The sequence below is a fragment of the Enterococcus sp. AZ191 genome, from assembly GCF_051713845.1.
Lineage (GTDB): Bacteria > Bacillota > Bacilli > Lactobacillales > Enterococcaceae > Enterococcus_B > Enterococcus_B durans.
Genome location: NZ_JBIOQS010000001.1, coordinates 717672 through 833014 on the forward strand (window position 1 = coordinate 717672; position 115343 = coordinate 833014).

The following is a 115343-nucleotide window of genomic DNA, read 5'->3' on the forward strand; positions in this document are numbered from 1 at the left end:
TTAACCGGTTACAATCAATAATAAAGATCTCTTATTGATTTCAATATTAATAAGAAAACGCTTCCTTGTTAATGTATTTCTGTGACTACTATTTAACTTTTTGTTGCATATTTAGAAGACTAGAGTAAAGTTGAAGTGTGGAGGTGTATCGATGGAACAGGCTATTTTTCTAAAAAAGGAACAACAACAGATAAAAAAAGAATTGAATTTTGACTTTTGTGGTTTTTCAAAAACGTTGCCATTTCACTCTTTCGGTCCTGCGATCAGACAAGATTTTATTTTGCATGTCATAATGGAGGGGAAAGGAACATACCATGTGCGGGAACAACGATATGAATTGAAAAAAGGGGATCTTTTTTTGATACGTCCAGGCGAGTCCACCTTTTATTTAGCAGATGGAGAAGATCCTTGGGTCTACTGTTGGTTATCATTTGGAGGAGCAGCTGCTGAAGAGATCATTCGGAGCTCACCATTTAAGGATGACCAATATACGATGGTATCAGCAGATATCTTCGCATATGTCGATCTTATTTTGGAATGTATCCATTACTCGCAAGAAGATGTAGCAGATGAGTTAGAATTGACTGCTTTAACTTATCGGTTTTTGGCAACTCTATTGAAAGATGGGGGGAAAGTGAGATTAGGAGAGCAAAAAGTGTATTCTCCTTTAGTGATCGATGCAGTGAAATACATCGAAGAACATTATGCACAACAACTGACAGTAGAAGAAATTGCTCGCGGATTATCCGTCAATCGTAGCCATTTGTCGCGAGTATTCAAAAATCATTTGGGAACGAGTATCAAAGAGTATTTGATTGGTGTACGTATCAATCGGGCGGCTTTTTTACTTTCATTAACAGAAAGATCAGTAGAGAATATCGCTTATCAAGTTGGCTTCAATAGTTTAGTCGTTTTTAGTCGAATGTTCAAAAAAACAACTGGCGAAACAGCAACAAGTTATCGGAAACGAATGAAAAATGAGGAATCAAGATACCATTCTTTGGAAGCCTTAAAAAAACAATTAGAAACGCAAGAAATTGTGTCATGGACGACTTAGAGACAAGCGTGACAGAAATGTCCTTTTTTCTTTTTATGTTAAACTATATAGAACACAATGAAGGATAGGAGTTTTTGACATGAAAAGTTTGGTTATCGTGAGCCACCCCGCAATCGATACATCATTGAACCAACAATTTTTTAAAGAAGCAATGAACGGAACGAATGTTACTTGGCATCATCTGGAAGAGATGTATCCTGATGGTCAGATAGACTTAGCTTTAGAATTACAATTACTAAAAGAACATGATCGAATCATTTTTCAATTTCCATTTTACTGGTACAGTGCCCCTGCACATTTAAAATTATGGCAAGATACTGTTTTGGAGCATGCATCGCTAGAACTAAGAGGAAAAGAGCTAGGAATCGTTTTGACGACAGGTGTTGCCGAAAAAGAGTATCAATCCGGAGGAAAAGAAGAATATACGATTTCAGAATTTTTGCGGCCGTATCAACGAATCGCTAACAAACTGATGATGTCTTTTTTACCACCATATGTCATGTCTCAATTCATGTATCAATCAAAGGAAAAAAAATGGGAACGGCTGATTGCGTATCAACAGTATTTAACTTTAAAGGAGAAACCTACTTTGACGAATCGTATTGACTGGTTTATTGCACAAATGAGAGCCAACGATACCTTAAAATCCATTGGGGAACCAATGCAAGCATACGTGATCGATTATTTAGAGAAAGCAAAAGAAGATATTGAAGATCTGACATTTACATTACGCGAATTAAAGGAGTAGATTATGACAGAAGAATGGGTGTTGAGCCAATTGGATGAATTAAGCAGAACGGCTGATTATCCAACAAAAGCATTATTACATGAAACCAAACAATTGGTGATTGAAATAACTGAACGGATGGAACAGTTGCAAGGAGAGATCGATGGGGAATCTTGGAACCATCAAAAATGGTGAATTTTCCATTTAAATAACACAGTTTAAAATGTTCATTACTCGGATAATTTGCTACAATGGACATATGGGAGAATTGATAACGCTATTTTATGAAGAATGGGTGGTGGTACAAGATGAACGAAAAAAACGAACAAAGAGAAAATGTCCGTACGGCCCGTCGGCAACAACAAAAAAAAGAGTCCCGTATACGTATGCTGAAAGTAGGTTCTGCAGTTGCAGTCGTTCTATTACTTGTGGGGGCTGTTACTGGGCTTTATCTCCACAATAAGAATGATACTAGTGCCAAAAGTACAACTATAAGTACAAGTAAAACACCAAAGAAAAAAGAGTCAGCATCAACGGAAACATCGAAAACAAAAGAAACAATGAAGTCGACACAATCATCCGCTGAGGGGACACTTGAGGAACAGTTACAAACGATCCTTACAACTTATTCAAAAAAAATCGAAGATCAGACACCTGTTCTGATTGAGGAATACCAGACGGAGATCCAAAAGAATCAGGATGGGCTCACAGGGCTATCCACTGTTGCAAACCAAAAAGCGAGTGAGTTACAGGCGATCTCTGACGAAGGAATCCGCAAACTACGTGAAAAGTATCAAACAGCGCATGCAAAAGATGGTGTGGATCTTGATACGATGATCAATCAACTTTCTGCAACGTACACTGCACAAGTTGCTAGAATATCAGATATTTATCTGCGTACGAGTGCTTCTTTGAAGGTTGAATCATCTACAAGTCAGGAAAAAAGTGGAACTGAAACCAATACAACAGCACAAACAACGGAGTCAACAACAGAAAGCCAAATGTCCGCTGATCAATATGCACAAGGAACTTCTTCTTCACAAAGTGCAGATCAAAACGCTTCAGCGGCAACAACAGTTGTTCGAGAAGGCGAAGGACCAAACCAAATTGCGGAACGAACAGGGGTTCCAGTAGAAACGATTTTATCATTGAATGGCATGACAATGGACGACTATTTTTTGAATCCGGGAGAAGTTTTGAAACTGAATTGATTAAACATACTAAAAATGAGGTCGAGACAAAAGTCGTTTAGGTTTGAGCGATTGGAGAAAAAAACGAACAGTACGTTTTTTGTATTGCTCGTTTTTTTTTTTTTTTTTTTTTTGAAATTTCCGAAAAACTGACTGTTGTACGCTGTTTATTCGAGAGTCTGCAGCAAAACTGATTTTTAGATTTGTCCCACTTTCAGTCAAAAGTGGCAAAGACAATATGGCTTGAATATGAAATGAGAAAGCCAGCGTCTTTAGGCGCTGGCCGGTGTTAAGGGGTAATAGCCCTAGTGAAAACCACTCTTTTAAAGGGGAGGTGATTTATAGAGAGTATATCGAGGAAATGGAAGCTGTGCTCTAAACGCGTGTAAACACATCTGTTCAGTCCTCTTTCTAAGTTCTATTTGCTAGTCTGCGTTCTCGAATAAAATAATGGATCGCCATGTAAGCTAAGAAAACCAAGCCAATAAGTAAAGAGATTCTTGTTTCAGGATTGATAAACATAAAGACTAAAACAATGGCGAGAAATAACAAAGAAAGATAGTTCGTGTAAGGAGAAAATGGCATTTTGAACGGATGATCAGCCATTTCTTCAGGATGTGACTTTCTAAATTTGATCTCACTGATCAAAATAACGATCCAAGGAACCATACCTGGAAGGATACTCGAACTATAAACAAAGACAAATAGATTTTCTGAATGATGTACGACCATCGGTAATAAATAATTTAGGATCAATCCAATGAAGATACCGCCAGAGATTGCGACAACTGGATAAAATGGAACACCGTGACTTGTAAGTTTCAAAAATTTCTTTGACATCTTGCCGTTGACAGCCAAAGCATAGATCATTCGGCTTGCACTGAAAATACCTGAATTACATCCAGATAATGCAGCAGTCAAAACAACGAAATTGATCAAACCAGCAGCAAAAGTAATGCCGATTTTAGAAAATGTTTGAACAAATGGTGACCCGATTTCACTTAATTGATTCCATGGATAAATACTTACAATGATAAAAATCGCACCAATGTAAAAGATCAAGATCCGACCAAGTGTTGATTGCACTGCTTCTATGATCGTCTTTTTCGGTTCAGCTGCTTCTCCTGCTGTCATACCGATCAATTCGATTCCTTGATAAGAGGCAACAACGATCGACAAAGCAAAAAAGAATCCTTTTACACCACCAGTAAAGAAGCCACCATTTTTCCACAGATTTGAAACACCTACAGCCACACCATGGTTTCCAAATCCAAATAGAATAACTCCCAGACCTGCGATGATCATCAAGATGATCGTTATTACTTTAATAATTGAAAACCAAAACTCTAATTCACCAAATGCCTTAACAGAGATTAGATTTGCAAGCATCAAAAAAAGGACAACAAGGATTCCTGGAATAACGGTTGGCAAGTTAGGCCACCAATAATTCATATATTCACCTACAGCGATGACTTCACTGATTCCAACTACGACAAACTGAAAAATGTTACTCCAAGCAGTTAGATAACCAGCAACAGGATGGATGTAGTCACTAGCGTAATTTGCAAAGGACCCGGTTGAAGGATCGATATAAAGCATCTCGCCAAGCGCACGCATGATCAAATACAAAAAGAATCCTGCAATTGCATAAGCAATCATAACTGAAGGACCAGTCCAGCGAATGGTTGAGGAAGCACCCATAAACAATCCAACGCCAATAGTCCCGCCTAGCGCAATCATCTGTATATGACGTGCACTAAGACTTCGAGTTAATTTTTCTTCTTCCATACTAAAACTCCTTTCGATTTTTGAGTAAAACAAGCAAATACTAATAATTGCAACGCATACTTCAGATGAGAACAAGTATTAAATAAAATAAATTCGCTTATCGACTCTTGATGTGATTTTACAGAAACTTTACGTAAAATGCGAGTGAATTTTAATTTTTTTTTGGCTGAAAACTTGAAAATTCTTCCGTTTTAAGTTAAACTACATTTAAATCAAAAGTTAGGTTAACCTAAAAAGGAGATTGTGCATGTCGAAATATATGATTGGAATTCAAAATCTATCAGCTGCTTATCAAGGGAAATCAGCGTTAGAAGCAATTGATTTAAATATCCAGCCAAAACAGATCACTGGGATCATTGGCCCAAATGGGGCAGGAAAATCAACTTTGATGAAAGCTATCCTTGAATTGATCCCCAAGCGATCGGGTGAAATCTTTTTTGGTGGGCAACCCATCCACAAAGTACGTAAACAAATTGCGTATGTCGAACAACGCAATGAGTTGGATCTCTCTTTTCCTATTGATGTATCAGGGGTCGTATTACTAGGAACCTATCCTTCATTAAAGATAGGACAGCGCCCAGGGAAGAAAGAAAAAATGCGAGCAAAACAAGCGTTAGAAAAAGTCGGAATGAGCGATTATGAAAAACGACAGATCAGTGAGCTTTCTGGCGGTCAACTGCAACGTGTTTTTTTAGCACGTGCACTTGCTCAAGGTGCAGAATGGATTTTTTTAGACGAACCTTTTGTCGGGATAGATGCGGTAAGTGAAAAGAAGATTTTTTCTCTTTTAAAAGAGTTGAAAAAAAGTGGGAAAACAATCGTTATTGTTCATCATGATCTACATAAAGTGGAAGAGTATTTTGATGAATTGATCCTACTGAACAAAACCTTGATTGCCAGCGGTCCTGTGGCTGAAACGTTCACATCAGAAAATCTACAAGCGGCCTATGGCGAAGTAATCGGTCAATTAGTGAAGGGAGAAGAAAAGAAATGATTCAATCTTTTTATGAAGGTCTGTTGAATTATCAGTTTTTACAATACGCATTGCTTACATCCATTTTAGTTGGATTGGCTTCAGGAGTGATTGGCGCATTTATTATATTACGTGGGATGTCATTGATGGGAGATGCCATTTCTCACGCGGTTTTACCAGGGGTTGCTATTTCGTATATGTTTGGGTTCAGTTACATTGTCGGTGCGACTGCTTTTGGAATGTTGACAGCGGGGATCATTGGGTTTGTAACGCAACGTAGTCGGTTAAAAAATGATACGGCGATCGGGATCGTATTCAGCTCTTTCTTTGCACTTGGAATCATTTTGATTTCATTTGCCCAAAGTGCAACCGATCTTTACCATATTTTATTTGGAAATGTGTTAGCGGTTAGAGAAAGTGATTTACAGATGACTGCTATCGTGAGTGGGATCGTGCTATTGTTCATTTTTATTTTTTATAAAGAACTGAAGATCACATCATTCGATCCAATGATGGCCAAAGCTTATGGGGTGAATACTACGTTGATCCATTATGTACTGATGTTTTTCTTGACTTTAGTTGCAGTTGTTAGTTTGCAGACAGTAGGAACTATCTTAGTGATCGCTATGCTGATCACTCCGGCTGCGACAGCCTATTTGTTAACGAACAATTTAGCAAAAATGATCATTCTGTCGGCAACTATCGGCGTTTTAAGTGCTATTGTCGGTGTCTTTTTCAGTTATAGTTACAACTGGCCTTCTGGTGCTACGATCGTGTTGGCATGTGCGCTGTTCTTTACACTTGCTTTCTTGTTCTCGCCGACAAAAGGAATTTTATTTCGGTCAAAGCAAGCGTAAGTACGATCAAAGAAAATTAAAAAAATAAAGTAAAAGAGGTGGCACAATGAAAAATAAAAAAAGATTTATTGGTTGTTATTTGTAGGGTTCTTACTTTTAGCAGGTTGTGGGAGTCAAGCAATAGACAAAGAGCAGGAGAATCAATTAACGGTAGTGGCAACAAATTCGATCTTAGCAGATATGGTTAAAGAAGTAGGAAAAGAGCATGTAGTTGTTCATAGTATTGTTCCGGTGGGCACGGATCCCCATGAATACGAGGTGTTGCCGGAAGATATCAAAAAAGCAAGTGATGCAGATGTCATTTTATACAATGGGTTAAATTTAGAAACCGGGAACAGCTGGTTTATGAATTTGATGGAAACAGCGAAAAAAGAGGAAGGAAAAGACTATTTTGCAGTAAGTAAAAAAGTTACGCCACTCTATTTGGCAAAAGGAGCTACTAAAACTCAGGCAGATCCTCACGCATGGTTAGATTTGTCGAATGGGATGAAGTACGTAGAAGAAATAACAAGGATTCTCTCTGAAAAAGATAAAGATAATCAGAAAGAGTATGAAAAGAACAGCAAAGTGTACATCGAACAATTGAAAAAATTAGATCAGCAAGCAAAAGACAATCTTGGTTCGATCGAAGAAGATAAACGATTGCTTGTAACTAGTGAAGGAGCGTTCAAATATTTTTCAAAAGCATATGATGTGCCGGCTGCCTATATTTGGGAAATCAATACAGAAAGCCAAGGGACACCTGAACAGATGAAAACGATCGTTAACCAAGTGAGGGATTCAAATGTGTCTGTTCTATTTGTCGAAACGAGTGTAGATCCGAGAAGTATGGAACGTGTCGATAAAGAAACGGGACTAACGATCTACGACAAATTGTACACGGATTCGATTGATAAAAAAGGTGGAAAAGGCGATTCATATTACAAGATGATGCAGTGGAATATCCAGACGATCCATGATGGGTTAAGTCAAGAAAAAACGGAAGAATCATATTAGGTAAGCGATTTGTTCAACAAAGAAATGTGGCGACAAGATGTTCAAAGAGGAGTAAAAGTTTGTATACCTTGTTTTTTGATGTATGGTGCGAGCTTACATTTGACTTGTTTTAAGAAGCTGAGACATACAAAAAATGTTTCAGCTTCTTTTTCACGAAAAAATGACTAAAAACTCTTTATTTTTACAGCTTACAGATACCCTTTTTAACGGATTTCCGTTATAGTTAGAGGTATGAAAGGAAGGTGGAGCTATGAATTTTACGCGTAAAGACAAGCATCAAATCAAAGAAGAAGTGATTAAGCTGATCGAACAGCATGAAAACTCTGAGAAGGATCAAGATCTACAATTTTTAGAATCCAAAATGGCTAAATTATTCATAGCAAATCCAAATGAAGCGGATAATGAAGAGCATTATCCTGCGAAGTGGCTTTTCGATGAATTTCAGTCATTAGATGAAACAACAGGAATCGGCTATTTCGTTTCGATCTCTTCTGGAGGTTTCGTACCAGGCGTCTTAGTCAAACAAAATAATGAAGTGACTATCAAGGCGTGGCCTGCATTGTTTTCAGTGATGGGAACAGAAGGTGTGATTGAGAAAATACAATCGGCTTATTACAAAAGTGCATTTATCGCAAATAGTAAATTGATGAATAGCTATTATAATCGACTAGTCCAAATTGCACGTCCAGGGAAAATCCCCCAAACGTTTACGTATACACAACAAAAATGTCTGTATGAAGAAACACTTTATTCGAGAGATCTATCCACTTTTTCTCAGGAAGAACAAGTTCGCTTCCATGAATTATTGCATACTAAGCCTGTTTCTCTCAATTTTTTTCAGGCATTAGATAACCAAAGAAAATGGATTTCTGTCAATTATTGGGAAATATTTGCCACGAGAAAACGCTGGATGGCTGAACGAAAAATTGCAGATCAGCAAATCCAATTTGTCCAACTAAAAAAAGACCGTTTATACTACGGATTATATAGTCGTTGACGGTCATGATAGATAGGTGGGGAAAATGACAAAAACATTAAAAGATGAAATCATAGAAGAGAGCAAGCGTCTTGGGATCGATAAAATCGGATTTACTACAGCTGAACCATTTGACCATTTAAAGGAATCACTAGAGTCACAGAAAGCAGCGGGACATACTTCTGGTTTTGAGCATCCAGTGATTGATGAACGTTTGTATATAGAAAAAACATTTGAATCTCCGCAGTCGATCATTTCGATTGCTTTAGCTTATCCTACAAAAATTCATGAAGAAGTACCCAAAGATGAAAAACGTGGGCAATTTGCACGTGCCTCATGGGGAGTCGATTATCATGATATCTTGCGTGATCGCTTAAATAAACTGATCGATTTCATCAAAACAAGAGCAGCTGTATGGCAACAAGAGGATGCTTGGCGATTTGCACCGCAAGTCGATACAGGAGAATTGATTGATGTAGCAGTGGCACAACGTGCCGGATTAGGATTTATTGGCAGAAATGGCTTGTTGATCACAGAAGAATACGGCTCATTTGTATATCTTGGTGAAGTTGTTACAAATATCCAATTTGAACCTGATGAGCCCGGTGTATTTGGCTGTGGCGACTGTACACGTTGTATCACGGCATGTCCTACGAAAGCATTATTAGGTGATGGACGGATGAATGCTCAAAGGTGCTTGTCGTATCAGACACAGACGAAAGGATTAATGCCTGAAGAATATCGGAAGAAAATGCGTAATGTCATTTATGGTTGTGATATTTGCCAACTCGTCTGTCCCTATAATAGAGGCAAAGATTTCCATTTCCATGACGAGATGGAACCAAAAGTTGATGAAGTTTATCCCAAATTGAAATCAATGCTCCAATTATCAAATAAGGAGTTCAACGCACAATTTGGTCATTTAGCCGGTTCGTGGCGTGGAAAAAAACCACTGCAAAGAAATGCCCTCATTGCTTTAGCCAATTTAGGCGATACTTCTGCTTTACCTGAGATCGAGAAATGCTTAACGGATGTTAGACCTGTGATCCGTGCAACGGCAGCTTGGGCAATTGGTCGCTTAGGGAGAAAAGAACCTAAAAAATGGATAGAAACTTTAGAAGTTGTCGATCAAAAAGAAGATAACGAGGAAGTTTCAATAGAAATAGCACAAGCAATCACAATGTTACAAAAGAAAAACAAAGAAAAACGACCAAATAGTTAAGAGGTTTCTTCCACAAATCATGATTTTTGTCCAGTAATTGTTGTAATAATTGCTGGATTTTTTGCATTTTTAGTAAAATTTTTAAAAAAATGAGAGTTATTTAAAGGAAAATGGAAAAAAATAAGCTTTAAAAATGAGCTTATATTACAAAATATAAGTTTTTCTAAACAAGTTAAGAAATAGTTAAAAAGCGTTTCCTTGCTTGATGTATAAGGCATTTGGGAGAGTTCTGTGTTTTTTTTACTTTGAGTTATGTTACAAATATTAAAAAATCGCCGATTTTGTCATTAAATGTCACACTTCTTTTACCTATGAAATATTTTTAGATGATAAAGTTAATGACGTTGATAAATACATGGGAAAAATAAAGGAGATAAATATGAACTCAATTAAAAAGATCGTTTTAGGTACAACTTTTGCTGCTGGTGCAACTGCTATGTTTGTAGGAACAACAAATGCGCATGCCGATGAAATCTATACAATCCAATCTGGTGATTCACTATCAAAGATTTCACAAAAATTTGCTGGTGACAATTCATTGATCAAAGCAATTGCTGAAAAAAATAATGTTGCAGACATTAACCGCATTTACGTTGGTGAAGAATTAACGATCCCAACTTCTAGCGATTCTTCAGCAAAAACTGAAGCAACACCAAAAGTAGAAGCTCCAGCGACAACTGAAACAGCAACGCAAGAACATACATACGTTGCACCAGTTGAAACAGTTGAAGTAGCACCTGCTGCTCCCGCTGCTGCAACAGCAACAACTCCAAGCAATACCAGTTCTGCAAAAGAATGGATTGCCAATAAAGAATCAGGCGGTTCTTATACAGCAACTAACGGCCGTTATATCGGACGTTACCAATTAGATGCATCATACTTGAATGGTGACTACTCTGCTGAAAACCAAGAACGTGTAGCTGACCAATACGTTACTTCACGTTATGGTTCATGGGATGCTGCACAAGCATTCTGGTTAGCAAACGGTTGGTACTAAGTCGAGTCTAGCAAATAATAATAAATAATCAGATGAACCAAGAAATCGTTACAGCGATTTCTTGTTTTTTTTTTGTAATAGAACACTGTTAGAACAACTAAAACAGGAAATGATTGGTAAGAAAGGAAGAAGTTAAGTTATAATCAAGAAAACGCTTTAATCTAAAAAATATAAACGAGGTGATAGGATGAGTACAAAATCATTTTTACAGGCAAAAGATATAGAGCCTGAGAATCCACTGCTATCAGGTATTCGCACCATAATCGAGACGGCGTTTTATGGAAACAATGTCGAGCAGATCCCCAACTTGCAGACCGCTTATCAGTTAGCAAAAGAAAGCCCAGGAACGATTATCACAGATTTACCAATCATGCATACTGAAGAATTTAAGTTACCACAAGATGCAAAAATACTGGTGTTCAATGATGGTAAGGTCGTAGGGCGAACAGCATCAGCAAGACGGGTTATTGGAGAACCGACAATTGATCAAAAGAAATATGAAGGTATTTTACGTGAAGCTGTTTATCAAAGTAGAAAGAGAGTATTTTATCATGGTGAAGTAATCGTTGGATTGGACAATGAGTTTTCAGTCAAGTCACACTTGCTGATTCCTGAAGGGTTCGAGAACAATCTCTATTCTTATCTGTTGAATTTTCAATTTGCTACGGATGAGATTGAAAAAGTCTATCAAAACTCCACTGTTTATGATGAAGGGGACCTTTATATTTTTTGTGATCCCTATTGGACAGACAGTGAGTATCCTGATGGCTTAGTATTGTTTGATCCTCATCATAACGTGGCAGCTGTCCTAGGGTTGCGCTATTTTGGGGAACTGAAGAAAGCTACCTTGACGCTAGCATGGGCGATGGCAAACAGAAATGGATTTGTTGCTTGCCATGGGGGAATGAAGCAATATGTTTTAGATGATAGAACTTATACGATGGCTGTTTTTGGCTTATCTGGCTCTGGAAAATCCACGATTACATTAGCGAAACATGCAGAAGATCTACCCGTAACGATCCTTCATGATGATGCGTTTATTATTTCTCGCGAAAAAGGTTCGACAACTGCGTTGGAACCCTCCTATTTTGATAAAACACAAGATTATTCTTCCGATGATCCTACCATCGCCTATTTTCTTACTTGTCAAAATGTTGGAGTGACAACGAATGAAATGCAAGAAAAAATAATCATCACACAAGATATTCGTAATGGAAATGGTCGGACAGTGAAATCTCGTTTTGTCACTCCCAATCGCGTAGACCATTTGGATGAACCGATAGACGCTGTTTTTTGGATCATGAAAGATGACTCTTTACCACCCGTTTTAAGAATCGATGATCCCACATTAGCTACCGCCTTTGGAGCGACATTAGCTACGAAACGTTCGAGTGCAGAAAATGTGACAAACGGTGACGCCAACCAACTGATTATAGAACCTTTTGCCAATCCCTTCCGTGCCTATCCTTTAGGCGAAGACTATCAGGCATTTCGAACGCTTTTTGAATCAGGGCGTACCAAATGCTATGTATTGAATACAGGAAATTATAATGGAAAAAAAGTAACACCTGCAATCACCTTAGGGAGTATCGAGAAAATTGTTCGCGAAACTGGGAAGTTTATTCCACTTGGCATGCTACCTAGAATTTCTTACTTGCCGATTGAAGGAATGGAAGTGCCTTTTGATGATAGAGCATATAGACAACTATTGCAGGAACGTTTACGGATACGCACACAATATATTCGCTCATTAAATGCCTATCATTCGTTGCCAAAAGAAGCAGCAGAAAGCATTGAAAATTTGATTGGCCAATTAGCAAAATAGCACTTGGATTTGATTTATTCAGTAGGATAGATAAGCTATAATAAAAAAGCGAGATACCCAGAAATAGTGTCATTATTTCTGGGTATCTCGCTTTTTTATTGATTGATCTTTATATAAGTATGGATTTCCTTTTGATAATCAGCCCCTTGCCAAGAGCCAGTATTCAGATACATAGCTAAAAGATAACCAATAAAGGGTCCTGTCGTTAATCCAGATGAGCCGAGACCGCTAGCAACAAGGAGTCCTGGATCATCTGGCAATGGACCAAAGAATGGAGCAAAGTCAGATGTATAAGCACGGGTGCCCACTTGGAGATGATGTGATTGAGCAAAAAGTTTTTGTGGTTCTTCCAAAAAAATAGCGGCATTTTCACTCAATTGTCGATAAGCCTCTTCAGTAGGGGACAAGTCCCAACCACCAGTATTTTCGTGGGTAGCGCCTAATAAAATTTTTCCATCAGTAAAGGGGATCAAATCCGCTTCTCCATCCAACATCGCGACAGGCCAATCCTGGCTCTGGGAAGAAGCTGTATCAAATACCACAAGTTGTCCTTTTTGAGGCCGAATATCTGTCTGATAACCTAAAGGAGCCAATAAGGCTTTTAATGCAGGTCCTGGTGATAAGATCACTCGGTCGAAGTTCTGTTTTCCTGACGCACTTTCAATCATCCAATTATCCTGAGCTCTCTTTAAGTGCGCTTTTTCATGGAGTTGTTTGATCCCTTTATGAGTAAGTCTTTTAGACAGTTCATTTAAAAACGTTTTTCCGTCAAGTTTTCCACCACCGCTGATATACAAAGCGGGCATTTGTTTCAATAGAGGAAGAAGTGCAGATGTTTCCTCAGGTTTCAGTAAACGAATCTTGCCGATTTCTGGTGCCTCTTTTTTTCTTTCTTTGGCCAAATCAGCTAGTTCAGCTAATTGTTCCGTTTTACGTAATAAGATGGTACCAGACTGCGCATAGATCGATTGACCAAGTGAAAAATCTTGAACTAATTTCGGGAAAAAAGCGGCACCGTCTTTTGCTAAATGGTACCATTTCTTGTTTCTTCTTTTGGAGAGCCAAGGAGAAATGATCCCGGCGCTAGCTTTTGTTGCTTGACCTACTCCATGATCGTAAAGTACGATTTCAAACTTTGTTGTATCAAGATAATTGGCTAAAGTCATTCCAATGATCCCACCACCGATAATGGCAATTTTTTCCATAAAGAAAGCCTCCTTTTTTCAGTCTCTATTTTCCCATAAACTCGTCGATCAAGAAAGTGTTGAGACAGTTCCTTCTTATTAGAAATAGTGTGTGTGCTTTATATTAAGACGACTGAAGTGTTGATTAGAGAAAAAGTACTCGTCTAGGTAAGAAACTGCTGGGAAATAGTTCACAGAGAAATCATGCTTTCTTTTTTGCTAAACTATACCGGATGAACTGGATAAAGCTGATTATCAGTAAGAAAAGCAATACGCCTAAAGCAACTTTTGATCCTAATGTAGTAGCATCTAGGTAGTTTAATGTTGTATGGTCTTGGATAAGATTGATAATAATCGCTACTAAAGAAGTTGCAACAGCTCCAGAAAATTGTTGTAAGGTGTTGAATACAGCATTCCCATCACTTTGCGCATCTGCCTGCAACGCATTCATCCCGGTAGTCATTATATTACTGTAAGATAAGCCGATACCCACCATATAGATCACATGGCAAAGAACCAAGAATAGCAGAGAAACATGTCCGATGAGAAGAACAAGTGCAGACCAACCGATAAGCGCAAGGAGCAACCCAGCTAGAATCGGTTTTTTTGGTCCGTACTGATCTAGTAATTTTCCAGAAAAAGGCGATAACAAAGCTCCTACAGCTGCTCCTGGAAGCATAGCGATGCCAGCGATGAATGGACTACTTCCCTGAACGATCTGTACAAAATTAGGTAGGACAAAGGAAATACCCAACAATAAGAACTGATAAATCAAAAAACTAAACAAAAATAAACGAAAGGTTTTATTGTGAAAAATAGTCAATTGGATCAAAGGGTATGCTGCTTTTTGAGTGCGTCGATAAAAAATGAAACAGCCAATGATAGCGATAACTAACGCAAGCCAACCCACCGTTGTGCCTAACATACTCAAGAAAGTCAAACTTCCACTAAAAAGGAGACATAAACCTAAGACGCTTGATAGGTCTAAACGGCCACTCTTTTTAACTGGAATAGTAGGGATAGCAACTAACCCAATGACTAATGAAAGCAGTAATACGGGAATAAGAAAAAGAAAAATGTGATTCCAAGTAAAATTCGAAGTTAAAATACCGCCGTAAGTCGGTCCGATTGCAGGAGCAATAGCGGTAGTCAAAGTCCCGACTCCCATCATTGCGCCACGTCGATTCATCGGAGCAAAAGTTAAAATAATATGGAACATCAAAGGTAATGCGATTCCTGTCGCCGCGCCTTGCAAAAGTCGACCAAGGAGTAAAATCAAAAAAGTTGGAGAAAAAAAGTCAACGATAATTCCAGCTAAAAACAGTAGATTGGACAGTAGAAAAAGACTGCGTATACTGAAATTTTTAGTAAGATAAGTCGACAGGGGGACGATGATCGAAATCATCAATAAATAGATAGTCGTAACCCATTGGACCTGTGCTGTAGTTAATTGAAATTGGTTGATCAAAGTTGGAAAGGTTACGTTCATTGCCGTTTCAATCAACACCCCGGCAAAGGACATCATACCTGTAGCAATCACCGCAGGTACTAATAGAATATGTTTTTGTTTTGTCATCGTGTTCACCTCAAAAAAATTTCGTAAAAAAAGAGAGTGATTTCTATTTAAAAAAAATAGAAATCGCCTCTCTCTCGACACGCCAGTGACGTGTTATCTGTACGATTTGTTTACATCGCATATTCTAGCATAGAATGAAAATTAGTGTCAACAACGTTAGCCAAGTCTGAGTAAAAGAGTTATGATAGTAGTGAATGGATAGATAACAGGAGGACGGAATGGAAAAAATCGACTGGAAAAAAGTGAGCTTGGTTATAGTATAAAGAAAAGACCACAGATCTTAGTATTACCTGAGCAGCATTTTTTTAGTATCAATGGGGTCGGTGACCCAAATGATGAAGATTTCCAGCGACGTGTTGCTTCTCTTTACGCATGGAGTTATGCTGTTCGAATGTCACCGAAGAAAGATTGGCTTATCCCAAACTATCAGCCTTATACGGTGTATCCGCTAGAAGGTCTATGGGGACTACAAGAGAAGTACCTCAACGAAAAAGTAATGCAAAAAAAACATTTTTCTTATCAATTAATGATCAAACAACCTGGTTTTGTAACCAAAGAAGTGGCACAGGAGGCTCTTGTCCGAAGTGCGCATAAACTACCGTTCGAGCTGATAGACCAATTGCAGTTTGTAACGATCGAAGAGAGATTGACTGCGCAAATAGTACACATCGGCCCATATGATGATGAACCCGCAACATTTAAAAAGTTAGCTGATTTTATTCAAAAAGAAGGCTATGAACAGACGTCTAAAGAGCATAAAGAAATCTATATGAGTGATCCACATAGAGAAAATCCAGAAAAAATGAAGACGATTTTGCGTGTGTTGATTGCTCCAAAATCGATTCGTTGATTCATAGAAAATAAAAGTAAAAAATACTAAAAAGAACAAAAAAATCAGTTTTTTTTGTTATAATAAAGACAAGAGGTGTCCAGTATGAAAAAAATCCAACGACAATCATTGATTCGCAGAATCATTACGGAACAACCAGTCAGTACCCAAGAAGAACTTCTAGCTAAATTACAAGAAGTTGGTGTTAAAGCAACTCAAGCGACGATTTCCCGCGATATTCGAGAAATGAAGCTGGTGAAATCCCATGATGAGAATAAGCAAGTGCGTTATGCATTATTTAGTCAACCATCTGAAACATTGAATGAAGAACGACTAAAATCAGCTGTCAAAAGAGAAGTGTTAAAAATTCAAATCGTACAATTTATGATTGTCGTGTTAACAGAAAAAGATGGCGCAGATGTCGTAACGAATTGGTTAGATGAAGCAGCCTACCCAGAAGTTGCTGCAACGATCGCTGGTGTAGACACATTTATTGTGATTTGCCGCTCTGAAGAAGATGCACAAGCATTTGCAGAAAAGTTAGAAAAAATGAGAGAATAAAGGAGGAAGATACGAAATGCCTTTTATGAAAGCGCTACAGAACGGTTCGGATATTCGAGGGATTGCTATTACAACAGAGGGATTTGATGCAAATCTAACAGCGAAAGAGATGGAAAAAATCAGTTGTGGATTTGTTACATGGCTAAAAAAAGCAAATGGACGAAAGTATCAAGATGGAAAGTTGACTGTCGGCATTGGGCGTGATAGCAGAATCAGTGGACCACTGTTAAAGGAAGCGTTGATTAAAGGACTAGTCGATCAGGGAGTCAATGTCATCGACTTTGATTTAGCCACTACTCCTGCCATGTTCATGGCAACTCAGTTCTCACAATTCCAGTGTGATGCGAGTGTCATGTTGACGGCAAGTCATTTACCTTTTTACTTCAATGGCATGAAATTTTTTACAATGCAAGGTGGAGCCGAAAAAGAAGATATCGCCTTCATATTGACAAAAACCACTGAAAAGAATAAAAATGGATATAAAGGATCGGTTCGTAAAGCAGATTTAGTAACTATCTATGCCAAAGATCTAGTCCAGAAAATCAGGAACGGTATCGGAACGACAAATGAAAAACCATTAGTCGGTTGGAAAATCATTGTGGATGCTGGGAATGGGTCAGGTGGTTTTTTCGCTGAACTTGTTCTTGAAGAATTGGGTGCGGATACGACTGGTTCGCAGTTCTTAGAGCCAGATGGTCATTTTCCAAATCATATCCCTAATCCTGATAATCAAGAAGCAATGGCCAGTATCAAAAAAGCAGTGCTGGCAAATAAAGCGGATCTAGGTGTGATCTTTGATACAGATGTGGATCGTTCAGCAGTAGTGAGCGGGAATGGTCAAGTGATCAATCGAAATAAATTAATTGCCTTATTAAGTATGATTGTCTTGAATGAGCATCCAGGAACGACGATAGTGACAAATTCTCCAACATCGACACATTTACAAGCATTTATCGAATCAAAAGGGGGAAAACAAGATCGCTATATCTCAGGCTATCGAAATGTTATCAACAGAGCGTTGGCATTAAATGAATCAGGTGTCGATGCACAGTTAGCCATTGAAACGAGTGGACATGCGGCGTTTAAAGAAAATTATTTTTTAGATGATGGTGCCTACGTGATCGCCAAAATATTGATGCTTTTCCCAAGATTAAAAGAGGAGCAGTTGACATTAGAAGCAATCATTCAAGGACTAAGGCAACCGGTTGAAGTGCAAGAAATTCGCTTAGGGTTGACTAGCGATCATCCACAACAAAGAGGAAAAGAAATCATTCAGCGCTTGTCCGATGCATTAGAAAAATATCCGGGAATGAAATTACAGCCAGAAAATCAAGAAGGCATTCGTTATGATTTAAAAGGAGTTTATGGCAACGGTTGGTTCTTACTTCGTCCAAGTCTCCATGAACCTCTATTAGTTTTACAAATTGAAAATGATATAAAGGGAAAAAATAGCACAGCGTTACAAGTGCTCTCGCGAGAATTAGCAACATTTCCAGATGTTGAGCCACTGATATTAGCGGAGGATGAAGGGTAAAAAGTGAGGGGAAGGGATAAAAATGGTTATGAATATGATCATCTTTTTAACAGTGTTGGTCTACGGGGTGAATTTTTTGGTTTTTATGTATCTTAAAATCAATCATATCAAGGATTATGTAGAAAAAATTGCCATTTATTTTGGAACAAATATGACATTGCTGCTTACAAGTGGCATCTTTCTATTCTTTGGAAAATTGGTGGAAGATGGTATTTTATTTTTCGAATAACAAGCAGAATCTTTGTATAAACTCCTGAATATACTTACACTAGTAATATGAAGTGAACTAGCGAAAGGAGTAGTACAATGAAAAAATTATACGAAACAGCGATGATCAATCACGGTGGGCGAGAAGGGGAAGTTGAAGCACCGAATGGTTCCATGCACATGAAAGTCACTCCCCCAGGCATCCACGCGGATGGAACCAACCCAGAACAATTATTTGCAGCAGGATATGCTTCTTGCTTTAACGGTGCGTTACAGCATATGATCAAAGAAGCGAACCTAACTGTTGATTCTACTGTCAAGGCACGTGTATCTCTTTATACCCTTGACGAAGGCGGATATAAAATCGGTGTGGTACTAGAAGTCCATGTAGAGGATGTCAGTGAAGAAGAAGCAAGGAAATTAGCAGAGCAAGCGCACGACTATTGTCCTTACTCCAAGGCAACCAAAGGCAATATCGATGTAGAAGTTACGGTCGTTTGATCATAAATAAACAAAAGAAAAGCGCCTCTAGCAATCGGTTTCTGATTGCTAGAGGCGTTCTTTTTACTTTTTAGCTGGAGGGGTGCCATACATTTTCGGTGTGACACGTTTTAGCTTAGGCTTAGCTCCTTCGATCTTTGGTTCGTCCAACCATTGATATTCGCCTTCACCATCTAATGCTTTACCACTAGCCCAAGGACCTTTACTGCTTTCATTACCTTCGGAAAAATTATAAAAGTCATAGGCGATATCTTTACGTTCATTTTCACGATTGAAGGTACTTGGAACAAGAATCGAACCTTCATTTTCTTCTAATTCTTTTACTGCGCTAGCCCATAGATTTTGGTGATAGCTGTCTCGTGCAAGTAACACAGAGAGTAAATCTTTTACGCCGCGGTCATCAATCATTTCATAGAGGCGTGCGACTTGCAAGCGTCCTTGTGATTCCGCATTGAGATTGGCACGGAAATCAGCAAGTAAATTGCCACTTGCGATAATATAACTACCGCTCCAAGGGTTACCAACACTGTCTGCTGGACGTGGACCTAAGCCAGCAACGATTGCCTGTTGCGGATTCATTCCTGAAATAATCGCACCAATCGTTGGATCTTTTTTCATTGCTTCTTCTTGATCTTCCACAGGTGCATCTTCTAATAGACGTGCGACCATCGTAGCCAACATTTCCACATGGCCAAGTTCTTCGGTAGCAATATCCATCAGCATATCTTTGTATTTTTCTTCTCCTCGGCAGCTCCATCCTTGGAAAAGGTATTGCATTGCCACGCTCATTTCTCCATACTGTCCACCGATAAGTTCTTGTAAATATTTCGCGATCAACGGATTGGGACGATCTATTTTTGCTTCAAACTGCAATTCTTTTTGGTGTCTGAACATCAAAATTCCTCCTAATCTTTTTTTGATACTTCTCTATTGTGATACGAATGGAGAAAAATTTCAAAGAAAACGATTGCTAAATCATTTTTGTAGTATAAAACACGTTATCTGAAAATAAAAAAGTTATTTTTCTTTTTTATAAATAATTTTGAGGGTGAAATGATCGGTAAAAGCAAGAATAAATTGAGGATTATGAAGCGTGTAAAGAAAGTAGATAGAACAAATATAAAAATATAGATAAAATTTTAGAAAATTGACAGTTATTAAACTTTTTGAATCAGTGTTATTTTATTTTTCTAATCGTTTATTCTTTATTCTCATTTTAGTTGTTTTGCTGATTGTCTTTTTTTATTACTATTGATGAGGATCATTTTATAAAACGCCTATTATTCTTTTGTTGTTGTTAGGTTATTATTGCTTGTATTAAATTTTTTTAATATAGTTATAGTTATTTTCATTTTTGCTCGTTTGTATACACGAAGGTATCGGTGATTAGGATATCACTTGAAAAAAGATTAGAAATGTATTAAAATTAAAATAGAAAATTTTAGTAATTGCTCATTTTGATTTATATGAAAAAACACGAGTGTTTTTTAATTGTGAAGGAGGGAGTAAAAAAAGTGAAAAAAAATCGGCTTGAAGGTGCTACAGTTTGTTGCTATGTGTATGTTGGTAAGCCCATCCTTTCAATCAATCATTCATCTAGCTGATCGAGATGTAATTGCAGATACCGTTGCAAATACAGAAAAGAAAGTTTATCTAGATGAAGATTATGCGAAGATTGAAGGAAAATATGTTGAGAAAGAAGACACCCTAGAATGGACATTGGAATTTGAAAAGAAAAAAAGTGACAATGAAGGGAGGATCCGTATTGCCATCGATACCGCTGCAGCTGGTATTGGCACAGTAACCAATATCCGCGGGAGCGGATTAGCCTCTTATGACGAAGAGGGAGCAGAATTAAAAACCGAAACGATCAATGAACAAGAATGGTATGTTGGAAAAGTGTATTCAAAGGATCAAGAAACTGGAACGTTGATTTTTGAAACAGAAAAATTACCAGACACCAAAGAAGGAGAGTTGCCTCTTCAAGTCGTTGTAGATGAGAAAGTTAAGGTAACTGATAATGAAGCAGCTGACAATAACGAAGGAACTGACAATCAAGAAGCTATTGAAAATAAAGAAGAAACCGCTGAAACGCAACGAGATGACACATCTGTAGAATCAGACGAACCGATCATTCCGAGTGGACAACCCTTAGCAAGAGTCCAGAGTCCATTGTTCAGTGGTATTTTAGCGCGTCTTGGTCCGACTGCGACTGACGATCCATATACCTATGTTTATCCACAAGGTTCCGCAACCAGCGAACAAAATCGGTATCCATTGTTTGCCACGAACGACTTCACTAGTGTGTTAGATAACTGGAGTCAAAGCAGCGAGGCCTACAGTGGGTATAAAGGTTCGCTTTATGATAATAATCAATTGATTGATGATTCTGATTATGCGATTGGGGGCGCAAATTGGCGGAATTATAATTACGCCACGGATAATGGTTCTACTGCCACCGAAGGAGATACAAATACCCCTGCTCAAACAGTTCAGCTTTGGGGAACGGAGCGGAATTTTGCCAATAGTTATTTAGATTATAATGGTGCGTATGTGAAAAAATGGGTGGAGCCAGTTTTATCAAGTACTACAGAAGAGGGTGTTTCTCCACAAGACGCAACCACACTTTACAATGTTTATTTAGATGTGATTGGTGGAGAAGATAAAAGCATCACGCCAGTCGATGTGGTATTCGTCCTTGATAAATCAGCAAGTATGAATGAAGGAACAACAGGTTCGGGAAGTCAAAGTAAAGATGCCGCCTTACGCGAATCAGTTCTTGAAATCAGTAGAAATTTGTTGTCTGCTCCGGAAATGGATGTCCGCATCGGGTTAGTCAATTTTTACCATTCGAGTACATCAACGGGTAATCAGGATCAGATCGATTCAGATACCTTAGCGATGACAGATAACCTCAATTCAATAACTACTAGTACTGCATTGACAAGGACACCTATTGGAGGAACGCCTTTGACATTAGGGTTGAGAAAAGGCTATGAAGTTCTCTACAAGGATAATGGAGGAGCAGAGAGAAATCCTGAGAAGATTTTGATTGTTGTTGGAGACGGCACCCCTACCTTTAGCTATGCACCTATTGAGTCAAGAACTTCAAGGGGAGGCAATAATTGGAACAGTTGGAATGTGATGCCAGATAAAGTGGCAACAGATAACGGTACCCTCTTTAAAAATTTTGAAACCTTTTCCGGAAATACTTCTAATGCTGGTTTTACGTATCCTGTAACCTATGCGACAGATTTCAACCGGCCAGCTAACACGAATCAAATTCAATATCGCTATGGGGAAGTAAAAGATGGCGACAGTAAAGCAACGCATTGGGCAGGAACTGGAGGCGTAGATAATAATACGACTGGAGCAGCTACTACTCAAGAAAAATCTTCAGCAATCAATACTGTGGCGTATCATCATTGGTTAAAAAATACCTATCAATCGCCACCGAATATTTTTACGATCGGTTTAGGGATTGAAGGGAATATTTCTGGGAGGCAGCGATTAGATGCGATTGGTCGAAATGTGTTGAAAAATATTGCTGACACGAAGCCGAATGGGACAGATCCTTATTATTATAATGCCAATAACAAAGCAGAAATTGTAGATGCTTTAGAAAATATCTCTGCAACGTTCAAAAAAACGATCGAACAAGCGACACTTTATGATGAAACGGGATTCAATGTTTCTCTGTTTGGGGGAGGAAATTCGGCAGAAATCCAGTATTACCATTTAGAGAACAGCGAATCAGGAACAAAATATGAAGCACCAGAAGTTTGGGATGTATCAAAACATGGAACGAAGCCACCAGAGGTTGTAGCAACACCAACACAATATGCAGGACATGAGAATCATGCATATGCGTTTTCTCCGATTTCATTAGGAGAAGGCGAAATGGTTCGGATCAAGTATCAAGTTAAATTAGATGGTGGGGCACAAGATGGTAAATTCTATACAGTGAATAATATGGCTTATCTACAAAATCTAGAGGATTATCAAAACGATCGTGCGACAGGACGGATGTATCTGCCTGCTCCGTCGATTCGATATGAACACAAGGATCGAAATCTGCAAATCAAAAAGACTGGGCAAGATGGTGAAGCACTAGCGGGTGTTGAATTTGCTTTGTACGATCAAAATCCCGATCTAACTGGAGTTGAACCAATTGAAACGAGTCGGACAACAGATGATGGGATGGCTATTTTTGAAACCAAGATTCCTATACTTGGAGATGAAGGCGGCGCAGTTAGTGCTGTTTATTGGATAAGAGAAATCTCAGGTCCGCCACGTTATCAATTGATCGATGAGACGTATTCGTTCCAAGTAAGAAAATATATTGCCGGCGATGGGGACACTCTAGGACATTATGAATTGGTGGATGCGAGTACTTCAGGAGAACGGAAAGGTGGTCCTGAAGGCGAAGACAAAGATGCCACTAATGAAGGAGAATACCATACATTCTCTGTTGTCCAAAACTTAAACGATGTTGGCACAGAATACAAAGATCTTTACGTCAAACTAGAAATACGGAATGAGTTCAAACCTGTTCATTTGAATATTGAAAAGCTGGTCAAAGATAGTGACGTACCAATCAATGGCGCAGAATTTGAAGTCTATAAGACAGATGGCGAAGGGAATGCACAAGGAAATGCGATTGCTAAAGGTATTTCTGGGAGCAATGTAAAAGAAGACAAAAAAGGGCTCTTGACGTTCTATAGTGTCAATGGAGACGGAGACTATATCCTAGATGGAGAGGATAAAATTATTCATCCATTTGGTGATCCCGATTCATTTGAACATGGCGATGAAGGCGATAAGTATGCAGAATACAAGATTATAGAAACAAAAAGTCCAGAAGGCTTCGAAGATCCTACAGAAAATGATGGTTGGCTCTTGCAAATGTCTGGAAATAGTGAGGGGACGATCAAATATCAGTGGTTAAATGAAGAAGGTTGGTACTACTTAACATATACCGAAGACGACGACGGGTTGCTGTGGATCGATTATGAGGTGTATAACACCTTTAGATACCGTGAAGTTAAAGTGAAAAAAGTCGATCAAAATGGTGAGCCATTAGATGGGGCGGGCTTCGATATCAAAAAGACAGACGATCTAGGATTCCCACTTTATCGAGCTTATACAGGTAATCCACGCGATCTAACTTCTCAAGAACCAGGCATTGGCTCTTTCTATCTTTATAGAGTTGGTCTCGACAAATATGAGGATCTTGCATATACCGATCCTTTGAAATTAGCTGTGGGTAAGTATGAAATCTCTGAAGCAGTTGCACCAAATGGCTACCAACTGTCTGATCAGACTTCTTCATTTGGATTGAATGAAGAAGGTCAATTTGTGATCAATGGAGAGCCAATCATTGATGAAACAGCCGATTTAGGAGAGGGCTATACGATTATTGATGGCGTATTACAAGTTACGCTGAAAAATGAACTCGCACCGCTTGATTTAACGCTATTCAAGCTAGATAGTACGAATAATCAAAAATTATTGGGAGCTGCATTCTCACTTGAACATGAAGTGAATCCTGGGGAGTATGAGATGATCGATGATGGCTTGACACCAGATCAAGCCGACCTTTCGAAGTTTCTTTCACAAGATTTAGCTGCAGGAAATTACCGGATCAAAGAAGAGGTAGCTCCAGACGGATACATGCGTTTGCCGGGACATTTCATTTTGACTATCAGTTATCGAGAAACGGCAGAAACATCAGGAGGAGAAGTTATCCCTGGGAAAGAAAAAGGCAGTTTGAAAGCTGAGATAGCCTATTATCCAGATGATGGAACGGACCCATCAGTTACGCAAGAAGTAACCTATGAGTTGACAGCAGACAACCGCATCCAATTATTAGTGAATATTGGAAATGACCCAGAGAAGCCATTGCCAGCTACTGGTGGAACAGGCCCTTACCTCTATTTCATCATTGCGGCACTCCTTATAGGGATCTCCACACTGATTGGCGGCGTACTGTATGTTAAGAGCCATAGGAAAGGGAGGGACTGATCATGAAAAAAGTAGGTATGCTACTTCTCCCAATACTTGTTTTCTTGCCAATCGTAACAGCACTATTTTCTGTTAAGGGTCATGCGCAAGAAAATACGGGAAATACGGTTGAATTTATTCTGCATAAGAGAATGGTCCGCGATGTGGATTACACAGAAGGAGTCTTTCATCAAAATGATGGATTAGAGATAGCTACTGACCAAAAGAACACGTTACTCTCGCAAACTGAGCCATTGAATGGTGCAATTTTCCAGATGTACGAACTGACTGACTATTATGAGAAGCAAAAAAGCAAAATGACGAGCGAAGAATTTGTACAAAATTTTGCTGCAATGGATCGCTCAACGATCAACGAACTGATTGCGAGCGAAAATTTAGAAAAAGTAGGTCCGCCAGTTACCACGGCATTCGATCAGGTAGGAATTTTAGGAGATGGAATTGCGCGAATCACTGCACCTAAGAAAAACCAAGACCGAGATGCTGTGTATCTGATTTTTGAAGAAGCGATCGACCGAGAAACTGGCTTAGATGTTGACTTGGATCAACATGCGATCCCAATTGTTGCCATTTTGCCAATCGTGGATCCAATGGACCACACAAATGAACTATCACAGATTCATATCTATCCGAAAAACGTCGGGTATCTACGTGATCCGTATTTCTTTAAATACGGGCGTCAACAAGGATCACAAGAAACGGGAGTTCTGTTGCAAGGTGTGGTCTTTGCATTGTATCAACTGATTGAGGGGAAGAAATATTATTTAGATATGTCACCTTCGATTGATTTGAGGAATAAATGGATTGAGCCACAAGCTAACGATCCATTGGGGGATGTGAACGTTAGTAAATTCATTTCTGATAAAGATGGTCTGGTCACCACAGGTGGGCGATTATTACCTGCAGGCACATACTATTTTGAAGAACTGAAAAGTGTGGACGATTATACCATTAGTAAAGAAAATCAAAAAATCGAAGTAGTGATTCCAAGGTCTTGGCAGAATGCCGATGGACAACCAAACTATGTCACAGTCAATGGACAAGAGATGGCAGAACTAGAATCCGGAAATGTGCCTAAAGTAGCTTATAACGAAGTCAAGCCACGGATATACAATGAAAAAACGGACAAAAAAACTACCGAAGATAGCAATAAGCAAGCGAATATTACACCAGATAAACAAGAGCCAAAGGAATCCACTTGGTTGAGTTATCCAAAAGCAAATGAGACAAAATCATTGATTTCATTAATCGGAATAGGCCTGATCATAGGAGCAGGTTTAAAACTAAAAAAGGAACGGGGAGAAAAAAATGAATAAGTTGAATTTGATAAAAGGGTTCAGTATATTGTTACTTGCAACTGTGGGATTTGGGAATAGCCAGGATACGAATGCCGCAGAAGTGTCAGAAAAACCAAGTGAAATCACGATCACATTACACAAAAAGGGTTTTGAGTCCTTGCCAGATGCCCAAGCAAATAGTGGTCTGGTTTCGGAGGAATTTTGGGAAGAGAATATAGCTGGCGTCGATTTTGAGCAATTCGATGTGACTGCGGTGTATTACGGTTTATTAAATGATAATCCAGATACGCAAAATGTTGATGATGATGGAATGACTGCTGTTGCAGCAATTGCATGGATGCAGGGGAAAGATTACGAAGATTGGAACACGATCCTTAATGGTGCAGACCCAGTTGATAGTCATACCACAGACGATGAGGGAAAAGCAGTCTTTGCCAATGTACAAGTCAGTGAAGGCGACGGGAGAGACAAAGTCTATCTATTTTTAGAAACTTATTCGCCAGCCCATATTTCTAAAGTTGCTGCGCCAATGGTCGTGATGATGCCAAATGTGGTTGATGGCACGTGGGATGGTAGCTCTTGGAAAGACACATTCAACACAGATGTTCATCTATATCCCAAAAATGAAGTACGAGAAGCAGATAAAAAAATGAATGTACCTGATGATGAACTAAGAGAAGTTATCCTAGATAAAGGTGCCGAAGGAACAGAAACGATTTCATATCTTGATCTAGAAAAAGGAAAACAAGTTTCATATACGATCACTGCACCGATTCCTTATTTTATTGATTCAGTCAATGGTGATTTGTCTGCTGTCATTAAAAACTTTGTAATAACAGATACACCAACAGCAGGATTAAGCTACTATGATCAAGAGATAGAGGTAAAAGTCGGAAATGAAATATTAATCAAGGGAACAGATTATTCTGTCGCACAAAGCGGTAATGGTTTTGCAGTAACGATCTTAACAGAAAAAGAAGATGGAACTGCGAATGAAGGAACATTAGCTAAATTAGCCAAAGGGCGTGGAGGCGATTTAACGATCACCTACAATATGCTAGTGACAGCAACGATCAAAGCAGATGAATTTCATAATAACACTGCAACGATCTTGATCGGACGTAATGATGCCTACGATTACAATGAAGAAGTGATTCCAGACGAAAAAGTAGCTACTGGCGGTAGAAAATTTGAAAAGTATGATGCTTCAAGTAAACAGACGTTGAGTGGTGCCCAATTTGAGATCTGGAATGGTAATAAGGATAAATTTGCGGTCTTTTACAAAGATGGCGCAGCGCTAACAACCTATGAAGCGGGTGCAGATAGAATCGTTTGGTCAGACTCAGAAAATGCAACGAAATTCACTTCTAACGATCAAGGAAAATTTGAAGTACATGGATTAGATTACGGTACGTATCATGCAAAAGAAGTCGTAGCGCCAAGTGGCTATGCTTTACCAGCTGGGGATAAAGCATTTACAACATTCACGGTTTTTTTTGGAAGCTACGATGAAAGTGTATCTGTTTTAGGTCAAGAAAATCCTGGGGAAGAAAGTATTCCAAACATTAAAAAAGGGTATCTACCATCAACTGGGGGCAATGGTATTTTCGCCTTCTTACTGGTTGGACTGAGTCTAATGATCGGCGCCTATACATGGTATAGAAAATCAAAAGCAACAGAATAATCGGCTACTATTGAAAAAATGATAAATTCGAAGTCGCAGCAGTTAAAGTGATTAGCTGCTGCGATTTTTTAAGGAAGTGCTTGAAATGAAAAAAAAACAGCGAGAAAAAAAAGCAACAATATGTTTAAAATTGATGCTGGCAGTGACCTTTTTTATCGGTGCAGCGGTCTTTACATATCCTTTTTTGGCAAATGCAATCAGTAATTATTGGGATCAGCAACGAATTGCAAACTACCAACAACGAATCGCAAAAGAAAAAGATGCGACACAAAAGAAAATACTAGAAGAGTATCAAACTAAAAACCAAGAACTTGCGGAAAAATGGCGTTTTTTAGGCATGGGCAAAGTCAAAGATCCGTTTGAACAAGCGGTGAAAAATGAAAAAGAATATCAAAAAAATCTCTATAAGGAGCATTTGATCGGAGCGATTTATATTCCTAAAATCAAGGTGAGTTTGCCTTTATTTGATGAAACGAACGACCAATTATTGGAAAAAGGTGCTACTGTATTACAGGGGAGTTCATTTCCAATTGGCGGAAATGAAACGCATTCGGTTATTACCGCCCATAGTGGAATGGGTAAAAAGAAGCTGTTTACTGATTTAAATAGATTAGCGAAAGAGGACGTTTTCTATTTAGACGTGATGGGGGAAAAATTAGCGTATAAAGTCGTTGAAAAAAACGTTGTGTTACCTACAAACGTGGAAAAATTATCGATCAAAAAAAATCAAGATTTGATCACACTAGTTACCTGTACCCCTTATGCGGTCAACACCCATCGCTTACTTGTCACTGCGAAAAGAACGCAGATGGAGGGATCTGACAATGAACGAATCAAAAAAACAAAAAACTATCAATTTTGGCTAGCCGTCTTGTTTTCGGCTGGAACATTATTATTTTTGCTACTTTTCAGCTATTTTATTTTTAGGAAAATCAAGAAATTAAAAAAATCTAAAAATGAATAGGAGAAAGTAAAATCGGTCTGAAGTCTCTTGTTTTATTATTGAACAATCAGGAAAATAGAAAAAGAAACTTGCTTGTCGTATCACGTCTTCTTTGATATGGTAAAAATAAGTAAAAAGTAGGGGGGCTACATCATGGCGAAAATTATGGTGGTAGAGGATGAAGAAATCATTCGGCAGTTGATCATGGAAGAGTTGGAAAAATGGCAATTCGAAACATATGGTACAATAGATTTCAATCAAGTATTTACAGATTTTGAACAGGAAGAACCACAACTAGTGTTATTAGATATCAATTTACCTGTATTTGATGGCTACTATTGGTGTCAGAAAATCCGGGAAGTTTCAAAAGTACCGATCATTTTTATCTCAAGCAGAAATACAAATATGGATATGATCATGGCAATGAATATGGGGGCAGATGATTTTGTGACCAAGCCATTTCAAATCGATGTATTGATTGCTAAAATTAATGCACTACTTCGCCGTTCTTATAATTATGCTGAACTGTCTAGTGAAATGATGAGCCACAATGGGATCACACTGAATGTCGATAACGGAAGCATGGAAATCAATGGAGAAATCATCGATTTGAGTAAAAATGAATATCGCTTGCTATTTATTCTCATGAAACAACATGGAAAGATCCTAAGCCGAGAAAAACTGTTACGAGCATTGTGGGATGACGAACGATTCGTTGATGACAACACATTGACGGTGAACATCAATCGGTTGCGTAGAAAAATCGAACAAGCGGGTATCAATGGATATATCGAAACAAAAGTCGGCCAGGGGTATATCGTTCCCTGAAAGGATGAGCAGTAGAAGATGAAATTTTTAAGTTATTTAAAAGATCAATGGTCTATGATCTTAGGCTGGCTTTTTTTTGTTGGACTGACGATCTTCGTCATGTGGTTGGCACCGAACATTATGATCGACTGGGGAACTGTGGGATATCTTGCCTTGATCCAAGGAGTCTTTTTGATTTTTTATTTATTTGTCAATTATTTGAGTAAACGCCGTTGGTGGGGGAAATTAGCTAATTTACAGCAGACATCCCCATTACAAAATTACTTGAGTGGTAGCCATACGGAAGAAGAAAAATTGTTGGAAGAATACATCAATCAACTAATCCGTGAACACCAAACAGTCATGCAAGAAGCGATCACCAATCAACAAGATCAAAAGGATTATATTGATTCATGGGTCCATGAAATCAAAGTCCCCTTGGCAGCCTCTGAATTATTAGTACGCTCGATCGAATTTGATATCGACGATCAAAAATATACACTTTTAGAAAATGAATTGGCAAAAATCAATGAATATGTAGAGCAGGTGCTGTACTACGCTCGATTAGATAGTTTTTCAAAGGACTATTTGATCCAAGAGTACGAATTGAAGAGCATTATCCAACCAGTAATGCGCAGCCAAGCCAATTATTTTATCCAAAAAAACTTGCACTATGAAATCGTGGGTGAAGATCAGCGAGTATTGACTGATGCGAAATGGGTGACCTTTATTTTCAAACAAATCCTTAGTAATGCAATCAAATATACTCCTGACAACAAAGAAATCATTATTTCAATTGAAAAAGGCAAAAGTGGCGTGTCTTTAGCCATCAAAGACACGGGAATAGGGATTCCCAAAGAAGATTTAGCTCGTATCTTTGATAAAGGATTCACTGGCGCAAACGGACGTCTGAGCAAAACTCATTCCACTGGGCTGGGTCTTTATTTAGCTAAATCCCTCGCTGAAAAAATCGGTATTGAACTAATTGCTGAATCGACAGAAGGAAAAGGGACGACAATGACTCTGTTTTTCCCGATTTTAAATTTCTATAATGAGAAACGTTAGAAAACAGTTAGAATCGAAAAAAACTTCTTGTGTTGTGAACGTTTTCGCTGATAAGTTTCTTATCATGTGAAATAAAAGGAGATTAGTTATGGAAATTTTAATAGCATTAATCCCTATGGTAGCATGGGGTAGTATCGGTTTAGTAAGTGGAAAAATTGGTGGTGATGCCAATCAGCAAACATTAGGAATGACGATTGGCGCATTCATTTTTTCATTAGTTGTCTTTTTCATTGTTAGTCCTACGATCACACCTTGGATTTTTTTGATCGGCTTTTTATCTGGTCTTGCTTGGAGTGTTGGACAAAACGGTCAATTCCATGGGATGAAATTTATGGGAGTCTCTGTTGGATTACCACTTTCTACTGGTTTTCAATTGATTTTGAATACGATTGCGGGCGCTGTCTTCTTCCATGAATGGACACAAACGAAAGATTATATATACGGTATTATTGCTTTAGCTCTTCTTGTAAGCGGTGCTTATTTAACCGCGCGCCAAGATGATGAAGGAAAAGTAGACACAGACAATAAAATGCTTGATTTTGGTAAGGGCTTTAGAGCATTGATCTATTCCACGATTGGTTACGGTGTGTATACGATCATTGTCAACTGGGCTAATTTGGATGCGATGTCAATCATCCTTCCTCAAAGTATCGGTATGATTTTAGGTGCAAGTTTCTTTGCTTTCCGTAAAGTAAAAGTGAATCAATTTGTTTGGAAAAACATGATCTGCGGATTGCTGTGGGGAATTGGGAACGTGTGCATGCTTATAACAGTGAAATCTCTTGGTTTAGCTGTAGGTTTCTCACTTTCTCAAATGGGGATCATCATCTCTACTCTAGGCGGTATTTTCATTTTAGGAGAAAAGAAAACGAAAAAAGAACTTGTTTATGTTATTGTTGGTTGCCTTTTAGTCATTTTAGGTGGTATCCTTTTAGGGTATATGAAAACGGCTTAATTGCTGTTTTCGAACCTAAAATGGGGAGGAACTTCAATGGATTTGTTTCGTAAGAAGGAAATCAATCTCAATCAGACGAGTGGGATGAAAAAAGATCTTAAAACAACGGATTTGATCATGTTAGGTATCGGTGCAATCATCGGTACGGGAATATTTGTAGTGACAGGGGTTGCGGCCAATCAAAATGCGGGTCCAGCACTGTCACTTTCATTTGTCTTGGCTGCAATCGTTGTCATTTTATCAGGACTGAGTTTTGCTGAATTTGCCTCAAGAGTCCCAGTGATCGGTGGACCATATGCCTATTTATATGTGGTATTTGGTGAATTTGCTGCCTGGCTAACAGGCTGGCTATTGATTGGTGAATTTTTATTAGCTGTCTCATCCGTTGCTTCAGGATGGTCAGGCTATGTCCAAGGCTTTTTACAGAGTTTAGGGGTTGGCTTGCCACATGCATTGACTGGGGGCTACAATTCTGAGAATGGAACTTATATTGATTTGATTGCAGTGCTTGTCGTGATTTTTGTCACGTATATCGTTTCTTTAGAAGCGAAAAAAGCATTACGATTGAACAACCTGATGGTATTCGTGAAGTTCGGCATCATCGCGTTATTCATCGTTGTTGGTATTTTCTTCGTTAAACCTGAAAATTGGCAGCCTTTTACACCTTTTGGCTTTTCTGGTGTCTTAGATGGAGCTGCTTTAGTCTTTTTTGCCTTTTTAGGATTTGATTCTGTGGCGATGGCAGCGGAGGAAGTGAAGAATCCACAAAAGGATGTACCTAAAGGCATTATTGGGTCGATCTTGATTGCTACGGCACTCTATATTATCGTGACGTTGATCTTGACTGGGATCGTACCTTACACAGAATTAGGTGTAACAGACCCAGTGGCATTTGCGATGCGCTATGTTGGTCATGGAACAATCGGTGCAATCATCGCAGTGGGCGCTATCTTGACCTTACTCACCGTAACGATTTCGATGATGTATTCTTTAGCTCGCTTATTATTTGCTGTAAGTAAAGATGGACTATTACCTAAATTTATGACAGAAATCGATGAGAAGCATCGGACGCCTAGAAAAGCGACGTATGTAGCAGGGGGTGCTGCATTATTCTTTGCGGGCTTCTTCCCTTTGAACATCTTAGCTGAATTAACGAACATCATGGCGCTGACATATTTGATGCTAGTCAGCTTAGGACTTTTGAAATTAAGAAAAATGTTTGGAAAACCCAAAGCAGGTGAGTTCAAAGTACCTTTTGTCCCTATCCTGCCACTCATTTCAATTCTCACATGTTTCATTTTGATGCTGCGGTTACAACCTATAACTTGGCTTGTTTTTGGCATTGTCATGGTGCTTGGCTTGATCATTTATTTTGGTTACGGGTATAAACACAGTAAGATGAATGAATAAAAGAGATGCCTTGCTAGATGCTGATTTGAAAAAAAAGACGAACTTTACAAAAATCCTAGTGTAACTTTATCTTGACTTGCTATTCGAAAAAGCTATTTCTCGCAAACTATACGAAAAAAGAAGGGGAACGACAAGTTTTTTGTCATTCTCCTTCTTTTTTCGTATAGATTGAATTTTCTTCTTCAAAGGAAGAGGAGCAAATTTATTGTGTCAAATCCAATAATTTTTGTTTCAAGTCATCTTCCATGTTGCCTAATTCAACTTCTGCATGACGACGTTTTTCTTTTCCTTCTTGTTGAATACGTAGGGTTTCTCGGATTGTTTCAATCAAATCATTTTGAGTGGTTTGCAATGTTTCGATATCAACGATCCCACGTTCGTTTTCTTTTGCAGTTTCAATAGCAGAAATTTTAAGCATTTCTGAGTTTTTCTTCAATAAGTCGTTTGTTGTTTCTGACACTTGTCTTTGTGCAGTCACCGCATCTTTTTGTCGAAGAAGCGTTAAGGCAATGACCACTTGGTTTTTCCATAGAGGAATCGCTGTAGCAATCGATGCTTGGATTTTTTCTGCCAATGCTTGGTTCGTGTTCTGAATCAAACGGATTTGTGGTGCTTGTTGGATCGTGATCTGTCTTGCTAAACGTAGGTCGTGTGTACGTTTGTCTAAACGATCTAGAAACTGCGTATAGTCATTTGCAATCTGTACATCCATTTGATCTCCTGTTTCTTCCGCTTTTTTCATTGCTTCAGGAATGATCTTTGTTTGAAGTTCTTCCATCTTTAATTCACCGGCAGCAATATAAATATTGAGTGCATCGAAATAATCTTTATTTTTTTGGTAAAGTTGCTCTAACATCAAGTTGTCTTTTAATAAGCCATCTTTTTCTTTATCTAATTTAATAGAGATCTTGTCGATTTGCGCACCGATTTTTTGATATTTTGCAGTGACTTCATAAATGGATTGTTTGACTTTTCCGAAGACACGCTGAAAAATATTTCCTTCGCCTGCACGCAGTTCATCTGGATTTGCTTCTTGAAGGCGGTACATCAATTCCGTTAAAGAATCACCAACCGGACCAATATCTTGTGCTTGGACATGGTTCAGCATCGATTGCGAGAATTCACTCAATTTTGTTTGGGCGGCAGAACCATAACTAATGACTGACTGCGCATCATTTGCATCGATTTTTGCTGCTAATTCTTTGGCTTGTTCTTGTCTTTCAGCAGGTAATTTATCAATTAGTCGTGTCGCTGTTTGCTGTTCTTGAAGCGCATTGATTTCGTTCTGTTGCGTTTGGGTCAATTTATCTGTCGGAGTAGAAAACGGATTGTTCAATAAGTCTTCTAACGTATCATTGACAGGGGTAATATCTTTCGGTTCGTTTGGATGATTGTTTACCATTAAAACTCCTCCTTGTGGTTCATTGAAACTACTTTCTTTCATCATATAAATAAAGTGATAGGAATGCAATCGCGTGATAGTGGATCAAACATCCTATTTTGGATTTAAGTGACCTATTTTTGCGCATAACGGGCGAATCGGATATAGAATAAATAAGAGAAGAGGCTGGGACAGAAGTGTTTAACTCCGAGAAATAAGAAGAAATTAACGAAAATTGCTTTTCAAATTTTTGTAAATTTCGGCTTATTTAAGAAGGAGTTGCTTCTGCTCCCACCGTTTATCCGTTTTTAAAGAATGAGACAAAAGTGTTTCTTACTTTTGTCCCACGCTCTTTCTGATTAAGGGGCTAAAGAGTAACGTACTGCCTCTATTGATTCGATTCTCGTTCTAGTTCATTATCTCGTTTTAAGCTTTGTTTGGCAATTGATAGCTCTACATCTAGATCATCTAGATCATCCGATACGAATTTTTGATAATCTTGCGCGATCAGGCTAGCTAATTGATCGATGATCACTGCACTTTCTTCTAGTTTTGCATAAGTCTGTTTATTTTTGATCTCATGATCATTGATCTCGATATATTTATTGGTCAAATCAATTAGATTTGGCAAGTGTGTATAAAGAAACTGACTTGCTTCATGCAAACGATGGGGCTCTTTCACTAATTCTTTAAAGAGTGCCTTAGCTGCTTTGACCGTATCATGTCGAAGATCGATTGATTTAAGTTTTGCTGTTTGCTGCATATTTTGTTGTAGTTGGCTGATCTCTGTCTTTGTCTGATTCATTGTTTGTCTGAAAAAAGTGATTTCGCTTGGGGTCATCCCACTTTCTTCGTAATGTGCTTCTAATTCTTTTGAAAGATCAGGTATTTCTGCCGGTCTTTTTTTCTTTTTGCTAGAACCGAATAGTCCCCAAATGATAAAAACTGTTCCTACTACCAGCAGTAGCGTGATCAAAGAATAACCACTCACACGGATATAAAAAAAAGCTATTAGTAAAGCTACTATCCATCGCCAATTTCGTTTTAACATATTAAGCCCTCCATCTTTTCTTACATTCATGAGTAACTGAATTCCTCTTATCATCTACATCCTTATTTTAGCACAATAGCTATCATAAATAGTATCGGACTAAAGAAGGATTTTAAAGATTTAGAGAATTTCTAAGCTTTGCTATGGTAAACTAAATAGGATGATTCAAGAAAAATTGAAAAAATAAACGAAAGCAGTTATCATTACAAAACAAAGCAGGGAAAGCGATGCTTAAATTTGAACAGTTTGAAGAAAAGACGATCAATCGTAAAGAAATCTATCATGGTGCTATCATCGACGTGGCATTGGATGATGTCAGATTACCAGACGGAAAAACGGCAAAGCGTGAATTGGTTTTTCACCCTGGAGGAGTGGGGATCATCGCTTTTGATACAGCTGACCGATTGCTCTTAGTAAAGCAATTCCGTAAACCATTAGAAAAAGTGATATTAGAAATTCCAGCAGGCAAAATAGATCCAGGTGAAGGACAGGAACTGGAGCGAACAGCTGCCAGAGAGCTCGAAGAAGAGACGGGCTATCGCCCTGGAAAACTGACGCATTTAACGTCTATGTATCTGTCACCGGGGTTTGCAAATGAACTGCTGTATATTTATCATGCAACTGATTTAGAGAAAATAGCACAGCCACTTGCGCAAGATGAAGATGAAGTTTTGGAATTATATGCTCTTACATTAGAAGAAGCAAAGCAAGCAATGGCGGATCAAGTGATCTGTGATGCAAAAAACGATTTATGCTGTTCAATATTGGGAATTATTGATGAAGGGAAGAGGGATCGGTTGATGGCCAAAGGACCGCTGATTACGAGAAGTGAACTACGTAGACGACAGCAGACGCAAGCCCAAGAATCACTAAAGAGGCAGAGGAAAGAAGAGGCCGCGTACCAACAAGAAGAAAAGAAGATCGCTAGTTTTTATCGTAAAGAAAATAAAAAAAATAAACCCATAACAAAAACGCGTGTCAGTGAACGTGAAAAAACAAAAAAATGGAATTCATTTTTGATGAAATCTTTGATTATTGTTATTGTACTATTATGTGCTGTATTTTTAGCAGTGGCATTTATTTAGAAAGAAGGAAATGAAATGAAAATCGGTATTATTGGCGCTATGGAAGAAGAAGTAAAAATCTTAAGAAAAAATTTAAGTGAACCATTATCTTGGGAACGAGCAGGAGCATTATTTATTTCTGGCTCACTTGGAAGACATGAGGTAATCGTTGTTCGTTCAGGAATTGGTAAAGTATTGGCATCAGTGACAACAAGTTTATTGATCCAACAATATGGTGTAAATATGGTGATCAATACTGGTTCTGCTGGCGGAATCGGTGAAGGCTTAAGTGTTGGTGATATTGTTATATCTGATAAAGTAGCTTATTTTGATGCGGATGCAACTGGATTTGGCTACGAACCGGGTCAATTACCAGGCATGCCGCTATATTATGAAGCAAGTACTTATTTGCGAACAGAGATGGCTAAAGCAGCCAAATCGGCGAATCTAAATGTTAAAGAAGGGTTGATCGTTACAGGGGATACTTTTGTCGACTCGCCAGATAAAGTAAAAGAAATTTTGACTAATTTCCCAGAGGCACTTGCTTGTGAAATGGAAGGGGCAGCAGTTGGACAAACAGCACGCCAGTTCAATATCCCATTTTTAATCGTTCGAGCAATGAGTGATACAGCAGATCATTCAGCGACACAAAGCTTTGACGAATTTATCGAAGATGCCGGGAAACGTTCAGCTGAGATGGTTATTGAATTTGTCAAACATCTTGTATAAGGAGAGGCTAATATGAAAGCTTTGATTTCGATAGATTACACGTATGATTTTGTTGCAGATGACGGAAAGCTGACGACAGCTAAAGAGGGCCAAGCCATTGAAAACCAGCTGGTTGCACACACGAAAGACTTTATTGATAAGGAAGAGTTTGTCATATTCGCAATCGATGGACATGATAGTGCAGATCATTTTCATCCGGAAAATCAGTTGTTTCCATCACATAACCTTATAGGCACTAGTGGCCGGGATCTATTCGGTAAACTGAAGGATCTGTATGATGAAAATAAGCAACGAGAAAATGTCTATTGGATAGATAAGCGATATTATTCTGCTTTTAGCGGAACAGATTTGGATATCCGTTTACGGGAAAGAAAAATCACTGACCTTTATTTGACTGGTGTTTGTACAGATATTTGTGTCTTGCATACAGCGGTGGATGCTTATAATTTAGGCTATCAATTATTCATTTATGAAGATGCTGTTGCAAGCTTTGATCCAATCGGACATGCGTGGGCATTGAAACATTTTGAGACTACTTTAGGGGCGAAAATCATCCGAAAATAGGTTCTTCCACGCTGCATTCAATTGTCAGAGGAATGAAAATAGTTAACGGATTTCATGAAATGGAAGAAATTAGTATCGAAGTGTGAAACTTGAATTATTTTTTTGAACTTCTGATTTTCGTTGGTGTTCAAATCTAGAGGAAGAGGTCGAGACAAAAGTCGTTTAGGTTTGAGAAATTGAAGAGGAAAGAACGTGGGACAAAAGTAAGAAACACTTTTGTCTCATTCTTTAAAAACGAATAAACGGTGGGAGCAGGAGAAACTCCTGTCCCAGCCTCCTCGTTCTCTTTTTGGTCAAGGCATGTTGTTCACCATTTTACCAAATATGCACGCGTTTTTCTGGTTTTTGGTACATTTCATCTTGTTCAGTGATTGCAAAAGTTTCATAGAACTCATCAATGTTTTGTAGTTGAACATTGGCTCTTAGTTTAGCTGGCGCATGAACATCGATTTGCAAAAGCAACTGTTGGTATTCTTTTTTTGCTTTTGTACGCCAGATCGTTGCCCAGCTGACAAAAAATTCTTCAAATGAAAAATCTTTTTCAGATTGGGCTGCTTCCAAAGCACAGCTTAAACCACCAGCATCAGCGATATTTTCTGAAACGGTCAACTTACCATTCACAGTACCATCTGCAAGGGATAAGCCGTCAAATTCGTCAATCATCGCTTGGGCTTTATTTTGGAATTGTTCCAGATCTTCTTCTGTCCACCAGTTATTCAAATTACCAAACTCATCGAACTTGGCGCCGTTGTTATCAAAAGCGTGTGAAATTTCATGAGCGATCACTGCGCCGATTCCACCAAAGTTTGCGGAACTTGATTGTTTTAAGCTATAAAAAGGTGCTTGTAAGATAGCCGCAGGGAAAACAATGACATTTCTAAATGGGTGATAGTAAGCATTCACAGTATCTGCGCTCATTTCCCATTCTGAACGATCAACAGGTTTATTCCATTTGCTAAAACGATCTTTAGCTTCGATTTTACTAAAAGCTAAGGCATTGGAGAGTAGTGTGCCGCCGTCTTCTGCAGTGACTGTTTTATATGCATCGAAACGAGCTGGAATGCTCTCAGGATAACCAACTTGGACACCTAATTTGTCTAGTTTGATTATAGCTTTTTCTTTGGTTGCTTGACTAAGCCAGCTATTTTCTTCCAGACGTTTTTTATACACACGAATCATTTTTTTGATCATATTCTCTACGTCTTTTTTAGCAATCTCACCAAAATATTTTTTCCCATAATAGTCACCAACGACTTGGTCGAATTGTCCAGAAGCCAAATAATACGCAGCTTTTTTTGGTGCCATTGCTTCTTCGGTACCTGAAAGTGTACGAGAAAAAATGTCGCTGACTTGTCTGAATTCTTCTGATAAATAGCTGCTTAAAGAGCGAACCGTTCGCACGATCATCCAACTTTTGATCAGTGGAAAATGTTCAGTCGTTAATAGTTCAGCTAAATGGTCAAAATATCCTGGATCAGTTACGATGACTTTATCTGGTGTTGTTCCAAGTAAACCAACAGATAGTTTTTCTAAATCGATCGTAGCCGTATGACCGATAAATTCTTCAAATGATTGAGGATTGTACATTTTACTGTAGTCTGCATTTTCTTCCGCACTTTTTACATGAGGAGCAATCAGTTTATCGAATTGAATGGCTTGTTCTACGATTGCTTCAGCTTTACCTTTATCTTTTCCAGAAAGCTCCAATAATTGGACCATCATATCAAAGAACACGTTTAATAGTTCTGCACCATTCGGATGTTCTGGTGCGTAATATGTTTTATCAGGTAAGAATAAAGAAGGTGGATAAGCAAAAAAGGCATTTGTTTGTGCATTTTTCATATCCGCATCTACGTCAAGTGAAAATGGGAGAGGTAAACTATCAAGTACCCATTCTGGAAGCTGCTGGTTCAATGCATCAAATGAGTTGACTTTTTCAATACGTTCAAGCAGTGGAAGTAATGGTTTTTCTGCTAATTGATTTCTTCTATCATAATCATTTGCAATTTGGTAAAAGCGAAGAAAATGAGCCATTTTTTCAGATGGAACGAACTCGGGGTGTGCGAGTAATTCGTCAATTTCATTCATTAATAGGTCATCGATCCCAACAACCAATTCTTGGAATCCGCCAGTAACGGGTTTATCCGCTGGTATTTTGGCAGTTTTGAGCCATTCTTCATTTACTGCTTCATAAAAATCTTGTTTTAAAAGTTCTTTGTTCATTTACTCATCGCTCCTTTTTATTTAATGTTTTTATTATCGTATAAAATCACTGAATAAACAATGGAAAGGAATAGAAGTTTAGAAATAATGGGGATTTCTATGAAAAGAGAAGGCACTGTTCCCTAGTCAAACTGATTTGTTTTTGCCCCTATTTCCCTTATAATGAAAGAAACGGAGGTGATTGAGCTTGAAAAATAAAGTTGAACGATCTGCGTATCTTATAATAGATGGTGAAGCAAAGAGCGTATCGGCGACAGAAAAGCTGCTCACGGATCAGGGACAAGTGTATCTAGCCATGATTTTTCAGAATGAAAGCTATCTCATTGTTGATCAGACTGGAAAGCCAGTAGAATATTGCTCGACAGAAGATACGTACGCTGATGCTATTGGGCGTTCGACCATTTTTACTGCGATGGCAGAAAAGACAAGTTGTTTTTCTGAAGAAAATGATTTGCTAGAAAAAGCACTGGAATGGAATCGAAGAAAAAAAGGCAAAGCATATCTGCTCGATTGTTGGGTGGGGTTACCTGCAAAACGTTTTGCTTCTTATAAAAAATGGCGCACACCTTCGGGCTATCTTTGCGGAACTTATGCAGCAGCTGTTTTACTTGCTTATTATCAAGACTTTCGCGATGAGTTATCACTTCCTGAAGAGATTCGAAAAAAAGGATCACCGATAGATGAGCCTATCAGCAGTGAATTGAAAAAAATGATCCAGCCTTTAGGGTTACCGACCATTCCACTTCAAGTAAGTGGTGGGCTATCGAGATTCTTGAAAAAAACAGGCAATCCTTTTTCTTCTAGAAATACGATCATCGGTTCTTGGCAACGAGCCACCAAAAGAATCCGTCAAGGAAAACCAGTGATGGTTGGGATTTTGAAAATACTTGGCAGTCCTTATGGCAATCATTGGGTGACAGCATATGCGTATTATGAATCTGTCTCTGGTGAACGTTTTTATAAAGTCCACGATAATTGGGGAGATTATCAACGAATAATTCCTGCAAGTTGGGGGAATGGAACAGTTTCCCTTCCGTAATTATTTGCAGAAATTACCAGAAAATATTGGCAAAGTATGTTAAACTATCGAAGAATAGAGAAGTTTGGGGAGGACTACATGAGTAAAAAGTATCAGGATGACACGTTGAAAATCTTTAGTTTGAATGGGAATCGTCCATTAGCAGAAAAAATTGCGAAGGTCTTTGGAACAGAACTAGGAAAAAGTGTCGTAAAACAATTTAGTGATGGTGAAATTTCGATCAATATTGAAGAAAGTATCCGTGGTGATCATGTGTACATCGTACAGTCAACCAATGCGCCTGTAAATGATCACTATCTCGAATTATTGATCATGATCGATGCGATGAAACGTGCAAGCGCCAAAACGATCAATGTCGTACTACCTTATTATGGGTACGCAAGACAAGACCGCACAGCAAAACCACACGAACCAATCACAGCGAAATTGATTGCTAATCTAATTGAAGAAGCTGGTGCAACTCGTGTGCTGACTTTGGATCTACACACTGTCCAAGTACAAGGATTTTTCGATATCCCTGTTGATAATTTATTTACAATGCCTTTGTTTGCTCATTATTATCGTCAACTTGGTTTGACGGGGGATGATATTGTTGTTGTTTCACCAAAAAATAGTGGTGTCCAACGTGCTAGAAGCCTTTCTGAATATCTGAATAGTACACTGGCAATCGTAGACCACGCAGATGATGCTGATGTGAATAGCGGTTATGTGATCGGGAACGTACAAGGAAAAACGTGTATCATGGTAGATGATATCCTTAATACTGGTGCGACATTTGCCCGTGCAGCGAATGTATTGAAAGAAAATGGTGCGAAAGATGTTTATGCTTGTGCATCTCATGGGTTATTATCTGTTCCTGCAAAACGAATCTTAGATGACGCGCCAATCAAAGATATTTGTATCACTGATTCTGTCTTCACAACTGAAGATCGTCATCCAGAAAACATGACGATCGTTACATGCTCTGAATTGATGGGAGAAGCGGTAAAACGTATCCACGAAAATACACCAATGAGTCCATTGTTCCGTCTAGAAGAAAAAGAGTTTGATTAATCGTTAGCGATAGGACAAATAGAAATTCGCCCAACTAGCTTCTACTTAGTAAGCAGTTGAGCGAATTTATTTTTTATTTTTGGTAACTTTGATATTCTGTGCTAGAATGTGCCTAGTTATATCTGGAAGGGATGAAAAAAGTTGGAAAAAATTTATTTGGATCATGCGGCGACCACACCGATGCATCCACAAGTAATCACTGAAATGACTATGATCATGCAAGAAACATTCGGAAATCCGTCAAGTATCCATGGCTTTGGTCGCTTGGCGCACGAAAAATTAGAGACCGCTAGACAAATCATTGCGGATACTTTGCAGGTGAATGACCATGAAATCATTTTTAACAGTGGTGGAACAGAAGGAGATAATACGGCAATCCTAGAAACAGCTTTTTCAAGAAAAGCGGAAGGCAAGCACCTGATCACTACAGCCATCGAACATCCTGCAGTTTTGAATGCGATGAAGTATTTAGAAACAAAAGGATTTGAGGTTACTTATTTACCTGTAGATGAAAAAGGAAATATTTCATTGGAAGACTTTGAACAAGCCTTAAGAGAAGATACGATCCTAGTTTCGATCATGTACGGGAACAATGAGATCGGGAACTTGATGCCAATCAAGGAGATCGGAGAAAGACTACGCGAGCATCCTGCTTATTTCCATACCGATGCAGTCCAAGCTTATGGCAACCAAACGATCCATCCCAAAGATCTAGGTATTGATCTACTAAGCGTTTCAGCGCATAAAATCAATGGACCTAAAGGGGTCGGCTTTTTATATAAGAAAGATGGGGTCAATATTCCCGCAATGCTTCTAGGTGGTGAACAAGAAGAAAAACGCCGTGCTGGAACAGAAAATCTTGCAGGAATCTGGGGAATGGCAAAAGCAGCAGAACTTCTAACGATTGAAGAACGTGAAGCGAGAAGTGAAAAATATGCGGGATTCCAACAAATGATTTTAGAGGAATTAGAAAAACAAGGGATTGATGTTCAAGTAAACGGGGACCTAGAAAATAAATTGCCTCACGTGCTGAACCTTCGTTTGCCAGGGGTCGTAAATGATTTGCTGTTAATGAAATTAGACCTTAATGGTATCGCTATTTCCACTGGGTCAGCTTGCACAGCGGGGAATATCGAACCTTCCCATGTATTAGAAGCAATGTATGGAAAAGACACACCAATCTTGAAAGAATCGATTCGGATCAGCTTTGGTTATGGCAACACGAAAGAAGACATTCAAAAATTTATTCAGCAACTAGTCGGTGCTATCAAGTAAAGAGCGTGTTCGAATAAGTATCCAACTCTGAGAAATAAGAAGACAACCACGAGAATCTACTGTTTGATTTCTGTGGTTGTCTTCTTATTTTCACAAGGGCTATTTCTAGTGCTTTCTATTGAAAGAAATCAAATGAACAAATGGCGAATGTTGTAGAAGTTCTCAATGACAATGAGATTGGATGTTTTTAGCATTGCTCAATGATAAAAAACTACACGAAATGAAGGAAGAGCAAAGAACGTATGTGGGATATCTTGAATTCAAAACAAGGATGGCCCCAAGCAGTAAGAAGGACCATCCTCGTTCATTTTAGTTATGGTTTTGATTCAGTGTAACTCAAACCAACACGCTTTTTTAATTTTCCACATTTCTTACATAATCATCAAAATACTTGATCAAATCATTTTTTATTTTCTGATAGTCTTCTTCACTATAGACTTTGTCCTCAATTTTTCCTTGAAAGAAAGGAATCTCCAAGTCTTCTCGTAGACGATCTAAAACTTCTTCTTTGTCCATTTCGTTCCTCCATGATCAGTCAAAATAAACGCAGACACATTCTGGCGCATAAATATCTTTTTGGCGTACTGACAGTAAACCAGTAGCTGCATCACGGGAATAAAGAGTAAGATTATCCGTGTTTTGGTTTGCACAGACTAGATAGTTATTCTCTGGATCCAGTGCAAAATCTCTTGGAAAATCCCCTTCAGTTGAAATGATTTGAATGTTTTCTAAGGTGTACTCATCAGGCGAAACAGCAAACACAGCAATTGAATTATGCCCACGATTTGAAGCATAGACATAATTGCCATCTTTAGAGATACGGATCGCAGCGCCGCCATTTTCTCCTTGGAAATTTTCGGGTAAAGTACTGATTTTTTGTTTTTCAGTAAAGCTTCCGTGTGCTGCATCATATTGTAGTACGCGGACCGTACTATCTAATTCGCCAAATAAATAAGCAATCTTTTGATTTGTCGGATGAAAAACAAGATGACGTGGGCCAGTTCCAGGTTCTGCAACGAATTCAGCCACAGCAGTCAATTTTCCTTCTTTTGACACATCGTACGTATAGACACGATCTGTTCCCAGATCACAAACAACTAATCGTTCATCAGGCGTCAAGTCTGTGTAGTGGACATGAGCATGGTCTTGATTTTTGTGCGGACCAGTTTCTTCTTGATGAAATACTGCATCTGTAGCTTCTAATCCACCATTCTCAAGAATACGGTAAACATTTACTTCACCTTTGTGGTAATTTGCGCCGTAAACGAGTTGTCTTGTTTCATCAACGGCTACATAGCACAAAGGAGCTCCTGATTCTGTTACCGCATTCAAAAACTGAAATTCATGATCGTATGCACCAGCTCCGCCTAGTCCATCGATACTTGTGACAGTGTAAAGATTACCAGCCTTGCTTTTCGTCAAATAAGTAGGGCTATTTTCTTTCGTTGCTAATTCTAGACCTGTCAATTCACCCTTTTCGTTATCCAGATTGATTGTATAAATTCCTTCACTGACACGTCTTGTATATGTCCCTAAAATGATTTTTTCCATCATTTTATCCCTCCTGAAATTTTATGAAATAGGTTTCTTTTTTTATTTTAGCACATAACTATTCATGGCGGTTAAACAAAGAGAATATGTTATACTTGTTTTGTACGCAAAGAAATTTTTTGTAGTGAGGGAGAGAATGTTATGATTCATGCAACGATAAAAGAAATTGGCGCCAAAGCAGTGAGCGATCAAGAACCAATCTTGATTCTATTCGATCAAACAGCAACATCTGCCTTGCGAAATTACTCAATTATTCAAGAGATCAGTTCAAAAGAAGCCTTTCAATTGAAGAAAGGTGGAATGATCTCTTTTGATCAGCAAGAATATACAATCGATTATGTGGGAACGATGGCGAATGAAAATTTGACTTCTGTTGGACACGTCACGTTAATTTTTGATAGTCATACGGAAGACAGTGGTATTGCAAATGGTATCTATTTATCACCACATCAACTTCCTGAACTCCATGTAGGTACAGAGATTAAATACAAGTAGGTGGAAAAATGGAAGAAAAAAATAAAAAATCAAGACCTATTTCTTGGTTCTGGCGTTGGTTCTTGAATAATCAGGTCGTGACGTCATTATTAGTGGTGCTTTTAGTCTTACTCATCGTTTTTCTATTTACGAAAGTATCCTATTTATTTGAACCAATCTGGCAGTTTTTAGCGATTGTTGGCTTGCCGATTATTTTAGCGGGTATTTTGTACTATTTGATGAATCCAGTGGTCGATTATTTAGAGAAACAACGAATACCGCGAATCTACAGTATCATTGGATTATTTGTTCTTGTTGTGGCTTTGATTGTTTGGGGATCAGTGGTTATCATTCCTAAAATCCAAGAGCAAACAGTCAGTTTTGTCGGTAATTTTCCTAAATATGTAGATACGATCGATAATAAATTGACGGAGATTTTAAGGGACCCGCTATTTAATCAGTTTAGAGATCAATTGGAATCTTCGGGAGAAAAGTTCGTAAGCTCAGCTGGAGATATGTTACAAGATATTTCTAAAAGTACCGTTCAAAGTTTGGGTAGTTTTGTCGGGGCTGTAGCGACGGTCTTGGTTGCTGTGTTGACGATGCCATTTATTCTTTTCTATCTATTAAAGGATGGGAAACAACTTGCACCGTATTTTGTTAAATTCTTGCCAACTCGTATGCGGAAACCAACATTAAAAGTTTTAGGGGAAATGAATGACCAAGTATCTTCTTATATCCGTGGACAATTAACTGTTGCGTTTGCTGTAGCAATCATGTTTATGATCGGTTTTGCGATTATTGGTCTGGATTATGCAGTTACTCTAGGGATAGTCGCAGGATTTTTAAACCTTATTCCTTATCTAGGATCATTCTTAGCAATGATTCCAGCAGTGTTTTTAGCAATCGTTGCAGGGCCAGTGATGTTAGTGAAAGTGCTGATCGTCTTTGCTTTGGAGCAAACAATCGAAGGGCGTTTGATTTCTCCGCTTGTTCTAGGAAATCAGTTAGCAATTCATCCTGTCACCATCTTACTAGTGTTGCTGACTTCTGGTAAATTATTTGGGATCATCGGTGTGATTTTAGGGATTCCAGTATATGCTGCTGCGAAAGTGATCATTTCACATGTCTTCGAATGGTACACTACTATTTCTAGTTTATATGAAGAAAAAAATAACGAGTTATAAAAAAAGATTCAAAAATAGGCTGTAATGATCTTTAAAAGCTAGTCCACTAACTTTTTAGAGATCGGTTCAGAAATTCCTATTTTTTGAATCTTTTTTCTTTTAAAAATTTTTTGATGATCGATTTAGAATGTTTTACCAAATTCTGTGGCTTTATCCAAAGCTGATTGCATCAATTCTTCTGCACGATCAGGAGCATAGTCGATACCTTCAATAAATAATTGATCGACTTGATCGATACCGATAAAGTTCAAAATCCCTTTGACATATTGTGAAGCAAAGTCTTGACCATTGTAGACTCCGCCGTTTGATTGGATATGCAATGTTTTTTTACCAGAAACTAATCCTTCTGGACCATTTTCAGTATACCGGAATGTTTTACCAGCTACATTGACAGTATCGAACCAAGCTTTTAGTTTTGTAGGAATATTCAAATTCCATAAAGCATTGGCGATAACGATTTTATCTGAAGCAAGAAATTGATCCGTCAATTCATTGAAACGAGCAATTTTGTGTTGTTGGCTTTCGGATAAAGTAGAGAATTCAGCACCTGCACGAAGCGCTTCCCAACCTGAAAGCAATTCTTCATCGATTTCTGGGATATCATCACGGTAAAGTTCTAGGACGGTAACCTCATCGTCCGGATGATTTTCTTTGTAACTATCTAAAAAAGCAGATAATGCTTTAACTGAACGAGATTCTTGTGCAGTTAAAGGGTGACCTTTTACTACTAATACTGATGCCATAATATCTCTCCTTTTATAATTGTTGTTATGTGGCTAACAAAATAAGTTTACTTGAAAGGGAAAAGGCTATCAAGCTTTTTTATAAAGGTTCCATTTTAAATAAAAAAACAGTTGTTTTCATGAAAAAAATCATGCAAATCACTTGCAAAACAATTACCTGGTGTTATAATGACAGAGTGTCATTTTTAGAAGGAAGGAGGCTACCTATGCCTAAGCAGACTTTTTTTCATTTACCTGAAGAAAAAAAGAAACGACTGTTAGAAGCAGCAAGAGTTGAGTTCTCAAGAGTCCCGTTAAAAGATGCTTCTATCGCTAATATTGTGAAGATAGCTGAAATCCCTCGCGGTAGTTTTTATCAATATTTTGAGGACAAAGAAGATCTTTATTTCTATTACTTTGAAACAGTGCGACGTGATAGTTCTAGAGGCATGATCCAATTGATGAAAGAAGCCGATGGTGATTTGTTCAAGGGATTCGAATTATATTTTACAAAGATGATACGGGATATCTTAGTGGGAGAAAATGCTGATTTTTATCGAAATTTATTCATGAATATGGATTATCGTGCTTCTCGTAAAGTGGTACCCCACGCTAGAGGAGATCAGCATCACCCCCATGAAGAGCATAGACAAGATGCGAAAGAATTGGTTGAGTTGATTGATCGCACCACACTAAAAATCAAAAATGATCATGAGATGGAATTACTGATCCAAGTAGTGATGAGTACATTTTTTACGACAATCGCTCATTCTTATAAAACATTCTCAAAATCCAAAGATTACTCTGTTGATCAAGCAATCGAAGAATTCAAATTGAAATTGTCTTGGTTGAAAAATGGAGTGTATAAATAGAAAGAAGGGTACTACATGCTAAAAGTTTTTAAACGGATATCATTGACTTCGGCGATTGCTGCTACGATATTTATGGTTATCCAAGTCTTCGCAGATCTTTACTTGCCGACACTGACCTCTAATATTATTGATAAAGGGGTAGCAAAAGGAGATGTCGATTATATCTGGCAGACTGGTTTTGTCATGATCGGCTTTTCTTTGATCAGTATTTTTGCGGCAATTGCAAATACCTATTTTGCAACACGAGAATCACAGAAATTAGGAAAACAGTTACGTACAGATGTTTATAAAAAATCAGAAAGCTTGACCAAAGACGCCTTTGATAAATATGGAACAGCTTCTTTGATTACGCGAACAACCAATGATGTGACCCAGATCCAAATGGTTACGCAAATGTTTCTAAGAATGATGATCAATGCACCGATTACATTGGTGGGTGCAAGTTTCTTAGCTTATCAAAAAGACCATGAATTAACGAAAATTTTCTTAGTTGTTATCCCTGTCATGATCATTTTGATTGGTGGGATCATGTATTTTGCTGTTCCTTTGTTCAAGAGCATGCAGAAAAAGACAGACCGCTTGAACTTGGTATTTCGTGAAGGACTAACAGGCGTACGTGTTATTCGTGCCTTTGATAAAACACGATTTGAAGAAAATCGTTTTGATTTAGCGAATAAAGATTATACGAATACAGCGATTAAAGTAAACACGATCGTTGCATTGATGATGCCGATGATGACATTGATCATGAGTGGAACAAATGTAGCAATTACCTGGTTTGGTGGTCACTACATAGCAGATATGACTTTAGAAGTAGGGAACCTAATTGCATTCATGACATATGCGATGCAGATTTTGATTAGCTTCATGATGCTGTCAGCCATTTTTATCATGGTGCCTAGAGCACAAGCATCTGCTGATCGTATCAATGAAGTACTAGATGAAGAAGTAGGAATCAATGACCCTAAAGATCCTAAAAAATTGGCTCTTGCAGGAAAAAATGCCACACTTGCCTTTGAGCATGTCAATTATCGCTATCATGGGGCGGAGAAATTAGCCTTAGAAGATATTGATTTTTCTGCCAAATCTGGGGAGATCGTTGCAATCATTGGAGGTACTGGTTCAGGGAAAACGACTTTAGTCAATCTTATCCCACGCTTATATGATATTGAATCTGGTGCCATCAAGATCAATGGAACAAGTATCAGTGAAGTGACGCAATATGATTTGAGAGAATTGATGGGCTTTGTTCCACAAAAAGCGATGCTCTTTTCTGGAACGATCAGAGAAAATATGCAATATGGTAAAGCAGATGCAACTGATGAAATGATTTGGAAAGCATTAGAAATTGCTCAAGCGAAAGAATTTGTCTCAGAATTAGAAGATGGGTTAGACAGCCATGTAGAACAAGGCGGCGGGAACTTCTCTGGTGGTCAGAGACAACGACTGGCTATTGCACGGGCTTTAGTCAAACCAGCAGATGTCTATGTCTTCGATGATTCATTTTCAGCTTTAGACTTTAAAACAGATGCAAATCTTCGCCAAGCATTGAAACAAAATATGACACAAAGCATTACGGTATTAGTTGCTCAACGTGTAAGTACTGTTATGGACGCTGATACGATCTTAGTATTAGATGAAGGGAAATTAGTCGGTAAAGGAACACATGATGAATTACTTAAAACAAATGAAACGTATCAAGAGATCGTTCATTCGCAATTGAGAGAGGAGGATCTACATGAGTAAAGAAAATACGAAACCTTCTCGTGGACCAATGGGTGGCGGACATGGACCTGGACGCAACATTGGCGTTAAAGGAGAAAAACCTAAGAATTTTTGGGGAACAGTTAGACGATTATCTGGGTATATGTCCAAACGTTTAGTTGCGATAATTGCCGTTTTTGTGTTGGCGATTGCAGCTGTAATCTTTCAAATCCAAACACCTAAAGTATTAGGGAAAGCGACAACGGAAATATTCAATGGTGTCATGGCAGGTGCTAAACAGATGCAAGCAGGCCAACAGATATCAAAATTTCCGATTGATTTTGACAAAATTGCACAAATCATTGCGACAGTTATCGTAATGTATTTGATTTCTGCGGTATTCAACTTTTTACAACAATTTATCATGACTAGAGTTTCACAACGAACAGTGTATGAACTACGACATGATCTAGAAGCAAAAATGAACCGAGTACCTATTTCTTACTATGATACACATACAAATGGGGACATCATGTCTAGAGCTATCAATGACATGGATAACATTGCAAATACGCTTCAACAAAACTTGACGCAATTTGTAACGAGTGCCGTCACATTGATCGGGGTTATCGTCATGATGCTTTCTATCAGTTGGCAGTTAACGTTGGTCGCATTATTGATGATTCCTTTAAGTTTGATCATCGTCATGATCATTGCGCCAAAATCACAAATATTCTTTGCTGATCAACAAAAGAGTCTAGGACTTTTAAATAATCAGGTAGAAGAAACGTATAGTGGACATACGATCGTTAAAACATTTAACCATACAGCAAAAGACCAAGAAGTCTTTGAAGAAGAAAATCAAAAACTATACGCGGCAGGCTGGAAAGCTCAGTTCATTTCAGCAATCATCATGCCTTTGATGAACTTTGTTAAAAACTTGGGGTATGTATTTGTTGCTGTTCTTGGGGGTGTCAAAGTTGCGAATGGGAATATGTCCCTTGGTGATGTTCAAGCCTTCTTGCAATATACGACACAATTTTCACAACCAATCACGCAGCTAGCAAGTTTGATGAACACGATCCAATCAACAGTTGCTTCTGCAGAACGTGTTTTTGAAGTCTTAGACGAAGCAGAGATGACAGAGGAAAAATCAGGATTGCCAGTAGAAAAAGATACACCTTACAAAGTACGTTTTGAAAATGTTCAATTTGGCTATTCTCCGGATAGTTTATTGATGACTGATTTCAGTTTAGATGTAAAACCGGGAGAAATGGTTGCTATAGTAGGACCTACAGGGGCAGGGAAAACCACCTTGATCAACCTGTTAGAACGATTCTATGATGTTTCGGGCGGAAGCATTCGTTACGATGGTGTTGACACGAGAGATCTTTCACGCGATGTTTTACGTGCACAGTTCTCCATGGTGCTTCAAGATACTTGGTTATTCACAGGGACGATCTATGACAACATCAAGTATGGGAACGAAGATGCAACGGATGAGCAAGTAATCGAAGCAGCTAAGGCAGCCCATGTCGATGACTTTGTTCGTAAGTTACCTGAAGGCTATAATACAGTATTAAATGAAGATGCTAGCAACATTTCTCAAGGTCAAAGACAATTGATTACGATTGCTCGAGCATTTCTTGCTAATCCAGATGTCTTGATCTTGGATGAAGCTACCTCTAGTGTAGATACACGAACTGAGATCTTGATTCAAAAAGCGATGAATCGTTTATTAGAAAAACGAACAAGTTTCGTGGTAGCTCACCGTCTGTCAACGATTCGTGATGCAGATAACATTATCGTTATGAATCACGGTTCGATCGTTGAAACAGGTAATCACGATGCTTTGATGGAAAAAAATGGATTTTATGCTGATTTGTATAACAGTCAATTTTCAGAGGAAGAAGCCTCATAAAATGAAAATTAACGCACGAGACATAGATTGTTTCGTGCGTTTTATTGTTTATAACTATCGTTTTTTCACTATTTTATTAAAATTATATGAAAAAGCGAGAATTCTCACATTTTTTTTTATAAAAATCTATTTATCGCTTGAAAGAAACGGGAACCATCGTTAAAATAAAGCTTGACGTAGAGGGGAGCAAGAATGATGAAAGATTTTAAATTGGGGTCTGCTACCTATTTGAAAAGCGTGGCAATCCGGGTGAAAGACCGAGATAAAATGATTGATTTTTATAAGAATACAATTGGCTTTGATTTGAAACGGGAAGAAAACGAACTAGCTATTCTAGGAACGGAAGAGTGTGACAGTGAAATGCTATTGCTTGAAGAAAGCCCTAGAGCAGATGATCACTTCGGGGAGATCAAAAAGCTCAACCGCTTCTCATTGATTATTCCAAGCGTAGAAGAAATGGCAGATATTCTATGCCGTATCCGCAAGGCGAATTACGTAATTGAAAAAGCATTAGAAGACCAAGGCCGTATGGGTATCTTATTAAAAGATCCAGAAGGTAATGAATTAGAGATCTATCATGAAGATGGAACAGTAGAGAAGTCTGCATATCCAGAAAATTTGGACCAAGAATCGTTGTTGCGAAAATCTGAAGAAAAGTACGAAAAATTATCAGCAGGCTCTTATTTTGAAAAAATCCACTTAAACGTAATCGATAGTGCCAAAGAAAGTAAGTTTCTTGAAAACTTACTTGGTTTAAAAGTCCATAACGAAAAAAACGAATGGTATGTTTTAAATGAAGGGGACTTCCATGTTGGTCTGACTGAAGTAACGAGTGAAGCAATCCAACTTCCGACCCACGAAGTGATTGGCTTAGACTTTTTGAAGTTTGTGATCAGCCAAGAGAATATGGAAGAACTTGTCCAACATTTAAAAGAATATTCAGTTGATTTCTTCTTAGATAAAAAGCACACAGTATTGACCATCTATGATGCTATAGGAATCGAATGGTGGTTTGTGACAGATTCTAAAGAAGAAAAAAAATAAATTAGCGTGTGAAAGTTGCTCCTAGCGTATTGATATGTAATACGTAGGAGTTTTTTATTTATATTTTTCATCCTTAGTTTTTAGCAGAAAAGTCTAAAATATTGGAAAAATCTTGCTTCTCCTGAAAGAAAGCTATATGCTTTGGGCATGGAACGAAAGAGTATCCTTCGAAAGAAAGGGAGAGGAACATGTATCCAGAAACAAAACAATTGATTTTAAAAAAATTAGAAGAAGGCTATTATCCTGGTGTCGTTGGCGCATTCATCCGAAAAGATGAAGTTGAACGTTTCTTTGCTGGAAACGCTCAGGTTGTCCCAGAGATCCAGCCTATGGAAGAAGACTTACTTTTTGATGCAGCATCTTTGACAAAAGTGATTGCGACAACTAGTTTGGTCTTGCGTTTGTGGGAAGATGGAAAAATTGAGTTGGATCGTCCGCTTGCAGATTATTTACCAGCTTTTGACAATCAAACGATCACGATCCGTCATTTATTGACCCATACATCTGATATCCAAACGTGGATCCCTGATCGTGATCAACTTTCACAAGAAGAGTTGATTTCTGCTTACCTTAAACTTCAACCAGGAGATCAGTTAGGAAAGGCTGTGAAATACACTGATGCAGGCACGATCTTGTTAGGGTTCATGCTGGAAGAGATTTTCCAAGAACCAGCAACAGAATTGTTCCAAGAACAAGTGTTGGAACCATTAGGGATGATGAATAGCCTCTTTTTACCATATCCATCCAAACGAATCGTACCCACGCAACAATTGGCATCAGGAGAAGTCTTGCGGGGAATCACACACGATCCAAAAGCAAGAGTCTTAGCAGAGCATGCAGGCAATGCGGGTTTATTTATCGATTTAGAAGATAGCATCAAATTTGTCAAAATGTATCTGGATAAAGGGAAAACTACGAATGGTCAGTTTTTAGAAGAAAGAACCATCCAGAAACTTTTGCAAGATCAAACACCACTTCAAAACGGGGATCGATCATTGGGATGGGATTTGAAAAGAGATGTGACCGATCATCATCCAATTCTCTTTCATACTGGTTATACGGGTACATTTTTATTGATTGACTTGATCGATCAAACTACGTTCATTTTTTTATCCAATCGTGTCCATCCAGAAGACCATCGTGAGGCGTATATTGAATGTCGCGATGAGATCGTTGAAAATTTTTTGAAAGAGAAAGCGTTATTAAACAAATAATGCTATAATAATCATGAAAATCGAGAGGAGTTAGAATGATGCAAGAACCTATGTTTTTAAAACCAGTCTTTCAAGAAAAAATCTGGGGAGGTAGCCGGCTGAAATCCGTATTTGGCTTTGATATCCCTAATGACAAAATCGGAGAAGATTGGGCAATCAGCGCACATCCACATGGCGTTAGCGTTGTAGAAAATGGCGAATTCAAAGGTCAAAAATTAGATGATCTATGGAAAGAACATAAGGAGTTATTTGGTCATCCAACGGAACCAGTTTTCCCATTGTTAATCAAAATATTGGATGCTGAAGATGAACTTTCTGTACAAGTCCATCCAGATGATGCCTATGGAATGAAACATGAAGGAGAACTAGGAAAAACAGAATGCTGGTACATCATAGATGCTGAACCAGGTGCTGAGATTATTTATGGTCATCATGCGAAGACCAGAGAAGAATTGGCTGAAATGATCAAAAAAGGCCGTTGGGATGATTTGTTGAAAAAAGTTCCTGTCAAAAAAGGTGACTTTTTCTATGTTCCTAGTGGAACGATCCATGCAATCGGCAAAGGGATCATGATTTTAGAAACACAACAAAGTTCAGACACGACTTATCGTGTGTATGACTATGATAGAAAAGATGCAAGCGGTCAGAAACGGGAGCTACACATCCAACAATCGATCGATGTGACTACAGTACCTGCAAAAACTCCAGAATTACAAATCAAAGAAGTTCGAAAAGGACAATCTTCTATTGTTACTTACTTAGAAACTGATTTTTTCAATGTGTATGAATGGGATATCAAAGGAATCACTTCCTTCAAAAAACAAGCACCTTATACATTGGCGACGGTAATCGATGGTGCTGGGGAATTGATCGTGGATAATCAGACATACCTGTTAGAAAAAGGAACAAGCTTCATTCTACCGAACGAGATCAACGAATGGATTGTTCAAGGAGAACTAACAATCATTGCCTCTGAACCAGGAAAATAATTCGTGCAAAAGTAACAGTGATGGAAATGTTCTTTTCTTTGAAAAAACCGTATAGAAGCAAGTGGTCGAACCAGAGGTATTTCACTCCGAGAAATAAGTAGAGATTCAGGGGCTTTCAACTTTTTGTGAATTTCGGTTTATTTCTCGTAAGAGTTGTTTCTGCGCCCACTGTTTGTTCTTGTTAGAGCGTGAAGCAAAAGTATTCCCTACTTTTGCCTCACGCTCTTTTTTTTTGAAATTCCCGAAAAAAAATGACTTTTGGATGCCGTTTATTCGAGAGTCGGTAGCAAACCTGATTTTTAGATTTGGTCCATATTCTCTTTTCGTCATATAATTGTGACAGAAAATTCCGAAAAATTACACTTAGTAGCAGAGTTCTTGAAATCACTTTCAATCTGTGGTATATTCTTTTTGTAAAGTTAAAACGTTTTAATTATTGTTAAAAGAGTGTTTGAACTAATTTATAATGTAAAATGGAGTGGTGAAAATGAACACTGTAACAGTTATCGGTAGCATCAATCTAGACCGTACGATTCGAGTGAAACATATGCCTAAACCTGGAGAAACGATCCATACAAGAGAAACTTTTTCAGCAGGTGGAGGAAAAGGAGCAAATCAAGCTGTAGCCGCTAGACGTTCCGAAGCAGATACTTATTTTATTGGAGCAGTAGGAACGGATGAAGCTGGAAAAACAATGAGTGAGCTGTTAAGCCAAGAAGAAATCGATTTAACTGGTGTGGCTACATTAGAAAACCAAGCGACTGGTCAAGCCTATATCATCGTTGACGATCAAGGTGAAAATAGTATCATGATCCATGCGGGCGCAAACAATGCGTTTACCCCAGAACAAGTTAGAAAAAGCCAAGCAATCATCGAAAAGAGCGATTTTATTATCGCTCAATTTGAAAGCGCTATAGAAAGCGCGATTGAAGCTTTCAAGATTGCGAAGAAGGCAGGAGTCAAAACGATTTTGAATCCAGCACCGGCATTAGAAAATGTACCAGAAGAATTACTAAAAGTAACAGATATGATCATACCGAATGAAACAGAAACAGAGATTTTAACTGGTGTGACGATCAGCGACGAAGCAAGTCTACAAGAAGCAGCATCTAAACTTCATGCGTTAGGAATAGAAGTCGTGATCATCACGATTGGAAGCAAAGGAGCTTTTTACGCGCTAAAAGATGGAAAAAATGGTATCGTCAAAGCGTTTAAAGTAAACGCTGTGGATACAACGGCAGCTGGTGATACATTCATTGGTGCAATGAGTAGTCTATTGGCAAAAGATTTTAGTAATTTGGAAGAGGCAATTCGTTATGGAAATAAAGCTTCCTCACTTACTGTCCAACGTTTTGGTGCACAACCATCGATTCCTTATAAAAATGAATTGGATTAAAGAAAGGATGTTTTTAGTATGAAAAAGTCAAAAGTAATCAATTCAGATATTTCTCGAGTTATCGCACAAATGGGTCATTTTGATAAATTGAGTATTGGTGATGCAGGAATGCCTGTACCAATGACTACTGAAAAAATCGATCTAGCTGTGGATAATAGTATTCCAAGTTTTATGCAAGTACTGAATAATGTTTTAGAAGAATTAGAAGTTCAGCGCATTTACTTGGCAGAAGAAATCAAATCAGAAAACCCTCAAGTATTATCAGAAATCAAAGAACGATTACCAGAAACGCCGATTACGTTTATTCCTCATAGTGAAATGAAGGCTGATCTAAATAATTGCCATGCATTTATTCGCACAGGGGAAATGACACCATACGCGAATATCATTCTTGAAAGCGGCGTTGTATTTTAAAACAAATAAGGAGGATATAGAATGAATGCGACAGCACTTTTAATTGGATTAGGACCTCTGTTAGGTTGGGGATTATACCCGACGATTGCTTCTAAGCTTGGCGGTCGTCCAGTCAACCAAATTTTAGGCTCTACTATAGGAACACTGATTTTTGCAATCGTTTTTGCAGTAATAAAAGGAATCGGCTTACCTACAGGAATGGATTTAGTCTTTTCGATCTTATCAGGTGTCGGCTGGGCAACGGCACAAATCATCACCTTCCAGTCATTCACATTGATTGGTTCTTCTCGTGCAATGCCGATCACAACCGCCTTTCAACTGCTAGGTGCATCTTTATGGGGTGTGTTTGCGTTAGGTAATTGGCCAGGAACTACAGCAAAATTACTTGGTGCATTTGCTTTAGTATTGATTATTTTAGGTGCTTGGATGACAGTATGGTCAGAAAAGAAAGATAAAGAAAACAGCAATTTGTTGAAAAAAGCAGTTCTATTGTTAGCTGTAGGGGAAATTGGTTATTGGGCTTACTCAGCTGCACCTCAAGCAACTTCGATTGACGGGATGCATGCCTTCTTACCACAAGCAATCGGAATGGTGCTAGTCGCAGTAGTCTACACAGCAGTTTTAAGTGTCAAAGGGAACGAAAAATCAGCGTTTACTGAAGTAGTTTCTTATAAACATATCTTTTCTGGTTTCTTCTTTGCCTTTGCTGCATTGACTTATCTTATCTCTGCACAACCTGATATGAATGGTTTAGCTACTGGCTTTATTCTATCCCAAACATCTGTTGTATTAGCTACTTTAACGGGTATTTGGTTCTTAGGACAAAAGAAAACGAAAAAAGAAATGACAATTACAGTTATTGGTCTCGTGTTGATTTTAGCAGCAGCTACTATTACTGTATTGATTTGATCGAAGAAAGAAATTCACATTAAAAAGAAGGAAGAGTTCACGTTGTTTGTTCAAAGCGATGTGAACTCTTTTTTTTTGGAAGAATCTCAATTAATTCGTAACTATAGAGTGAGGAGGGATATATGCGTTAAGGATCTGTTCGAAAAAAGCCATTCGAAGTAAAGCATTAACTGTCCGTTTATTTAATGGTTCTACTTGGGCCAATTTAGGTAATGGTTACTTTATTGATCGTGAAACAAAACAGGAGCTGCCTGATTATAAACTTTATCGGCACATTAAAACAGCCGTGTCTTCAGGAGGGATGATTTTTGCCAAAAGAATGAATCCGACACAAGCATTGCAGTATACAGAGAGACCGCTTAAAGTGAAATCTTGGTGATTCCTAGTCTGTTCTTTGAAAATTGCATAAAAAGAGCATCATTCGTATCGGATACGATGAGATGTGGATGATTGACTGTCAATCCATGTTAGTGCTCACTAAAAAGGCAGTATTGTCAGTGATGGTAAACTGGCAGATCATGTGTCCTTATAAACGCTTGGTGAAAATGGAGCAAATAATTGCTAGTGATAGCTATTTGTTTGAAGAAGGATTTCTTACGTTTGTTTTTCTCAAGGTTTATTCGTGTCACAGGTTGTCTATTCCCTAAAATAGTCAGGTTGGCATTTATCCAAAAAGTGTCTATGCCAAAATGCTGAAAAGGAAGTTGAATATGACTGAAATACAGCAGTTGATAGTATTCATGCGTAGTGGTAAAAGAAAGACCATTAGTTTATCTGAGTATGAACGATCTGTTCATAAAGAAGGTTGGTCAACGGGCAGTAAAGCAAAGCTGATCAATCAAGTCCAAAAAAGTGGGATCTTACGCTATGAATGGTGTAAAAAAGGCTATGTGATCCGACTAGTTCGTTAAGTGAGAGTGCAATTTCACAAGTTAAAGGAACCTAATTTATAAAACAGACTTATCAATCAATGATAACGGGAGTGATTCAATGAAGAAAAATAGACAGTTTTGTTTCCGATTGCTTATTCTGATTAGTTTACTGATTCCTTCCATTCTCGGAAGTTCCTCAATTATAGCGTTAGAAAAAATGACAGATGAAAAAGAACAGCAAACAACTTTTTTGTTGGAAAACCAATTGATGCAACAAGAAAACGGTAAACTGTATACGACAGTTCCTTCCAACTATATCCGCTCTTCGATTCATGAGAGGTTCGGAAGAATAGACACTCGGGATAATCAAATCATACATGTAGATCCCAATGCACACATTGCAAATATCGATATTTACTTATCCAATGGCGGTCGCGAGTATGGCTGGTATGGGAAACGAGTGAAAGGCGAGATTGCACTATGCATCGAGCAAGGAGCAGCACTTAGCATAGGAAATAATGGGGGATACACAGTATCCCCGCAAAATACTGAACAATTGAAGAAAATCTCCTTGATCACCTATTATGGGATCATCGCCACTGGACATACACTCCAAAAAGAATTGATGACTCAAATTTTAGCTTGGGAACAGCAAGGAATTTATCCGACCAGTATTTCGGGAGTATTTACGATGGCAGACTATCAAACATTTAAAGCAAGTGTGATGACAAACGTCAATAAATTTTTTGTCAAACCAAGTTTTGATCGCCAAATAGTTGAATTGAAAATCGGCGAAAGCAAGACGATTTTAGATACGACGGGGTCTTTTAGTAATTATGAATCCTCTCCTTCTGCTATAGCCCCAGGACTTATGGTAAACAAGCAAGGAAATCAGTTGACGATCACAGCGACCAAGGAAGCAAACAAATCCGGAAATATCGATTTTCACTATGCCATTGCTAGTAGTTACCGTGGAGTACCACTGATTTACCAGCATCCTTATACGCAAAATATGATGGTAGGAAGAATAAATGATTTAACGAAGACAAGTTTAACTGTAAATGTCACGAAAAACGGCAATGCCCGTGTTCGCAAAGTAGATGAAACTACGAAGCAACCACTGGCAAGTGCCGTTTTTCGTTTTGCGACTTCAACTGGTCAAGTACAAGAAATCATGACCAATGCCGATGGCTACGCTACTTGGAATGAGTTGTTAATAGATACAAAAGTGACGATTCAAGAAATAAAAGCCCCCGATGGATACATTTTGGATACGACGCCACACACAATGACGATCAAAGCAAATGAAACAACGACTATCATCAAGGATAACCAAGAGCAACTAGCAAATCTACGAGTGATCAAAGAAGATGAAGAAACTGGCAATACCCCACAAGGAGCGGCACAGATTATTGGCGCTGTTTATGAATTAACAAATGGCCAAGGAGAAACTGTGGGGCAAATAACAATGGAAGAAACGGACGGAATCGTCCAAGGACAAATAAAAGCGTTGAAACTAGGTACGTATACACTACAAGAAATCGAAGCTCCTAAAGGCTATACTCTTGATCCCACAAAGTATACCGTACACCTCACGTATGCTGGGCAAAATGAAACAGTCGCTATTCATAGCAAAACGGTGAAAAATCGTGTCATCAAAGGGCATATCGAAGGCTATAAATTTGGATCTCGTCCGTTGATACCACGTACGGTTCTGGAAAATTTACATCAATTGTTGACAGGAGATCGTGGGATCAAGCCACCACTGGCAGGTGTGGAATTAACCGCCACGTCTCAAACAACAGGAAAGAAGTATGTGGAAACGACGCAAGAAAATGGGTATTTTAAGTTTGAGGATCTCCCTTACGATCGCTATATCGTCGAAGAAACAAAGGGGATAGATGGTTATTTGTTGATTGAACCATTTGAGGTAGTTGTTACAAAAGATGGCTATACACATTTTTTCTTTTTAGAAGATAAAATCATTGAATCTCGGTTACATATCATCAAAGTAGATGAGGATACAGGAGAAGCGATTCCGTATGCAGGTGCGCAATTTAAAATCTTCGATATTTGGGCAGATGATGGTAAAGGGGCATTTGTCTCTATGCAAAAACCAAATGATACTGAAAGTACAACCATTTTTGAAACGAATATAAAAGGAGAAGTTCTGACAACTGACAGTTTACCATGGGGAAATGAACGTTACGAACTTCATGAAATCAAGGCACCAGAAGGATACCTACCATTAGAGAATCCCATCATTTTCAGTATCACTGAAAATGAGACGAATCCACTCATTCGATTAGAGGTGCCGAATCGACTAGCACGTCAACCTATCAGAGTGATCAAACGTGATCGATTAAATGACCGCCCCTTAAAAAATGTCCTATTTGAATTGTATAAAATCGAGCAGGATGAGGAAACGAAAGAAATATTGATGGGTGAGTATGCCACTGATAAAGATGGAAAAATAGAAGTAGAATCATTACCATATGGAAAGTATAAATTTATAGAATCAGAACCCCTTGAAGGGTATCTCCCCTTAGGAGCGGCATTAGATTTTTCGATCACTGTAGAAAAAGATGGCGAATGGATCGTTCTAGAAGCCTATAATGAGCGTGAAGAATTAGTGATTTCTTCATTATTTACTGGTGCGGATGGCAAAAAGGAAATCGATCCAACAGTAACCAATCGTTTGAAAGATATGATCTGGATAAAAGGAGAAGGGCTTGAGATCGGTCATGCGTATACAGTGGTCACACGATATAAAAATGGTCAAGTCATCAGTGAAAATGTATCTACCTACACAGCGCAAAGTAAAGAAGATACCTTTGAAGTACTTCTTGAATTAAAAGCAAATACATTGAAGGATGGGGAGCAGCTGACAGCGACCCATATCTTTTACTATGAAGAGGAAAAAAAGAATGAGGTAGCTCGTGAAGATGATTTGACAAACAAAGAGCAAACAATCCAGATGAAAAAAGTAAAAGAGCCGAAAAAAGAACAACCGATGTTACCTAAAACTGGTGATACTAGATCATTGATAGTTACATTCATAGGAATTGGACTCGTTGCTTTGGTTAGTAGTCGAATCTATGGTCAACGAAAGAAAAGTAATTAATTGCTCAAGAGACCAAGAAAGGGTGTTAGACAATAAATGAAAAAGTTGCTCTTAGCTAGTCGATCTGAAAAAACAACAAGAAAGAACTATTATATTTTTATCAGTACACTGTGTGGTTGGTTAATCGGATTAGGAAGCTGGCACATGATCAATGCAAAGCACCACCAAGAACAATCTGTTGAAAAGCAAATTACTGGCGTTTTAACAACGATAAAAAAAGAGACAACAAAAAACGAAACGATAGAAGAAAAACATGATCCTGTTTCTTCAGTAATCGAACACTTTGCATCAATCGATCAAGTAACAGAGCAAAGTAAGCCCGATATTCGGCAATTAGAGCATACAACTGAGCATTTGACCACGATGCTTGTAAAAGAAAAAAAGAAAGTTGTTCAATCAGAAAGTACTATTAATGAGCAATCAAATCCGCTATCTCAGCCACTCGAATCTAGAGTCAATAACAAAGATGACTCTGTCACCACAATGTGGCAAGCAGCTAAACTAAACCTCCATTCGGACTATCTCGTAGTCGAACAGTATAGTTTCTTTGAGCCTTCTAACCATTTCACGATCATTCATGGGAGCGATCCGTTTCCTAACGTCAGTTACACCGATGTGGATACATCCATACCTGGAGAACGACAGGTGCGTATTCAAGTTACCGATTCTAAAGGACTTGTAACGACAAGTGAGTTCACTATCGTGATCAATAGCATACCAAAAATAACGGTTGAACAGCCACTTTTGTTTCAACGAATAGGGCAACCAATGGATTTAAGAAAAGGAGTCTTCGCATCTGATAACGAAGAAGGAGATCTAACTTCCGCTATTCATGTTGAAACAAATCTAGATACAACTGTTGAAGGCGAGTACGAAGTGATCTATACGGTGAAAGATCGACATGGTGCACAACATGTGGCCCATGCAGAAATACGGGTAGTCAATGATGCGCCAATCATCTCAGCACCTGTCGTAATCGAGCAGGCGATCAACGAGTCATTCAACATCTTCAATTATGTGGAAGTAAAGGATGCAGAAGATGGAAACATCCCATTGAATGAAACCCATATTATTGAAACTGATTTCATCCCAAATAAAGAAGGCATCTATTATTTTAAAATCGGCAACGTAAAGGATCAATATGGAAAGCTGGCAATGGAAAAAATAGTTGAAGTCACCATAACAAATGAGGCACCTGAGATCATCCAAGCAGATATGAAAGTGAATGTTTTTTCACAACTATCGAAAGAAGCTTATTTGGCGCAGGTGATTGTTTCAGATCGTGAAGACTCCGAAAAAAAAACTAGCTGTTGAGGTAGCTGAAGATTCATGGAGTCAAGTCAAGACTAGTGAACTAGGTGAATACCGTGTTTTACTTCAGGTGACTGATACGAATGGAAAATCTTCGAAAGCATACGGAGTGATCACTGTAATTAATGAACCACCTATTTTTTTAGGTGTAAAGGACCGAGAAATAGTTGTAGGTGAAGTATTTGATCCATTAGCAGGGATCACAGTTCATGACAGAGAAGAAAAGCTACTTCCAGAAATAGAAGTAAGCGGGACATTCAATAGTACTTTACCTGGTACGTATCTCGTGCATTTAAGTGTCAGGGACTCTTTTGAACGTGTAACGACCAGTTATCAATTAAATGTTCTTGCAACGGAAGAAAATATGGAAACGGGGGAATGAGATGGACTATTTTGAACAGGCAATGGCATTGTTTTCCAAAGGAATACTTGCTTCTGGAAGTTTACTTACTGTGTGGGGGATCATCCAACTAGGCATATCAATCAAAGAACATAACGGCCCAGCAATGCAACAAGCTATCTTTCAAATTGTTGGCGGTGCAGTGATTCTTGCAGCAGGTTCTTGGATAGCAACGATTTCGATATAAGGGGAGGAGCAACGCATTATTCATGGATAGAGCCATCGAGTTTGTTTTAAAGACGATTGTAGAACAGTTGAATTTTTCAAATGATCCCCAAAGTGTATTAGTACAAAATCTAGAGACCTACTTACCAGATATTTATCACTATAGTTTGCTGATCATGGATATTGTGGTGAAGCCTATTGCCTATTCGGTCTTAGGCTTTTTATTGCTTTTAGAATTCCATCAGATTGCTCAAAAAATTTATAGTAATTATTCGGCATTCGGAGGATTCGAATTATTTCTACCACTTTTTTTAAAATTAGGACTCAGTTTATTAGTGATGCGGAATTTAACCGTATTCATCCATGCAATCGTTGGCATTAGTACAATCATCAATGTTGGAATCGGTGAGCTAGGCATACAAGCTGAGATGGATCAGGTAATTGATTTCTCCTTGATTATGGAGCAAGAACAAGCAATGAATTTTTTTGAGAAACTAACGCTTTTACTACTGTTATTCATTCCCTTAGTCTTATCTCTACTGACAAATATCATGACAAAAATCGTTGTATTTTTGCGTTTTTTTGAGCTGTATTTCTATTTTAGTCTTTCCCCTATAATTTTAGTGACGTTTATTCATGAAGAAATCAATCAGATCGGTAAAAATTTTTTTCGAATGATCTGTGCCTCTTCGTTACAAGGTGTCTTATTATTCATGGTACTGAGTTTTTATCCACTGTTGGTACAAACCCTTTTTTCAATTCAAGAACGCCAAGGATTGATCACTGTCATTTGTATCATCTCGGGGAATTGTTTGACTTTATGTATCAGTTTATTCTATACGAACAAGTGGGCGAAGGCGATAATGGCTGTCGCTTGATGGACTGCAGTAGGAGGTGAGAACGATAGCAATTGAGGTTCCGGTTAGGAAAGAAATTTTACTATACAAAGAAAAGCTGTTTTTTGGATTTTCATTAAGACAATTTATATCAATGATGATAACCTTGAGTATTACGCTAATCGTCGGTCTTTTGAATCATTTTACTTGGCAATTTTCTATTGATGATCTCGGCATCGGTTTGATGGCAATTAGTTCACCCATCTTATCTTTTGGTTGGATCAAACCTAATGATCTGCCTATGGAAAAATATCTACAGATTCGGTGGCGTTATGTTAAACTCAACAGCTATTATACTTATCCATCTATCATGGAGGTGCGATTGGATGAGACCTTGGCAAAAAAGGAAACAAAAAGAAGCAAGAAATACACAGAATACAGCAATTAAGAATTCTAAATTTTTACGCGTACTAAAAAAGCAAAAGCAACAGCGTGGAAAAAGACAGAAAAAGCAGGCACCTAAACGTAATATCCAATCAATGCTACGTTACGAAAAGATGTTTGAGAGTGGAATTTGTGAACTGAGTACAAATCACTATTCCAAGAGTATCCAATTTTCTGATATCAATTATCAAATCGCCTCTAAGGAAGAACAACAAGGTATTTTTACTAAATACTGCGCATTGTTGAACAGTTGCGAAGAGACGATGCACTTGAATGTTACACTCGTAAAAAAGAAAATCAGAAAAGAAAAATTAAAGAAGGAGCTTTTCTATAAAAAAATAGGCAATGCGCATGATGAGTATCGCGAAGAATTGAATGATCTATTGAGTAAAAAAATCCATGCAGGCGAGAACAACTTCGTCAAAGAAAATTATTTAACATTTACCATGCCTGCCAAGGAACTGGATCAAGCAAAACAGCTATTAGCTAGAGCCGAACAGACACTGAGCGATAGTCTAACAGAAATCGGTTCGAAATGTCATAAAATGGACGGATTGAGTCGATTACGGCTGATACATCATTTATTACAATCAACTGCTTCTTTTGATTTCAACTATTCTGATCTCATTTATAACGGATTATCTACAAAAGCAAGCATTGCACCTATGAGTCTAAATGTTAAAAAGAAGAATTATTTTGAAATAGAAGAGTCGTATGGGCAAATACTATATTTAAAAGACTATCCTGCTAATTTAACAGATAAAGTTATTTCAGGATTGCTAGAGATTCCTGAAGAAATGACATTGTCTATTCATATTGATCCCATCGCCTCTGATCAAGCGAATCATCTTATACAAAGGAAACAATGATCATCAATGATTTCATTGAGCTTTATGAGAAAAAAGAGGATCATAAAAACAGTTCTTTATGGCAAGAGAGATTAGAAAAAATAGGGGAGGGGGCTGTGGAGACAGAGTGAAGCCTTAGTGTTCAACTTAGGCGATAGCACAAAAAAATGGACAAAAAAGAGACAAGGGAACCATTTATTCGGACGAGGCTGGGACAGAAGTGTTTAACTTCGAGAAATAAGCCGAAGGAGTTGATTCTGCTCCACCGTTTATTCGTTTTTAAAGAATGGGACAAAAGTGTTTCTTACTTTTGTCCCACGCTCGTGTGTCAGAATCGATTCTCTGTCTCCTATTTGTTATGCAAGTGCTTCTTGCAAAGTTGGTAAATCTAAATTTTTTCCATATCGTTGTTCCAAGGATAAGCGAATCAAACGTTCTGCCAGATGTTCATTTCTAGCAAGGATCGGACCATGGAAATAAGAACCGTAGACATTCTTATAGATCACACCTTCGGATTTATCTTCTCCGTTATTCCCTTGGCCTTGAACGACTTTACCTAAGGGACGTTCACCCTCACCTAAAAAAGTTCGCCCATTGTGATTTTCGAAACCATAATACGTTTCATCGAATTCTTCATTATGGATCACGATGTCCCCGATAAAACGATTGTTCTCTTGACTTAGTGTGTAGTGATCCAGCGCACTGATTCCTTGGATCTTTTCGCCATTTGCGCCCATATAGTAATGGCCTAAAAGCTGATAGCCACCGCAAATAGCCAACATTACGCCATTGTTCTCGATATAGTTTGTCAATGCTTCTTTCTTCTCTTGGATATCTTTTGAGATGATCAATTGTTCAAAATCTTGTCCTCCGCCAAAGAAGACTAAATCGTACTTATCAGGATCAAAAGGTTCATGGATGCTGACGATTTCAGTATGACAGGTAATCCCTAACTTCTTTGCTACATATTTGAGCATCAATATATTTCCGTTATCACCATAAGTATTCATTAGATTTCCATAAAGATGAGCAATAGTCAATTCATAATTAGCCACGATTCATCCCCCCTTTAATAAATCCTTGATTTGCTAGTTCTTTACGCAACTGTAAGACAGCTGTATAAGTAGCTAAAATATAAACATGGTCAGTCGGTAGTTTTTTGATTGCTTCAATCGTTTCCGCAATTTCTTTCGTTTCCGTGATTTTTTCCTCTGGTACACCCGCAACTTTTAGACGTAATGTCATATCCGTATGACGGTCACCACCTGAAACGACAGCAGGGATATCCATAGTTGCAAAATCTTCGAAGTTCCCATCCCAAATCCAACTAACGTCGATTCCGTCTGCATAATTAGCATTTAATAATGCAACAAGTGAGAACGGATAAGGTGCCAAACCGATCATGTCGATCACCTGATTGATCCCGACAGGATTTTTTACAAGGACCAAGGTGCATTTTTTCCCTGCGATATCGATGATTTCTTGTCGCCCAAAGACTTTTTCATCATAGCCAAGTCCTTGCTTGATCTTTTCAGGAGTAACGCCGTAATATTCTGCAACAGCGGTAGCTGCTAATGCATTGTAGACATTGTACATTCCGCCGACTTCGATACTGTATTCATGGTCATCGATGACGAAATCAGCAGATACATTATCCATTCTTACCATGTCAGTCAAGCGATAATCTAATTCAGGTCGCTTAAAATCGCAGTTTGGACAGTAGTATTTCCCCAAATTAGCATAAGTGATCATTTTATAATGTAAGAGATGATGGCAATTCGGACACAAAACACCATCTGTATTGTAGTGAGCCAGTTGTTCACGGTCTTCCTCATGATCAAATCCGTAATACTTGCGTGGGTTAACTGTGTCAACAGAATTGAAGATCGGTGAGTCACCATTGCTGATGATCGTAGCTTCTGGAGACTTTGCCGCACCATCAACGATCATTTTATATGTCGTATAGATTTCCCCATAACGATCCATTTGATCACGGAAGATATTCGTAAATAAGAATAATTCTGGTTTGATATACTCTGTCACTTTACTTAAACTAGCTTCGTCGATTTCCAGTACAGCGAATTTCTTTTGTCCTTTTTTTTGTTTTGCTTGTAAAAAGGTGGAGACGATTCCTTGGACCATGTTAGCTCCTGTCGGATTCGTTAAAACTTCGTCGTATTGCTGACGTAATATATTTACAGTTAAGGCTGTAGTGAGTGTTTTTCCGTTTGTACCGGTTACTACGACTACTTGATAATCCTTAGCTAAGGTATCTAAAAGATGTGGATCGATCTTAAGTGCAAGTTGACCAGGTAAACTTGAACCTCCTTTTAAGAAGGTTTTTAATGCCCATTGTGATGTCTTTCCGACAGCAATCGCAAATTGGCTGCGTATTCCCATTATGTAACCTCCAAAAACGTCTTAGCGACGAGTAAATTCAACTAATAATACCATATGTTCAAAAAAAGGTTAAATTGCTTTTCTTTTTTTTAAGAAATGATTACGATACCAAGGAAGAAAAACGAAAAAGAAACGCGGTCATGCCATGTTTCACTCCGAAAAATGAGAGATCACGGAATTTGTATTTCAAATTTTTGCAGATTTTGACTTACTTCTGAAGGAGTTGTTTTTGATCCATTGTTTTTTCGTATTTAGAAGAGGTAGAGACAAAAGTCGTTTAGGTTTGAGAAATTGGATAAAAAAAGGTTGTGACAGAAGTATTTAATTCCGAGAAATAAGAAGAAATCAACGAAAATTGCTTTTCAAATTTTGTGGATTTCGGCTTATTTCTCGGAGTTGCTTCTGCTCCCACCGTTTATTCGTTTTTAAAGAATGAGACAAAAGTGTTTCTTACTTTTGTCCCACACTCGTTTTTTTGAAATTTCCGAAAAACCTGACTTTTGGACGACGTTTATTCGAGAGTCTGTAGCAAACCTGATTGTTAGATTTGTCCCACATTCCACGCTACTTATTCGAACAGAGTGAAGAGATCAACCGATAATGATTTTTTCAGTTGGGTATTCGTAACCTAAATCTCGTGTTTCTTTAGGGACAAAGAGCATCAGCGTATAAAGCATGCCGATGCGGCCGATGAACATCAGGGCCGCAATCGTAATTTTACCAACAATCGATAAGTCTCCAGTGATGCCTAAAGAAAGACCAGTGGTTCCAAAAGCAGAAGTGACTTCAACGATGATTGAAATTAAGGTCTGATTTTCAGTTGCGGATAAGAAAACGATACAAAAAAAGCACATTCCTAAAGATAACATGAAGACAACAACAGATTTTCGCACATCATCTTCGTCGATTTTTCGACCGAATATATTGATGTTATCTTCACTTTTAAGGAACGAATAAAGATAAAGGCCAATGATCGCAACAGTTGTTGTACGGATACCACCACCAACTGAACTAGGGCTACAACCGATAAACATGAGTAAGGAGAAAATAATCAATGTAGTGATTTGGAAATTTCCTAAATCATGGATCTGCAGACCAGCATTTCTTGTGGTCATAGAATAAAACATCGAATTGATCCACTGGACACTTAAACTAGCATCTTGGAATAGATGATCTTTCTCAAGAAGATAGATCAAGATGGTTCCTCCAATGAACAAGATGACAAAGGCTAGTACGGCTAACTTTGTAAAAAGGGAAAAACGAAATGGTAGCTTGGCTTTCGATCGTTTGTAAAGCAACCATTCACGAAATTCCATCAAGACAGGGAAGCCGATCCCTCCGATAAAAATCAAAAACATGATAAGGATCAAGAAAAGATAATCATGTGCAAAGGGTTTGATAGACTGGCCTGTCACATCGAAACCAGAGTTAGTTACTGCAGATATGGATTGATAGAATCCATAAAAAATGGCGTCCTGCCAATGGTCAAAATAGCCTCGATAATAGAAATAAATCGAGAAGAATGTACCAAAAATGATTTGGAACCACAGTAAGATCGTAAATGTGATCCGAATCAGACGAACGATTCCTGATAAACGTGGTTGATTCATGTCTGTCATGATCAATTGTCTTTGTCTCAAAGTAATTCTCCGTTTAGAAAAGATGATGAACGCAGTAGAGATCATCATGATACCCAAACCACCGACTTGAAATAATACTTCAAGTAAAATGACGCCATTATCATTAAAGACGGAGCTGATATCAAAAGTCGTCAGTCCAGTAACACTAACTGTACTGATAGCCATGAACAACATATCAACAAATGGAACATGACTATCCGGTTGACGAAAAATAGGAATATAGAATAGCCCTAAAGAAACAATCGTCATCAATACATAATAAAAAACAATGATCTGGATAGATGAAAAATGGGTTGTAGCATAACGCTGACTTCGCCGTTTTAATTTTCGATAGAAAAGGTTCAATTGCAAGATGCGATCCTCCTTTATAGATTATTTCTTCTAGTATACCGAGGTTGAAAAAAATACTCAAAGAAATTCTAAACAAATACGACGTTATCTTTCGATTTAAGAATAAATAGCCTATAATAATAGTTATTTGAGTAGAGTGGGGATTTGGACTATGATTGATGCAGAGTTGATTGTTGAAAAAATGAAAAACCAAAAGATAAATTATGATACGGTTTTGAAAAAAATGATTCAGCAATGGGAGAAAGAAGGAACGAAACCTAAATTATTGATTCACACTTGTTGTGCGCCTTGTAGTACACATACATTAGAATTTATGTGTCAGCATGCGGAGGTCACTTTATTTTTCTCAAATTCGAATATCCAACCTAAAAGTGAGTATTTAAGACGACTCCACGAGCAAAAGCGTTTTGTCGATGCATTTAATGAGCAAACGAATAACCATGTAGAGTTGATCGTTGATGACTACCAACCGATTATCTTTAATAAAATGGTTTTAGAAAATAAGTTAGCAGATGAAAGAGAAGGCGGATTAAGATGTAGCGCTTGTTTCAATATGCGCCTCGATCTAGTGGCGCAAAAAGCCCAAGAACTTGGCTATGACTATTTTGGGAGTGCGCTAACGATTTCTCCTAAAAAGAATGCAGCATTGATCAATCAAATCGGCATGGATATCCAAAAAATCTACGGTACCCGTTATCTTCCCAGCGATTTTAAGAAAAATAAGGGATATGAACGTTCCATCCAGATGTGCAAAGAGTATGATATCTATCGTCAATGCTATTGTGGCTGTGTGTTTGCCGCGAAACAACAAGGATGTGACTTGAAACAAGTGAATCGTGAAGCAAAGGCATATCTAGCAGAGTCAACAGTCACTTTTGACTAAAGCTATAATAAAACTTTCAAACAAACGTAAGAAAAAAATAATAAATTTATGGTAAATATAAGATATAATGACTATTCTGTGGCACGTAAGATTTGGCACATAAACTGGATAGAAAAATGAAAAAGCTATAAATAAAAACAAAGGATGAGATATGATGCGAAAAGTAGCACCTATTTTGAAACCAATAGCGGTTTTGACTATTTCAACAATTGTGGCTACTGCAACCGGTGTGGTCAATAGTTCGAGTTATCGTGCCCCATCAAGTTCTACTACGACAGAGGAGACAACGTCCGCTTCGACTACAGGGGATACAACAACGCAAACAACTGAAACGAGTGATGAGTCTACGACTTTATCAAGTGTTTCGCAAGATACGACGAACACAACAAGTACAACCACATATTCTACTGTTCCTTCAAGTAGTAAAGATGAGGATAACAACCAAGAAAATAGCAGCTCAGAGGATACGGCGACAGATGATTTTAACGGTGGAAGCAGTACGGATACAAGTACAACCACTACGCCAAGCAGCACAACACCAAGTTCGTCTATACAAAACAACGGAGATGCGACAGCAAAAAATGCTGCGCCGACTCAAAACTCAAAGACACAGACGAATAACCAGCAAGCAGGTGACTCACAATGACGTTTTTATTAGATATTATCAATAGTGTGCATAAATTTTTAGGCTATCTAGATATTAGTCCGAAATATTTGAATCGCGGTTACACGATTTTAAGTGTGATCCCAACGCTCTATCTTTTGCGTATCGTTTATGGACTATGGCAAAATCAAAATTATTTACAATTTTTCCTATATGGAATCGCCTTTTTGATTCTTGTTTATTTTATCATTTTAAATGTTTTCTACTATTTTCTTGATAAAAACGTGAAGGCAGATGTTACGCAATTATTTGTGAAGTATCTGCCAGATGAAGTATTTAATATCCAAGATGAAGAAAATACAATGGCAAATAATGGAACGATCGACAAAGTAAATACACAGGAAGCTGTAGTTTCTTACGATGAAGACTATCAATTGAAATTAGCCGAGAACATGCGCTATCTGATCGGTAATGGTGAAATCAAGGTCAATGATCTTGGAAGAATGGATGGCTTTTTAGTAGATCGCAATACGTTATATCCCTATTATTATGTAAAAAAAGTTTCTGACAAAGAATACATTTTAAATATTGGGCGTAGTTATTCTGAGATGGAGCCAGTTGGTCGAATGACTGTGGCATCTGCCGAAGATACGATCGAACCAGTGGGACTATTTATCGTCGGTGGTGATTTTGTCAAAGATGGTTTAAGATACCATGAACCTTATCGTTTGAAACTGATTGTCAAGAAAGAACAACCAGAGAAAACAGAAGAACCAATGATTTACAGTAGGAGTCAACGAAGAAAACATTCCCGTAACTGATAAAAAACGGATAAAGGCTGGAACTAAAAAAGCTGTTCCAGTCTTTTGCTACACTTAAAAAAACATCTTAAAGTGTAAACTGAATGTGCACTTATTCTTTCCTTTAGTTTCTAAAAAAGGTAAAATAAAGTGGAACAAGAATAAAAGGTTAAAAAATAAAAATACGGGAGGTATTTTGTGAAAGAATTTTTGAAAAATTGGGGTATTCTGATCCTAGTACTAGCAGCCCTTCTATTAGCGCGTGTTTACGTATTCACACCAGTCACTGTCAATGGACATTCAATGGATCCAACTTTGAACGATGGTCAGCGATTGATTTCATCAAAAATTTCAAAATATGAGCGTTTTGACATCATCACAACCAAAGAACCTGGAGATGAAGATCGGATGATCGTGAAGCGTATCATCGGCTTACCAGGAGATACAGTAAAAATGGAAAATGATCAGTTGACGATCAATGGAAAAAAATATGATGAGCCTTACTTAGATGAATTCAAAAAAGAATTTGCTGATGATAAGCTGCAAGATGAGTATTCCTATAATCAAGCTTTTCAAGCGCAAGCAGAAAATGCACAAAAATTTACAAGTGATTTTGACTATACGGTGCCTAAAGGAGAGTATCTGGTTCTGGGTGACAACCGTCTGATTTCTAAAGATAGTCGGATGTTTGGTCTTGTCAATAAAGACATGATTCAAGGAAAAGTTGTTTTCCGCTACTGGCCATTAAATGAGATCAAAATCATTTGAACAAATAGATATGAAAAATGAGGCAATCGCTATTAACTGTGATTGTCTCATTTTTGTTAGTGAATAACATGTATGGAACGTCATCTATTAAAATATATGTTATCCAGCTATGGCTCGTGCATCCTTTTTCTGCCCATCTAATTAAGATTGGAAATTCTCACTGTAAAAAATGATGAAAATCAAGTATAATACCATAGGAACAAACTGGAAGGTGAACGAGGGAATGGCACAACTATTTTTTAAGTATGGCGCAATGAATAGCGGCAAGACAATCGAGATTTTAAAAGTAGCACATAATTATGAAGAACAAAATAAACCAGTTGTGTTAATGACAAGTGGTATCGATACAAGAGACGGCATAGGAGTTGTTTCTAGTCGAATCGGCTTAAAACGAGAAGCAATGCCGATTTTTGAAGAAACAGATGTCTATGATGTCATTTTAAAAATGGAAAACAAACCGTATTGTATATTGATTGACGAGGCGCAATTCTTAAAAAAAGAGCATGTTATTGCGTTCACGAAAATTGTTGATGAATTAAACATTCCGGTGATGGCGTTTGGCTTGAAAAATGATTTTCGAAATGAATTATTTGAAGGATCAAAATATTTATTACTTTATGCAGACAAAATCGAAGAGATGAAGACCATTTGCTGGTTTTGTCATAAAAAAGCAATTATGAATTTACATTATATTGATGGGAAACCTGTATATGAAGGGGACCAAGTCCAAATTGGTGGCAACGAAGCCTATTACCCGGTTTGCCGGAAACATTATTTCCACCCATCGATTATTACAGAAGGAGAATAAGCATGTACGATCAATTACAATCAATTGAAGACCGTTATGAAGAGCTTGGTGAATTACTAAGCGATCCAGAAGTGATCACGGATACAAAACGATTTATGCAATTGTCAAAAGAAGAAGCAAATACTCGTGAAACAGTTGAAGTCTATCGTCGCTACAAGGAAGTCGTTCAAGGAATCAAAGATACCGAAGAGTTGCTTGGTGAAAAATTAGACGATGATATGGCTGAAATGGCAAAAGAAGAACTTTCTGAATTGAAAAAGGAAAAGGAAGAATTAGAGGAAAAAATCAAGATTCTACTACTTCCTAAAGATCCTAATGACGATAAAAATATTATCATGGAAATTCGTGGAGCCGCAGGTGGGGATGAAGCAGCATTATTTGCTGGAGACCTATTCAATATGTACCAAAAATATGCAGAATCACAAGGCTGGAAAACAGAAGTCATGGAAGCAAGCATCACGGGTATTGGCGGATATAAAGAAGTAATCATGATGATTACAGGGGATAATGTCTATTCTAAATTGAAATACGAAAGTGGTGCTCACCGTGTACAACGTGTACCATCAACAGAATCCCAAGGCCGTATCCACACGTCAACAGCAACAGTCGTTGTGATGCCAGAAGCAGAAGAAGTCGAAATCGATATCGAAGATAAAGATATCCGTACAGATATTTATCATGCATCTGGAGCTGGTGGACAGCACGTCAATAAGACAGCTTCAGCTGTTCGTTTGACGCACTTGCCTACAGGAATCGTCGTTGCGATGCAAGATGAACGTTCCCAATTGAAAAACCGAGAAAAAGCAATGAAGATTTTACGTGCACGTGTGTACGATAAAATCCAACAAGAAGCACAAAGTGAATACGATGCGAATCGTAAATCTGCTGTAGGTACAGGAGACCGTTCTGAACGAATCCGTACGTACAATTTCCCACAGAATCGCGTGACAGACCACCGTATTGGATTAACCATCCAAAAACTCGATCAAATACTTGCCGGAAAACTTGATGAAATCGTTGATGCACTTATCATGTACGATCAAACATCGAAATTGGAAGCGATGCAAAATGGGTAAGACCACATATCGAGAAGTCCTCTCACGGGCTTCTTCTTTTTTAGAATCCAAAATGATCGAAGGATACACTATCCAATTTTTGTTTCTTGAAAGAAAAAAATGGAGTAAAACAGATTGGTTGATCCATATGAATGACCCAATATCAACAAAAGATCAAGAAATGATTGATCAAGATATGGCACTGCTTTTGAAAAACTTACCTCCACAATACATTTTGGGATATGGGGATTTTTATGGCCATCGTTTGAAAGTAACAAAAGATACGTTGATCCCCCGTCCAGAGACCGAAGAATTAGTCCAACTGTGTTTAGACGAGACTTCTAATGAAAGATTAGACGTTGTTGATGTCGGTACGGGTACTGGAGCGATAGCAATCAGTTTAAAAGCGAAGAGACCCTCTTGGAAGGTCTCAGCTATTGATTTATCAAAGCAAGCATTAGCAGTAGCAAAGGAAAATGCGAACCAAGAGTCTGTCGATATTTGCTTTTATCATGGGGATACGCTAGCGCCCGTGAGTGCGCAAAAATTTGATGTCATCATTTCAAATCCGCCATACATCAGTATAACTGAATGGGATCTGATGGATGAAAGTGTTCGGACATATGAACCAAAAATGGCATTATTTGCAGAAGACCAAGGATTAGCAATCTATAAAAAAATAGCCAAAGAAGCAAAAGACTTACTGAAAGTGAACGGCAAGATTTTTTTGGAGATAGGATTTATGCAAGGTGATGCTGTAAAACAAATTTTTGAAGAATTTTTTCCTGATAAAAAGGTACGTGTCAGAAAAGATTTGTTTGGGAATGAACGGATGATACTCGTAACAGATTAGTTGTGGATGAAAATATTTTTTTCTGTTTTTTTATTATAAAAAAACATTGATCTAACAAGGATGTAACCGACTTTTTAATTTATCAACAGGTTTATCCACTATTGACAAAGTAGTTATCAACAATCTGTTGATAAGAAGTGGATAAAGTGGGATAAATCAAGTATTTACTAAAATTGGGGTGTGGATAGACTGTGGAAACAAAATATTATAACGAAGAACAATTAAAAGAAGCTGCGCAAGCATTGAAGTCGGGAGATCTGGTGGCATTTCCAACAGAAACTGTGTATGGGCTAGGTGCTAGTGCTCTTTTAGAAGATGCTGTCAAGCAAGTGTTTTCAGTAAAAGGACGTCCACAAGACAATCCGTTGATCGTCCATGTGTCATCATTTGAACAGGTAAAAACATATGTGGATAACTTTCATCCAGCTACAGCAAAAATTGTTGAGAATTTTTGGCCTGGGCCACTTACTTTGATTTTTGAGATTAAAAAAGATAGTCTGCCTGCAATAGTGACTGGTGGTTTATCCACAGCAGCTTTTCGCATGCCAGATAACAAAAAAACTTTGACTACGATTGAGCTGGCTGGAGTCCCTCTGGTCGGTCCGAGTGCTAATACATCTGGTAAACCTAGTCCTACGACTGCAGCTCATGTTTTCCATGATCTACAAGGAAAGATTACAGGGATCATCGATGATGGTGCTACTCGAATTGGCGTAGAATCCACTGTTCTTGATCTTAGTGATCCAGAAGCTGATCCTATGATATTACGGCCAGGCGCTGTGACTAAAGAACAATTGGAAGAAGTAATTGGCAGGAACGTAACGATCGATCGTCATTTAGTACAAAGTTCTGAAACACCAAAATCTCCTGGAATGAAGTATAAACATTACGCTCCAGATACCCAAGTAATGATGGTTCGTCCAGAGGATTGGCGTGAGGCAGTCCTCTGGGCAAAAGAAAAGGCATTACGTGTTGGTGTGATTGCAGGACCAACGATTGCGGAAGTTGTTCGCTTTGATGTAGCGGCTGTATATATGTATTTCAATGATTCTGTTGAAGCAGCAACTAAAGGATTATTTGCTGGATTAAGAGGGCTGGATGAGGAAAACTTGGCACTTGATCTGATTTTGGTGGAAACTTTTCCTGAAGATGGACTAGGCAATGCGTATATGAATCGCCTCAAAAAATCGGCGAACCAAAAATATTTTGAAAAATGATCTTACGTATCTTGTTCCCAGCTTTTATTATGATACAATGCAATAAAGTAAACTCAATTGAAAAAAAGATGAGAGTTTACAGGTTGAACTGATTTTTGTTTGCTAGAAAATCTGTTTGATACACAATATAGAGGAGCTGTTGTTTGTGGTAGACTACAAAACGTTTGACCCTGATTTATGGGCTGCAATCGCAAAAGAAGAACAAAGACAAGAAAATAATCTGGAGCTTATTGCTTCCGAAAATTTTGTTTCTGAAGCAGTGATGGCAGCTCAAGGAAGTATATTGACGAATAAATACGCAGAAGGTTATCCTGGACATCGATATTATGGTGGCTGTGAATTTGTTGATATCGTTGAAAATTTGGCAATTGACCGTGCAAAAGAATTATTTGACGCTAAATTTGTAAATGTTCAACCTCATTCCGGATCCCAAGCAAATACGGCGGCATATCTTGCCTTAGTAGAACCTGGTAACACGATTTTAGGAATGGATCTTTCAGCAGGAGGCCATTTGACACATGGGTCCCCAGTTAATTTTAGTGGTAAAACGTATCATTTTGTTGCCTATGGAGTAGACCCAGCAACAGAAGTCATCGACTATAATGTGGTTCGGATTTTAGCAAGAAAACATCAGCCAAAGTTGATCGTTGCTGGCGCGAGTGCATATGGTAGAACGATCGATTTTGCCAAATTTAGAGAAATCGCGGATGAAGTTGGTGCAAAATTAATGGTCGACATGGCGCACATCGCTGGATTAGTAGCAACTGGTATGCATCCAAGCCCAATTCCTTATGCAGATATCACAACAACAACGACACATAAGACGTTACGCGGGCCTCGTGGTGGAATGATTTTGACCAATGATGAAGCATTAGCTAAAAAAATCAATAGTGCTGTCTTCCCAGGGATTCAAGGAGGACCATTAGAACATGTGATAGCGGGTAAAGCAGCGGCATTCAAAGAAGCATTGATGCCTGAGTTTAAAGAATATAGTGAACAGATTATTGCTAATGCAAAAGCCATGACAAAAGTGTTCAATCAAGCAATCGGTACCCGAGTAGTATCTGGTGCAACAGACAATCACTTAGTCTTGATTGATGTACGTGGGTTGGAATTGAATGGAAAAGAAGCAGAAAGTATCTTAGATAGTGTCAATATCACTGTCAATAAAAATTCAATTCCATTTGAAACGCTAAGTCCGTTCAAAACAAGTGGTATCCGTATCGGCACACCAGCAATCACTACACGTGGATTTAAAGAAGCAGATGCCACTAGAGTAGCAGAACTTGTCGTGAAGGCTCTACAAGCAAAAGACAATGAAGCACAACTAGATGAAGTGCGAGCAGGCGTACGTGAATTAACGGAAAAGTATCCTTTATATAATAAATAAAACATATGATTGAAGATGAGCAGTGTTGTACCGCAAGAAATAAGAAGAAACGTACGGAATTTATTTTTCAAATTTTACGAATTTCGCTTTATTTTGCGAAAAATTGCTTTTGGAACAATGTTTACTCAAAAAAGAGGGGTGTGGACAAGCATTTTGTCACGTCCTTCTTTTTTTCGAAGCCAATTCGAAGTACAGACTGATTTTTTGACTTTTTCCCCTTAGCTATCTAGTATATGAGGTGTAATTTGGCTCTTTATCAAAACAAGGGGGAATCACGATGACCGAACGAATTTCATTAGAAAAAGAAGCAGTTGAATTTAGCGATGCCAATGCACCTCACCCCAGAATTTATGAATTACCGCCAGAAGAAGGGCGTGCGCTTTTAGAAAAAGTACAAGGTTCATCAGTTGATAAATTACCAGTAGATGTTGAAGATCTGATCGTAGATACAAAGGATTGGGGAAAAATCAATGTTCGGCTCGTGCGACCAGAAGGAAATGTCGATAAGCTACCAGTTATCTTCTATATCCATGGTGCAGGTTGGGTATTTGGCAGCGCTCAGACCCACGATAAATTAATTCGGGAGTTAGCTGTCCGAACAAATTCAGTGGTAGTATTTCCTGAATACAGCCGTTCAGATGAAGGAGAAGCATACGCTCGAAAACTTAGAGCAGCAGGAGTTCCCATTACACAAGCACGTTTCCAAGGAATCATCCATGACTTCGTGATGGTCAATGCAATGGATCAAACCAAAGCGGCCCGAGCAGCAATGGCTCTATCTACACAATGGCTAAAGGAAGACTAAAATGATATCTTCTGTGTAGCGTATCTTGTAATGTTTAGAGTAATCAGAAACAGTAAAAATAACAAATGATAAGTGGTTAGTTAACTTTTTTGTTATTTTTTACTGTTTTTTTTTGTGTGATCGATTTGTTTTTTTATTTGGGCTATTTTCTTTAGAAAATTCATGAGTTATACTAGTCAATTGACGTAATTTGTTTTACAATTAAAAAGAAACGACAGAACAAAGGAGACCAGAAAAATGGGCAAATTTCAAGTGATCGACCATCCATTGATCCAACACAAACTAACTATTATTCGAGACAAAGATTGCGGGACAAAAGTCTTTCGTGAGGTTGTTGACGAGATTGCTATGTTGATGGCATATGAAGTATCACGTGATATGCCGTTGGAAGATGTTGTCATTGAAACACCAATCACAAAATCAACACAAAAGACGTTATCTGGTAAAAAAGTAGCAATCATCCCAATCCTTCGAGCAGGTATCGGAATGGTTGATGGTATCTTAGAATTGATCCCAGCTGCAAAAGTAGGTCATATCGGATTGTACCGTGATGAAGAAACACTTGAACCACATGAATATTTCGTTAAATTACCGGAAGATATCGATGCACGTCAATTATTTGTTGTTGATCCAATGTTGGCAACAGGTGGTTCAGCGATCATGGCGATCGATGCATTAAAAGAACGTGGAGCATCAAACATCAAATTTGTATGTTTAGTTGCTGCTCCAGAAGGTGTGAAAGCTTTACAAGAAGCACATCCAGATATTGATATCTATACTGCTGCATTAGATGAAAAACTAAATGAACATGGATATATCGTACCAGGATTAGGCGATGCTGGTGATCGTTTATTCGGTACGAAGTAAGGGTTTTTCACGGATTAACCTAAAAAATCAAAACAAAATACGCAAGACCAGATGAGGTTCAATACTCATTTCGTCTTGCGTAATTTTTTATATAATAAAAAACCATCTCAAAGCATAGAGATGGTCAGTATCAAATCTTCTTCAATTCTTTGTAGTTGATAATTACTACACCCTTGCTTTGCGTCATCAAATTGGCATTTTCGTCAGTTTCATCAATCTCAACAACAGCGGAATTTTTAAGTTGTTTTGAAATCGTTCCAGTTTGCGGTTTTCCATGAATCGTGAAGGTCACATGTGTATCAATCGTAAATTTTTCCCCAAATTCTGATGGTACGATGGTTGTATCAAATTTTCCAAAAGTTGCCATTTTCATAAAACCTGCCTTTCATATCAATTATACCACGTTTTATGAAAAAAAACATGAAATAAGTAAAAGTTTACAGTTTTGGCTTTACATTCAATCTAATACAGTTTATAATTTCATATGGAAACGCCAGCTTAGCTCAGTTGGTAGAGCAACGCACTCGTAACGCGTAGGTCGTAGGTTCGATCCCTATAGCTGGCATAAAATGAAAAGCTGTCACATCAAGGTCTATCCTTGATGTGACGATTTTTTTTATATTAATGTTTTTAGTTTGATTTGCTCGCAAAACACGGATAATACGCACATTTCTATGTATATACAAAGTAGCTTTGGCGATAATCTTAGTGCGAACTAGATGCAACCCTAAGTATCACATAGTTTTTATTTTGAAGTATCGGTGAAAAGTGATAATCAAAAGTTAAGAAAATTATGTGAATTGAAAGATGGTATAGTCATTAAAGCTTCCGCAATATCTAATCATGTATTAGTGAGAATACACCCAAAAATCTGTGATTTCAGCTTTATGCTCTATATAAAGGAACGAGGCACAACCTTATTACATGAAAAACACGAGAATTTGAAATATACGTATGCAAAATTTTTGGTATAAAGTATAATATGCAAGTACTGTCAAATTAAATCAAAAAACAATTGGAAAATATATATGAGAACAAGAATCAGAGGAAGATAATCAAACAAGAGTACATAGATCACTAAAATAGATACGGGTATGAGCGACGGGTAGTCGCTTAAAAATTCTTCTACATTGTTTATCATTTCACATTTTTTTTATTTTAGAATAAATTGCTTCAAAAAAAATTTTTATTTTTTCGTATTCTATACTAATTAAGCAAAAGAATATTTTTATATAAAAGGAGAATATCTTATGCCAGTAAATGAATTGAAACGAAAATCAGGTCAATCACCTAATAAAAGAAGAGAAGCATTTAAACGGAAAAGAAGAGATAGTGAAAAGAATGAGGCACACTATTTGAAAGAAAATCAAAAGAAAATTGGAGAAGAACCAATTTATGAAAACTTACGGAAGCGGCCAACACCTCAAAAGCCCAAACGAACGAAATTGCCTAGCTCAGGTCATTTAGAAGCAATGAAGCGGATATCTACTATTGATAAAAAAACAGAGGAGCTAAAACAAAAAATTTTGCTAGAGCATGAACAGGAGCAAAATAAAAAAAATAAGAAAAAAAATCTTCGAACTCTTTGTAAAGAATTGAAACATAAGATGACAGCAAAACCGAAAAACAGGTCACAAAAACAGCAACAGCAACAAGAACGTTAGCCAATATTTGCTAGTCTGCTCACTACTTTTTGTAAATAAAAAAATTGATTTTATGACTGATTCTTTCCAAATTATTTTTTACGGAGAAATTAGGTAAACTAGTGAGTGTGTATTAAATTTATTTTATGATAAAAGGATCTTTAATGAAAGGTGAAAAACCTAATGGATAAAAACGAACATTTTCTAGATATCTGATTAGATAACATTAAAGAATATGGCTATCAACAAGTTACTGGAGTGCCAATGCTAGTTTTTGTGATTCTTGTATATATGATGAGTTTTATGTCATTTTCGTATATTTTTTATGATGTGATTAACTTCTAAAGCCTTGATGTTTAGCAAGGTGTACATAGGGACAGGTTACTTGTACTATGTAATTAGAAATATTGTTTATTTCTTTAGTCGTAGAAACTTTATCATGGTCATCATCTTTATGAACACCAAAGAAGTTTTTACAAAGTATTCATTTTTAGTGTTTAGAAAATAAATAATTGAATGAGAATTTTGAAAAGATGTTGCTTAGGTTGGCAACATCTTTTTTTATTTTTGGACTTTTTTGAAAAAGTTTCTTTTTGGATTTTTGTTCTTGCGTATGATTTTTTATATAAGAAGTTGATTCGTTCTATTTATAAAAAGAAATGGAGGAATAGAAAATGAAAAATTGGCTGATTCGATTACTAGATAAGTCTGTTATAAAATACCCTTTTTTTTCGAGAATGTATGTCCATAGTGAGTTAAAGGCAAACCGTACAGCATTTGACAAACATAGAGGAGAATATGATACCACTGAGAATTTATATAAACGTTTCAAAAATATACGAAAACTACTAGTAAAAAATGAGTTTTCTAGTCAAAACTTTAAGAAAATATGTCTTGCGTATTATGACAAAAATTTTTATCTCAGTGACTATTACATGTACTTGATCAATATGAATCAACAAAAATTAACACTTTCTCAAATACCAAGAGATTTCAAGTTATGTTTAGAAACTGAAACACTACAGTTGAGGAAAAAATTATTGTTTTTGGTAGATTATCCACATTTGAATGTGCGTCTGAATGAAACGTTCACTGAGGAAATGATTGGTCGAGCTACGCCAAGTTTGGTGATGCCAGATGTGTATATAATAAGTTTATTGAAGAATCGAGTAGAGGGAGCACGATGGTATTCGTCACTGAAAAGTAGATCAGAAAATACTTATACTCTTGCCTCTATCAAAAAACATACAGCAGCTCAGAAAAAATCAGCAATTCGGAGACGCTCACCTATTACTAAGTCAAGAGAATTTTATTTGCGTTAGTTTGATTACTTGAGACAACAAAAAAAAAATAAAAAAGAAAAAAATGAAACAAAATGAAAATGAAGAAGAAATACTACTAATATGAATACATTCATTAAATTAAAAAAGAGGTGGAAATGATGTCCAGTGTTTGTTGCTTAATTACCGGATTATTTTGTTTATTTCGCTTAGCTTGTAAAGTAATCATGTTGGTTCTTGTAAAAATTATTCCTGCTCCATTTAAGTTTATTCGTTTTATGCATAGAAATATGGAGAAAAGAAAACAGAGACGAGAATATAACTATTCAAATAAAAAGGAAAAGTATTCAATTAAAGATCAGCGTTTCAAAAATAATGGTCGTAAAAGCAAAATGGAAACTTTGGATAGATACTCTAGAAGTAGCTCATTAAGCTCAATTTCAAGTATAGGTAGTATACCAACACCTACTATCTATATGTCTTCAAGAGAGTCACGCTAGTAGACTATTCTATGCAAGTATTTTGTCTGTAAAAATAAAAACAGTAGTTATCTTTAAAAAACGAGAAAAAAAGAGAGGTGTGTATCATGTATAAATGATACATATCTTTTTTTAATAAGGGAGGTAGGATTGTTTTTATCAAATTATAAAAAGTAAATGATACTTGATATTTTATTTGAAAACAGAGAAAAGGAGTAAAAGTTAATGTCAAATACAGATTTACTATCACAAGTATTTAGTTTGATTACAAAGTTTACACAAGTTGGTGGAGGATTATGGTTGATCTGGGGAATCGTAATGATGGCTGGTGCATTGAAAGATAAAAATGGACCACAATTACAAACAGCGATTTGGCAAGTTGTCGGTGGGATGTTAATTCTTGTAGCTGCGTTATGGTTCAGTTCATCATTTGATGTCGGTTCTTTAGTAGGAGGTCGCTAAACAATAAGGGAGTGTCTTAATTGGGCGGAGCAGTAATGAATATCTTCAAACAGATTATGTATTATCTGAATGGAGAAGATTTAAGAAATATTTTAAGTTTAGATCTACAACAATATTTGTACAATGCTTATGTGTTTGTCATTGATTTGCAAAAAACAGTTGTTGGTCCAGTTGCTTATGCCTTATTAGCTATTTTTATCTTACTGGAATTCCAAAAAATTTCGATGAAAGTAGAAGGAGCAGGTGGGGCAGCGACTTTAGGATTTGAAATGATAATCAAGGCATTTATCAAATTTGTTTTATGCTATATCGTGATTCTAAAAATCCAAGTTATTTTGGATGGAATCATTGCTATTACCTCGTCACTCACAAGGAGTATTTTGAATGGTGCTGGTCAAAGCCATTTGAACGATTTATATGCACGTGTTGAAGCAGTGATTAAGTCATTAGCTTGGTGGGATCAGTTAGTAATCTTACTAGTCTTTTGTATCATGTTTTTGGCTGCGTTAGTTGTCAGAGTGTTGATTCAAGTAACAATCTACATACGATTTTTAGAATTGTATATCTTTTGCGCAATGGCGCCAATTCCAATGGGTGCTTTGCCAAATCAAGAGTTTTCATCTTTGGCAAAGAACTTTTTCAAAAACTTTGCAGCTACCGGATTACAGTCGTGTTTTATTGGCCTTGTATTAGTAATTTATCCATTTATCTTTGAGGAGATTTTGAATAACTACAGTAATGGTGTCTGGGGAATTATCCTTGGTATTACAATTTACATGATTGCTTTGTTATTCTCCATCAATAAAACAAAAGGCTGGGCGAAAACACTTGTTTCTGCCTAAGCTTAATTTATAAAAAGGAGTAAAACTATGGCAATTGAAGTAAAAGTTCCAAAAGATATCAAAGAATACAAAGAAAAAATCATCGCTGGCATGAGTATGAAACAACTTTTAAGTGTGAGTGTTGCGATTGTGTTAAACATCGTTTTAAGTGTTGTATTAATCAAGATTTTAGGTATGAGTATGGATATTGCAAGTTGGTTCATGATTATTCTTTCGATTCCTGTTGTTTCTTTTGGGTGGTTTAGAAAACATGGGCTTGCTTTTGAAGTATTTATGAAATATTTTTTGAAATACCACTTAAATCCTGGGAAAAAAGTTAAAAAAGAAGATACAAATAAAATAAATGAAGTTGGAGAGGCATGACATATTTAATTGATTGATGTTCTTTCAAAAAATTGGAAGAACATCAACCAATTAAATAGTCACTTTTAGGAAGAGGAGAGGAGAGCTATGCTCAAGATGTTCAAGCAACGAGTACATAGGGAAAAAGCAACAGTAAAAAAGATAAAGAAAGATATGACGAAAATTGAAAGTGTTCTACCTTACGAAAAAATGTATGAAGATGGCATCTGTTTTCTAGAAGAAGGGAAATATTCGGTATCTGTTGAAATTGCCGATATCAATTATCAGCTTTCGTCTGAGGAAAGTCAGATTAATATCTTTTCTCGTTATTGTGATTTTTTAAATTCTTTAGATCAACGAACAAATGTCCAGCTGACTTTAAGTAAAGTAAAAAGACATACGGATGAACTGAAAAGCATTGTGCTATATCCTCACAAAGATGATTCTTTTAACCATTATCGTGATGAAATGAATCAAATTGTTTCTGAAAAAGTGGAAGAAGATAAAAATGGGTACAAGAAATCGATTATTTTTACCTTTACTCAAAGTCATGGCAGTTATGAAATTGCTAAAAAAGAACTTCATTTGTTATTAGATCGCTTTGAAAATTATTCTCAAAAAATTGGTTCTTCCCTTCACTGCTTAACTGGGGAAGAAAGAAATCAGTTAATTGCTAAGATTTTTAATCAAACATATCAATCATCCAGCATGGAGGATAGAACACACTTATTACCAGATTCAATCAATTTTAAAAAGAATAAAAAATGGATTCAATTGGATGAAGAACTGGGTCAAGTCATTTATTTGGAACAATACCCATCAGAATTATCGGATCAATTTTTATTTGATTTATTGGAGATTCCACGGGAATTACTGATTTCTTTCCAAATCAAGCCAATGGAACAGTCTGATGCATTTGATTTAGTTCGTACAAAGCTAGCATTTATGGAACAACAAAAAGTTGATGAACAGAAAAAAGCATTGAAAAATGGGTACGATTTTGACATGTTACCGTATGAGTTGACCTATTCATTAAAAGAAGCGGAAAGCTTACTAGATGATTTACAGAATAAAGGGCAAAAGCTTTTTTCACTTACAGGATTGATTTATATCAATGCCAAGGAACAACGTTTGCTTGAAGAAATCAAAGAAGAAGTATTTTCAGTGGGGCGTAGATATGGTTTTAAGTTCTCTATTCTAGACTATATGCAAGAAATCAGTTTACAATCTGTCCTCCCAATAGGCAATAATCTAATGCCAGTTGATCGAACATTGTCAACAGCAAGTACAGCCATCTTTTTACCTTTTACAGTGTCTGAATTGATTCAGGAAAATGGTAAATACTATGGGGTTAATGCGATTACGAAAAACATTATTTCAATTGACCGAAAACAATTAAAAGCACCAAACGGATTTGTACTTGGAACACCAGGATCAGGTAAAAGTTTTTCTGTGAAACGAGAAATCGTTAATGTGCTATTACGAGATGAAAAAGATGAAGTCATTATCATCGATCCAGAGAGAGAATACACATTGATTGCGGAAAATTTTAAGGGTGAAGTGATTAAAATCTCCAGTGATTCAAAGACGCATATTAATCCTTTAGATATTAATGAACATTATGGAGATGATGTTGACCCAATTGTAATGAAATCTGAGTTTTTGATTTCTTTATTTGATTTAATTATTGGTGGAACTATTGGCTTAACTTCTACACAAAAAACGTTGATTGACCGAGTTTGTCGCCATTTATATGAAAAGTTCTATCAAGAAGGCATCAAACGTCAACCGACATTATTAGACTTTTATGATCTGTTAAAACAGCAACAAGAAGAAGAAGCTAAGTTATTAGTAATGGATCTAGAAATTTATATTGAAGGAAGCTTGTCTGTTTTCTCAAATGAAACGAATGTCGATATCAATAAGCGATTGGTTGTTTACGATATCAAAGATTTAGGAAAACAGCTTAAAACAATGGGAATGCTTATTGTATTAGATCAAGTGTGGAACCGAATTACAGAAAATAGAAGCAAAGGTGTTCGGACATGGTTATACATTGATGAGATGCAATTGTTATTCACTAATGATTATGCAGCGAATTACTTTTTTGAATTATGGAGCCGTGCCAGAAAATGGGGAGCAATCCCTACTGGTATCACACAGAACGTTGAAACCTTACTTCTGTCTGATCTAGCAAGACGGATGCTTTCCAATAGTGATTTCGTCATGATGCTCAATCAAGCAAAATCAGACCGAACGCAGTTGATTCGTTTATTTGACATCTCAGAAGAACAAGAGAAATTTATGATCAATACCAACGAAGGAGCAGGACTTCTCGTTTATGGTGACACAACCTTGCCATTTTATGATAAATTTCCAAAACATACTCATTTATACAAAATGATGTCAACAAAACCTGGTGAAGATCAGGAGGTAAATGAGGGATGAAACATTGAAATACGAAAGTAGAAACAGCGAGAGGACGAGAAGTTATCGATCCTCCCATTATAGACGCAGGAACTATATCTTAAATCGGCACTCCGATTATCAGATACAACGAACAGCTGGAACCACACCTAAGAGATATGTGATTGGTCGAAACACGTCGTCTCTTTCAAAAACATCACTACCTAATGCGAGAAATCAAATAATAAATAGGCGACGCAGGTTACAAGCATTAAGAAGAGCGCAGGGAATCAAAAAATCGACCATGTATGATGGAAATCCGATTGGGAAAATGGGCGGAGTAGCTCCTGGATTTGATCGTAAGAAGAAGCGAATGATGACGGAAACAAAAAAAGCTAAAGAAAGTTTGAATGGTGGTAGTCGCAAACGGTCGTTATTCCGGACTGGTTCATCTACTTCAGCTAGTTCATCTGCCGATCAAATAGGAGGACAAGGGAAACGCTCGATTCTAAAGACAGGGCGAACGGTCAATGCGTCGAAGAAAATTAAATTACGTAAGAAATTAGATAAAAAATTAAGCTCAAAAAAATCGAAAAAATCAAAAGCTAAAGGTGTATTTTTACAAAAATTATTGGATAAATTTGGCCGAGATAATGACGGTAGTCTAAATATTTTTGGAATTATTTTGGCTATTATCATGATTATTCCGATTCTAGGAATCTCTATTGTTATTGTCGCTATTTGTAGTGTGGTAATTGCAGTTGTTTGCGCAGTTCTAGCATTGTGGCTATTTATTGTGGATTTATTTACGATAAAGACAGAAGATATGGCAATTACGCAAGCTTATCAACACGTAACATGGTTGGATGCAACTAAAAATAAAGAAATCTTTGAACGCTACCAACAATTAAAAGAAGAAAAGGATAAGGTTTATTTCCTTGTCAATGGGGCAGCTTCTGATCCAGAACAGTTTTTGTATAGTTCAGATGGAGATAAATATTTGTATTATCTCAATGCGAAATATGAAGTATATGACATTGATAAGAAAATTTCCAGCTCATCCAATATTTTCGGAGCTACAACGATTAAAGGTGAAATGGAGAAAATTCATGAATATACCTTTAATTATAAAGTGACAGAAGAAACAAAAGAAACGGAAAAAACTATCACGACTATTGATCCAGATACAGGGGACGAAACAGTTGAAAAAGTCAATGAAACACAAAACATTGCAACAATGAATGTGAATGTCAAAACACTTCAGCAGTTTGTAGATGAAAATCCCGATACATTAAGTGAAGATGCGCAAGATCGTTATTATCCAATCCAAGACTTAGATCGTTTTGAAAATAAAATTTTCTTGGATAGCCCATTAGGTGAAGGAAATACTGCTACTGTTACAGGGAATTTTGGGTATCGTGGCAGAGATACAAATACGATCAATACTGGAATTACCATCACTGTCAATGGTCGAGTTCCTGTCTATGCAACGCTCGATGCTTCAATCGGTGGGGTAGGTCCTGATAGCTTATGGTTATGGACGAATATCAATAAAGATGTTTGTTATTGGGAAATTGAAGATATTCAAGTGAAAACAAGAGAAAAAGTTAAACGAGGACAACTACTCGGTTATGCAAATCAGAAATTTAGAATGGCTGTGAAGGAAGTTCGTCCAATCAATCGGAAATATTATAACTATCCTGCGATTTTCTTTGATGATCTTGCCTTTAATTATGAAAGTAATACGGGCTATCATGCAGGAAGTGGTGGATTGACAGGAGAATTATTGAATCCACCAGCAAATGTTACGAAATGGCGTGAACTAGTTAAAAAAGCAGCTGAAAAATACGAGATCGTTGGCTATGAAAACTTGATTTTAGCTATTATTTGGGAAGAATCGGGTGGATTAGACGAACAAACACCAGATATTATGCAGGCGAGTGAATCACAAGGAAAAGAGCCTAATACCATCGATACCCCAGAGGAATCAATCGATGTAGGAACAAGCTATTTAGCAACATTATTAAAACAAGCCAAGAGTTTGAATTTAAGTGAGTATGCTGCAGTTCAAGCTTACAATTATGGCGGTGGTTTTTTAACATGGTTAGCAGCGAAAAATATTGACTATTCATTTGATTGGGCAAAAGATTTTGCAGCTGAAAAAAGCAATCGACAAATTACAGAATACAAACACCCAATCGCAGAACAACGTGGCTACAATTGGCGTTATAAGTACGGCAACATGTTTTATGTCGATTTGATTACACAACATATCATGAAAGATGATGATGAATTGGTGAAAATCGCAAAAGATGAAATTGGGAATTCTGACGGTTCTAGATATTGGAAATGGTATGGTTTTAGCCGTGAAGTGGAATGGAGTTCTATCTTTATTTCATGGGTGGCTAACCAAGCAGGATATATTGATCAAGGAAGAGTACCGAAAGTAGGAAATACGATTGATATGGTCAACTGGTACAAAAACAATCAGCGCTATAAATCGACTGAAGAGGACTATACACCACAAGCAGGAGATTTAATTTTCTTCGATTGGAAAGGGACGAAGACAGGGAAAGATCATGTCGGGATTGTCGAATATTCAGATGGCAATATCATTCAAACAATCGAAGGAAACTCCGGTGGAACCGTCAAACGTAATACTTACGATATCAATAATCAAGCGATTTCTGGTTATGGGTTAACCAACGCAACTAAAGAATAGTTAAAAAAGGGGGGAGTAAAATGTTAAAAAATATTTTGGAAACAAAAGAAGGCAAACGTATGGCTATTTTATCGGTTATCGGTCTCTTTTTTGTTGTAATAATTATTATTTTTTCTCTTTTTGCAGGAGAAAAAACAGGAAATGAAGCGACAGTAGAAAGTCAAAACAATCAAAAAAATAGTCGTGTGACAACTTCTAGTGAGTATGCTGTAAGAAATGCAGTGGTCTATCAAGGAACGTGGTATTCTAATCGGTCAGACGATATGATCGTTGAATTGAAATCAGATGGAAGCTATACGGCATCTGATTGGTTAAGTAAAGGTACCTATTCTTTAACTGACGACACAATGGTATTGAAAGATGACAAGCAAGGAAGCAAAAAATTTAAATTGCAAACAAAATCAGGCCAAACCGTGATGTATCTAAACGAAGATAATGAGGAAATTTATCTTTATCCAAACCAAGAATTATTAAAAGAATCAGAGAACCAACAAGAAGAAATTGATGAGGATCTAACCAATCTGGTGAATCAAAAATGGTCTGATATTTTATATCAAAATAGTTGGGAATCAAAAACAGGAGATACAACGTTTACGATTACCTTCTATCAAGATAAATATATACAAGTCAAAGAAGAACCGAATGGCCAAAAAGAATCACATACTTTCAATTATCGGATTGTTTCACAAGAAGTAGAAGAAGAAAAATCAACCTATCAAATTTCACGAACTTCGGAATCAGGTGAGGTGGATGAAGTAACATTCACAGTCTCTGAAGGGGAATCAACCTATGAATTAGCCGGAAACACAGGGACTTTCTTATGGGTGCCATCTTATGAAAAATTGAAATCTGAAGTACAACTTACACAAGATGGAACGACAAAAGAGGATGCCCCATTAGAAACAACTGTGACGACAGATGAAAATGGAAAGACGGTTACAATCACTGAAGAAACAGCAAATTAAGGAGTGAAGGAAATGAATATTAGTCCAGAAAAGGATCCAGAAATTAGACAACTTGAAAATGGGATGGAAAAAATGCCCAAGCAATCAATGGGTATGCTACGAAAACTTTTCACAGCATTAGTGGATCTTGGCAAGAAAATCAAAGGTTTTATTCTTAGAAGAACTGGAAAAGTGGACTTGACAAAAGCTACAACCAACAAAAGTTCCATCAAAAAAGGTAGTCCAGGTGTTTCCAGAGATTCTATTTCATTAAAAAAAGAAAAATTTCAAAGCAGAGCTCATTCACAAAAACAATCATTGAAAGCAGTTGTATCTAAGGCAGTTGAAAAGGCCAACAAAGCGAATCAACATCTGGATAGAACTGTTTCGCTCGACCGAACTCGAAGTTAGTCGAACCACACTATGGAGGGATAACTATTAAAGACAGCAGTATTTTAAAAAATTTGAAACGGATCGAGATCATGATGCCTGTCGTAGTGATCATTCTTCTAATCGTTTTATTCGGTGCATTCTTTTATAAGAAAAATACGCAACAAGCTAGTACGACGGACTCTACAAACTACAAAGAAGTCAATATTTTAAAGAGCCAGGGGGCGGAAATCACATTAATTCAAAAAAAACTTGCCCAACTAATGAACGAGCAAGGTTACTTATCAGAAAATGTGAATGACGATGATTTAGAAACAGTAACGAAGACAGTAGATGGTATCAAAGAAACATTAAATAAAAAAGAAGAAACTAAAAATATTTCAGAAAAAGATCTCGAAAGAATCCAAGAAGATATTGAAGAAGCTGCGTTAAAAATTCAACAAATAAGGAATAAGAAGAATCTTCAAGAGATTATCAATAAATTATTTGTTGGAAATGAAACAGCAATCAACGGAGAAAAAATCAATGCTTCTTTACCTATAAAAGCATCAATTCTATCAAGTAAAATTGAAAAAATCCACAATCAAGTGACGAACTTGAAAGTGGCTGATCAATGGAAAAAAAGTATTGATCAAATTTTAGAGAATGCTTCTTCTCAAATCAAATTAGCGACACAAATTCAATCGAATCTGAATAAATTTTATGATTCAGAAGGCAACATTGATAAAACAGCTGATTTTTCAACATTAGCAGAAGTGGAGCAATCACTTGAACAAGTCAAAAATACGGAACAGAAACAAAGTTTTTCTGAAAAAATTGAAAAAATCAAAGTAGTACAAGCGGAAGTTACCAAAGAAGAAGAAGCGAAAAAACAAGCAGAAGAAGCCAAAAAACAGCAAGAAGCGCAACAAAAAGCAGCAGAAGAAGCGAAAAAACAACAAGAAGCACAACAAAAAGCAGAAGAAGCAAAAAAACAGCAAGAAGCGCAACAAGCAGCAGAAGAAGCAGCCAGACAACAGCAAGAAGCGCAGCAAAAAGCACAAGAAGAATATCAGCGACAATTAGCTGAGCAACAAAAACTAGAAGAGTATCAACGACAACTTGAAGCGTATCAAAAACAATTAGAAGAATACCACAAGCAATTAGAAGAACAACAAAATATGAATTAAAGCCTTTTTTAGGGGAAATACAAAAAAGTAACTCAGGATAAAAATCAATAAAAGGGGCGATTATCATGGAGTTAACTCAAAAAGAAATTAAAGTAGTCACTCCAGAAGATCTAACTGATTCTAAGCCAAAAGAAATCAAGGGTATTTTAAAAAATGATGGTCCTTCTAAAAGTGAAAAACATGTCACTTTTGGAGAAACGACCATTATGGGAGAAGAACAAGTGAAGCCATTAATGGAAGTGGGGGAATCAATCGTTCCTCCACCGCCAGCTCCACCTCAAAATGAGCGTTCTTTTGAGGACGAATTAAAAAAAGCAGTGCAACAACGGCAAAAAGAGCGGACTACAAAAGGTCTAGTGGATAAAATATCGGAAGGTCCAACGCCGACTCCGACATCAGGACCAAGTGTAAGAAACGGAAACTTTGAAGATGAATTGAAAAAGGCGGTACAACAACGGCAAAAAGAGCGGACTACAAAAGGTCTAGTGGATAAAATATCGGAAGGTCCAACGCCGACTCCGACATCAGGACCAAGTGTAAGAAACGGAAACTTTGAAGATGAATTGAAAAAGGCGGTACAACAACGGCAAAAAGAGCGGACTACAAAAGGTCTAGTGGATAAAATATCGGAAGGTCCAACGCCGACTCCGACATCAGGACCAAGTGTAAGAAACGGAAACTTTGAAGATGAATTGAAAAAGGCGGTACAACAACGGCAAAAAGAGCGGACTACAAAAGGTCTAGTGGATAAAATATCGGAAGGTCCAACGCCGACTCCGACATCAGGACCAAGTGTAAGAAACGGAAACTTTGAAGATGAATTGAAAAAGGCGGTACAACAACGGCAAAAAGAGCGGACTACAAAAGGTCTAGTGGATAAAATATCGGAAGGTCCAACGCCGACTCCGACATCAGGACCAAGTGTAAGAAACGGAAACTTTGAAGATGAATTGAAAAAGGCAGTACAACAACGGCAAAAAGAGCGGACTACAAAAGGTCTAGTAGATAAAATATCGGAAGGTCCAACGCCGACTCCGACATCAGGACCAAGTGTAAGAAACGGAAACTTTGAAGATGAATTGAAAAAGGCAGTACAACAACGGCAAAAAGAACGAACTGCAAAAGGCCTAGTGGATAAAATATCGGAAGGTCCAACGCCGACTCCGACATCAGGACCAAGTGTAAGAAACGGAAACTTTGAAGATGAATTGAAAAAGGCAGTACAACAACGCCAAAAAGAACGAACTGCAAAAGGCCTAGTGGATAAAATTTCCGAAAAACCGATAGCAATAACAAATTCCCAATCTACTGGCAGAAATGCTGCTTTTGAAGCGGAATTGAAACAGGCTGTTGGTAGAAGGCGACAACAACAAGAAAGAAAGTCTCTGAAAGACTTGCGTGCTGAAGCAGAAGAGAAAAGTCAGCAACAAAATCAGGCAGATCAGCGAAGATCTCAGCAAAAGAGAGAAGAAAAAGAAAAATAATCTACAATTTGGCTGATAGTCATAAAAAGTTGGTGATTGATTTTCTAATAGGGATGTGATTACCATCATTAATTTTTTAGAAAAACAAACAGAAAGGCAAATAAAAATTGTTTTACTTGTAAATAAAGATATCAATGATATCAATATTATCGCTGATCGTTTAAATGTGATTGATAAAACAATTATTGGGGATGTTGATGATTTTAATGAAAAATATGCACCAGCAAAATTACAGGAATTAGAGAATAAAAAAATTATTCTAAGTCTTCCAGCGGATATGAATTTAAGTGATTTATTTTCAAAAATTTTGAATGACTCAACTACAGTCAAAGCATTAAAAATGATTTTTGAACGTGAACCAACCATTAAAGACCTTAGTAAAGCAATCTTTGTCAGTGAAACAAGTATTCGCAGGATGATCAGTCGCACTAATCTTTTTTTTAAAGAAAAAGGTTTAAAGATAGAAATCGAAAGCATGCCTTCACTTTCTATTCAAGGTGACGAAAAGCAAATTCGAGAATTTTTTTGTCAAATGTATTTAGAAATTTATGACCAGACGAGTTTACCGCAATATAGGCTAATTTATGATGCATTATTTCAATGCAATCGATTATTTTCCAATAGTGGTAACCAGAATGAGCAGCTATATCTTTATCTGAAGCTAGTGTTCTTTTTACTGATTGGTATTATTCGAATTGGAAATAAGCATTATAATTTAAAATCAAAAAATATTCGACCAATAGGAGATGATGTTGTCAATCAAATATATGATGTCATGTGTGGCAATCCGCAACTGTGTGATGTATTGAAACAGGAGTATGGATTTGAACTCGAAAAATTCAACATTCAGGATTTGCTAAATGTGAATGCCAGCTATATTAGTCACAAGATTGTCGAATACGAGGAATTAAATCAGGAAGAAAAGCAACTCTATCGGTTAACCGTTCAATTCTTCTACCAGTATTTTGAAAGAATTAACTTGTCCGAGCTATTAACACCACAGAAAAAAAGTGCGTTGTATCGGATTGTTTTGCTTTCTTCTAATCGAAATTCCTTTATGATCGACTACCATGAAATTTTTTATTATCAAATTGTGAAACGCTCACCATGGCTGATTGATCAATTTGAAAAAGAGTTTGTCAAAAATGGGTTATCTTCGCTCATTCCATTTGGTTCTTCACGCATGAAAGAAATTTTTATTGAAATGTATATGGATACCGAAGAACTGATTGATATTGTCGAACCATCACTTAAAGAAAAAAGTGTTGCAATTTTCTTCAATAGTAGTAAGGGAGTAGAAAAGCTTTATAAAAAATTGATTAAACAACGTTACCCATTTCTAACAAAGTTAGATATTTATACAGGAGACGATGTACTAATTGATTACACTTATTTGAATCAATATGATTTGGTATTAGCTGAAAATAGTTTAGATATGGAAAAATTGAGTGCTGATTTTTTGAAAATTTCTAGAATTCCAACGGACAATTTCTGGGAGCATTTTCACAGCAAATTATATTAACAAACAGATTTGATTAAGAATTAAAGGAGTGAAGATTATGCTTCGATCAATTGAAGAATTTTATGGTACCCAACATGGAAGTGCAACAATTCCTAGCCATGAAAAGTCTGTCTATGAAACAGCACAACAAGAATTTTCTGCTAGTAAATATAAAGAGAACTTAAAAACAGAAGCCGCGGTCATCTTTAAAATGACCATGGAAAATCTTAAAACGCAAGAAACCGTCTATCGTTTAGAAAAAGAAGCAGCAATTGGGATGATAGCGCTAGGTAACCAAGATGAACAAAAATACAACGATATTATTGAAAGATCCAATGAGGGAATTCTCCGTGTTCAAAGTGAAATTACTCGCCTAGAGATTTTCCAGGAAAAAGATATCTATGAAGCTTGGAACATGGATAAATTCACTGAAAGCTATGGCCGAGAAAGCTATGCACAGTACAAGATCAAGTTATCTGAAGCTAGAAAACATCGAAATTACCAAGACAAAGAAAGAAAAGCGGAAGCGGAATTTAATAAAATCCGTGATAATTTGAGAAAACAGCGAAAACATGAAGTTAAGAAAGTACAAGAAGGGAATTCCTTGCTTGAAACGCTGTTAAGAGATTACCAAAGTGAAGTCCAAAGGCCGACTGGGAAACGGGCATCCTTGATTCGTGAAACAGCGGCAAAGATTGAAGTCGTACTCTCAGAACAAGTAGAATCATATAAACGTTTAGAAGCATTTGGCCAAATTTCTGAACTCAAAAAAAGTGAACAAGAAAAAGATTTATCTACTTTTGAAGAAACCAGAAGCAAAATCAAAGCTTTATTGGCTCAAACCAAAGAATTAGGTTTTAACGTAGAGGTTCAACCAGGTGCTATGGATGTTCCAGGAAGAAAAGACCAAGCTGAAATAGTTGATCCGAAGCCTCAGACTCAGCGTTCAGAGATTAAGATTCCGATCCATGGAAAAACAAGATCTGATGAAGAAGGTACGCGTCATCGTTCGAGTGTGCACATCAAGTTGATGAAAGCGAAAGAAGTAGAAGCCAAATCAGCTCAACTATTAGTAGAAGCAAAATTACAGCGAACAGAGTTGAAGTTAGCAGTTTTAATTAGTAGTCGCCAGATGAATGAGCTTCAGTTACTAGAAGCACAAGGAACAAATCGAGAGCCTGTTTTGCGTCAAGAAGCGAAACGCTTGAGTAAAGAAATCAAAGAGTTGCAAAAAGAGAAGGTTGACTTGACCCATGACTTGGATCAATTGAAAGGTCAAAAACTAGAATTTCCTGTAGAGCACTTGTCTGAACAAGAAGCTGAAAATGAATTGCAACAAGCAGATAAAAATACGCAAGCCAATACGATTGCGACGAAAGAAGTTTCTACAGAAAATGATGGGCTTTTCCATGAAAGTCAAGTCTCTCAAGGCTTAGCCAAACAAGCTGTTTGGGTACGGATTGGTCAATTAACCGATGAGTTAACCACTAGTGCAGCGGAGTTTACTTACGATCAGGAGATGCTCGGCGCAGCGAAAATTGGTATTCTTGCAAAGCGTGCAGAATTAATTACGCAAAAAATCCGAGACATCGAAGCGAATGATACGATTCCACCAGCAGAAAAAGCTGAGATCATCAAAGTTTTACGTGAGCTTCAAAATGAAAATGGTCTAGAACAAAAAGCCATTTCACAAGAAAATAAAGGAAAAGCAGAATGGGCGACGGTGATTGATCCTAGAGAAGAGGAGCCAATTGACGTACTCGTAGAAAAGGCGAAGAAACTAGCGGATCAACTGGATAACTTGAAAAAAGAACACCAAGTTGTAAAATCAGAAATCACTGTACATCGTCAAGAAGACCAAGACTTTGATCGTACACAAGGCCCACATTTTGCTGGTACATTAGAGTTTCTAGTTCAAGATGTTCAACGAAAAGAACGAAAAAAAGAGCAAGAGAAAGACAAAAACAATGGTAAGTCTTTTGAAAATCGAGGCATAGGGACAGATCAAGACGGACGAGGCAAAGACGGCCGAAACAAAGTCCCAGTACCACCAGTGCCGCCAAAACCACCAAAAGAGCAAGAAAACAAAGGAAATGACCAAGGCCAAAATATTGGCGGTGATCAAGACGGCCGAAACAAAGACGGCCGAAACAAAGGCCCAGTACCACCAGTACCGCCAAAACCACCAAAAGAGCAAGAAAACAAAGGAAATGACCAAGGCCAAAATATTGGCAGTGATCAAGATGGACGAGGCAAAGACGGCCGAAACAAAGGCCCAGTACCACCAGTACCGCCAAAACCACCAAAAGAGCAAGAAAACAAAGGAAATGACCAAGGCCAAAATATTGGCGGTGATCAAGACGGACAAGGCAAAGACGGCCGAAACAAAGGCCCAGTACCACCAGTACCGCCAAAACCACCAAAAGAGCAAGAAAACAAAGGAAATGACCAAGGCCAAAATATTGGCGGTGATCAAGACGGCCGAAACAAAGACGGCCGAAACAAAGGCCCAGTACCACCAGTACCGCCAAAACCACCAAAAGAGCAAGAAAACAAAGGAAATGACCAAAGCCAAAATATTGGCGGTGATCAAGACGGACAAGGCAAAGACGGCCGAAACAAAGGCCCAGTACCACCAGTACCGCCAAAACCACCAAAAGAGCAAGAAAACAAAGGAAATGACCAAGGCCAAAATATTGGCGGTGATCAAGACGGCCGAAACAAAGACGGCCGAAACAAAGGCCCAGTACCACCAGTACCGCCAAAACCACCAAAAGAGCAAGAAAACAAAGGAAATGACCAAGGCCAAAATATTGGCGGTGATCAAGACGGCCGAAACAAAGACGGCCGAAACAAAGGCCCAGTACCACCAGTACCGCCAAAACCACCAAAAGAGCAAGAAAACAAAGGAAATGACCAAGGCCAAAATATTGGCAGTGATCAAGATGGACGAGGCAAAGACGGCCGAAACAAAGGCCCAGTACCACCAGTACCGCCAAAAACGACACGTGTTGAAGGCGGAACACAAACTGATTTGGAAGAAACGAATGTTAGAAAGAACAAAAATAAACGAAAAGGTCGAAAAAATCGTCAGGATCGAGAGCCAGATCCAGTAAAAGATTCTCGAACAGAAGGGGAAACACAAACAGATCTTGAAGAAAACAACAAAGAAAACAATCAACGTCGGAACAAACGACCAGCTCCACCGATTCCCCCAAAAAATAAACAGTTAGAGGATGAACGACCAAAGGAAAAGACAACAAAAGACAATGGCAATAATCCAAGAAAAGGAAAAAATAGAAATGTCAGTGTGAATACCGAACCAGCTGCAATTGCTCGAGATGGGGAAAATCAGTCCAATGATAAGAAGAAAAAACGCGGTTTAGGCCGTTACTTCTGGCACAAAAATCGCAATAAACGTGCTTCACGCGGAATTCGCTGGTTACGCTATTTGTTGAATCTGTGGCCTATCGCCGCTTGGCCATTATGTATGACTTGGATGACCGTTGCTTTACCATTCCAATTGATACCTGTAGTGATGCCAGCGGTCATTGCAACATTTACAGCTATTTGTCTAAGTTATTACTTACCAAAAATTATTCGATTTGTTCGTAAACGTCTTTTGGTAAGAAGAGCGAAAAAATTAGGTTTGGACGCGCGTTCTTATGTCAAACAAAAAGAAATGGAGCGAAATCAACACAACCAAAACAAAGTGCGTAAATTCTTCCGACGAAATTGGAAGACAATTGCCATTATTTTAGGTGTGACAGCCCTACTTGGGGGAATTGGCTTATTCTTAGTACCGGCAGTATTAGGACCAATCCTAACAGCATCAACGATTTCAGGATTAATGGCTCTAGGTGGGGTGGCATTAACAGGAGCTGCGATTAGTATTACAGTTCAACTATTTGAAAAATTTGGAATTGTTCGCCTTGAGAAATTTTTTGACAAGAAATATCAACAGCAAAAAACCAATAATCGAGAAGAACAGCAAAAAACAAATGGTAACATAAGTTACGATCATAGCCGTCATGACCCAAATCTAAAAAAAGCCTTTGCTGAACTAGGAAAGATGTCCATCAATTTAGAAAAAATAGAATCAGTGAAAGGAAAGAAAGCGAAGCTGAGTGAAATCACCAATAAAGGGATTGACAAAGCCAATACACAAAATATTAAAAGCTTGGACCAACAAAAAGAGCATAAGAAAAAAGAAAAAACAGGAAAAGAAAATAAAGTAGTCGGTCTTTAAGAAAGGAGAAAGAAAATGAAACCTAAAAAGTTACTAGGGATTCTTGCGACTTTGACAGTATGCGGTGCAGTAGTTGTATCTTATCCAGAAAATAGTTTTGCTATTTATTTAGGAGATTATAATGGTGAAAATTTAGGTCAGAAACTGATTGATGAAGGTAAAACAGCCTATGTCGATGGTATTTTTCAAGAGGAAGTAAAAAAACAAAATCATGAAATGACATCTAATAAGTTAGGAACTGAATATACTTTCACATTTGATGTACCAACCTGGACGTCAGTAAGTGCTGCACGAGGTGAATGGATAGAACGTTTAGCAGGAAATGGTCAAACTGTTACCGGACCTGGTACAGGGGTTCCAGGATACGATAAGATTTATTATGGAGACGGGCCAAATTATAGTGGGAAATTTGAAATTACTGGCTTAGCTGTTACAACTACAGATAGTACTATAGCTGATCTAGAAGTGAGCTCTGCAGTGAATAAACCAGATCACAAAATATCTGTAACCACAAAAGTTAAATTGAAAAAAGATATAGATATCAAAGAGATTCCACTAAGCTATACTGCTACGGGAATTACAATGGGAACACAAGTAGTTGATTCACAAAATAGTAGTCAATATAATATCCCATTAGAAGTTAGGGATATTGATCTAGCAAACAGTAAAACAAAAGCAACATTGGATCTAGGAACCGTAAATGTAGCTGTAAAAGCTGATACTACTACTTCTACAAGCACAACGCCAAGTACGTCAACAAGTTCAAGTTCAAGCACAATGCCAAGTACGTCAACAAGTTCAAGTTCAAGCACAATGCCAAGTACGTCAACAAGTTCAAGTTCAAGTACGACAGCAACCTCTAGTGTAACGAGTACGGATCCATCAACGTCAACAAGTTCAAGTGCTACTACTTCACAAGCAAAGACGCCAGTACTTTATATGGCATCAGGTTCAAGTAACTCAAGTTCAAGTAGCTCAATGCCAACAAGTAGTATGAGTGCGAAAATTAGCAGTGCAGCAAGTGCAAGTACGCTTCCAAAAACAGGAGAAAAACAATCGATTTGGATTACTTTAATCGGAATTGTTTTACTGGGAGCAAGTATGTTCTACCTTAAAAAGAATAAAGTAAAAGATAAATAGAAAGAAAGACGCTATTGATAGGCACTGAGTCTCCTATCAATAGCAATTTTTATGATAAATAAAAACAGGAGAATGGCTATGAAAAGCAAAATACCAATGGGGCTGATTTTTCATCTCTTTGTGTGTAGTGTGATTGGTTATATTTTTAACCGATTTTACATTCTATTTGAGTTAAATAAAGGAACAATGCCAGATAGTGTTGGTAATTTCTTAAATACGTTTGATACTTTAACACGTGAATTATCTGCTATGCAATTGCATTTTTCGATTATGAATTCTTCATATCTGGCTGGTATCATTGGCATCGCTCTGTATTTAATGATTATTTTATATCATAAATATAGTAAGAAGAATATGCGTACAGATGAAGAGTATGGTAGTGCAAGATGGGGAACAAGTAAAGATATTGCACCATTTATTGATAAGAAAAAATTCTTCAATATTTTGTTAACAGAAACAGAACGCTTGTCTTTGTCTGGGCGAATGAAAATTACGAAAGCCGATAACTTTAACCGAAATAAAAATGTGATCGTAGTTGGAGGAGCTGGTAGTGGTAAAACTCGTTTCTTTGTAAAGCCCAATTTGATGCAAATGCACTCTTCTTATGTAGTCAGTGATTCAAAAGGTTTGTTACTGAGTGAAACAGGAAAGCTTTTTGAAGAAGAAGGATATGAAATCAAAATTTTTGACTTGATTTCAAGAAAAAACTGTAATCACTATAATCCATTCAACTATATCAGAAATGAAGATGACATTCTTAAAATTGTCAATAATTTGATTAAAAATACGACAAATCCAAATAAAAAAGGCGGCGATGATTTCTGGGAAAAAGCTGAAACAGCACTGCTGATGGCGATTTTTAGTTATCTTTTGCAAGAAGTCGTAGAAGAAGATCAAACGTTATCAAGTGTAGTTGAACTGGTTCGTTTAGCGGATATTCCTGAAGATGTACCAGGATATGTAAGCCCATTGGATATTTTATTCCAAGAATTAGAAGAAAAAGATCCGCAAAACTTTGCGGTGCTGCAATACAAAATTTTTAAATTGTCTGGAGATAAAACAACTAAATCAATTCTGGTAAGTCTTGGTGTACGCTTAGCACCATTTGATATTCCAAGTATCAAAGAACTGGTCTCAAAAGATACGTTGGAATTGGATACGATTGGGGATAAAAAGACCATCCTGTATATTTTACTTTCCGATACCGATACAAGTTTCAACTTCTTAGCAAGTATGATGTACCAACAATTGTTCGATATGCTTGTTCATCGAGCAGACAATTACTATAAGGGAAGGTTACCTGTCCATGTCCGATGTATCCTTGATGAGTTTGCGAATATTGGACAGATTCCTGATTTTGAAAAAGTTATTTCAGTTATCCGAAGCCGAGAAATTTCCACTAATGTTATTTTACAGAATATTAGTCAATTAAAAACATTATATAAAGATACTTGGGAAACGATCATTGGTACCAGTGATACTTTCTTGTATCTAGGAGGAATGGAACAAAGTACACATGAATATATTTCTAAATTACTAGGGAAAGAAACAATTGAACAACGAAATATTAGTGTGACTAAAGGCGCCAATGGTTCTTACAATGAAAGTTTCCAAAAATTAGGACGCAATTTGATGGAGCCAGATGAAGTAGCTAGCTTAAAAGGACAAGAATGTATTTTAAAAATTAGAGGGGTTCATCCATTTCTATCTAAGAAATACAATATCGAAAAGCATAAAAATTATAAACGTTTAGGAGACGTCAATAAAGAGTATTGGTATTCGAGAGAAGAAGAGCCAGAGACAACAGGATTCGAATCAATAGAGGGAGAAGAGTTTGATCTTAGCCAATTACAAGGTCTATCTGAGGAAGAGTTGGCACGCTTAAATGAAGAATTGGATGTTGAAGAATTTGAAACGCTTCTTGAAGAAGAATTTGAAGCGGTAGAAACAGAGGAAAATAATTCATCAGAATGAAACGAATAAACTAGGGATAAGGGGAATTTTTAATGAAAAAAATGTCAAAACTTTTTTGTGTGGCTACGTTATTGGCTACGCCAGCCACAACACAAATGAATAAAGTTTTTGCATCTGAACAGGAAAAAACAATGATTGATTCATCTTTTGCTGAAGAAATTACGACGGATTCAACCACAAGTACAAGTGACTCAAGTAATCAGATGAATGAAGAAATAGATACAACGGAAAGTACAGTGGAAGAATCAACATCTGATTCGACAGAGACAACCGAAAGCACGGATGACAATAAAACAGACGTGACTGAGTCAAGCCAGGAACTAGAAGAATCAACAGAAAGTACACAAAAAGAACAAAGTAGTACAAATACGGGAGCGACTAATAACTCTGCTGGCGGTATAAGTATTACAAAACCAAACTTTGATAAGCCAACACCACCAATAATCCGCCAACCAGATTTGAGTCAATTCACACTTGAACCGATTTATCCAGTTAATACGAATAAGAATCAAAACCAAGAGACAAGTATTAAGAGTAGTACTAAAAGTGAATCGCTTGAATTATTTATTCAAAAAATTGGCGAAGATGCACGGAAAGTCGCACAAGAAAATGATTTATATGTATCAGTTATCCTAGCACAAGCTATTTTAGAATCGGGTGCAGGATCCAGTGTCCTAAGCCAATCACCTTATTATAATTTATTTGGGATCAAAGGGGCATTTAATGGTCAAAGTGTATATCTAGCTACGCAAGAAGATAATGGCTATGGACAATTGTCCACTACCCTTGCACAATTTAGAAAATATAGTGGCTACGAAGAGAGCTTCCAAGATTACGCGAAATTAATGAAAAACGGCTTGATTGGTAATCCAACTTTTTATCAAGGAACTTGGAAATCGAAAACAACGAGCTACCATGATGCTACAAAAGCTTTAACGGGAACGTATGCTACAGATATTTATTATGGACAAAAGTTGAATCAATTGATTGAGACTTACGAATTGACACAATATGATGAAGCTGAAAAGATAACGACGAGTGATACCAATTACCGCATGCCACTGGATTCCTATACTGTAAGTTCTGAATTTGGTTTACGTGGTTCAGAATTTCATCGTGGAATTGACTTAGCGGCACCAACAGGGACACCGATCAAAGCGGCTAAAGAAGGAAAAGTAATTGTAGCAGACACGCATTATTCATGGGGAAATTACGTAGTAATTGAACATGAAGACGGTACAGCGATGCTTTATGCGCACCAAGATAAATTTGTTGTTAATGTGGGACAGCAAGTCAGTCAGGGAAGTCTAATTGGTTTTGTTGGCTCAACTGGCAATAGCACTGGGCCTCATTTGCACCTAGAATTATGTACAGATAATACTTTATTAAAAACCAAATTAAAAAATCCAAGAACGGTTTTACCAATAAATTAAAAAAATTGGCATATTGAAAGAAAATAACAATAAAATCCATTGACAATATGTTACTTCAAAAAAGAAACAGTATTGAGTATTTTTAAACAGAATCTTCTTTAATCATTAGGATGAGTTAATTACTTATTAGAGAAGTAAACAATAGAGAAATGTTAATTTCAGGTATTTTTTATTAAATTAAACTTAGTTGGTGAAAGTAAAAAAGCAAGTATAGAAAAAGATTAAGGGAAGGAAAAAATGAAGAAAAACAGGAAAAAACTAGTTACTATATTTTTGACGATCTGTATTTTGGCTAGCTATTGTATTGGATTCACGCAGGTCGTGGTTCATGCGTTAACGAATGAGAGAGCAGAACTTTCATTTCAGCAAGAGGGTAAACCCATTTCAACGTTAGAATTTGCTCCAGGAGAGACACAAGTTTTGACGTTAGTTGCTACAAATAGTGTAGCTACTAAGGCAACAGTGCATTTGCCTAATGGTGTTACCTATGATGCAACTACTTCTACACAACACAATCAAGGATTAGCGAATCTTACGTATGATGAAACAACCCAACAAGTACAGGTCGAATTTTTAAGCGATTCGCAGAAACAAGCACAGTTGTATTTAATTGGTCAAGAAAATAGCGAACACGAGCTACAGGAACTCTATGCGACTATGAGTGGTGAAGGACAAGAGTATCGCTCCAAGGCTGTTCAGGTGAATGTTGTCCGTACGGAAGACTCAGAGTCAGAAAGTACAAGTAGAGCACAAGAACCCACTATGAATTCTACTACCAAAGAAGCAACAGCTGAAACGACTGGAACAGCTTTTCTATCTGAACAAACAAATGAGACGAACGTTTCTGAAGAAACAGCAGTGCTTGAAAAGATTAAGCAAGTAACTCCTATTGAAGTAGTCACTCCATTTTCTTTACAAGATCCGAATACAATGGTAATTACCAAAGACAATTTTAATCAAAATTTTTCTTTAGTTGGTTATGGAGTTAGATCATATGATGAAAATACGGGAATTATAGAATTCTCAGAAAATATTAGCCAAGAACAGTCGATTAGCGCGACTTTTAAACATCGAATTTCTAGTGATGAATCTTTTGAACTAAAAGGTGAAGTTTTTTTGGGAACGAAGACAGATAAACAAGGTGGTGGTCATGGAATGGCTATTAATTTAAGTTTATCACCTATTGGAACATACGGAACAATTGGACCAGCTTTAGGAATTGGTGGTAATTTGTCTGATTCTATATCATTTGCGATGGATACTTATTATAATACAAACAAAGAGTGGAATCGTCCAGAAACAGATCCTACGAGCAATACAGGAGCTACAGGAGGACAAGCTGAGACTCCTTATGGTGCTTTTATTACAACAAATAACATAGGACAAATGAGTATTGATCGAAGCTCAGTTCAGTATTTAGATAAACAAGTGTTTTTAAATAATAACAGTACATTTGTCCCAATTACTGTTAGTTATGATGGGGATTCTCGAATGTTGACTGTTCATTTGAATGGCCAAACTTGGACAAAGAAAGTGACACATGCACGATCGTTTGCGTTAACAATTAGTGGTACAACCGATCTCAATGCTTATAATGAACAAAAATTTAAATTTGAATCACTAAAATTTACACGTGCTACACGTATGAAAGTTACGAACAAATGGGAAGATAATAATGATTCTGAAGGTGTTCGGCCACAAAAAGTGAAAGTCAATCTTTTGCAAGATGGTAAAGTGTTCCAAACAAAGGAATTTTTATGGAATGATACCTTCGATAACTTGCCTGTTTTGAGACAAGATGGCACGCCTTATGAGTACACAGTCCAAGAGGAACCGGTAGCAAATGGGTATGTCGTAAGCTATGCCTATGATCGAAGCAAGGATCCAATGGAGGCAACACTTACCCATACGCTAGATAATAAACCAGGAACTTTGACTAGCAAGACCAGTGTCTTTAACCAGCAGAATACCGATGTTGCAAATCAAGTTGTTCAAGTTGGAGATCCGTTAACCTATGTAGTCGAAGCGCAAAATACAGGCGCTACAGACACGGTTATCAAAAATATTACGATTCAAGATATGTTACCCGCTGGTGTAACATACAAAGAAAATTCTGCTTATGTAACAATTGAGGATCAAAGAATCGATTCTGCAACTATCCAAGTGGTAGACGGAAAACTTACAGCTAACATAGGAGATTTAAGAGGAAATCAAAAAGCAAAACTCTACTTTGATGTTGAAGTAAATAAAGAAGCAGAACAAACGATTACAAATACCCCAACGATCGATTATTATTTCCCTTCTACTACAGGACAAATAGGAACTCAAGGAACAGCTCAAACGCCTTCTGTTTCAGTGGAGACAGCGACAAATATTACTTTAACAAAAGCGGTCGATAAAGCCCAAGCGTTAGTAGGTGATACGCTGACTTATACGATCACCGCAAACAATGCAGTTGGTTCAGGAAAATGGAAACAAACTATTCAAGATCAGATTTCCAAAAAATTAGTTGCGCTTGTTCCTGGAACGACAACAGTCAATCATAACCAAGTAGAAGATCAAACGATCTGGAACGACGAAAAGTTAGCGCTCGAGCAACAATTGACATCAGGGGAAGAGGTAGTGATCACTTACCAAGTGACAGTATTGTCCACAGCCTTAAACCAAACGATTGAAAACACAGCAACAACAACTGATAATCTTACAAGTAATAAGGTAACAACAACGATTTTACCTGGTGCTGGGACGCTTGTTACTAAAAACTCAGTTTATGATGCACAAAATCAATTAGTGGATAAACAGACTGTACGAGTGGGTGATATCTTAACTTACATCATTGAAGCAGAAAATACAGCAGATACGACAACTGTCATTAATCAAGTTGCCATAGATGATGAGTTACCGGAAGGATTGGCTTATCTTCCAGATTCTGCTTATGTCATGATCGATGAACAAAAAAATGACCAAGCAGTCATAAATATAGCTGGTCAAAGCATTCAAACGACAATCGGTACGATTACAGGTGGACAGCAGATAAAACTGGTATTGCAAGCGACTGTGACAGAAGAAGCAAAAGGTCAGCTGATTAATCGTGCACAAGTTAACTATGAATTACCACCAGTTATTACACGAGCAACCGGAAATACTCGATTGGAACAAACTCCCACATCGATAGTTACTGTGGTGGATGAGATGGCTTTGACCATGGCCGTTGATCACACAAAAGCTCTTGTCGGGGATACGTTAACATATACGATTATTGGTGAAAATCCAACAGGTTCAGGAAAATGGGAAGAAACGATTAATACTTTATTAACGGCGGATGAGGTTAAGCTAATTCCTGGAACAACAACGATCAATGACCAATCAGTGGCGGATGATGTTGTTTGGGCAAACGCTAATGAATTGAACTATCCGGTAACGCTTAAATCGGGACAACGTTTGACTATCCAATTCCAGGTACAAGTCCAAGAATCAGCATGGAACCAAGCAGTTGAACTAACAGCAACAGCTACAGATGGGAAAACGAGCGATTCAGTTACAACACAAATCATTCCAAACGCTGGAGTATTGGAAAGTAATAAGAGTGTTTATGATACCACAGGGCAACCAATCACTGATCAAATGATGAAAGTCGGTGATACAATTCGCTATGTTATTGAAGCGACCAATGTGGGAGATCCGTTCTCTGTGTTGAATCAGTTAGTTATTCGTGATCCACTACCAGAAGGAATCACGTATCAAGAAGGAACAGCGAAACTTTTGATCGAAGGTAACCCAGTAGAAAATGCGGAGATCATTTTTGAAAATGGGGTGTTAAGTGCCAAAGTTGGCACATTAGTTGGAGGACAAAAAGCGTCATTGCAATTTGAGACAACGATCAATGAGGAAGCAACAGGTGAAATCACTAATATTGCAAGTATCGATTATACGGTACCAAAGTTACCTGGAGATGAGTCCATGGTAGAAACAACAAAAGAGCCAGAGACACCATTAACAATCGCTCCTGATCTGTCTTTAGAAGTCAGCGTTAGTCAATCAGAAGCACAAATAGGAGAGATATTAACTTATACTATTAGGGGGAGAAATATCACAGGCGGTGGTAAATGGCAAGGTGAAATCATCGATAACCTTACATCTCAATGGCTTTCTCTTGTACCAGATACAACAAAAGTAAATGGAGAAAAACGCGCGGATACAGATGTTTGGCAGAATGCCCAAGAACTGCTTCTCAACCAAGTATTGAAGTCTGGAGAAGTAGTTGAAATCGAATTTCAAGCGAAAATTTTACCTGATGCAGTAGGGCAACTAATTGAAAATACTGTAAGAACAAATGATGGTGTGATGAGTAATACAGCAACGACTAAGATTGTCAAAAAAGAAGCGAATGAAGTAACAACAAACACTACACAACCATCAAAACAAACAGATACGTCAAATAAGAAGACGAAAAATACACAGAAGAATGGACAATTGCCTAAAACAAGTGAAAATTCTTCTGTTGGCACTTCTTTTATTGGATTGATTTTGGTTGCTATGGTAAGTAGTTATCAGTTAAATCGCAGGAAAAAGGCTTGAAAAATGAATAAAAAAATTTTTTAAATGAGAGTTCGGAAGATACTCCCTAAATTAGAATGATAAATCTGACTTAGGGGGAGGTTCGATAGTGAAATAAAAGTGCCAGACAATAACTATAAGCATAGAACAAATTACTATCTTATTTTATAGATTAATGACAAGGAAACTAACGATCCTTCTCTATATAAACCATAATTGAATAGTATTATCGCTCTCAAGAAAATCAGAGCAAAAATTGTGAAAATAGAATCGGAAGGAATAAAATGAAAAAAACAAGAAATTTAGTGTGCCTATTAAGTTTACTCTGTGTATTTTTAGTAGCTTGTGAAAAGAAAGAAATGCCTAATAGCTCTCCAAAAACGACGTCTTCGACACAAACAGTAGATTCCTCCGAGATTCATATGGTACAAAAAACAAATGAAGCGATAATAAAAGTGCAAAAATAAAGAGAAATGGTATAAAAGATAGCTGATGCAGTGAGGATTCTTCGTTTTAGATGTTGTAAATGAGAGCATAGAAAAAAATAAAACAACAGAATGGCTGGTATGAATGGAGCTAAAGGCTTCATTCAAGCCAAATTAATATTTATAAATAGAATCATTGCCAATAAAGAAAAGTTCACTAAGTATGAATGTTTTAAAAAATTAAGAAGTACATCAGGATTATTTTAATAAGAGAAGCTGCCAAGATAAATAGATTGATAAAATAATTTATTTTTCCAGTGCAAGTTGTGTCTTCTGAATAAGATCAGTTACGGCACTAGTTTTAGTTGATTTTATATCAGCAATTGTCTTCTTTTCATAGGAAGAAAAGAAGCTGTTGTGTGTTAATAATGTGTCAATAGCTTTTTTTACTTGAATGATTTCCTTTTCTTCAAAGAGCTGAATCCCATCGGTGACTTCGCTACTTTTTAAAAGGAAGGATGAATCGATTTCTATTTTCTTTTCTTTAGAGTAAAAAGGTACACGATGTCCAATATATTGGACTACATTTTGTTTTTTATCGAGATAACGTTGATATTTAGAGTGAGGTTTTGTTTTTTTTTGTAGATAATCTTGCAATAGATCATCAACCTCTTGCATTGCTTGGCTTGGATAAGCCAATTTTTCTAAACGATATTTGATAATTTTCGCTAAACTAGTAGTTAAAGAGGCCGCTGTATGTTGTGGGATTTTTTTTAGTAAGGCTGGCTTTTCATCAACGAAGTAGTGTGTAGTATTAACTGCTTCACCTAGAATATGTTGCAAGCCACCATCAATTGCTTTGATGTAGCAATTATTCGTATAGATCTGTCCAGTATATAATTCTTTTCCCCAATAAGAGCAAGTTGCTATTTTTTTTAATTCATATTGGATAAGAGAAAATTTTTGCTGGAGCATCGATAGATTAAACTGTATCCCTCTTCCTAAAAAAGTAGTTCCTAAACTGAATAAATAAGTTAATTTAGTGCGATTGTGTTGATTATTTTCTACTTCAAAAATATAAGGAATCGCAATTTTAGGATTAAATGATTTTTGAGTTGCTGTTTGTTCCTCCAATGGCGTATCGTGTCGTAAAGTAATCACTGGAGCAGTTTTTAAAATCTCCTTATGAAGCAACATGGCTTTATCGATTAAAGTCAATTTTAAATGACTTTTTTTCTTTTCGATTAAGTAGGTAGTCATATGCAATTGTCCTGAAGAACAGCATTCTGTTACTGGAATCAATAAAAACGAATCAGGATCATCTGTTAACGCAGCGAGGGCTTTTTCTAATAAAATAGGACTTCTACTACAATAAATGCTTTCTTCTAGCGAATACTTGATTTCTTCGATTTGACGGTTCGGAAAACATTCATGATGAACGGTCAAAAAATCGCTGTACAAAGTTAAATATTCTAAGTTTAGATCTAGCTGTGGAATGTAATCAAAAAGCGTTACCTGACTTGATTTCAAATTCATATGCTGGCATAATGCGCTGTATAGATGAGAAGCGTATTCATCGCTTTCTAACAACGCTTTTCTTTGCTGCTGGACAACTGAACGAAAGAATTGTTCTTGTTCAGTTGATAGAGGAATATGTTGTTGTATCAGACCATCTAAGTAATTAGGCTGTTGCAAAAATTTTTCATACTCCGTTTGACTTAGCAGAGAGAGTGAATGATAGGTGTGGCGATCAATTTGATGCATCAACTCAATAAGAGTGAGTTGCTCTTCTTTTGATAGCAAACTGTTGATACGTGCATATGTATTACCAGGAAGGGAAAATACAAAGTTCTTTAATGTAAAAGAATCAATCGATTTTTGTTGAATCATTTTTTTTAGCTGTAGAAGATATTCTTCAATCAATTTATAATCGTTCCTTACATCATAAATAACTAGTAGAATTTATAGAAAAAGTATTTGTAACAGACTAGTGTTACAAATTTCTAGAAAAATTTTAGATAAGACAAGGATAGAATATGCCCTATTCATTTTCCTTATTGGTTTCAAATTACGTTTTGAGCCATTAAATTATATCGATAAAGGATAATAAATATTTCATTTTTTGTTGAATAAGAAAGCGTAGTAAGCACTTCCATGGGAAAATAAGGAAGAAGTGATCGAATTTCTTGTAAACGATTCAAATGAATGAATATAAAAATAAGATAGAATCTAGAAAGGCAAGAAAAAGCGGAAATTTTTGTTTGATTCCACTGAATAGGTACCCTCTAAAAAACATTTCTTCCAATCAGTGTTCCGAAGAAGATTACGCACAACAGTATAAGATGAACAATTAAGGAATTAGAAAAATTTTTAGATTGATTTGACTAGTATTTTTTTCAAGTGATATTTGAATAAAGAGAGTAAGAGAAAACATTACAAATAAAAAATCACGAGAAAATCTATGAGATAAAATAAGAACCGCTGCTTTTTCTTTGCTAATCGCTTCTTAATTTTAGACAATAAAGATACATCGCTAAGAGTATGAATGAACTATCGACAATGAAATGCCACTCATTTAGTGTATCATAATCAATTACTAGCAATGTAATCAGTGGGAATAGGAATATCCTACGGATCATGGTTAAAAAGAATGTAAAGGATTAATAGTGTTTTTCTTTTCATAAAAACTCCTTCTATCTGACTATTAATAATGGTCTAATTATAGCTGTGTATCAGTTCAATTTTTTCAAATTAATACATAAATTATCTATATACTCTTCATTTATAGGTAATAGACTGGAAGAAAATCGGAGAAATGTCTAGGAAGCAACTGGATACTTAAGCAACAGCAAGTAAAAAAATATCAGTAGTGTTTGTAAACCAAACGTCTTAGTTGATCTTTAGAAAAGAATAAGCTGTCAACGAAATAGCTGTAGTTAGAATGGAAAATAGCACGATCTTATTTGGGTTAATTAATAGCATGTCTTAAAAGGAATCAATATTTTTTTTTATAGAAAAAAAATGAAGTAAAATTCAAGAGAAAAACGTAACTTGATATCATTTTTTTATAAAAAACTAGTGGAGGTAGCGTAGAAATGAAGAAATTATTTAAGAAGTTCAAGAAAAATCATCATGGCAGAAGAGAAAACAAAAAGAGAGAATTAAATAAAGGGTGGAAGAGAGCAGATGAAGAATTTATTTATCTTTCCAATCCGGTGGATAATGGTCAGCTAAAGCCACTTACACAACAACAACGAAATATGCAAGACTTTCTTCAAGTAGCTGCCGCAAGCACACAATTACGAAAAAGAACAGAACAAAATGGCCAAGCGTTGAAAGAGATTCTTCAAAAAGTGGATACAAAGTGGCAGTCTAAAAAAAATCCCTCGTACGATTCGCTCCAGGAACACACCCCTTCTCATTTATGGCGTTGATCAAGAACAGGATACAACAAGGAAAGCTGAGTAAGGTTAGATTTTGTGCGAATGAATCGATAAATAAGAAAGTTAGAATCCATTAGGTATAATTAAGGATTCTAACTTTTTACGAAGTGGATTCGCGAAAACAGTTACGTTGTTTTTTTCTGATGAATAAGCAAGGATTTTTCATAGAGGTATTCACGAATCAATTTAATATCTTGTAATAATGAATTCCTTGAAATATAAAATAGATGACTGTCTGTAAGATGGTGTTCTTCTTTTGTTAATAATGAGCGTTCATAAATAATAAAGTGTGGCCAATCGTCTTTGTAGATTGGGATATGATCAGCCGAATAGTACATTCGATCGTCCATTGTAATAAACTCTGGATTGATCCATCTTTTTAGACTTTCTCGATAAATAATATGAGATAATTCATTTTCAGCGACAATCATACATAAATGTTTTTGCATATGGTTACTTAATAAAGCAGAATGAATTTCTGAAACTAATCGAATAATCGCCGTTTTATTAAAATAGATGTTTTCATCTGGATGGTACTCTTCTTTCCACTGGTGTAAGATTTTTTCTAGACGATCAGCAATTCCCATTTGGTATACGGTTAAAAAATAATTTCGTTCAATAAAGTAGTTTTGCGTATTTTCCCAGAGTGAATAAATGAAATAAATAAATGGAACTTCAAAAATCATATTGTTTCTTAATGGAATATTAAATTCAGTTTCGATCGTTTTGATCAATTGCTGGATATCTGGTTGTTCTTCAATGACTTCTTGTCGATCCAAATGATAATTCATATTGACAATGGAGTAATTTTTGGATTTTAACATTAATAGCTTACAAAATATAGCAAGTAGTTTAAGATTCTTATCGGATAAATGATACTCAGCTAGTAGAGAATCAGAAATCTCAGCTAGTTTGTTATAGGAGCTATTGAACCTAGATTTTCTATAATTAGTTAGAACTAAATTGTCATCTGATCGTTCTAAACAAAGATAGGTATGGTATAAAAAAAATGAATATTCTCGATCATTTGGTAAGTAAGTCACGTCAAATACGTCAAATACTTTTGTTACAAATTGTTGAGCTCGTGTGAAAGAATCCCTATTGATCTGTTCAGAAAAGAAATCTGTGCGTAACCAAGTCGAAACAAAAATTAACCGATAGAGCAGTTCGTTAGGCTTTATTCGATTATTTTTGTCTAAAATACCTTCTTTCTTTAGGTAGTTTTCAACCTCTTTTTTGATTTTGAATGCTTTCGTGACCGAAACAAATTCTTCATCCACAATACTCAAATAATTGGTATCGCCTAGAAGGTATCGAGCAACAACTTTCAAAAATTTAGATTCGCTATAGATTTCTTTAATCAAATCGTATCTTGTAGAATGTTTCGTAAAAATCATTGTGACGTCTGTGGCTGAAAGTTCATAATGAGACAAAAAAGCAGTTAATTGTCCCGATAGCATAGAGATATCTTTTTTTATGGTGTTAAACGTAACATTCAGCTCTTTAGCTAGTTCTCTAATCACTAATGTTTTATGTTCAAAAATGTATTCGGCAATTTTGACTTTTCTAATGATATCTTTTTCTATATAGCTTTCTATGTTCACTGTAGTTTGCCTCCTGTATTTTTTTGCTACACCTAAAATGAGATAAAGTTGTTACCATTAGAAGTTAAACATACTATCGCTTAAGAATATTTCATTTAATTTAATAAAAAAACGTTTCCTATAAAAAAAAAGAAAAACAAAAATGATAAAAAAAAGGTATATTTTAAGAGTAATACCATTCAACTTGTATAAGGTATTACGACACCATTGTTATTCTCTATACTTACCCTAAAAAAACCATGAGGAAAGTAAGAAGAAGTATCTTTTTAGATACTTCTTCTTACTTTTCTTTTTTCTGTTTCTAAAATAGTTTTTTTAAGAATTGGCGCCATTTTTTTCATTTTGAGAAAAAAAAGACAACGACGAGTTGTTAGAATAAAATATAGAAATTATTCAAGCAAACTATAAGGCTTTATTTGAGAAAAGGAAGCTATCAAAAATACCAAAGGAGAAG

The 115343-nt window shown here is 37.2% G+C and carries 96 protein-coding genes, 1 tRNA gene and 2 pseudogenes; 83 read left to right on the forward strand and 16 right to left on the reverse strand.

All coding sequences use genetic code 11. The annotated features are described in order from the left end of the window. Positions 1–151 precede the first annotated feature (151 nt). The 4 genes from IGI47_RS03465 to IGI47_RS03480 all read left to right on the forward strand — a co-directional run bounded on the left by IGI47_RS03465 (position 152) and on the right by IGI47_RS03480 (position 2995). The gene (locus IGI47_RS03465) at positions 152–1057 is read left to right on the forward strand and encodes an AraC family transcriptional regulator (protein ID WP_311930259.1); all 906 of its coding nucleotides are present in this window, start codon (positions 152–154) and stop codon (positions 1055–1057) included. 79 nt (positions 1058–1136) lie between these two features. Next, on the forward strand, positions 1137–1805 hold the full coding sequence (locus IGI47_RS03470) for an NAD(P)H-dependent oxidoreductase (protein WP_311930260.1): 669 nt from the start codon (positions 1137–1139) through the stop codon (positions 1803–1805). A gap of 3 nt (positions 1806–1808) precedes the next feature. Further along, on the forward strand, positions 1809–1979 hold the full coding sequence (locus IGI47_RS03475; RefSeq protein WP_174784244.1) for a hypothetical protein: 171 nt from the start codon (positions 1809–1811) through the stop codon (positions 1977–1979). A gap of 113 nt (positions 1980–2092) precedes the next feature. Beyond that, a complete protein-coding gene (locus IGI47_RS03480) occupies positions 2093–2995 on the forward strand; it encodes a LysM peptidoglycan-binding domain-containing protein (protein WP_311930261.1) in 903 nt (300 codons plus the stop codon). Positions 2996–3385: 390 nt separating this feature from the next. On the opposite strand, the gene IGI47_RS03485 is transcribed toward IGI47_RS03480, so the two are convergent. After that, positions 3386–4762 carry an amino acid permease gene (locus IGI47_RS03485; RefSeq protein WP_438783339.1) on the reverse strand — a complete coding sequence of 459 codons (1377 nt, stop codon included), beginning with the start codon at positions 4760–4762 and terminating at the stop codon, positions 3386–3388. Between the two features lie 247 nt (positions 4763–5009). Here IGI47_RS03485 and IGI47_RS03490 point away from each other — a divergent pair, with 247 nt between their 5' ends. From IGI47_RS03490 to IGI47_RS03520, 7 genes are all read left to right on the forward strand, one after another. After that, positions 5010–5756, forward strand: coding sequence for a metal ABC transporter ATP-binding protein (locus IGI47_RS03490; protein ID WP_438783340.1), 747 nt, complete (start codon positions 5010–5012; stop codon positions 5754–5756). Continuing rightward, the gene (locus tag IGI47_RS03495) at positions 5753–6592 is read left to right on the forward strand and encodes a metal ABC transporter permease (RefSeq protein ID WP_438783341.1); all 840 of its coding nucleotides are present in this window, start codon (positions 5753–5755) and stop codon (positions 6590–6592) included. The genes IGI47_RS03490 and IGI47_RS03495 overlap by 4 nt, the downstream gene beginning before the upstream one ends. 63 nt (positions 6593–6655) lie before the next feature. Then, positions 6656–7588: a metal ABC transporter substrate-binding protein gene (locus IGI47_RS03500; protein WP_438784439.1), complete on the forward strand. Its 933-nt coding sequence runs from the start codon at positions 6656–6658 to the stop codon at positions 7586–7588. Positions 7589–7838: 250 nt separating this feature from the next. Continuing rightward, positions 7839–8585 (forward strand): hypothetical protein, encoded by a 747-nt coding sequence (locus IGI47_RS03505; protein ID WP_438783342.1) that lies wholly within the window; start codon positions 7839–7841, stop codon positions 8583–8585. Between the two features lie 25 nt (positions 8586–8610). After that, positions 8611–9786 carry a tRNA epoxyqueuosine(34) reductase QueG gene (gene queG / locus IGI47_RS03510; protein ID WP_311930263.1) on the forward strand — a complete coding sequence of 392 codons (1176 nt, stop codon included), beginning with the start codon at positions 8611–8613 and terminating at the stop codon, positions 9784–9786. A 379-nt stretch (positions 9787–10165) separates the two neighbouring features. Further along, a complete protein-coding gene (locus tag IGI47_RS03515; protein ID WP_311930264.1) occupies positions 10166–10783 on the forward strand; it encodes a LysM peptidoglycan-binding domain-containing protein in 618 nt (205 codons plus the stop codon). A gap of 187 nt (positions 10784–10970) precedes the next feature. Further along, positions 10971–12608: a phosphoenolpyruvate carboxykinase (ATP) gene (locus IGI47_RS03520; protein WP_311930265.1), complete on the forward strand. Its 1638-nt coding sequence runs from the start codon at positions 10971–10973 to the stop codon at positions 12606–12608. Between the two features lie 95 nt (positions 12609–12703). On the opposite strand, the gene IGI47_RS03525 is transcribed toward IGI47_RS03520, so the two are convergent. Together IGI47_RS03525 and IGI47_RS03530 are read right to left on the reverse strand one after the other, a co-directional pair. After that, entirely contained in the window at positions 12704–13813 is a 1110-nt protein-coding gene (locus IGI47_RS03525) for an NAD(P)/FAD-dependent oxidoreductase (protein ID WP_438783343.1), read from the reverse strand. Positions 13814–13994: 181 nt separating this feature from the next. Further along, positions 13995–15368, reverse strand: coding sequence for an MFS transporter (locus IGI47_RS03530; RefSeq protein ID WP_438783344.1), 1374 nt, complete (start codon positions 15366–15368; stop codon positions 13995–13997). Between the two features lie 218 nt (positions 15369–15586). Between IGI47_RS03530 and IGI47_RS03535 the strand changes: the two are divergent. From IGI47_RS03535 to IGI47_RS03555, 5 genes and pseudogenes are all read left to right on the forward strand, one after another. Then, positions 15587–16218: pseudogene (locus IGI47_RS03535) on the forward strand (GyrI-like domain-containing protein). Positions 16219–16302: 84 nt separating this feature from the next. Next, on the forward strand, positions 16303–16758 hold the full coding sequence (gene argR / locus IGI47_RS03540) for an arginine repressor (protein ID WP_081135640.1): 456 nt from the start codon (positions 16303–16305) through the stop codon (positions 16756–16758). A 16-nt stretch (positions 16759–16774) separates the two neighbouring features. Beyond that, the gene (locus tag IGI47_RS03545) at positions 16775–18292 is read left to right on the forward strand and encodes a phosphomannomutase/phosphoglucomutase (RefSeq protein WP_311930268.1); all 1518 of its coding nucleotides are present in this window, start codon (positions 16775–16777) and stop codon (positions 18290–18292) included. A gap of 22 nt (positions 18293–18314) precedes the next feature. Next, positions 18315–18521 carry a hypothetical protein gene (locus tag IGI47_RS03550; protein WP_311930269.1) on the forward strand — a complete coding sequence of 69 codons (207 nt, stop codon included), beginning with the start codon at positions 18315–18317 and terminating at the stop codon, positions 18519–18521. A gap of 77 nt (positions 18522–18598) precedes the next feature. Beyond that, on the forward strand, positions 18599–19000 hold the full coding sequence (locus tag IGI47_RS03555) for an organic hydroperoxide resistance protein (RefSeq protein ID WP_311930270.1): 402 nt from the start codon (positions 18599–18601) through the stop codon (positions 18998–19000). Positions 19001–19063: 63 nt separating this feature from the next. On the opposite strand, the gene IGI47_RS03560 is transcribed toward IGI47_RS03555, so the two are convergent. Next, positions 19064–19894: a manganese catalase family protein gene (locus tag IGI47_RS03560; RefSeq protein WP_438783345.1), complete on the reverse strand. Its 831-nt coding sequence runs from the start codon at positions 19892–19894 to the stop codon at positions 19064–19066. A gap of 660 nt (positions 19895–20554) precedes the next feature. On the opposite strand from IGI47_RS03560, the gene IGI47_RS03565 reads away from it, so the two are divergent. The 8 genes from IGI47_RS03565 (at position 20555) to IGI47_RS03600 (ending at position 33183) form a co-directional block, all read left to right on the forward strand. After that, positions 20555–25024: a SpaA isopeptide-forming pilin-related protein gene (locus tag IGI47_RS03565; RefSeq protein ID WP_438783346.1), complete on the forward strand. Its 4470-nt coding sequence runs from the start codon at positions 20555–20557 to the stop codon at positions 25022–25024. Between the two features lie 2 nt (positions 25025–25026). Then, positions 25027–26337 carry a pilin N-terminal domain-containing protein gene (locus tag IGI47_RS03570; protein ID WP_438783347.1) on the forward strand — a complete coding sequence of 437 codons (1311 nt, stop codon included), beginning with the start codon at positions 25027–25029 and terminating at the stop codon, positions 26335–26337. Next, complete coding sequence (locus tag IGI47_RS03575) at positions 26330–28003, forward strand: SpaH/EbpB family LPXTG-anchored major pilin (protein WP_438783348.1); 1674 nt, start codon at positions 26330–26332, stop codon at positions 28001–28003. The genes IGI47_RS03570 and IGI47_RS03575 overlap by 8 nt, the downstream gene beginning before the upstream one ends. A gap of 85 nt (positions 28004–28088) precedes the next feature. Beyond that, positions 28089–28967, forward strand: coding sequence for a class C sortase (locus tag IGI47_RS03580; protein WP_438783350.1), 879 nt, complete (start codon positions 28089–28091; stop codon positions 28965–28967). A 132-nt stretch (positions 28968–29099) separates the two neighbouring features. Then, the gene (gene sapR / locus IGI47_RS03585) at positions 29100–29774 is read left to right on the forward strand and encodes a two-component system response regulator SapR (protein WP_311930275.1); all 675 of its coding nucleotides are present in this window, start codon (positions 29100–29102) and stop codon (positions 29772–29774) included. A gap of 18 nt (positions 29775–29792) precedes the next feature. Beyond that, on the forward strand, positions 29793–30818 hold the full coding sequence (gene sapS, locus IGI47_RS03590; protein ID WP_438783351.1) for a two-component system sensor histidine kinase SapS: 1026 nt from the start codon (positions 29793–29795) through the stop codon (positions 30816–30818). Positions 30819–30906: 88 nt separating this feature from the next. Beyond that, complete coding sequence (locus IGI47_RS03595) at positions 30907–31773, forward strand: GRP family sugar transporter (protein ID WP_438783353.1); 867 nt, start codon at positions 30907–30909, stop codon at positions 31771–31773. A gap of 36 nt (positions 31774–31809) precedes the next feature. Beyond that, positions 31810–33183 (forward strand): APC family permease, encoded by a 1374-nt coding sequence (locus tag IGI47_RS03600; RefSeq protein WP_311930277.1) that lies wholly within the window; start codon positions 31810–31812, stop codon positions 33181–33183. Positions 33184–33385: 202 nt separating this feature from the next. Here the strand turns inward: IGI47_RS03600 and IGI47_RS03605 are convergent, their stop codons facing one another. Both IGI47_RS03605 and IGI47_RS03610 read right to left on the reverse strand, forming a co-directional pair. Then, positions 33386–34585, reverse strand: coding sequence for a toxic anion resistance protein (locus IGI47_RS03605; protein WP_438783354.1), 1200 nt, complete (start codon positions 34583–34585; stop codon positions 33386–33388). A 367-nt stretch (positions 34586–34952) separates the two neighbouring features. After that, positions 34953–35615, reverse strand: a complete 663-nt coding sequence (locus IGI47_RS03610) for a 5-bromo-4-chloroindolyl phosphate hydrolysis family protein (protein ID WP_081135829.1) — start codon at positions 35613–35615, stop codon at positions 34953–34955. A gap of 227 nt (positions 35616–35842) precedes the next feature. On the opposite strand from IGI47_RS03610, the pseudogene IGI47_RS03615 reads away from it, so the two are divergent. The 4 genes and pseudogenes from IGI47_RS03615 to IGI47_RS03630 all read left to right on the forward strand — a co-directional run bounded on the left by IGI47_RS03615 (position 35843) and on the right by IGI47_RS03630 (position 37972). Then, a pseudogene (locus tag IGI47_RS03615) lies at positions 35843–36416 on the forward strand (NUDIX hydrolase). Then, positions 36416–36700 carry a cell wall synthase accessory phosphoprotein MacP gene (gene macP / locus IGI47_RS03620; RefSeq protein ID WP_081135834.1) on the forward strand — a complete coding sequence of 95 codons (285 nt, stop codon included), beginning with the start codon at positions 36416–36418 and terminating at the stop codon, positions 36698–36700. Before IGI47_RS03615 ends, macP begins: the two are co-directional and overlap by 1 nt. A 15-nt stretch (positions 36701–36715) precedes the next feature. Continuing rightward, on the forward strand, positions 36716–37408 hold the full coding sequence (locus tag IGI47_RS03625; RefSeq protein WP_081135837.1) for a 5'-methylthioadenosine/adenosylhomocysteine nucleosidase: 693 nt from the start codon (positions 36716–36718) through the stop codon (positions 37406–37408). A 12-nt stretch (positions 37409–37420) separates the two neighbouring features. Beyond that, positions 37421–37972 (forward strand): cysteine hydrolase family protein, encoded by a 552-nt coding sequence (locus tag IGI47_RS03630; RefSeq protein WP_438783355.1) that lies wholly within the window; start codon positions 37421–37423, stop codon positions 37970–37972. Between the two features lie 315 nt (positions 37973–38287). Here IGI47_RS03630 and IGI47_RS03635 read toward each other — a convergent pair whose 3' ends face one another. Next, on the reverse strand, positions 38288–40195 hold the full coding sequence (locus tag IGI47_RS03635; RefSeq protein ID WP_311930282.1) for a M13 family metallopeptidase: 1908 nt from the start codon (positions 40193–40195) through the stop codon (positions 38288–38290). Positions 40196–40382: 187 nt separating this feature from the next. Between IGI47_RS03635 and IGI47_RS03640 the strand changes: the two genes are divergently transcribed. The 3 genes from IGI47_RS03640 to IGI47_RS03650 all read left to right on the forward strand — a co-directional run bounded on the left by IGI47_RS03640 (position 40383) and on the right by IGI47_RS03650 (position 43562). After that, positions 40383–41234: a dihydrolipoamide dehydrogenase gene (locus IGI47_RS03640; protein ID WP_311930283.1), complete on the forward strand. Its 852-nt coding sequence runs from the start codon at positions 40383–40385 to the stop codon at positions 41232–41234. Positions 41235–41312: 78 nt separating this feature from the next. Beyond that, the gene (locus IGI47_RS03645; RefSeq protein ID WP_311930284.1) at positions 41313–42287 is read left to right on the forward strand and encodes a ribose-phosphate diphosphokinase; all 975 of its coding nucleotides are present in this window, start codon (positions 41313–41315) and stop codon (positions 42285–42287) included. 141 nt (positions 42288–42428) lie between these two features. Further along, positions 42429–43562: a cysteine desulfurase family protein gene (locus IGI47_RS03650; RefSeq protein ID WP_438783356.1), complete on the forward strand. Its 1134-nt coding sequence runs from the start codon at positions 42429–42431 to the stop codon at positions 43560–43562. A 354-nt stretch (positions 43563–43916) separates the two neighbouring features. On the opposite strand, the gene IGI47_RS03655 is transcribed toward IGI47_RS03650, so the two are convergent. Together IGI47_RS03655 and IGI47_RS03660 are read right to left on the reverse strand one after the other, a co-directional pair. Then, positions 43917–44078, reverse strand: coding sequence for a hypothetical protein (locus tag IGI47_RS03655; protein ID WP_095443729.1), 162 nt, complete (start codon positions 44076–44078; stop codon positions 43917–43919). Between the two features lie 15 nt (positions 44079–44093). Then, the gene (locus IGI47_RS03660) at positions 44094–45116 is read right to left on the reverse strand and encodes a lactonase family protein (protein ID WP_311930286.1); all 1023 of its coding nucleotides are present in this window, start codon (positions 45114–45116) and stop codon (positions 44094–44096) included. Between the two features lie 138 nt (positions 45117–45254). Between IGI47_RS03660 and IGI47_RS03665 the strand changes: the two genes are divergently transcribed. Continuing rightward, positions 45255–45608 carry a PTS glucitol/sorbitol transporter subunit IIA gene (locus tag IGI47_RS03665; protein WP_104661183.1) on the forward strand — a complete coding sequence of 118 codons (354 nt, stop codon included), beginning with the start codon at positions 45255–45257 and terminating at the stop codon, positions 45606–45608. 8 nt (positions 45609–45616) lie between these two features. Continuing rightward, entirely contained in the window at positions 45617–46774 is a 1158-nt protein-coding gene (locus IGI47_RS03670) for an AI-2E family transporter (RefSeq protein ID WP_311930287.1), read from the forward strand. Between the two features lie 122 nt (positions 46775–46896). Here the strand turns inward: IGI47_RS03670 and IGI47_RS03675 are convergent, their stop codons facing one another. Further along, on the reverse strand, positions 46897–47517 hold the full coding sequence (locus IGI47_RS03675; RefSeq protein ID WP_311930288.1) for an NAD(P)H-dependent oxidoreductase: 621 nt from the start codon (positions 47515–47517) through the stop codon (positions 46897–46899). 206 nt (positions 47518–47723) lie between these two features. Between IGI47_RS03675 and IGI47_RS03680 the strand changes: the two genes are divergently transcribed. The 18 genes from IGI47_RS03680 to IGI47_RS03765 all read left to right on the forward strand — a co-directional run bounded on the left by IGI47_RS03680 (position 47724) and on the right by IGI47_RS03765 (position 65980). Then, positions 47724–48368 (forward strand): TetR/AcrR family transcriptional regulator, encoded by a 645-nt coding sequence (locus IGI47_RS03680; RefSeq protein WP_438783357.1) that lies wholly within the window; start codon positions 47724–47726, stop codon positions 48366–48368. A gap of 15 nt (positions 48369–48383) precedes the next feature. Beyond that, a complete protein-coding gene (locus tag IGI47_RS03685; RefSeq protein ID WP_311930290.1) occupies positions 48384–50114 on the forward strand; it encodes an ABC transporter ATP-binding protein in 1731 nt (576 codons plus the stop codon). Then, entirely contained in the window at positions 50107–51993 is a 1887-nt protein-coding gene (locus IGI47_RS03690) for an ABC transporter ATP-binding protein (RefSeq protein WP_438783359.1), read from the forward strand. Before IGI47_RS03685 ends, IGI47_RS03690 begins: the two co-directional genes overlap by 8 nt. Before the next feature lie 195 nt (positions 51994–52188). Further along, positions 52189–53037, forward strand: a complete 849-nt coding sequence (locus IGI47_RS03695) for a VOC family protein (RefSeq protein WP_438783361.1) — start codon at positions 52189–52191, stop codon at positions 53035–53037. Positions 53038–53225: 188 nt separating this feature from the next. Further along, a complete protein-coding gene (locus IGI47_RS03700; RefSeq protein WP_311930292.1) occupies positions 53226–54251 on the forward strand; it encodes a serine hydrolase domain-containing protein in 1026 nt (341 codons plus the stop codon). Positions 54252–54289: 38 nt separating this feature from the next. Continuing rightward, positions 54290–55240 carry a mannose-6-phosphate isomerase, class I gene (gene manA / locus IGI47_RS03705; protein WP_438784440.1) on the forward strand — a complete coding sequence of 317 codons (951 nt, stop codon included), beginning with the start codon at positions 54290–54292 and terminating at the stop codon, positions 55238–55240. 487 nt (positions 55241–55727) lie between these two features. Then, complete coding sequence (gene rbsK / locus IGI47_RS03710; RefSeq protein ID WP_438783362.1) at positions 55728–56636, forward strand: ribokinase; 909 nt, start codon at positions 55728–55730, stop codon at positions 56634–56636. 18 nt (positions 56637–56654) lie between these two features. Beyond that, positions 56655–57050 carry a D-ribose pyranase gene (gene rbsD / locus IGI47_RS03715; RefSeq protein WP_438783363.1) on the forward strand — a complete coding sequence of 132 codons (396 nt, stop codon included), beginning with the start codon at positions 56655–56657 and terminating at the stop codon, positions 57048–57050. A gap of 21 nt (positions 57051–57071) precedes the next feature. Next, the gene (gene rbsU / locus IGI47_RS03720) at positions 57072–57959 is read left to right on the forward strand and encodes a ribose/proton symporter RbsU (RefSeq protein ID WP_311930295.1); all 888 of its coding nucleotides are present in this window, start codon (positions 57072–57074) and stop codon (positions 57957–57959) included. Between the two features lie 151 nt (positions 57960–58110). Further along, positions 58111–58338: a hypothetical protein gene (locus tag IGI47_RS03725; protein ID WP_438784441.1), complete on the forward strand. Its 228-nt coding sequence runs from the start codon at positions 58111–58113 to the stop codon at positions 58336–58338. Positions 58339–58669: 331 nt separating this feature from the next. Beyond that, the gene (locus IGI47_RS03730) at positions 58670–58870 is read left to right on the forward strand and encodes a TetR family transcriptional regulator (protein WP_311930296.1); all 201 of its coding nucleotides are present in this window, start codon (positions 58670–58672) and stop codon (positions 58868–58870) included. 79 nt (positions 58871–58949) lie between these two features. Next, positions 58950–61955: a SpaA isopeptide-forming pilin-related protein gene (locus tag IGI47_RS03735; protein ID WP_438783364.1), complete on the forward strand. Its 3006-nt coding sequence runs from the start codon at positions 58950–58952 to the stop codon at positions 61953–61955. A 36-nt stretch (positions 61956–61991) separates the two neighbouring features. Then, positions 61992–63269, forward strand: coding sequence for an immunoglobulin-like domain-containing protein (locus IGI47_RS03740; RefSeq protein ID WP_311930298.1), 1278 nt, complete (start codon positions 61992–61994; stop codon positions 63267–63269). Next, positions 63238–63648, forward strand: coding sequence for a hypothetical protein (locus IGI47_RS03745; protein ID WP_438783366.1), 411 nt, complete (start codon positions 63238–63240; stop codon positions 63646–63648). Before IGI47_RS03740 ends, IGI47_RS03745 begins: the two co-directional genes overlap by 32 nt. A gap of 1 nt (position 63649) precedes the next feature. Further along, complete coding sequence (locus IGI47_RS03750; RefSeq protein ID WP_081134571.1) at positions 63650–63853, forward strand: hypothetical protein; 204 nt, start codon at positions 63650–63652, stop codon at positions 63851–63853. Between the two features lie 22 nt (positions 63854–63875). Next, positions 63876–64709, forward strand: coding sequence for a hypothetical protein (locus IGI47_RS03755; RefSeq protein ID WP_311930300.1), 834 nt, complete (start codon positions 63876–63878; stop codon positions 64707–64709). Positions 64710–64725: 16 nt separating this feature from the next. Next, a complete protein-coding gene (locus tag IGI47_RS03760) occupies positions 64726–65115 on the forward strand; it encodes a PrgI family protein (RefSeq protein WP_438783367.1) in 390 nt (129 codons plus the stop codon). Continuing rightward, a complete protein-coding gene (locus tag IGI47_RS03765) occupies positions 65054–65980 on the forward strand; it encodes a hypothetical protein (RefSeq protein ID WP_438783368.1) in 927 nt (308 codons plus the stop codon). The genes IGI47_RS03760 and IGI47_RS03765 overlap by 62 nt, the downstream gene beginning before the upstream one ends. A 335-nt stretch (positions 65981–66315) precedes the next feature. Here the strand turns inward: IGI47_RS03765 and IGI47_RS03770 are convergent, their stop codons facing one another. The 3 genes from IGI47_RS03770 to IGI47_RS03780 all read right to left on the reverse strand — a co-directional run bounded on the left by IGI47_RS03770 (position 66316) and on the right by IGI47_RS03780 (position 70344). Then, the gene (locus IGI47_RS03770) at positions 66316–67014 is read right to left on the reverse strand and encodes a type 1 glutamine amidotransferase (RefSeq protein WP_311930305.1); all 699 of its coding nucleotides are present in this window, start codon (positions 67012–67014) and stop codon (positions 66316–66318) included. Beyond that, complete coding sequence (locus IGI47_RS03775) at positions 67007–68359, reverse strand: Mur ligase family protein (protein ID WP_005879268.1); 1353 nt, start codon at positions 68357–68359, stop codon at positions 67007–67009. Before IGI47_RS03775 ends, IGI47_RS03770 begins: the two co-directional genes overlap by 8 nt. Positions 68360–68949: 590 nt before the next feature. Beyond that, positions 68950–70344 (reverse strand): TrkH family potassium uptake protein, encoded by a 1395-nt coding sequence (locus IGI47_RS03780; protein ID WP_376716944.1) that lies wholly within the window; start codon positions 70342–70344, stop codon positions 68950–68952. A gap of 157 nt (positions 70345–70501) precedes the next feature. On the opposite strand from IGI47_RS03780, the gene IGI47_RS03785 reads away from it, so the two are divergent. From IGI47_RS03785 to upp, 11 genes are all read left to right on the forward strand, one after another. Continuing rightward, the gene (locus IGI47_RS03785; RefSeq protein WP_311930307.1) at positions 70502–71233 is read left to right on the forward strand and encodes an epoxyqueuosine reductase QueH; all 732 of its coding nucleotides are present in this window, start codon (positions 70502–70504) and stop codon (positions 71231–71233) included. A gap of 154 nt (positions 71234–71387) precedes the next feature. Next, positions 71388–71879, forward strand: a complete 492-nt coding sequence (locus IGI47_RS03790; protein ID WP_311930308.1) for a hypothetical protein — start codon at positions 71388–71390, stop codon at positions 71877–71879. Continuing rightward, positions 71876–72658 (forward strand): DUF6681 family protein, encoded by a 783-nt coding sequence (locus IGI47_RS03795; protein ID WP_146895892.1) that lies wholly within the window; start codon positions 71876–71878, stop codon positions 72656–72658. Before IGI47_RS03790 ends, IGI47_RS03795 begins: the two co-directional genes overlap by 4 nt. Before the next feature lie 177 nt (positions 72659–72835). Continuing rightward, a complete protein-coding gene (gene lepB / locus IGI47_RS03800) occupies positions 72836–73405 on the forward strand; it encodes a signal peptidase I (RefSeq protein WP_438783370.1) in 570 nt (189 codons plus the stop codon). A 223-nt stretch (positions 73406–73628) separates the two neighbouring features. Next, complete coding sequence (locus IGI47_RS03805) at positions 73629–74213, forward strand: thymidine kinase (RefSeq protein WP_438783371.1); 585 nt, start codon at positions 73629–73631, stop codon at positions 74211–74213. Positions 74214–74215: 2 nt separating this feature from the next. Next, positions 74216–75289 carry a peptide chain release factor 1 gene (gene prfA, locus IGI47_RS03810; RefSeq protein ID WP_005879255.1) on the forward strand — a complete coding sequence of 358 codons (1074 nt, stop codon included), beginning with the start codon at positions 74216–74218 and terminating at the stop codon, positions 75287–75289. Then, on the forward strand, positions 75282–76121 hold the full coding sequence (prmC, locus tag IGI47_RS03815) for a peptide chain release factor N(5)-glutamine methyltransferase (RefSeq protein WP_438783372.1): 840 nt from the start codon (positions 75282–75284) through the stop codon (positions 76119–76121). The genes prfA and prmC overlap by 8 nt, the downstream gene beginning before the upstream one ends. A gap of 191 nt (positions 76122–76312) precedes the next feature. Next, positions 76313–77338, forward strand: a complete 1026-nt coding sequence (locus IGI47_RS03820) for an L-threonylcarbamoyladenylate synthase (RefSeq protein WP_438783373.1) — start codon at positions 76313–76315, stop codon at positions 77336–77338. A gap of 145 nt (positions 77339–77483) precedes the next feature. Continuing rightward, positions 77484–78728 (forward strand): serine hydroxymethyltransferase, encoded by a 1245-nt coding sequence (gene glyA / locus IGI47_RS03825; RefSeq protein ID WP_438783374.1) that lies wholly within the window; start codon positions 77484–77486, stop codon positions 78726–78728. A gap of 277 nt (positions 78729–79005) precedes the next feature. Further along, positions 79006–79533, forward strand: coding sequence for an alpha/beta hydrolase (locus IGI47_RS03830; RefSeq protein ID WP_438783375.1), 528 nt, complete (start codon positions 79006–79008; stop codon positions 79531–79533). Positions 79534–79770: 237 nt separating this feature from the next. Further along, positions 79771–80400: a uracil phosphoribosyltransferase gene (gene upp / locus IGI47_RS03835; protein ID WP_005879244.1), complete on the forward strand. Its 630-nt coding sequence runs from the start codon at positions 79771–79773 to the stop codon at positions 80398–80400. A gap of 130 nt (positions 80401–80530) precedes the next feature. On the opposite strand, the gene IGI47_RS03840 is transcribed toward upp, so the two are convergent. After that, a complete protein-coding gene (locus IGI47_RS03840) occupies positions 80531–80773 on the reverse strand; it encodes a hypothetical protein (RefSeq protein ID WP_005879241.1) in 243 nt (80 codons plus the stop codon). Between the two features lie 119 nt (positions 80774–80892). Between IGI47_RS03840 and IGI47_RS03845 the strand changes: the two genes are divergently transcribed. The 20 genes from IGI47_RS03845 to IGI47_RS03940 all read left to right on the forward strand — a co-directional run bounded on the left by IGI47_RS03845 (position 80893) and on the right by IGI47_RS03940 (position 109884). Beyond that, positions 80893–80965, forward strand: a tRNA-Thr gene (locus IGI47_RS03845). A 685-nt stretch (positions 80966–81650) separates the two neighbouring features. Further along, entirely contained in the window at positions 81651–82064 is a 414-nt protein-coding gene (locus IGI47_RS03850) for a hypothetical protein (protein WP_438783377.1), read from the forward strand. 653 nt (positions 82065–82717) lie between these two features. Further along, positions 82718–83365 carry a hypothetical protein gene (locus IGI47_RS03855; protein WP_438783378.1) on the forward strand — a complete coding sequence of 216 codons (648 nt, stop codon included), beginning with the start codon at positions 82718–82720 and terminating at the stop codon, positions 83363–83365. Positions 83366–83484: 119 nt separating this feature from the next. Next, on the forward strand, positions 83485–83823 hold the full coding sequence (locus tag IGI47_RS03860; protein ID WP_438783380.1) for a hypothetical protein: 339 nt from the start codon (positions 83485–83487) through the stop codon (positions 83821–83823). Positions 83824–84027: 204 nt separating this feature from the next. Next, positions 84028–84264 (forward strand): hypothetical protein, encoded by a 237-nt coding sequence (locus IGI47_RS03865; protein WP_077151619.1) that lies wholly within the window; start codon positions 84028–84030, stop codon positions 84262–84264. A gap of 35 nt (positions 84265–84299) precedes the next feature. Beyond that, positions 84300–85106, forward strand: coding sequence for a hypothetical protein (locus tag IGI47_RS03870; RefSeq protein ID WP_077151635.1), 807 nt, complete (start codon positions 84300–84302; stop codon positions 85104–85106). 27 nt (positions 85107–85133) lie between these two features. Further along, positions 85134–85469 (forward strand): PrgI family protein, encoded by a 336-nt coding sequence (locus IGI47_RS03875; protein ID WP_438783381.1) that lies wholly within the window; start codon positions 85134–85136, stop codon positions 85467–85469. Between the two features lie 87 nt (positions 85470–85556). Continuing rightward, positions 85557–87896 carry a VirB4-like conjugal transfer ATPase, CD1110 family gene (locus IGI47_RS03880; RefSeq protein ID WP_438783382.1) on the forward strand — a complete coding sequence of 780 codons (2340 nt, stop codon included), beginning with the start codon at positions 85557–85559 and terminating at the stop codon, positions 87894–87896. Further along, positions 87886–90576: a lysozyme family protein gene (locus IGI47_RS03885; RefSeq protein WP_438783384.1), complete on the forward strand. Its 2691-nt coding sequence runs from the start codon at positions 87886–87888 to the stop codon at positions 90574–90576. The genes IGI47_RS03880 and IGI47_RS03885 overlap by 11 nt, the downstream gene beginning before the upstream one ends. Before the next feature lie 20 nt (positions 90577–90596). Continuing rightward, positions 90597–91541 (forward strand): hypothetical protein, encoded by a 945-nt coding sequence (locus tag IGI47_RS03890; RefSeq protein ID WP_438783386.1) that lies wholly within the window; start codon positions 90597–90599, stop codon positions 91539–91541. A 12-nt stretch (positions 91542–91553) separates the two neighbouring features. After that, the gene (locus tag IGI47_RS03895) at positions 91554–91931 is read left to right on the forward strand and encodes a hypothetical protein (RefSeq protein ID WP_438783387.1); all 378 of its coding nucleotides are present in this window, start codon (positions 91554–91556) and stop codon (positions 91929–91931) included. A gap of 71 nt (positions 91932–92002) precedes the next feature. After that, the gene (locus tag IGI47_RS03900) at positions 92003–93079 is read left to right on the forward strand and encodes a hypothetical protein (RefSeq protein ID WP_438783388.1); all 1077 of its coding nucleotides are present in this window, start codon (positions 92003–92005) and stop codon (positions 93077–93079) included. Positions 93080–93144: 65 nt separating this feature from the next. After that, complete coding sequence (locus IGI47_RS03905; protein ID WP_438783390.1) at positions 93145–94563, forward strand: hypothetical protein; 1419 nt, start codon at positions 93145–93147, stop codon at positions 94561–94563. 55 nt (positions 94564–94618) lie between these two features. Further along, a complete protein-coding gene (locus IGI47_RS03910) occupies positions 94619–96085 on the forward strand; it encodes a helix-turn-helix domain-containing protein (protein ID WP_438783391.1) in 1467 nt (488 codons plus the stop codon). Positions 96086–96122: 37 nt separating this feature from the next. After that, positions 96123–100313 (forward strand): hypothetical protein, encoded by a 4191-nt coding sequence (locus IGI47_RS03915; RefSeq protein ID WP_438783392.1) that lies wholly within the window; start codon positions 96123–96125, stop codon positions 100311–100313. 15 nt (positions 100314–100328) lie between these two features. Further along, positions 100329–101453 carry an LPXTG cell wall anchor domain-containing protein gene (locus tag IGI47_RS03920; RefSeq protein WP_438783393.1) on the forward strand — a complete coding sequence of 375 codons (1125 nt, stop codon included), beginning with the start codon at positions 100329–100331 and terminating at the stop codon, positions 101451–101453. Positions 101454–101531: 78 nt separating this feature from the next. Then, the gene (locus IGI47_RS03925) at positions 101532–103427 is read left to right on the forward strand and encodes a VirD4-like conjugal transfer protein, CD1115 family (protein ID WP_438783394.1); all 1896 of its coding nucleotides are present in this window, start codon (positions 101532–101534) and stop codon (positions 103425–103427) included. 32 nt (positions 103428–103459) lie between these two features. Further along, positions 103460–104860: a peptidoglycan DD-metalloendopeptidase family protein gene (locus IGI47_RS03930; protein ID WP_438783395.1), complete on the forward strand. Its 1401-nt coding sequence runs from the start codon at positions 103460–103462 to the stop codon at positions 104858–104860. A 237-nt stretch (positions 104861–105097) separates the two neighbouring features. Further along, positions 105098–109438 carry a lectin-like domain-containing protein gene (locus tag IGI47_RS03935; RefSeq protein ID WP_438783396.1) on the forward strand — a complete coding sequence of 1447 codons (4341 nt, stop codon included), beginning with the start codon at positions 105098–105100 and terminating at the stop codon, positions 109436–109438. A gap of 263 nt (positions 109439–109701) precedes the next feature. Then, a complete protein-coding gene (locus IGI47_RS03940) occupies positions 109702–109884 on the forward strand; it encodes a hypothetical protein (RefSeq protein ID WP_438783397.1) in 183 nt (60 codons plus the stop codon). 264 nt (positions 109885–110148) lie between these two features. Here IGI47_RS03940 and IGI47_RS03945 read toward each other — a convergent pair whose 3' ends face one another. Next, on the reverse strand, positions 110149–111765 hold the full coding sequence (locus IGI47_RS03945; protein WP_438783398.1) for a hypothetical protein: 1617 nt from the start codon (positions 111763–111765) through the stop codon (positions 110149–110151). A gap of 1172 nt (positions 111766–112937) precedes the next feature. Between IGI47_RS03945 and IGI47_RS03950 the strand changes: the two genes are divergently transcribed. Further along, complete coding sequence (locus IGI47_RS03950) at positions 112938–113276, forward strand: hypothetical protein (RefSeq protein ID WP_438783399.1); 339 nt, start codon at positions 112938–112940, stop codon at positions 113274–113276. 134 nt (positions 113277–113410) lie between these two features. Here IGI47_RS03950 and IGI47_RS03955 read toward each other — a convergent pair whose 3' ends face one another. Continuing rightward, a complete protein-coding gene (locus IGI47_RS03955) occupies positions 113411–114889 on the reverse strand; it encodes a helix-turn-helix domain-containing protein (RefSeq protein WP_438783400.1) in 1479 nt (492 codons plus the stop codon). Positions 114890–115343: the final 454 nt, after the last annotated feature.

Coding starts and splice junctions, on each gene's coding strand:
- IGI47_RS03730 (WP_311930296.1), top strand. CDS start 58,670: ATGACTGAAATACAGCAGTTGATAGTATTCATGCGTAGTGGTAAAAGA.
- upp (WP_005879244.1), top strand. CDS start 79,771: ATGGGCAAATTTCAAGTGATCGACCATCCATTGATCCAACACAAACTA.
- IGI47_RS03895 (WP_438783387.1), top strand. CDS start 91,554: ATGAATATTAGTCCAGAAAAGGATCCAGAAATTAGACAACTTGAAAAT.
- IGI47_RS03625 (WP_081135837.1), top strand. CDS start 36,716: ATGAAAATCGGTATTATTGGCGCTATGGAAGAAGAAGTAAAAATCTTA.
- IGI47_RS03495 (WP_438783341.1), top strand. CDS start 5,753: ATGATTCAATCTTTTTATGAAGGTCTGTTGAATTATCAGTTTTTACAA.
- IGI47_RS03870 (WP_077151635.1), top strand. CDS start 84,300: ATGAATATCTTCAAACAGATTATGTATTATCTGAATGGAGAAGATTTA.
- IGI47_RS03765 (WP_438783368.1), top strand. CDS start 65,054: ATGAGACCTTGGCAAAAAAGGAAACAAAAAGAAGCAAGAAATACACAG.
- IGI47_RS03840 (WP_005879241.1), bottom strand. CDS start 80,773: ATGAAAATGGCAACTTTTGGAAAATTTGATACAACCATCGTACCATCA.
- IGI47_RS03900 (WP_438783388.1), top strand. CDS start 92,003: ATGATGCCTGTCGTAGTGATCATTCTTCTAATCGTTTTATTCGGTGCA.
- IGI47_RS03570 (WP_438783347.1), top strand. CDS start 25,027: ATGAAAAAAGTAGGTATGCTACTTCTCCCAATACTTGTTTTCTTGCCA.
- IGI47_RS03775 (WP_005879268.1), bottom strand. CDS start 68,359: ATGGGAATACGCAGCCAATTTGCGATTGCTGTCGGAAAGACATCACAA.
- IGI47_RS03880 (WP_438783382.1), top strand. CDS start 85,557: ATGCTCAAGATGTTCAAGCAACGAGTACATAGGGAAAAAGCAACAGTA.
- IGI47_RS03475 (WP_174784244.1), top strand. CDS start 1,809: ATGACAGAAGAATGGGTGTTGAGCCAATTGGATGAATTAAGCAGAACG.
- IGI47_RS03520 (WP_311930265.1), top strand. CDS start 10,971: ATGAGTACAAAATCATTTTTACAGGCAAAAGATATAGAGCCTGAGAAT.
- macP (WP_081135834.1), top strand. CDS start 36,416: ATGGCCAAAGGACCGCTGATTACGAGAAGTGAACTACGTAGACGACAG.
- IGI47_RS03905 (WP_438783390.1), top strand. CDS start 93,145: ATGGAGTTAACTCAAAAAGAAATTAAAGTAGTCACTCCAGAAGATCTA.
- IGI47_RS03935 (WP_438783396.1), top strand. CDS start 105,098: ATGAAGAAAAACAGGAAAAAACTAGTTACTATATTTTTGACGATCTGT.
- IGI47_RS03920 (WP_438783393.1), top strand. CDS start 100,329: ATGAAACCTAAAAAGTTACTAGGGATTCTTGCGACTTTGACAGTATGC.
- IGI47_RS03790 (WP_311930308.1), top strand. CDS start 71,388: ATGCGAAAAGTAGCACCTATTTTGAAACCAATAGCGGTTTTGACTATT.
- IGI47_RS03680 (WP_438783357.1), top strand. CDS start 47,724: ATGCCTAAGCAGACTTTTTTTCATTTACCTGAAGAAAAAAAGAAACGA.
- IGI47_RS03855 (WP_438783378.1), top strand. CDS start 82,718: ATGAAAAATTGGCTGATTCGATTACTAGATAAGTCTGTTATAAAATAC.
- IGI47_RS03690 (WP_438783359.1), top strand. CDS start 50,107: ATGAGTAAAGAAAATACGAAACCTTCTCGTGGACCAATGGGTGGCGGA.
- IGI47_RS03670 (WP_311930287.1), top strand. CDS start 45,617: ATGGAAGAAAAAAATAAAAAATCAAGACCTATTTCTTGGTTCTGGCGT.
- IGI47_RS03700 (WP_311930292.1), top strand. CDS start 53,226: ATGTATCCAGAAACAAAACAATTGATTTTAAAAAAATTAGAAGAAGGC.
- rbsU (WP_311930295.1), top strand. CDS start 57,072: ATGAATGCGACAGCACTTTTAATTGGATTAGGACCTCTGTTAGGTTGG.
- queG (WP_311930263.1), top strand. CDS start 8,611: ATGACAAAAACATTAAAAGATGAAATCATAGAAGAGAGCAAGCGTCTT.
- IGI47_RS03685 (WP_311930290.1), top strand. CDS start 48,384: ATGCTAAAAGTTTTTAAACGGATATCATTGACTTCGGCGATTGCTGCT.
- IGI47_RS03505 (WP_438783342.1), top strand. CDS start 7,839: ATGAATTTTACGCGTAAAGACAAGCATCAAATCAAAGAAGAAGTGATT.
- IGI47_RS03740 (WP_311930298.1), top strand. CDS start 61,992: ATGAAAAAGTTGCTCTTAGCTAGTCGATCTGAAAAAACAACAAGAAAG.
- IGI47_RS03645 (WP_311930284.1), top strand. CDS start 41,313: ATGAGTAAAAAGTATCAGGATGACACGTTGAAAATCTTTAGTTTGAAT.
- IGI47_RS03735 (WP_438783364.1), top strand. CDS start 58,950: ATGAAGAAAAATAGACAGTTTTGTTTCCGATTGCTTATTCTGATTAGT.
- IGI47_RS03915 (WP_438783392.1), top strand. CDS start 96,123: ATGCTTCGATCAATTGAAGAATTTTATGGTACCCAACATGGAAGTGCA.
- prfA (WP_005879255.1), top strand. CDS start 74,216: ATGTACGATCAATTACAATCAATTGAAGACCGTTATGAAGAGCTTGGT.
- IGI47_RS03525 (WP_438783343.1), bottom strand. CDS start 13,813: ATGGAAAAAATTGCCATTATCGGTGGTGGGATCATTGGAATGACTTTA.
- IGI47_RS03695 (WP_438783361.1), top strand. CDS start 52,189: ATGAAAGATTTTAAATTGGGGTCTGCTACCTATTTGAAAAGCGTGGCA.
- sapS (WP_438783351.1), top strand. CDS start 29,793: ATGAAATTTTTAAGTTATTTAAAAGATCAATGGTCTATGATCTTAGGC.
- IGI47_RS03665 (WP_104661183.1), top strand. CDS start 45,255: ATGATTCATGCAACGATAAAAGAAATTGGCGCCAAAGCAGTGAGCGAT.
- IGI47_RS03485 (WP_438783339.1), bottom strand. CDS start 4,762: ATGGAAGAAGAAAAATTAACTCGAAGTCTTAGTGCACGTCATATACAG.
- IGI47_RS03660 (WP_311930286.1), bottom strand. CDS start 45,116: ATGATGGAAAAAATCATTTTAGGGACATATACAAGACGTGTCAGTGAA.
- sapR (WP_311930275.1), top strand. CDS start 29,100: ATGGCGAAAATTATGGTGGTAGAGGATGAAGAAATCATTCGGCAGTTG.
- IGI47_RS03830 (WP_438783375.1), top strand. CDS start 79,006: ATGACCGAACGAATTTCATTAGAAAAAGAAGCAGTTGAATTTAGCGAT.
- IGI47_RS03465 (WP_311930259.1), top strand. CDS start 152: ATGGAACAGGCTATTTTTCTAAAAAAGGAACAACAACAGATAAAAAAA.
- IGI47_RS03635 (WP_311930282.1), bottom strand. CDS start 40,195: ATGAACAAAGAACTTTTAAAACAAGATTTTTATGAAGCAGTAAATGAA.
- IGI47_RS03545 (WP_311930268.1), top strand. CDS start 16,775: ATGCCTTTTATGAAAGCGCTACAGAACGGTTCGGATATTCGAGGGATT.
- IGI47_RS03530 (WP_438783344.1), bottom strand. CDS start 15,368: ATGACAAAACAAAAACATATTCTATTAGTACCTGCGGTGATTGCTACA.
- IGI47_RS03605 (WP_438783354.1), bottom strand. CDS start 34,585: ATGGTAAACAATCATCCAAACGAACCGAAAGATATTACCCCTGTCAAT.
- IGI47_RS03470 (WP_311930260.1), top strand. CDS start 1,137: ATGAAAAGTTTGGTTATCGTGAGCCACCCCGCAATCGATACATCATTG.
- IGI47_RS03580 (WP_438783350.1), top strand. CDS start 28,089: ATGAAAAAAAAACAGCGAGAAAAAAAAGCAACAATATGTTTAAAATTG.
- rbsK (WP_438783362.1), top strand. CDS start 55,728: ATGAACACTGTAACAGTTATCGGTAGCATCAATCTAGACCGTACGATT.
- IGI47_RS03480 (WP_311930261.1), top strand. CDS start 2,093: ATGAACGAAAAAAACGAACAAAGAGAAAATGTCCGTACGGCCCGTCGG.
- argR (WP_081135640.1), top strand. CDS start 16,303: ATGAAAAAAATCCAACGACAATCATTGATTCGCAGAATCATTACGGAA.
- IGI47_RS03560 (WP_438783345.1), bottom strand. CDS start 19,894: ATGTTCAGACACCAAAAAGAATTGCAGTTTGAAGCAAAAATAGATCGT.
- IGI47_RS03750 (WP_081134571.1), top strand. CDS start 63,650: ATGGACTATTTTGAACAGGCAATGGCATTGTTTTCCAAAGGAATACTT.
- rbsD (WP_438783363.1), top strand. CDS start 56,655: ATGAAAAAGTCAAAAGTAATCAATTCAGATATTTCTCGAGTTATCGCA.
- IGI47_RS03655 (WP_095443729.1), bottom strand. CDS start 44,078: ATGGACAAAGAAGAAGTTTTAGATCGTCTACGAGAAGACTTGGAGATT.
- IGI47_RS03795 (WP_146895892.1), top strand. CDS start 71,876: ATGACGTTTTTATTAGATATTATCAATAGTGTGCATAAATTTTTAGGC.
- IGI47_RS03755 (WP_311930300.1), top strand. CDS start 63,876: ATGGATAGAGCCATCGAGTTTGTTTTAAAGACGATTGTAGAACAGTTG.
- IGI47_RS03930 (WP_438783395.1), top strand. CDS start 103,460: ATGAAAAAAATGTCAAAACTTTTTTGTGTGGCTACGTTATTGGCTACG.
- IGI47_RS03675 (WP_311930288.1), bottom strand. CDS start 47,517: ATGGCATCAGTATTAGTAGTAAAAGGTCACCCTTTAACTGCACAAGAA.
- IGI47_RS03885 (WP_438783384.1), top strand. CDS start 87,886: ATGAGGGATGAAACATTGAAATACGAAAGTAGAAACAGCGAGAGGACG.
- IGI47_RS03860 (WP_438783380.1), top strand. CDS start 83,485: ATGTCCAGTGTTTGTTGCTTAATTACCGGATTATTTTGTTTATTTCGC.
- prmC (WP_438783372.1), top strand. CDS start 75,282: ATGGGTAAGACCACATATCGAGAAGTCCTCTCACGGGCTTCTTCTTTT.
- IGI47_RS03850 (WP_438783377.1), top strand. CDS start 81,651: ATGCCAGTAAATGAATTGAAACGAAAATCAGGTCAATCACCTAATAAA.
- IGI47_RS03875 (WP_438783381.1), top strand. CDS start 85,134: ATGGCAATTGAAGTAAAAGTTCCAAAAGATATCAAAGAATACAAAGAA.
- IGI47_RS03595 (WP_438783353.1), top strand. CDS start 30,907: ATGGAAATTTTAATAGCATTAATCCCTATGGTAGCATGGGGTAGTATC.
- IGI47_RS03555 (WP_311930270.1), top strand. CDS start 18,599: ATGAAAAAATTATACGAAACAGCGATGATCAATCACGGTGGGCGAGAA.
- IGI47_RS03940 (WP_438783397.1), top strand. CDS start 109,702: ATGAAAAAAACAAGAAATTTAGTGTGCCTATTAAGTTTACTCTGTGTA.
- IGI47_RS03950 (WP_438783399.1), top strand. CDS start 112,938: ATGAAGAAATTATTTAAGAAGTTCAAGAAAAATCATCATGGCAGAAGA.
- IGI47_RS03805 (WP_438783371.1), top strand. CDS start 73,629: ATGGCACAACTATTTTTTAAGTATGGCGCAATGAATAGCGGCAAGACA.
- IGI47_RS03515 (WP_311930264.1), top strand. CDS start 10,166: ATGAACTCAATTAAAAAGATCGTTTTAGGTACAACTTTTGCTGCTGGT.
- IGI47_RS03785 (WP_311930307.1), top strand. CDS start 70,502: ATGATTGATGCAGAGTTGATTGTTGAAAAAATGAAAAACCAAAAGATA.
- IGI47_RS03890 (WP_438783386.1), top strand. CDS start 90,597: ATGTTAAAAAATATTTTGGAAACAAAAGAAGGCAAACGTATGGCTATT.
- IGI47_RS03610 (WP_081135829.1), bottom strand. CDS start 35,615: ATGTTAAAACGAAATTGGCGATGGATAGTAGCTTTACTAATAGCTTTT.
- IGI47_RS03565 (WP_438783346.1), top strand. CDS start 20,555: ATGTGTATGTTGGTAAGCCCATCCTTTCAATCAATCATTCATCTAGCT.
- IGI47_RS03575 (WP_438783348.1), top strand. CDS start 26,330: ATGAATAAGTTGAATTTGATAAAAGGGTTCAGTATATTGTTACTTGCA.
- manA (WP_438784440.1), top strand. CDS start 54,290: ATGCAAGAACCTATGTTTTTAAAACCAGTCTTTCAAGAAAAAATCTGG.
- IGI47_RS03865 (WP_077151619.1), top strand. CDS start 84,028: ATGTCAAATACAGATTTACTATCACAAGTATTTAGTTTGATTACAAAG.
- IGI47_RS03490 (WP_438783340.1), top strand. CDS start 5,010: ATGTCGAAATATATGATTGGAATTCAAAATCTATCAGCTGCTTATCAA.
- IGI47_RS03925 (WP_438783394.1), top strand. CDS start 101,532: ATGAAAAGCAAAATACCAATGGGGCTGATTTTTCATCTCTTTGTGTGT.
- IGI47_RS03550 (WP_311930269.1), top strand. CDS start 18,315: ATGGTTATGAATATGATCATCTTTTTAACAGTGTTGGTCTACGGGGTG.
- IGI47_RS03600 (WP_311930277.1), top strand. CDS start 31,810: ATGGATTTGTTTCGTAAGAAGGAAATCAATCTCAATCAGACGAGTGGG.
- IGI47_RS03630 (WP_438783355.1), top strand. CDS start 37,421: ATGAAAGCTTTGATTTCGATAGATTACACGTATGATTTTGTTGCAGAT.